This is a genomic window from Bacillus sp. bc15, from assembly GCF_900142585.1.
GTDB lineage: Bacteria > Bacillota > Bacilli > Bacillales > Bacillaceae_G > Bacillus_A > Bacillus_A cereus.
The window spans coordinates 229817-345159 of sequence record NZ_FRBJ01000001.1; the positions used below are offsets into that span (position 1 = coordinate 229817).

Below are 115343 nucleotides of genomic sequence, written 5' to 3' on the forward strand. Positions count from 1 at the left end.
TTAGGGTCTAAATCGGGAAGAACTTGTTCGAGAGAGCAATTAATTGAAGAAATATGGGGATATGATTTTGAAGGGAATGAACGTACACTAGACGTTCATATTAATCGGTTACGTGAGAAGTTTCAAGAAGAGCAGTCGAAATTTAGTATTAAAACAATAAGAGGATTAGGGTATCGCTTAGAGGTAAGTAAATGAGAAAAAGAAAACGAATGAGTAAGTTGAAGATGCTGAAAGTATTTGGAGCGGTATTAGCGCTCTTTTCTTTTCTTACTATCATTTGGTCTATCGCATTTTATGTAGCAACTAGTATATTGAATGCTTTTGACGTAAACGTATCGCCATTTGTTGCCTTTCTAATTAGTGATATGGTCGGTTTTGTATTTATTATTCTTATTTGGACATTAATTGGAATATTAATGAGGCCAAAACGAGAGGCAATGATTTGGACTATTATTGAACCGATACAAAAAATTGCAAAAGGAGACTTCTCCGTAAAAATACGAAATGAAGAAAAGTATGATGGAGAAATTGGTGTGCTCGTAAAAAGTATAAATGATATGACAGATGAACTGAATACGATGGAGAAAATGAGACAAGAATTTGTATCGAATGTTTCTCATGAAATACAGTCACCATTAACTTCTATAAAAGGATTTGCTAGAGCACTACAAGACGATAATCTTTCTGAGGAAAAAAGAAAACATTATCTTACCATTATTGAAACTGAAACAACGAGATTATCTAAACTAAGTCAAAACTTATTGAAGCTAACTCTTTTAGAATCAGAAGAGTATATACCAGAAAGAGTGAGTTATCGATTAGATCAGCAGTTAAAGCAAATTGTGTTAAATAGTGAACCGCTCTGGGCTGAAAAAGAAATCGAGTTAGAACTAGATTTAGAAAAAGTACATGTTATTGCTGACCAAGAAAGTATGAGTCAAGTGTGGATTAATTTAATTCATAATAGTATTAAATTTACTTCAAGCGGTGGCACGATTACTATCCAGTTAAAGGAACATGAAACAGTAGTGGAAGTGCGCATCCATGATTCGGGAATCGGTATATCAGAAGAACAGAAACAACATATTTTTGAGCGTTTTTATAAAGCGGATTCTTCACGAAATCGTGCCTATGGAGGAAGTGGCTTAGGTTTAGCTATTGTAAAGAAAGTACTCGACCTTCATCAAGGAGAGATAAAAGTAGAGAGTGAAGAAGGAAATGGAACAGAATTTATTGTATGTATTCCTAATTATGAAGAAAAATAGTGTTAGAAGGAGAGCCTTCTAACACTATTTTTCTTTAAAAATGCATTTACCGTTACTGCAATTATATTGATAAGCTTTTCCTTCGTTATTCATACGGTATGAGTAATCAGATTCTTTATCGTTCTTAAAGTCAACGTATGCTTCTGCACCGTTTTTATCGTCATCTATATCAATGAATTGAACGTTTCGTATAGAATAATCTTTCTTTTCTTTTAAACCTCTTCCTTGCAAGTTTGTATGAATACCATCTACTAACTGGTCAAACAACGACCAGTTTAAATTAAGATGTTCAAATGACTCAGTATGTCTTCCTAAAATACCGTTGTCTTGTATTATTTTTTTATTATCATCGTATGTATAAGAGTATGTAAAATATGGTTCGTCTTTATATACTACTGTTGCATAATAGCCAATATTATAAATGGGAGTATATTTTCCGGTTATGTCTTGTATTTCTTCTTGTTTATAACCTTTTTTAATATGGAGATAATTGCTAGTATCTTTTTCTATTACTTTATAATTTAGTGGATTACCAAATATAAAGTACAGGGCAAACAATATGATAAATAGTCCGACTGCAGTTAGTAACAAGACCCATTTTTTTCTTTTCATACACATACACTCTCCTATGCTGGATTTGTTTTTATTTTACATGAATAATGGTAAAAACATGAAACTTATAAACAAAAACTTTCTATAGTTACCTACAAGTAACCTACGCACATGAAAGTGCATCATTGCCTTTTTACATAAACATAGATACAATTTTAATATAATACATAACTGAGATGATTAAGGAGTGTTATACTTGGCAGAATTATTACAAGGTAAAAATGCTTTAATTACAGGAGCAGGTAGAGGGATTGGTCGCGCTGTAGCAATCGCATTAGCGAAAGAAGGCGTAAATGTAGGCTTATTAGCTCGTTCAGAAGAAAACTTAAAAGCTGTAGCGAAAGAAGTAGAAGCAGAACGTGTAAAAGCCGTTATTGCAACTGCTGATGTTTCTTCATACGAAGAAGTAACAACTGCGATTGAAACGTTAAAAAATGGTTTAGGATCTATCGATATTTTAATTAATAACGCTGGTATTTCTAAATTCGGTAAGTTTTTAGAACTAGACGTTGCTGATTGGGAAAAAATCATTCAAGTAAACTTAATGGGTGTATATTATGCAACTCGTGCTGCTTTACCAAGCATGATTGAACAACAATCTGGTGATATCATTAACATTTCATCTACAGCAGGACAAAAAGGTGCACCTGTAACAAGTGCATATAGTGCTTCTAAATTTGGTGTCCTTGGCCTAACAGAATCGTTAGCGATGGAAGTTCGCAAACATAACATTCGTGTAACAGCTTTAACTCCAAGTACAGTAGCGACTGATATGGCTGTAGATTTAGGATTAACTGATGGAAACCCTGATAAAGTAATGCAAGCAGAAGATATTGCAGAATTTATCGTAGCGCAGCTGAAATTAAATAAACGTACATTTATTAAATCTGCTGGGCTTTGGTCTACTAATCCATAGGAAGTAAATTTAACTTTAAAAGAAGGGATATCTATTCTGTAAGGGGTAGATGTCCCTTCTTTATTTTTTGTATTCGAGACAGAATTATCGGTATAATTAAAAGTGAATGGTAGAAAGCATTGGGAAATTGAAAGGGATGGTATTTGCATGAGTGAAATTGAGAAATGGACGGCTGTTGATCAATATATGAGTGATGTATTAATACCGAAAGATTCTACATTAGAAGGGGTTCTTCAAACTAATGCTGCAGCTAATTTGCCAGCACATGATGTATCACCAACGCAAGGGAAGTTTTTACAATTATTAGTACAAATTCAAGGGGCTCGTAATGTTTTAGAAATTGGCACGCTAGGCGGGTATAGCACGATATGGCTTGCTAGAGCATTGCCATCTGGAGGCCGAGTTGTTACATTGGAAGCAAGTGAAAAACATGCTGAAATTGCACGTAGCAATATTGAGCGTGCTAATTTGACTGATAAAATTGAAATACGAACAGGATTAGCGTTAGATTCTTTACAACAAATAGAAAACGAGAAGTATGAACCGTTTGATTTTATTTTTATAGATGCTGATAAACAAAATAACCCTGCTTATTTTGAATGGGCACTAAAACTATCACGACCGGGTACTGTAATTATTGGGGATAACGTAGTACGTGAAGGAGAAGTTATTGACAATACTAGTACCGATCCTCGTGTACAAGGGATACGTCGTTTCTATGAATTAATAGCTGCTGAGCCACGTGTTAGTGCTACAGCGCTTCAAACTGTCGGAAGTAAGGGATACGATGGATTTGTAATGGCAATCGTAAAAGAATGAGGTAAGGAGATAGATAGAATGAAAAAGATGTTTGAAAAATTATAACATGTATCTTGTATAACGAGATTAGCTCGTGGGCCTCCGACATACATAACACTATATTATATATCAAAAAATTGGAGGCTATAAGTAGATGAGAACTGAAAAAGAAATGCTAGACTTAATTATTAATACAGCAAAAGAGGATGGAAGAATTCGAGCAGTTATCATGAATGGATCGCGTGTAAATCCAAATGTGAAAAGAGATTGTTTTCAAGACTATGATATTATGTATGTTGTAAATGATATACAATCTTTTACGTCTAATCATAATTGGGTTCATAGATTTGGAGAAATAATGATAGTACAAATGCCAGAAGAAATGTCGTTAGTTCAACCAGATGAAGATGGGAAGTTTCCGTATTTGATGCAGTTCATGGATGGGAATCGGATTGATTTAACGCTAGTTCCAGTTGAGTTAATAAAAAAGTTCGTTGGACAAGATAGTTTAAGTAAATTACTTCTCGATAAAGATAATTGTATGGAAGGATTCCCGCCAGCAAGCGATAAAGATTACTTAATAAAAAAGCCTACAGAAAAAGAGTTTTTGGATTGTTGTAATGAATTTTGGTGGTGTAGTACGAATGTGGCAAAAGGGCTATGGAGAGAAGAGCTTTCTTATGCAAAAGGAATGCTTGAGGGACCAGTGCGAGATATGTTCATCGTAATGCTAGAATGGTATATTGGTATGAAAACAGATTTTACAGTTAATGCAGGGAAGTTTGGAAAGCATTTCGAGCAATATATTGAAAAAGATATGTGGGTGCAATTTAAAAGAACATTTTCTAATGCAGAATATGAAAACATATGGAAGTCATTCTTTGTCATGGGTGATTTATTTAGGGAAGTGGCGAACGAAATCGCTAACACATATGAATATCAATATCCGCAAGATGATGATGATAAAGTGACGAACTATTTAAAACATGTGAAAGCTTTGCCAAAAGATAGTACATCGATTTATTAATAATAGTAAGCAGTAAGACTGTCCTAATTAAGGACAGTCTTATTTTTGTTTATGAATAACAATTTCTCTAACAAAGTGCAGATGAATCACATATGAAAATTTAGGGAGGTTTTTTATCATGTATTATTTTTATTCGCCAGAAATGTTTGCTCCATATCAATGGGGACTAGAACGAGATGTTTCGTATGCTTATATGCCATATAACTCATTTTATTATGGAGACTATATAAGCGCATTGCCATACGCATATATCCCTCAAAGCTATGAAGTACAAATGAAAGCAGATGATCGTGGATCGTGGACACCATTTACATGGGTTGAAAAATATGCGTACGCATTTTCAGGACCGTATAATAAAGCGGAAGTAGCTCTTACATTTGATGATGGACCAGATTCAGAATTCACGCCAAAAATATTAGATAAGTTAAAACAACATAATGTAAAAGCTACTTTTTTCTTACTTGGTGAAAACGCAGAAAAATTTCCGAATGTAGTAAAGCGTATTGCAAATGAAGGGCATGTAATTGGTAATCATACGTACAGTCATCCGAATTTAGCGAAAGTAAATGACGCTGAGTACCGTAATCAAATTATAAAAACGGAAGAAATATTAAAACGTTTAGCCGGCTATGCTCCTAAATTTATACGTCCACCGTATGGTGAAATACTTGAAAATCAATTGAATTGGGCAACTGAGCAAAATTTTATGATTGTACAGTGGAGTGTTGATACAGTTGATTGGAAAGGTGTAAGTGCCGATACGATTACAAATAATGTGTTAGGGAATTCATTTCCAGGTAGTGTCATACTGCAGCATTCTACTCCAGGTGGGCATTTACAAGGATCTGTTGATGCACTAGACAAAATCATTCCGCAGTTAAAAACGAAAGGGACACGTTTTGTAACACTTCCAAGTATGTTCCAGACATCGAAAGAAAGAAAGTGAATGTGTTATAAATTGGAAAAATAAGGGGTGTGTCGTATAATGAAAGTGTAAGTTAGGGGGGGATATAATTGATTGATGCACTAGTAAACATAGGAATAAGCATATTGATTGGTATTATTTTTATACTTGCGGCAATTATTCTTCAAAAAAATCCACCGACCGATATTAATGCGGCATATGGTTATCGTACGAAACGATCTATGAAAAATAAGGAATTATGGGATGCGGGTAACAGGTATAGTGCGGAAGTGATGAAGCAAAACGGATTTATCATGATGTTAATTGGAAGTGTTATTAGTATACTGTTTAGATATCCACATACAATAATAGCGATTATAGTGGTTATGCTGTTATTAATCATTCGTTTATTTATACAAGTAGAGAGTAGATTAAAAATACTTGAACAATAATAAAAAATAGGACTCTACGCAATATTATGCTAGGAGTCCTATTTTATTTATAAACTATTATTTTTTAATAATTCTTTTCCTTGCTCTATAACAAATTCATAGTATGCAAGGTCATACGGATAAATATCTTCAAATGTTATCGTAATCGGTGTATTGTTTAAGACTGAAATAGTCGTTAAAGATGAAATCTCTCCTTTTAATAGTTGTAGAAAAGAAGTTGCATGTACTTTCATCACATCGTCTACTTCTTCACCTGGTGCGAATGGAAGTGGATTGATGACGTTGTGAAAATACATATGACAAAACTCGCGATCAGTAAGATTTGAAATTTCATAATCTATTTTAAAGATTCCCTTGTATGTTAAATCATTAGTTTGAAAGGAAAGCCCTAATTCTTCCTCAATTTCACGAAGACCACCAATTTGTACATCTTCATCATGCATAATATGTCCAGCTGAAGTAATATCCCATATACATGGAGCTTCTTTTTTATTTTTAGAGCGTAATTGGAAATATAAAAACATATCTTCATTATCTTTTTCTACAAACCAACAATGAAATGTTTCGTGCCAATCACCGTCACGATGCACTTCATCACGTAATTTCTTCCCAAGTGTATTTCTTTCAGGATCAAATATTGTTAACCACTCTGTCATTTTAATTCCCCTTTCTGCAAATTTCATTATACAATATTTGTATTGGATTCTGGGAAAATAAAGAAAAAGGAGTGGTTATAAGTGGGGATAGAGCGTGCGGAAATAAAATCGATTATTTCAACAGAGGAAGAGTTACGGAAAATATTGGGGCAACCAAGTGAGCGAGCGTTAAAGAAAGTTATTTCATCATTAGACCACCATTGCGTAGATTTTCTGTCTAAATCTCCTTTTCTAGTATTATCTACTGCAAATAAATTAGGAGAGTGTGATGCTTCGCCGAGAGGAGATGCACCTGGATTTGTATACGTATTAAATAATAATAAAATTATCATTCCAGAAAGACCGGGCAATCGTCGTATAGACTCCATTTTGAATATTATTTCAAATCCACGTGTAGGATTAATCTTTTTTATTCCAGGTCTTGGGGAGACGCTTCGAATAAATGGTCGAGCGTATATTACAAACGACGAAGAAGTTTTGAAAGAAATGCAGGCGAATGGACGTAATCCGTTGCTTGGAATTGTTGTTGAAATAGAAGAGTGTTATATTCATTGTGCAAAAGCGTTTATTCGTTCTAAGATGTGGGATCCAGAATCTTGGTTAAATAAAAAAGAGTTACCATCAGCAGCAAAAATGTTGCTGGAGCATGCGAAAGTGAATACTTCAGAAGAAGATGTTGCACGTTCTTTAGAAGAAAGTTATACAAAAAGATTGTATTGAAAATTTTATTGATATAGTTTTGTGAGGTGGATATGTACGGGTTTTAGAATGGGGAACTTATATATGAACCGTTGATTTATAAACTGGAGAAATAACAAAATAGGTAAATTGAGTGGCGGTTGCATAATGCTATTGTAAAATATAATAAAAAAAATTCTTGAAAATAGTTAGTAAAAATAGGCTTGCTTTTTAAAAAGTTGATAACTATAATAAGTTAACAAATAGACATGAACGAAAAAGTAACGATAAGGACAAGAAATCATTTTTACGGTTTACAGAGAGGGAAGTCTAGGGTGTGAGCTTCCTAACACGAGAAATGATTTTACCACCTTTGAACTTCAATAGTGAACGAGTAATCTATTAATTATTGACGGTATCAGCCGTTATCTGAACTTGAGCAATCTAGGGAGAGATACGTCTAGATTGGAACAAGGGTGGAACCACGAAAACACATTCGTCCCTTTCCTAGGGATGAGTGTGTTTTTTTACGGATTTGTAGATTGAAAATTTAAAATAATTGAAAAATAGTATTGATTTTGTTTTTTATGCGAGTATAATGAGTTAACAAATAAACATGAACGAAAAAGTAACGATAAGGACAAGAAATCATTTTTACGGTTTACAGAGAGGGAAGTCTAGGGTGTGAGCTTCCTAACACGAGAAATGATTTTACCACCTTTGAACTTCAATAGTGAACGAGTAATCTATTAATTATTGACGGTATCAGCCGTTATCTGAACTTGAGCAATCTAGGGAGAAATACGTCTAGATTGGAACAAGGGTGGAACCACGAAAACACATTCGTCCCTTTCCTAGGGATGGGTGTGTTTTTTTACTTTGAAAGGAGGTGCAGTAACATGGAACGATTTGTACGTACGGAAATAACCACCACCTGCATGATTAAAAAGCAGCGCAAGGTGATTGATAGAGATAAATAATAAAATTGTAGGAGGAGATTAGAAGATGAATAACGTTATAAATGTTGGGGTATTAGGTTTAGGTACGGTCGGAAGTGGTGTTGTTCATATTTTGAAAGAACATTATAAAAAAATCGCTCTTGATACAGGATACAAAGTGAAAGTGAAAACAGTCGTTGTACGTGATTTGGAAAAAGAACGCGATGTTTGTATTGACGGAATTGCAGTCACAAGTCATGCAGATGAAGTTCTAAATGATTCAAATATTGATATTGTAGTAGAGGTAATGGGCGGAATTGAAGAAGCAAAACAGCATATTGTTAAGGCTTTAGAAAATAAAAAACATGTCGTAACAGCAAATAAAGATTTAATGGCTGTATATGGTGCAGAGCTTCTTCAACTGGCAAACGATAATGATTGTGACTTATGTTATGAAGCGAGCGTAGCAGGCGGTATTCCAGTGTTAAGAGGACTAACTGACGGGCTAGCATCAGATCAAATTGAAAAAATAATGGGAATTGTAAATGGTACAACAAATTATATGTTAACAAAAATGAGTCAAAATGGGTGGTCTTATGAAGAGGCTTTACAGGAAGCACAAAAATTAGGTTTTGCAGAATCGGATCCGACAGCAGATGTAGATGGACTAGATGCGGCGAGAAAGGTAGCAATTCTTGCAAACTTAGGTTTTTCGATGAATGTTTCATTAGATGATGTGCAAGTAAGAGGGATTCGAAAGGTTGAAAAAGAAGATTTACAAATGGCTGAAAAGTTAGGATTTACTATGAAGTTAATTGGGAAAGCAGAAAAACAAGGATCAGCCATTCATTTAAGTGTAGAACCGACACTTTTACCAAGTCGTCATCCATTATCGAATGTAAATAATGAATTTAATGCAGTATATGTTCACGGTCAAGCGGTAGGAGAAGTAATGTTTTACGGACCTGGAGCTGGAAAGTTGCCAACTGGTTCTGCTGTAGTAAGTGATATTATTTCCATCGTTAAAAATATGAATCAAGTGCCGAAAAATAAAAGTGCGTTAAAAGAACCAGTTCCTTATGAATTACAAGGTGATGAAGAAGTAGTTTCGAAATATTTCTTGCGTATTTCATTACGAGATGAGCCTGGGATGTTGCAAAAAGTAACAGAATGTTTCGTTAATTATTCTGTAAGTTTAAAAGAAGTTATTCAATTACCTTTAAACCGTGAACTGGCAGAAGTCGTTGTTGTGACACATCGAACTTCCAAGTATCAATTCGAACGAGTTTTAGGAGCGATAGAAGCTGTCGCAAGTGAAATAAACAGTTACTACATTATTGAGGAGGAAAAACAATATGTATAAAGGACTATTAAAACAATATGCTTCTTATTTACCGGTGAATGAAAACACACCTGATGTCAGTTTAATGGAAGGAAACACACCTCTTATTCCGTTATTAAATATATCAAAGCAATTAGGGATTCAGCTATATGGTAAGTACGAAGGAGCGAATCCGACAGGTTCTTTTAAAGATCGTGGTATGGTGATGGCAGTTGCTAAGGCGAAAGAAGAAGGTTCAGAAGCAATCATTTGTGCATCAACAGGTAATACATCAGCATCAGCTGCAGCATATGCGGCACGTCTTGGGATGAAATGTATAATCGTAATCCCTGAAGGAAAGATTGCGCATGGAAAATTAGCGCAAGCGGTCGCTTATGGAGCTGAAATTATTTCAATAGAAGGGAATTTCGATGATGCACTTAAGGCTGTAAGAAATATTGCTGCAGAAGAGCCGATTACATTAGTAAATTCAGTGAATCCTTATCGAATTGAAGGACAAAAAACAGCAGCATTTGAAATTTGTGACCAATTGCAAAATGCACCAGATGTTCTAGCTATCCCTGTTGGGAATGCAGGGAATATTACAGCGTATTGGAAAGGCTTCTGTGAATATGAGAAAGAAAAAGGTTATAAAAAGCCAAGAATTCATGGCTTTGAAGCGGAAGGAGCAGCTGCAATTGTAAAAGGGCATGTAATTGAAGAGCCTGAAACAATTGCAACAGCGATTCGCATCGGTAACCCAGCAAGTTGGGCGTATGCAGTAGAGGCTGCCGAGCAGTCTTGTGGTGAAATAGATATGGTATCAGATGAAGAAATTTTACATGCGTATAGGTTATTGGCAAAAACTGAAGGAGTTTTCGCTGAACCAGGATCAAATGCTTCATTAGCCGGCGTAATTAAACATGTTCAATCTGGGAAAATCAAAAAGGGAGAAACAGTTGTTGCGGTATTAACTGGAAATGGTTTGAAGGATCCTGATATCGCTATTTCTTCAAATCAACTAGACATCGCAAGTGTGTCAAATGATATAGAACAAATTAAAGATCATATTAAAGGGGTGATTATGTCGTGATACCATTTAGCGTTCGTGTCCCTGCTAGTACGGCGAATGTTGGTCCTGGATTTGATTCAGTTGGAATAGCTTTGTCATTGTATTTAGGTGTGGTGGTTAAAGAAAAAGCTGATAAATGGCAAGTAATCCATTCCTTTGAAGAATCAATTCCGACAGACGATAAAAATTTAATCGTTAGCACGGCATGTAAAGTATGTCCTTCTATATCACCCCATATAATAGAAGTTACTAGTAATATCCCATTAACGAGAGGGCTAGGAAGTAGTGCATCAGCGATTGTAGCTGGGATAGAGCTTGCGAATCAACTAGGCAATTTGAACTTAACTGCTGATCAAAAAGTTCAAATTGCTACAAATTTTGAAGGACATCCTGATAATGTTGCTGCTTCTATATTAGGTGGAACTGTAATTGGAGCACTTGATGGAAAGGATATTTCCGTCGTAAGAATTGAGAGCAAGGAATTAGGGGTAATTTCTCTTATTCCGAATGAAGAATTAAATACAGATGAAAGTCGCTCTGTATTACCAAAGATGTTTCCGTTTCATGAGGCAGTTAAAGCTAGTGCGATAAGTAACGTATTAGTAGCTGCATTATGTCAAAAACGGTGGGAAGTTGTAGGTGAAATGATGGAGAGAGACCATTTTCACGAGCCATATCGTTTAGAACTCGTACCGTTATTACCATCTATTCGTAAATGCGCAAAAGAATTTGGTGCGTACGGCACAGCACTTAGCGGTGCGGGACCATCTATTTTTATATTAACGCCATATGAGAAACGTCAAGAAATCGCTGAGCAATTAGCGAGAGTATTTACAGATATGAAAGTATGTGAGCTTGAAATCGACCATAAAGGTATTATTGTAAATAAGGAAGAGCATATTGGATCGTAAAGAAAGCTGGCATGGCTAGCTTTCTTTACATTGCAAACCTATTTTAAATTAGGTTTTTTCGGAAAAATATAAAACAAATGTTGATTTTGAATAATGTAAGTAAAGAGTGCATTCATTTTGGAGGTGATTAAATGAATAAAGAGTCACCAGAAGAAAAAAGAGAGCGTATGAGACAAAGTGAATTAAAAAGTAATCCTACGGGTTCTTTACATGACGGACTCAATAGAGCGGAAACGGGTAGTCCAGTTGATATAGCAGGCGGTATGAATTGGAAAGGTACAGGAATAATCATTTTAGTACTACTTTTAGGATACATTGTATACACTTATTTTTTCAGTTGAAGAATGCTTGTTAAAATTTTGATTTGTTTAGTTTCATAATTGTTGAGAAAAAATGCAGTTACTGTATTACATATCTTCTAAGCGAATTATAGTTGTTCATATCAACTTTTAATACTCCAAACAGAGCTAGCAAAATGCTAGCTCTATTATTTTTTGCCACATTCCTGTAACAAACCACCTGTATATTCATTGGTGGAGGTGCAGAGGATGAAAAAAATGATAGCGATATGTCTTCTAACAACTATGCCATTTTCGACTTTAGTCGGTTGTGACGTAAAAGGTAGTAATGCTGTACAAGAGTCTAAAATAAAGAAATCGACGTATAAAGATTTTACTTATGATGTAAATCCAGAAACATTCACATTAACTGTAGAACATGAGGGGGTAAAGGAACAGGCATCACAACCCCTACCGAAAATGAAGGTATCGAATGTAAAAAAAGAAAAGGATCGTACATCGTGGGAATATCCAGATCAAAAAGTAAAAATAAAATTAGAAAAGAAAAAAGACCACTTAAACATTGAAGTGGAATCGACTGGTGCAGAAAGCTTTACATGGCCGAAAGTAGAAGCTGAAAATTATACACTTCCGTTATGGGAGGGTAAGCAAATTCCGAGCAATGATGAGAATTGGAAGAAGTTTTTAAAGGATGATGCATATTCATTTGCTGAATCATTTTCTATGAAGTTTTTCGCATTAAATGGTTCGAAATATTCAATTGTATATATTGCAAACAATATGTTTAATAATGAATTGAAATTTCATTCGGATCCGAAAATAGGATTTGATTTTACACATGAATTTCCGAGCATAAATAAAAATAAAACATATGGATTTCAATTATATGTGACAAATAATGATGCGGTAAGCATTGCTAAACTGTATAAGGATGATATTGTTCGAAAAGGTGAATTTAAAACATTACAAGAAAAGGCTAGAAAAAATAAAGAAATCGAAAAGTTATATGGAGCGGCGCATTTTTATTTTTGGAATCAAAATGGTTTATCAGAAAATAATATAAATTGGCCAAAACTAAGGGAGCAAATAAATAGCCCGCTGTTTAGTCATATAAAAGAACTTATTCAAAAGAATAGTTCAGAGCCTGGGGAACTGAATGTATTAGATCAAGTAAGTAAACAAGATTTCATTGATAAGTATCAAAAAAATGTTATTTTACGTTATATAAACGAAGTATTATCCATGAAGGAATTTTATAAAGAGGATATTTTTCAAAACGTTGATCAGGAAGCTAGTGTGCTATTAAAGAAAGGTGTAGGTCACTTAACGAACACAGAATTGTATAGCTTAAATAAGCATTTATTAAAGTCGCTACTTGGTGATGCGGTTGAAGAGGTAAGTAAATGGGGTAATGCAGATGGAACGGACATACTAAAGGAAATGAAAGAGGTAGGAATAGAAAAAGCGTGGATTGGTCTGCCGAACTGGGAACAAGGATTTATGCAACCTAATTTCGTGACAAAAGCGAAGGAAATGGGGTATTTAGTTGGTCCGTATGATTCATATCATTCCATTCACGAAAAAAGTGATAAAAATTGGAACACAGCATCCTTTAATGACCCATCATTATATGAAGTGGCTACTGTAACGAAGAAAAACGGAGAAAAGGTGCAAGGCTTTTTAGGCAGAGGTCGCAAGTTAAACCCGACTGTATCGCTGCCTAGTGTAAAGGAACGCATGAATGATATATTACAAAATGGTCCTAAATATAATTCATGGTTTATTGATTGTGATGCGACAGGTGAAATTTACGATGACTATTCAGCGAAACATATAACGACACAAGAGCAAGATTTAAAAGCACGTTTAAAACGAATGGACTACATTGCACAAGAAAAGGGTATGGTCGTTGGTTCTGAAGGTGGAAATGATTTTGCTAGTAGTACGATTGCATTTGCACACGGAATTGAAACACCTGTTATTAAATGGGACGATGAAGATATGCGGAAAAATAAAACAAGTCCGTATTATGTCGGTGGATATTGGTCACCAAATCAAAATGTTCCCGAAAAATATGCAAAACAAGTACTATTGAAAGAAGAATATAAACAAGTGTATTTAAACCCAGTATATTCGGTACCATTATATAAATTAGTATACAATGATTCCGTTATTACAACGCACCATTGGGAATGGGGAAGTTTAAAGGTAAAAGATGAAGTGGGAAATCGAATGCTGTCTGAATTATTGTATAATGTTCCTCCGTTGTACCATTTAGATGAAGTAGAGTGGAATAAACATAAAAAAGAAATTACAGAGCATCTAAAAGTTTGGAATGAAGTTCATGAAAAAGCAGTAAAAGAAGAGATGACGAATTTTACGTATTTGTCAGAAGATAAGCTAGTACAATCTGTTTCTTATGGAAAAAATATTAAAATCATTGTGAACTTCTCAAATGAAGACATGGAAGTAGAAAAAACGAAAATAAAAGCAAAGTCGGCTTTTATTGATAATCAGGGGAAGAAAAGCATGTATACGCCGTTTGAGAAATAATAACGTGAAATATACTGTATTCATAGAGGTTTTATCATTAGCTGGACTCTTTATTCATATCGTTTATCTGGAAAAAGATATCCTAATTTAAAATGAAAGAGTTAATGAATTTATAAATTTGCATGTTGCGAAGTGCTAAATTTTTGAAATTGGTAAATAGTGACTTGCCAAAAATAAGTACGAGAGTATAATGTGAAATGGAATACATATTGGGTTTAAGTAGTAACCTTACAAAATTGTAAGGTTAATGAAAGGAAATTCAATATGAAGATAAATAGACTTACATTATACTTGGTAAAGAGAAAGAGAGGCGAATGGGTATGAGCTCTGAATTAGAACAAAATACGAGAAGTAATAAAAAGCGTTCTAAAAGAAAGTCAATAAAATGGTTCATATTAATTCCATTTTTCCTACTTATTTTTGGAGGAGTAGGATATGGTTCGTTTATATATAATAAAGCAAAAGCTGTTGTAAATGATGCGTATGCAAAAATTGAAAAGTCATCAAAGCGTGATAAAGAAGTTGAACCTTTAAAGGATAATATTTCAATATTAATCATGGGTGTAGATGGAAGTGAAATGAGAAAAAGCCAATATGGCGAAGCAGTTCGAACAGATGCACTTTTATTAGCAACAATTAATAAAGATGATAAATCTGTTAAGCTAGTAAGTATTCCACGTGATTCACGTGTTTATATTCCAACTAGAAAAAAATTAGATAAAATTACTCATGCTCACGTATTTGGTGGCGTAGAAAGCACACGCGATACGGTGGAAAGATTTTTAAATGTCCCTGTTGATTATTATGTGAAGTTTAACTTTGAATCATTCGTACAAATTGTCGATTCAATTGGTGGTATTGATATTGATGTACCAGTTACTTTCACTGAACAAGATAGTAAAGACCAAGCTGGTATGATCCATTTAGAAAAAGGTTACCAACATTTAAATGGAGAACAAGCACTTGCACTTGCAAGAACGCGTAAAATTGATAGTGACGCAATGCGTGGACAGAGACAGCAACTTGTAATAGAAGCAATTGCCAAAAAAGCGATGTCTGTTCAATCAATTAGCAAAATGGGCTCTTTACTAGATGCGGTTGATAAAAACATGAAAACGAACTTAACATTTGACGATATGCTTGCCATTACAAAAAATATGGCAGGATCTAATTTGGAAATGGAAAAAATGCAAATAGAAGGTACAGATAAACGTATCGGTGGTATTTATTATTACATTCCAAATGAAAAAAATGTAAAAGATATTTCAAAAAAATTAAATGATCATTTAGGTGTAACGCCAAAACCAGTTCGAAACGAATAATAAAAAAAGATTGGCTTTTGCCAATCTTTTTTTTTGGAATGTATTTGTAACTTTTCTGTAACGATTTTTTAGTTTAGAAAAATTATACTCATATGTATGAGTATAATGGATAGGTAAAAAAGTAAAAGGACATACTCAAAATTTGTGGTAAGGAAAGATATCATATGCAGAAATGGTTAAGCATGATGGGAATTATCTTTATATTGACTGGATGTAAAATGTCTGAAGCTCCAACAAGTCTAATGGAAGCTCCTACAAATAAAAAATGGATTAATGAATTAAATGAACAAATTGATAAAGATTTACCTGTTAATTATCGCTTACTTACTCCAATGTCTAATAGAGATAAACAGACGACATGGTCAATGAATTTCGAGCGAGATAATAAAAAAGAAGCTGTCATCGTATATAAAATACCTAATGAAGATTATCATATATATTTAGCCGTATATGAGAAGAAAAATAATGGATGGAATATGAAGTCAACCTATACATTTGATGGGGAAGAAGTAGATATTGTTGAGGTAGGAGATTTCACAGGGAGTGGGAAAAGGGAACTATTGATAGGAATAACTACCAATCGTGATTTATTAGAAAACACAATGTATGTTTTTTCCGATGAGAGTGACGATATAAAGGAATTTTATAGACAGAAGTATACAAAGTTATTTATAGATGATTTAAACAAAAATGGTTTTAAAGACATAAGCCTTGTTTCGCATATGAAAGATGAACAGTTGAAGGTTCAGTTCATTGAAAAGTTTAAGGTATTGTCAGAGGTTACATTTGATCCGTATATAAATAGTATTCAAAGAATACAAATGGGTCGTATTTCTAAATCATTAAAGGCAGTTGTAATCGATGCGGGAACAGGGGCTCATTCAGGTATAACTTATGTAGCAAAATTTGATCAGGATCATTATGAAGTATTACCTATAGATGGGAAAGAAGATTTATTTAATGAATATGTTGTAGAAAGTAAAGATGTTAATGAAGACGGCATTATTGAATTTGTTCGTACTGTACGCCCAAAAGGTTGGGAAGATAAATCACATGGTGATAGTCCGCTTTTCGAACGTTACATACAGTGGAGTGAATCTGGAATTAAACCAATTGAAGAACGATATATAGATATAGAAAAAGGGTATTATGTGAAAATCCCTAAAGAGTTAATAGGGAAAATTACAATACCAGATCAGCAAAAAGAATCAAATTCTCAAAAGTTTTTGGATACAAGAACAAATGAAATATGGCTTGAAGTTCATATTTTTAAGCGGAAAGAATGGTTCAATATAAAAGGCTACAGCGCAGCAATTAAAACGGCTTCTCACGTATATGCAGTACCGAAGCAATCAAAATTTGAAAAAGTGAAAGCATATATAAAACCGCTAGCGGATTATCAACAAGAGTAGGAGGTGAGAATTATGTCAAAAATTTTAGTTTTAGAAGATGAATTAACAATCCGTAGCTTTATTGTTTTAAATTTAAAACGTGCTGGATTTTATGTAATAGAAGCTACTACTGGAGAAGAAGCGTTACAAATTTTGAGTGAACAAACTGTTGATATAGCACTGCTGGATGTAATGTTACCGGGGATTAATGGTTTAGAAGTTTGTAAGGCTATCAGGAAAGAAAATAAAAAAATGGGTATTATTATGTTAACCGCACGTGTACAAGATGAAGATAAGGTGCAAGGACTAGGAATAGGTGCAGATGATTATATTGCAAAACCGTTTAGTCCAGTAGTATTAACTGCACGTATACAGTCTTTATTAAGAAGAATAGAAGTACATGAAGAAAAAACGAATATTGTTACGTCAGGTCCATTTTCGTTAAATATTATAGAAGAAAGATTGTATAAAGATGGACAATTAGTCGATTTAACACCTACAGAGTATATGATATTACAGTATTTAATGAATCAGGCTTCAAAGCCAGTTTCGCGTGATGAAATTTTAAATATGATTTGGGGAACCAATTACGTAGGTGAGACGAAAGTGGTAGATGTAAATATGAGACGGTTACGTCAAAAGATAGAATGTAATCCATCAGAACCTGAATTTATTCTTACGGTGTGGGGAAAAGGATATGTGTGGAAGGAAAGTATAAGATGAAACGGAAAGTGACTTTATATTTTATGACGGTCATTACACTTATGCTTGTATTATTTGAAGTTGTATTTTCAGTCTCAATTTATCGATACTATTATAATGGTATTGTGCAATATATAGAGTCTCATGCGAAAACGAGTACACGTTTTTTTTCAGAATACAATTCACTATACTTTATTCGGTTACAAGAATATAGTGGTGACATAATTAGTAGCTTTCAATTAGAAGGAACAGAATTACAGTTAATTGATCGTCACGGCTCGGTTATACAATCTTCAAGTGGTGAAAAGATAGAAGGTAAAGTCAATATTCCACAATCATTATTAGAAGGTGAAATGTATAATCAAGTTACTAAGAAAGGTAATAAAAAACAACTAGAGGTGCTAAGCCCACTTATACATCAAGGACAAACTATTGGTGTTTTAAAATATACGACTGTTTTAACAAATGTAAATAAAAAGATTATTGAAATTATTACGTTTACTATTTCTGTAGGTATTGTTATTTCGGGAGTCGTCTTCTTAATTAGTAGACGTTTGGCAAATTCATTTGTTGAGCCAATTGAATCCATTATTCAAGCCTCTTCACAAATTGCAGAAGGCACATTAAAGCAAAAAATTAAAGAAGATTATCCTGGAGAATTAGGTGACTTGGCACATAGCTTAAATTATATGGCCTATAAAATAGATAAGGCTGAGCAGATGAAAAATGAATTCATTGCTTCTATTTCGCACGAAATACGAACGCCTTTAACAGGAATTAAAGGTTGGAGTGAGACGTTAAAAACAGTAGATCATTTAACAGAAGAAGAAATAAAGCAAGGTATGGGCATTATTTCAGGTGAGACAGATAGGTTGATTCATTTAGTAGAAGAATTGTTAGATTTTTCAAGATTACAATCAAATCATTTTAATTTATATAAACAAAAGGTGCAATTGTACGATATACTAGAGGAGACGATTTGGCAATTAACTCCTAAATCGGAAGAGAAGGAAATTCAATTTATTACTACTATAGACCGAATTGAATTGATGGGAGATCGAAATAGGCTAAAGCAAGTTTTCTTGAATATTGTTCAAAATGCAATTAAGTATTCACATAAAAAAAGCACAATACACATTGAAGCGACTAAAATAGAAGGACAAGCAGTGATTAAGGTAAGAGACGAAGGGATTGGAATTGCTAAAGAACATTTACCATATATTGAGCAATCATTTTACCAAATTAATAATCATGCTGCAGGTGCAGGTATTGGTTTAGCTATCGTTAAAAAAATGGTGGAGCTTCATGGCGGTGCGCTTAGTGTTACAAGTAAAGAAGGAATAGGAACAACAATTTTGATAAAACTCCCATTATAATACAAATAAAATCTATTTATATGGTGAAATAAAAATAAATAGATGTATAATTATATTGGGCGATTTATATATAAGATTAATAGGGAGAGGAATTCGATAGAATGGAAAAAGCTTTAAAAATTAAACAAATAGTAGTCGTTTTAATAGCGATTGCCGCAGTAGCTATTGGGTATTACATGTTTCAATCAATTACTTCACCAGCAAAAGCTGTTGCGAAACAAGAAAATGTAGTGCAGCTTGCAAGTGAACAGCCGAAAGTTGAAATGAATAAAACGGCACCAAGTCGTTTTAATGGAAAAGAAAGAAAAGTTGCTTATCTTACATTTGACGATGGGCCAGGGAAATATACGGCTGAATTATTAAATACGCTAAAACAACATGATGCGAAGGCGACGTTCTTTTTAATTGGAGCGAATGTCAAAGAATTTCCTGATTTAGTGAAACGTGAAAATGCTGAGGGTCATTATGTAGGCATGCATAGTATGACACATAATTTCGCAAAGTTATATAAAAATGGCGAGTATGTAAATGAGATGAAAGAAGATCAAGGTTTAATCGCTAATATTATTGGGAAATCACCTAAATTAACACGTCCTCCATATGGTTCGATGCCTGGATTGAATGAAGGTCTTCGAAATAAAGTGGTAGAAAGCGGATTTAAAGTATGGGATTGGACAATTGATTCATCAGATTGGAAATACAATAAAATGCCAGTTGATGCAGCTGCAGCACAAATTGCTCAAAATGTATTAACAAACGCAACAAAACCACAAGAAGTAATTTTAATGCATGATATTCACCCGCAATCAGTTGCTGCTGTGCCAGCAATTTTAAAGGGGCTAAAAGAAAAGGGTTATGAGTTTGAAGCTTATCATGAAGAGAATCACTTCCCAGTGAACCTCTGGCATGATAACCGTATGTAATGGAGGAATGAACGTTGAAGTATGGAAAAGTAGCAGTAGTAGGAGCATTATCAGTAGGACTTTTAACAGGTTGTTTCGGTGAAAAGCCAGAAGAAAATCTATATACAGCTTTTGAAACAGCAGCAACACAAGAAAAATCTTTAGTGGATGAAGCAAAAAAATTAGAGCAGTTAGAGAAACAAGGGCAAGAATTATATGCTCAAATTTTGCAAGAAGGTAAAGATCATAATGAAGCAGTTGTGAAGAAAATAGAGCAAGCTACTGCAAATGTAGATGATCGTGAAAAAGTATTGAAAAGTGAAAAAGAAATGTTAGAAAAAGCACAGAAGGAAACAAAATCTGTTCAAAGTAATATAGAGAAGATTGAAGATAAGAAGTTACAAAAACAAGCAAAAGCAGTAGAAGAGTCGTATAAAAACCGTTATGATGCATTCAAAAAGATGAATGAAAATTACACGAAAGTGTTAGCGACTGAAAAAGAACTGTATGAAAAATTAAAAGTAAAAGAAACGAAATTAAAAGAAATCGGTGAAAAAGTTAAAACTGTTAATGAATTAAATGTGGAAGCACAAAAGTCGAAAGAGCAGTTTAACAAATTTACAAAAGAGTATAATGACAGTAAATTAGCATTCTACAAAGATGCAGAAATTAAGATTAAAGATCAGAAATAAAGAAGAATCTAAAGTGTAATAAAAAGCCGGAGAAACATCGTTATAAATGTTTTTTCGGTTTTTTACGTTAAATGAATAGAAAAGACTGGAATTGATATCATAAAAGAGTTATAGTGAGTTATTCTAAGGGAAACATTGTAAAGTAAGGAGAATGGAAATATGTCATATGAATTTTTACTCAAATTAGGTTTAGCACTCTTTTTAGGATTATTCATCGGGATAGATAGGCAGCTAAAGAATAAACCACTTGGTGTGAAAACAAGTATGGTTATTTCTGTAGCAAGTTGTTTAATTACGATGGTTTCAATTGAATCTGTGCATGTATATTCTGTTCCAGGACATACAAATATGGATCCGATGCGACTGGCCGCTCAAATTGTTAGTGGAATTGGTTTTCTTGGCGCAGGTGTCATTTTACGAAGAAGTAATGATGTTATTTCTGGATTAACAACAGCTTCTATGGTGTGGGCTGCTTCAGCTTTAGGGATTGCAATTGGTGCGGGATTCTATTTACAAGCGACAGTTGCTATGGTTTTAATTATTTTAGCGATTAATGTACTTCCGCAACTTGTGAAAATTGCAGGACCGTATTCATTAAGACAAAAGGATTTATCAATAAAAATTACTGTTAAAGAGCATCATGAGTTAGATGGTATATTTAAGCAAATTAAAAATTTAGGCATGCATGTGAAACGCGTGAAAATTAAAGATATAGATAGTGGAGCATTTCAGCAACTGGAGATGGTTATTTTAGCTCCAGAAGATTTATATACAACAGAGTTATATAGTTCCCTGAAAGAGATTGATCGAGTAGTTTCAGTTGAAGTGGAAAGTAGATAATTGTGATAAAAAAGAGTGAAGTGAATTCACTCTTTTTTATTTGGATTTTTAAGGAATGAAATTGATATAATGATGAGTAACAAGGGGGAGAAATGATGGGAATACATATTAGAAGAGCAATAAAGGATGATATACCAGGTATAGCAAAGGTGCATGTTGATAGTTGGAAAACAACGTATAAAGGGATATTTGCTGACGAAATTCTAGATAATGTAGCATATGAGAAACGAGAAAAACAATGGGAAGATATTTTTCAAAAAGAAGGTAATCATCAATTTAGATTTGTAGCAGAGAATTTAAATGGAGACATAGTTGGATTCGTCGATGGGGGAGTAGAAAGAACTGGTACATATAATTGTGATGGAGAATTATATGCAATCTACCTTTTACAAGAGTATCAAGGAATGAAAATAGAACAAAAGTTATTTCAAGCTTTATTATCGGATTGTATAAACAATGATATGCAATCACTTTTAGTTTGGGTTGTTACGAATAATCCTTCTAAAAAGTTTTATGAAAAATTTAACCCTGAAAAAATTGATACGAAATTTTTAGAGAGAGTAAGGGTAGAAGAAACAGCGTATTGTTGGAGAGATTTGAATTTGTTATACAAAAAGTTATATAGATTTGCTTAAATAATATTATTATGTAAACTTTATGTTTGAAAGAGGTATACCAATTAAGGTATACCTCTTTTGTTTAACCATTTTGGATAGATTACTAATGAAAAATAGTAAGTATGTAGTTTGAAACTGAGTATTTTTTTCTTGTATTTTTAACTAGATTAAAGAAAAGAGAGAAAACAAGAAAAATTAAATCAGATAAAAAAATTCTGAAATATACTCTTGAATTGAATATCATTATCAATTAGAATCATAATTGATAACGACATTCAATTATCGTTTATTATATAAAATTTCGATAGCTTTAATATAAAGAGGAGGACCAACATGCAGCATGCGAAACAAATCGCAGAACATGCAACATTACAAAGCTTTTTAAACTGTTATTTAAGAGAAACAGGGAGTGGAGAATGGATTACAGAGGATGAAAGAATGAAGATTATCTTCAGTAATACGTTGAATAGAGATACAGTCCCCACATATTTATGTTGTCGGCTATCGGCACAGAACGTTACTTTGTATGGAGAAGTTATATATAAATCATCAACAGATCGTCATTTGTTTGGAGAACAATTTTATTATCAAATTGGAGATAGTAATTCTGTTATTAAAGCAGATTACGTTACAGTTATTACATTTTTAATAAAAGAGATGTCTATCAACTACGGAGAAGGGACGAATCCTGCGGAACTTATGCTTCGAGTTATCCGTAGTTGTCAAAATATTGAGGAATTTACAAAAGAGAGAATAGAAGATACGTCCGCATTATACGGTTTCCATACAACTTTTATAGAAGCGGAGCAGTCTTTATTATTTGGGCATTTAACTCATCCTACACCAAAGAGTAGACAGGGGATATTGGATTGGAAAAATGCAATGTATTCTCCAGAATTAAAAGGAGAATGTCAGCTTCATTATTTTCGGGCCCATAAAAGTATAGTAAATGAAAAATCATTATTATCAGATTCTACAACAACGATTATAAAAGAAGAATTAAGTAATGATGAGATGGTTAGTAAGGAATTTATAGAGAAGTACTGTAAGGAAGATCAATATGCATTAATTCCAATTCATCCGCTTCAGGCAGAATGGCTCTTGCATCAAGCTTACGTACAAGATTGGATAGTTCAAGAATTGCTTGAGTATATTGGACCTGTAGGCAAGTATTATATGGCAACATCATCACTAAGGACGCTATATCATCCCGATTCGAAGTATATGCTTAAGTTTTCATTTCCGGTGAAAGTAACGAATTCAATGCGTATTAATAAACTGAAAGAACTTGAGAGTGGTCTTGAAGGGAAGGAAATGTTAAAGACGGCTATTGGTGAAGTACGAGAAAGGTTTCCAGGCTTTGATTTTATTTGTGATCCAGCCTATATTACATTAAATTATGGAACACAAGAATCTGGATTTGAAGTGATTATTCGCGAGAACCCTTTTTATAGTGAACATGCAAACGACGCAACATTAATTGCTGGGCTAGTTCAAGACGCTATACCTGGGGAACGTACGCGGTTATCGAATATTATTCATCGCCTAGCAGATTTAGAAAGTAAAAGCTGTGAAGAAGTAAGCTTAGAGTGGTTTAGACGATATATGAATATTTCTTTAAAGCCAATGGTATGGATGTATTTACAGTATGGTGTTGCATTAGAAGCTCATCAGCAAAATAGCGTTGTTCAACTAAAAGATGGTTATCCGGTCAAATATTATTTCCGTGATAATCAAGGATTTTATTTCTGTAATTCAATGAAAGAGATGCTTAATAATGAATTAGTTGGTATTGGAGAACGTACTGGAAATTTATATGACGACTATATTGTGGATGAGAGATTTCGTTACTACTTAATTTTCAATCATATGTTTGGCCTCATTAATGGTTTTGGCACAGCAGGATTAATTAAGGAGGAAATTCTTCTCTCGGAATTAAGGTCTGTACTTGAATCATTCCTTCCGTATAACCGGGAACCTTCAACATTTTTAAGAGAATTATTGGACGAAGATAAGTTAGCGTGTAAAGCAAATTTACTAACGAGATTTTTCGATGTCGATGAGTTAAGTAATCCATTAGAGCAAGCAATTTATGTGCAAGTACATAATCCGCTCGTTAGAGAAGTGGCTGTTCGTTCATAAATAGCGTTAAAATTTCACGTAATACAAATAATGGTATTTTGTCATAAGGTGGAGGGTTTTATGAGAGTGGACATATATCATACGAAAGTATTGAAGGCGCTCGAATCAGAAGATTACATTTCAGTACGAAGAAGAGTGCTACGTCAATTAGTAGAATCGTTAATTTATGAGGGGATTATTACACCGGTTCGCATAGAAAAAGAAGAACAAATTCTTTTTATAATACAAGGACTTGATGAAGAAGACAAAAGTGTCACGTACAAATGCTATGGCAGGGAACGGATGACATTTGGACGTATTTCGTTAGACTCATTAATAGTAAGAGTCCAAGATGAACAGCAAGAAATACAATCTGTCTCGCAATTTCTAGAAGAAGTTTTTCGGGTTGCTAGTGTAGAACAAGCTAAATTAGATTCTTTTATGCACGAATTAGAACAAACAATATTTAAAGACACGATTGCACAATATGAAAGAAATAATAAGAAAGAATATACTCAAAAATCTTACGATGAGTTTGAAAGCCATTTAATAGACGGCCATCCATATCACCCTAGTTATAAAGCACGTGTTGGATTTCAATATCGTGACAATTTTCAATATGGATATGAATTTATGCAGCCAATAAAACTCATATGGATTGCAGCGCATAAGAATTATGCGACTGTAGGTTATGAGAATGAAGTGATGTATAACGACCTTTTAAAAGAGGAGATTGGCGATCGTAAATTAGAAGAGTTTATGGAACGAATTCGTAATAGGGGATGTTATCCAAAACAGTACGTGTTTATACCTGTTCACCCATGGCAGTGGGAGAATTTCATCATTTCAAATTATGGGGATCATATACAGGGTAATTTTATTATTTATTTAGGAACATCAGAGGACGATTATTGCGCGCAACAGTCATTGAGAACGTTAAGAAATATTACGAGTCCAAAGAAACCGTACGTTAAATTATCGATGAATTTACTCAACACTTCAACACTCCGTACACTGAAACCATACTCTGTTGTGAGTGCACCAGCAATATCAAATTGGTTAAATGATGTTGTAAGTAATGACGCCTATTTAATGGATGAAGCACGTTTAATCTTGTTAAGCGAGTTTTCAAGTGTAACGTATGACACGAATAAGAAAGCTATATATGGTTCATTAGGATGTATTTGGCGCGAAAGCATTCATAAGTATTTAGATGCACAAGAGGATGCAATTCCTTTTAATGGTTTATACGCTAAAGAGAAAGATGGTACACCAATTATTGATGCGTGGTTGAACAAATATGGAATGAAGGATTGGCTACAATTACTTATTCAAAAAGCGATAATACCAGTTATACATCTTGTTGTAGAGCATGGTATCGCACTGGAATCACATGGACAAAATATGATTCTAGTCCATAAAGAAGGGGTGCCTGTTCGTATTGCGTTAAAGGATTTTCATGAAGGGCTTGAGTTTTATCGTCCATATTTGAAAGAAGTTGACAAATGTCCCGACTTTACTAAAATGCATAAAACATATGCGAATGGAAAAATGAATGATTTCTTTGAAATGGATCGCATCGAATGTTTGCAAGAGATGGTGTTAGATGCACTATTCCTGTTTAATTTAGGAGAATTAGCATTCGTACTTGCGGATGAATATGGATTGAAAGAAGAACATTTTTGGATGATGGTTGTTGAAGAAATTGAAAATCATTTAAGAATATATCCACATTTGAAAGGTAGATTTGAAAATATTCAATTATATGCACCTACATTCTATGCTGAACAATTAACGAAACGTCGATTATATATGGATGTGGAATCGCTTGTTCATGAAGTTCCAAATCCATTGTATAGAGTAAGACAACTTATGAAACAAAAATCAGCTGTTACAGGGGGAAATTATGCTAATCGTTAATAAACAAGAGTATAGCAAAAGTGATTTTAATTTGAGATTACAAGTTTATGAGGAAATGGAACAATTTCAAGAAGCAGAAGGAAATAGATTTGCACTTTGTCTGAAAGATCCATTCGATATTATTACGCTTGTGTTTTTCTTAAAAGAAAAGAAATCATCAGTATTACTTATACATGAAGATACGCCAAAAGAAACGGCTATTGAAATGGCAAAGCGTGCAAATTGTGTAGGAGTTTTATATGGAGAATATGGCGATTTTACAAAATTAGAAGTAGGGAACTTTTTACTAGAAGAGCCTTCTTTATTGCAATATAGTTCGGGAACTACGGGAGAACCGAAACTGATTCGTAGAGCATGGACGGAAGTTGATACAGAAATTACTGCCTATAATGAAGCTTTAAACTGTGAAGTAGATGAAGTGCCAATCGTTATGGCTCCTGTTTCACATTCATACGGACTAATATGTGGTACGTTATCAGCAATTACGAGGGGGAGCAAGCCTGTAATCATTACGAACAAAAATCCTAAATTCGCATTAAATATAGCTCGCAATACAGAAAAACATATTATATATGCAGTACCACTTATGTTACACATTATGGGGAGTTTTCCATTAGGAACGTTCCAGTTTCATAAAATTATGACATCAGGATCGCCTTTGCCAGAAGCACTATTTTATAAACTAAAAAAAATGACAACATATATGATGCAGCAATACGGTTGTTCTGAAGCAGGTTGTATTAGTATATGTCATGATATGAAGAGCCATTTAGATTTAGGAAACCCTCTACCTCATGCGAGTATAAGCATAGGTTCAGATGAAAATGCACCGGAAGAAATCGTCGTGAAAATGAATGATAAGGAAATTTTCACGAAAGATTTAGGGTATAAATCTGAGCGTGGCATTCATTTTATGGGGCGTATGGACGATGTAATTAATGTTTCAGGATTAAAAGTCTTTCCTATAGAGGTAGAAGAAACGATGCTTCAATTGGAAGGTGTGCAAGAGGCAATTGTATATCGAGGGAAACATCCTGTGATGGGCGAAATAGTTAAAGCGAAAGTGATCTCTCATGTTGATCCAGTGAAAATAAGAGAATGGTGTATTCAGCACTTACCTTCTTATAAAGTTCCGTATGAAATTGAAAGTGTAAATGAAATTCCTAAAAATAAAACTGGAAAAGTAAGTAGAAAGTTACTAGAGATGGGAGAGGTTACAACATGAGACGGGAAGCGTTAAAGAATGCCGTATTAAAAATTATGATAGAAAAAATGGAACTGAAAAATGTAACGCATTTAGAAGAAACGATGCGCTTAAATCAAGATTTATATATAGATTCGGTAATGATGTTACAGCTTATTGTATACATAGAAATGGATGTAAAGCTATGCGTTCCAGAGGATGAGGTAGATCCAAAGGCATTTCTTACTGTAGGATCTTTGCTTGATTTTATGGAGGAGTTAGAGCCGTTACAGGAAGTAAATGTGAATAACTAACCTTTAGGAAAGTGGATGAGAGTATGACTTCAATTAAAGTGCACTGTTTAGTGAGTTGTTTTTGTGAAATTATAAAAAGGCGTAGCGACATTGATTTTCGTCCATTTTATTTTGGACTATGGGATGGAGATTTTGATATAACAGAAGGCGGAATTATTTCATATCACTCTGAAAACATTAACCATGATCATTATTTACTTTGGTTTGAAAAATTGTACGGTATTAAAGTAAACGAATGGTATGATCATGCAAAAAATAAAGATAGCAATGTAGAAACGTTTTTAGAATTAGTAGAAAACAAGCCGGAAAATCGTTATGTCATTGTAATGGTTGATATGTCTCTATTACCAGAGAGGGAAAATAAATTTCATCAAAAACCGTTTCCACATTATTTAATGATATCAAAAACAGAGAAAGAAGAAGAGTGGTTCATGCTAGATCCTGATTTTCGTTGGGAAGGAAATATGGAAAGAGAAAAAGTACTTCACTCTATTCAAGATAACCCATTTGGTGGAGGTTATTTCATTGATATAGAAGGAATTGGGGAGCCAACGCAAGAAACAGTAGCTAGTTATTTCACAGAAACATTCAAAAAGAACGACAATGAACTGACTATGGAACTGAAAAATTTAATTGTAAAAATGGCAAATGAGGAAGAAGGATATGCGCTTTCTGGACTTGTAGCAGCAGTAAAACAAATACCAGTACTTGCAATTCGTAAATATAGTTATGAGCATGCCTTTGCATACTTCCGTGAAACGTTGCAATATTCGGAGCAAGAATTTGATTATTGGTGTGATCGGGTAGAGGATATTGTACAAGGATTTACAAATGTACAGTATCGTGCAATTAAAATGGCAATGACGAATAATAAAGGTATGCTAGTATCGATTATTGAAAAACTGGATGAAATGAATGCAATTGAACTGCAAATTAAGAAGGAATTAGAGAGACAGTTTCTATCATGGAAAGGTATGAAAACAAATCAGTCTGTCGCAACTTTTTAATAAGCTAACTGAATTTAAGATAGGGGAGTTTAATGCTATGAAATATTCGCTATGTACCATTTCATTTCGTCATCAATTAATTTCATTTACTGATATTGTTCAATTTGCATATGAAAACGGTTTTGAAGGAATTGAATTGTGGGGGACTCATGCACAAAATTTGTATATGCAAGAACGCGAAACGACAGAACGAGAATTGACTTTTCTAAAGGATAAAAACTTAGAAATTACGATGATAAGTGATTACTTAGATATATCATTATCAGCAGATTTTGAAAAAACGATAGAGAAAAGTGAACAACTTGTAGTACTAGCTAATTGGTTTAATACGAATAAAATTCGCACGTTTGCTGGGCAAAAAGGGAGCAAGGACTTCTCGGAACAAGAGAGAAAAGAGTATGTGAAGCGAATACGTAAGATTTGTGATGTGTTTGCTCAGCACAATATGTATGTGCTGTTAGAAACACATCCCAATACACTAACGGACACATTGCCTTCTACTATAGAACTATTAGAAGAAGTAAATCATCCGAATTTAAAAATAAATCTTGATTTTCTTCATATATGGGAGTCTGGCGCAGATCCAATAGACAGTTTCCATCGATTAAAGCCGTGGACGCTACATTACCATTTTAAGAATATATCTTCAGCGGATTATTTGCATGTGTTTGAACCTAATAATGTATATGCTGCAGCAGGAAGTCGTATAGGTATGGTTCCGTTATTTGAAGGTATTGTAAATTATGATGAGATTATTCAGGAAGTGAGAGGTACGGATCTTTTTGCTTCCTTAGAATGGTTTGGACATAATTCAAAAGAGATATTAAAAGAAGAAATGAAAGTATTAATAAATAGAAAATTAGAAGTAGTAACTTCGTAATGTGAAATGATGTGAGAGTCTCGTTTTAGAGGCTCTTTTTTTACGGTAAAAAATAACCAAAAATTTCCATGTATTTTAATTTGAATTTAACACAATTTATATATAAATAAGGAGGTGATTGGTAATGGCTAGAAATCGTAATTCTAATCAATTAGCATCACATGGAGCACAAGCAGCTTTAGATCAAATGAAATATGAAATTGCACAAGAGTTTGGTGTACAACTTGGCGCTGATACTTCTTCACGTGCAAACGGTTCTGTAGGCGGTGAAATTACAAAACGCCTTGTAGCGATGGCAGAACAACAACTTGGTGGCGGATATACTCGCTAAATGTATAAGGTTATAGGAGAAAGGAAGGATTCTTCCTTTCTTTTTTTTTCAATTAATTGGTATGGATATATTGTGAACTGGATTCAAAGAATAGGAATAATACTATAATTTCCCCAATTTCTTTTGTTGTGAATGGGAAGTAGTAAAGATGTAATAGCCCTGGTGGAATGAAAAGTTACGTTCCAGCGGGGCTATTATATGGTAAGAAATATATGATGAAAGGTTTCGAAGCCAACATGTTAAAAAAAGAAAACTGTTGTTTAATTGCGCTTGCATCAGTTCCACTTGTTATGACATTAGGGAATTCAATGCTCATCCCAATTCTGCCGACTATTGAAAAGAAATTACATATTTCATCGTTTCAAGTATCCATGATTATTACAATTTACTCTATCGTAGCCATTCTACTTATACCGATTGCTGGTTATTTATCAGATAGATGGGGACGAAAGATGGTAATGGTTCCGAGTTTGCTGATTGCAGCTATAGGAGGAGCGATAACTGGTTGGGTATCTTGGAAAGTTGATAATCCCTACAATTGGATATTGATTGGTAGAGCGATTCAAGGTATTGGTGCTGCTGGTGCAATGCCAGTTGTTATACCGTGTGTTGGTGATTTATACAAAGACGAAAAACAAGTTAGTACAGGTTTAGGAATCATAGAAACATCCAATACATTTGGGAAAGTGCTGAGCCCTATTTTAGGGTCTGCTCTTGCAGCCGTTGTATGGTTCTTACCGTTTTGGGCGATTCCAGTTTTATGCGTAGTATCAATTGTTTTATTACTTGTTCTAGTAAAGGCAAAGAAACAAGAAGGAGAAGTACCACCACTTAAAGAGTTTATAAAATCTATTCTGTCTACGTTTCGAGAAAAAGGAAGATGGTTAATTGCCATTTTTGCATTAGGTGCAATTATTATGCTTATTTTATTCGGAATTCTCTTTTATTTGTCGACTATACTGGAATCAAAGTATGACATTCATGGTATATGGAAAGGGTGTGTGCTTGCTATCCCGTTACTTGTACTGTCACTTAGTTCATATATGGCCGGTAAAAAAATTGGAGATAATCAAAATGTTATGAAGAAGTGTATTTATATTGGTTTTTTAATGGCAGCTGCATCAGTCATCGTTCCTTTATTTATAAAAGGGATTTATTTACTACTTCTTTGTCTCGTTATTATGGGGATAGGAATTGGTATGGCACTCCCATGTTTAGATGCCCTCATTACACAAGGAATTGAAAAGGAGCAAAGGGGAACAGTTACGTCATTTTACAGTTCAATGCGATTTATCGGTGTAGCAGCTGGACCACCTTTATATTCTTTTTTCATGAAAGGGGCGGACCATGAAGTGTTTTATTTGACAAGTATTTTCGCTGCCATTGGTGCTGTCATAGCAATCATTTGGATTAAACCAGCAAAGGATGCAAAGGCGGTAAAACAGAAACCGGAACCTACTTCATAATTTGTAAGAGAATTGCATGATGTTTTGAGTAACATGCAATTCTCTTTCGTTCATTAAGAATAAATAACTTGTTTTAACATATAAAGTGCGACACCCCATATGATGAGACCAGAAAATTTATTTAATAATAAAATTGTCTTTCCGGTCGAGTCTAGTCTTTTTAGAAATTTCCCCGCTAAAGCTAAGCTTATAAACCAAATCCAAGAAACGATAATAGTTGCAAGTGTAAAAGCCCATTTTTCACTTCCTATGTATTGAATAGAATTTGTTCCAATTACACCGATTGTGTCTAAAATTGCATGTGGATTTAATAACGAAACGGATGCTGCGAAAAGGATTTGCTTTTTTAAGGGCATACTTTTTTCTTGTTTTACATCGTTGGAAGGGTTACTTCTCCAAATAACAAAGCCCATGTATAGGAGAAAGAAAAATCCAATTATATATAACGAGTTAGTTAGCCAAGAAAAAGTAAGGAGTACAAGGGAGACACCTTGCACTGCAATCAATATGAGTAACGTATCACATATAGAGGCAGTTAATACTACGGGAGCTGTCCTCCAAATGTTTGGTTGGCTCGCACCTTGGTTAAAGACAAAAACATTTTGTACACCTAATGGAATGATAAGTCCAAATGCAAGAATGATACCATGAATAATTGCTTCACTCATCATATTACCTCCTATTTTAATTCATTATGATAGTGTATATTGTATAGAAGAAATGAAAATTTGTATCCATCCATATGGTTGGGGAGGTTACCAACCAAAAAGAATATAAGGTGATATAATGGGAAGATTCGTTTGGAAACCGAATATGTCTCTAGCGACTCCGCTGTATAAACAAATAGAAACTTATATAAAAGAAAGGATCGTTAATGGAGAATGGACCGTTGGAACGAAATTACCTTCACAAAGAGAGTTGGCACATACATTTGGTGTGAATCGAAGCACAATTGTAATGGCTTTCGATGAACTAGTTGCAAAGGGATACATAGAAGGGAATGGCAGGAAAGGAACAATTGTTGTAAATAATAATGAGAATGCTTCAACTTACGCACCCCCGCCTAATTGGCAGTCTTATGTAGAAACAGGACTTCATTATCCGAATCTCCCAGCTATTCAGGAGATTAATCAAGCTGAATTTTATCCACATGTAATTCGATTAGGAACAGGTGAGCTCGCGCCGAGTCTCTTACCTGAGAAAAAGATGAAAGAAATTATGAATAAGCTTTTAAAGTCAAATGTGACGCTTGGGTATGAAGAGCCGAAAGGAAATTTTTATTTAAGGGAAAAGATTTCCGAATACTTAAAGGGGCATGGTGTATATGTATCTCCTGACTCTATATTAATTGTTTCAGGAGCAATTCAAGCGCTGCAACTTATCTCTATGGGGCTTCTTCCAAAAGGGGCATCCATCTTATTAGAAAAACCATCCTATTTATATTCGCTTAATGTTTTTCAATCCGCAGGAATGCGTTTCATTGGAATACCAATGGATGAGAACGGTTTAAATACATCATATATTACAAAATATAAGAAGCAATTTAATGCATCTATTTTATATACAATCCCGTCTTTTCATAATCCAACGAACTTTAGTATGAATGCGAAGAGACGAATAGAAGTGATGGAAATATGTAATGAAATTGGATTACCTATTATAGAGGACGCAGTGTATCAAGACTTATGGTTTGATGCACCTTGTTCGAAACCTTTAAAAGCCTATGATAAAAATGGAATCGTACTACATATTGGAAGCATGTCCAAAGTAATTAGTCCAGGGTTAAGAATTGGATGGATTGTTGGACCTGAGCCAGTAATTCAAAGATTGTCAGACATAAAAATGCAAACAGATTATGGTTCAAGCACTATATCCCAGCAAATTGCAGCAGAGTGGTTTACAAATGGTCTATATGATGAGCATTTGCGCTTTGTAAGAAGTGAATTGAAAAAACGAAGAGATTTTATGTTACTAATGTTAGATAAATATCTTCGTGAAATAGCAACTTGGCATGAACCAACAGGGGGATTTTATATATGGGTACATATAAAAGTACCCATTTCATATCGCAGTTTATTTGATAAAGCTCTGCAAGAAAAGGTTTTATTAAACCCAGGTACTTTATATGATAGAAGTGCAAATCAATTTTTGCGCCTATCGTATTCATACGCAACGTTAGAAGAAATTGAAATAGGTATAAAAAAACTTGCACAACTAATGAAAAAGTAAGAGGAGAAAGTAATGAAACAATATGTAATTTGCCAAATGATCAATGGAGAAAAATATTTAGCTGCTTATGCGGAGACGCAGCAAGAAGCAATTGAAAAAGCAGAACTGTTAGGATTAAGAACGGGAAATCGTTACATAGTTATTACTGCAGAAGAAGCCGAAGGGTTATCGTACCCTTAAACAATGTACGAGATTGTATAGGAAGTAAATAAGTCTAGTAATATAAGAAATTACTAGGCTTATTTACTATTAATTTGTCAAACGTTTTTGTATGCAAAATAATAATATTATGAGTCAAGTTGACGAAAAAATCGATTTGTCTTTCGGTCTTGATTTCCTTTTCTATATTCATCAATATATTGCCTAAAGTTCCAAGCTTGTAAAAATTTATTAGCAGAGTTATAACCAGAATTGTAAAGCCATTCTTTTTCTTCCTTTGTCAGTTCAAAATTAGTACTTGTAATCGTTCCTGTTGGAATTGTAATGGTTCTTGCTTTTGATTCGTTATCTAAATGACGTAAATCGTGAGCTTGCATCATTGTTTTAAATAGTCCTTTGAACATAGAAATAGGCTCGTTATAGTGAGCAGGGTCAGCTTGAATCTCATCTTTTACAAAATGAAATCCGAAAGTCGGCCAGCGAGGAGCGGTAGGTGAATCGAAGATCCAAATTGGATAATTACTTAGAATTCCTCCATCAACCATATAACAAGGCTGCTTCCATTTTGGAGTTCTCCATTTTACGGGTTCAAAGAAGAAGGGGATTGTACTACTCATTCTTACCGCTTTAGCGATAGAGAAGCGATAATTTAAAAATCCGTAGTTTGGTAAGTCGTCAGGAAAGACAACCATTTTACCATTACTGATATCAGAGGTGATAATTTTGAGTTTGTTTAGATCTGGTAAATCAGTAAATAAATGAACCCCTTTTTTTCGAAGTAATTCTTCAATCCATTCTTCTATAAATACATTAGAGTATATACCTAGAGTAGTCCATGCACTGAGTCCCTTACCGATAAAAGGAATTCTATCAATAAAAGTTCTTTTCGTAAATTTATTATAATCAATATCAGTTATAATCGTTTTTAACTCTGAACAAGAATATCCTGCCGCTAGGAGCGCTGCAATAATCGAACCAGCCGATGTACCAGCTACACGTTCCCATTCATAACCTTTTTCGGCTAACGCGCAAATTGCCCCAACATGCGCAATACCGCGCACACCGCCTCCTTCAAAAACACCATCAATCTTCATTAAACATACTTCCTTTCAAATAAAAGATTTGGAAATGGAAAAAAAGCACGTATTGTACGTGCTTTTTTTCAATAGTTTTTAAGTTTACTAGCAGCCTACAAAGCCGCCCCAACAGCTAGCTCCGATGATGATTAGAAGGATGAATAAAACGATTAATAAAGCGAAACCTCCGTAACCACAACCACCACAGCTACCGCCGTAACCGTAACCGCCGCAACTATATCCGTAACCCATGTGGAATTCCTCCTTATATTAAAAATAAAAATGAACGAGGGGAAAATGTACTGGAAGAACTAAAGAACTATCGTGTTTGTAGGAACAATGTATAGTATGCTTTTTTAAACTTGTTCGCGTACGAAGGATAAGCCCGTTTTTTGGAGGCTTGTTGATTTTGTAAAGAATGAAGTATAATCTTTGTACTATGATATAAATAAGTATGTAAATGTAAGGAGAATTTATGAATAAAAAAATTGAAGTGTTAATTGATAAATATGAACTAACACACTTGAAAGAGGAACTTATTAATACTGTATTTCCTTGTATAAAAGTTGTGCCAAAGCAGCAGGAAACTGTTGCGATAGGTAGTTCGAAAATGGGAGGAGTTCCTGATCTACCAGCTTTATTTGAATATCCAAAGCATAAAGGAAATCCACTACAATTTATCGCGCAATTTAACTTAAGTGATTTACAAAATGTTGGTATGGATCACAATCTTCCTAAGACGGGGATGCTGTATTTCTTTTGCATTGAAAATTATTTTGAAGAAAATGTGAATCTAACAGAGGCTGGGCGTGTACTTTATTATGATGTTCCTGTAGAGCAATTACGAAGAGAAAATGAAATACAAGCGAAATATAACCAGTGTGCAATTACTTTTGAACTGACATACAAATTACCAGAACTTTTCATTGAAGATGAGGCTGATTCAGATCGTTTCTTGCAATTACTTGAAGAGCTAATTCCAGATAACTATGATAACCATCAAATGTTTGGTGAGCCATTCTCTGTACAAGAAGAAGTGTTATATGAGACAGGAGAATATATGGGAGTAGACCCGCAGCAAATGACTCTTTTATTCCAAATTGATTCAGATCATAAAAATTGTAATATGGTTTGGGGAGAACTAGGGATGCTATATTTCTGTATTAGTAATGAAGATTTGAAAAATCAACGTTTTGAAAATACATGCTGTGTATTACAAACATGCTAATGAAAAAAGGTTGTTCTTTTAAAAAGAACAACCTTTTTATGTGAATTAGTTAATATGCATAATCTCATATGACCTATACGAAAAAGTATTGTATACTCTGAAACTATACGATACTTTTTCGTATAGTTATAGAATATAAGGAGTGACAAGATGGGAAAGACAATTAAGTATGTGACAGCTGCCGCACTTTGTTCAACTATAGTAATGGGAGGCTTACAAGCGTCATCTGTATCTTATGCAGCTACAAATCCGAATACGGTGACAGCACAATCAGATGTAAAGTTATTAGATGATTTCAGAAAAGAATTAAAAAAACAGATTGATAATCGAGAAGAAAATATTACAATCACATATAAAACAAAAGATAGAAATGCTAGAAATATTATGGATCAATTGTATGGTGAGTTTAATAAAATTGTAGATGCTGATGAGTATGTAAAATATAATGTAGCGTCTACTAGATATTCTATTAAAGGAATGCCAGGGGACTATACGTTTACACTGCAAGTAAAATACCGTGAATCAAAAGAACAAACTCAATATGTAAAAGCTCAGGCAAAATCAATTGTTGGATCAATTGTAAAACCAGGGATGGATGAGCATGAGAAAGTAAAAGCTATTCACGATTACGTTGTGAAGCATGTGTCTTATGATACGTCTTATCAAGCGTATACAGCATATGAAGCATTAGCGAATCGTTCTGCCGTTTGCCAAGGATATACATTATTAACGTATGAGTTGTTAAAAGAGGCAGGTATTCAAAATCATATTGTAACAGGCACAGGAAATGGACAAGCTCACGCGTGGAATTTAGTGAACATTGAAAACAAATGGTATCACCTAGATACTACATTTGATGATCCAGTACCAGATAAAGCAGGGCGTGTAACTTACTCATATTTTAATATGTCTGACGAACAGTTAAGTAAAGATCATGAATGGGATCGTAGCAAATATCCAGCGGCAACTACAAGTTATTTTGGTGAATTAACAAATAAAATAAAAGCTGGTAGCTCAAAAACTATTGTATATGAGCAGATGTTAAAAGAAACAAATTTACAATACTTATCTGCAGAATACGGAGCAGAAAATTATAATGAATTTAAGCAAAAGTTGCAGCAACAGTTTGCAGGCAAACCAGAAAAAGTAGAAGTACGATATAAGCAGTCCATGGATGGAACGATGCAAGATATAAAGAAAGTATTAAATGAAATAAATTGGCCAAAAGGTGCAAAGCGTGTGTCTTATCAAGTAGCACCTTATAGTGCACTGGCGGGTTATTCATTGGCGACAATTACATTTACGTATTAAGCAATGAGAAAGAGCATCTGTAAAAGATGCTCTTTTTATATTTGTTGATCACTTTAAAATATTGGGAATTATGTGATAAAATAAAAAGGAGAGGATGTGAATGCTGAATGAACTTGTTCGAAAGTAATATTTTTACATTGATATATACTTGTTTAGTAATCGGACTTATCGTTTTGTTTTTCATATCATTTACTTTGTTTATTAGAAGAGTATTACAAAGCAGCGTTGCAAAGAAACACCACGTGATTAATATGAACCAGAAGCTAGATCGAATTATTGAATTGCTTGAAAAAGATAAGAAATAGTGATAGAAGAAGTATGAAAAGGGGAAGAGAATGGCGAATTATATAAAAGAATTACGTGAAAAAGTAGGGCATGATTATGTTTTCTTAAACTTTGCCGGTGGTTGTGTATTTAATAAAGAAGGAGAAGTATTACTGCAAAAAAGAGGAGACTTTAACGCTTGGGGCTTTCCAGGTGGCGCAATGGAGATAGGAGAATCGGCTGCGGAAACTGCAATCCGAGAAATAAAAGAAGAAACCGGGTATGATGTAGAAATAAATGAGCTTATTGGAGTGTATACAAAATATTTTCAATCATATCCAAATGGAGACAAGGCACAGTCAATTGTGATGTGTTTTTCATGCTCAATAGTTGGGGGCGACAAAAAAGTAGATGGTGATGAAACGTTGGATTTGAAGTTTTTCCCGTTAGACGACATGCCACCGTTATTTTGTAAACAGCATGAAGATTGCCTGCAAGATTTATTGGAGAAAAGAGTAGGGGTATATCGTTAACATATAAAAAAGAAGCTAAATGAGATTAGCTTCTTTTTTATGTTTTATTTCCACCAATCATCAAACATTGACGCTGGTACTTGTCTTTTATGCTCACTCACTGTGTAACGTTTTTCAATTTTCTCTGCAACGTCAGCTGGAACTGCTTTACCTTCTAAATAATCATCTAATTGATCATAAGTAATACCTAACTCTGTTTCGTCAGCTTGACCTGGTTTTTCATCTAATAAATCAGCTGTTGGCATTTTTAAGTAAAGTCGCTCGTCTGCACCTAACTCTTGTAATAATGCACGTCCTTGGCGCTTCGTTAATCCCGTTAATGGTAATAAATCTGCACCACCATCTCCGAATTTTGTAAAGAACCCTGTTACAGCTTCTGCAGCGTGATCTGTTCCGATAACAAGTAGCCCTTTTTGTCCACCAATTGCATATTGAGTAACCATACGGATACGTGCTTTCACGTTACCTTTATTGAAATCTGTTAATGATTCACCCAATAAGTTTTCATATTGATTTGAAAAAGCATCAACAGTTGAAGCAATATCAAATGCAACAGATTGATCTGCTTGAATGAATTGTAATGCTAATTGTGCATCATCTTCATCTTTTTGTACTTTATAAGGAAGACGTACGGCGATAAACGTTACATTACCACCTTCGTTACGAATTTCTTCAACTGCAAGTTGTGCTAAGCGTCCTGCTAAAGTAGAGTCTTGGCCGCCGCTAATACCAAGTACAAATCCTTTTGCGCCTGTTTTTTTTACATAATCTTTTAAGAAATCAACTCGTTTACGAATTTCAACTTTTGGATCAATTACAGGCTGAACATGTAATGCTTTCATAATCTGTTCTTGTAATGTCATTATGTTTTCCTCCTATTCATATTAAAGCGGTAAATAAGTTTATATGTATAATGGTACATACTTCTATCCTTTATTATTTCGCAAAACTAACGAATATACAATAGGATGTGTGTATGAATATGAATGTAGTCATTATAAATAAAGTACTATGTATAAGCAATTTTTTTAAACCTTTCAAAACTGTAAGGTTTTTGTCATTTGAATCGATGGAAGGTATTTCCGTACTTTACTAATATAAAAACATAGTTAGTAGAAAGAAGGGCGGAGAAGTAATATGAACATTAGAGAACTCGCATATCGGAATGTAACGCGAAATAGACGGACATACTCAGCCTATTTTTTGAGTAGTGCATTTGCTATTATGGCCTTTTTTGTGTATTCATTTTTTGCGTTTCATCCGGCATTAAGTGCAGGAGAATTGGGTCAGTACGTATTCGTAAGTATGTCTTTTGCACAGTCTATTATTTACTTATTTACATTCTTCTTTATTTTATATTCGATGGGAATGTTTTTAAAAACGAGAAAGCGTGAGCTAGGAATTTTAATGATGCTAGGTATGACGAAATATCAATTAAAGCGTCTTATCTTTTTTGAAAATATTATGATTGGAATAGGGGCAATTATTTTTGGTATTCTTTCAGGTATGTTATTTTCAGGGGTATTACTATTTGTCGCCCCGATGATATTAAAACTAGATATATCCTTATCCTATTACATACCGATGAAAGCAATTGTTGTAACAAGTATTATGTTTTTCATATTATTTATGATCATATCATTGTTTAGTGCAGGAATGATTCGTAAAAATAAAATTATGAAGTTGTTTAGAGGGTCAGCAGAGGCAAAACCGGAACCGAAAGCATCAATCATTTCTTCAATATTAGCAGTAGTATTGCTTAGTGCTGGCTATGTAGGAGCTCTTCTATCGCATGGCGCAATGGTATTTATTATGATGATTCCTGTTACAACGGTAGTTATTATTGGGACGTATTTGTTGTACAAGCAGCTGAGTGTCTTTATTATTCGATTATGTAAAAAAAGTAAACGTTTCTATTGGACACAGACTAATATTATTACGTTATCAGATTTAGCGTATCGCATGAGAGATAACGCAAGAATGTTCTTTATTGTAACCATTATTTCTACTGTAGCATTTTCCGCAATAGGGACATTAGTCGGCTTCGCATCCATGACGAAAGGGATAATGGAGAGACCAATTGCGTTTCATTACCATTCTAAGCAAGGGAATAGTAACGAATCACAACATATACAAATGATTGACAAAGGATTAAAGAAACATAATATAGCAGCTTCAAAAACTAATATTTCGACAAAGAAAACGGAGGAACAGTCGTTAAGAAGCGCCACTTTTATAAAAGAATCAGATTATAAGGAATATGCAAAGTTAACAGGAGAACCATTTAATACTGTAGCCAATAAAGAGATTGTATTTTTGTCAGCTGATATACCAGGGCCAGCGATGAAAGAAAGAAAAGAAATTACTTTACCCAATATGAATGAAAGTTTAAAGGTGAAAAAAGTTACTTCATCTTCATTGGGGAAAATATTAAGAGGAAATGTTTATGTAATCTCTAATAATCAATATGATTCATTACAAGATGGATTTATAGAGACAAAAGATTATATGTATAAAACTGAAAGAACGAAAGATGAGATTGAAATTGGTAAAGAGCTTACTCATCAAATTAAACCGTATCAAGAACAGTCAACGTTTAGTGCGGAAGAGTACGAACAAAACCAAAGTTTACAAATTGCAGGACCGATTTTATTTGTAGGTTTCTTTATTGGTATAGTATTTTTCGTTTGCGCAGGAAGTTTCCTTTACTTCCGTTTATTCTCCGATTTGGAGGATGATGTTCGCTTGTTCGAAATGATTCGAAAAGTTGGATTGACGAGTGGGGAATTATCGAAGGTAGTTACAATTCGATTGGCGCTTTTATTCTTCGTTCCAATTGGTGTTGCAACATTACATGGGGCAGTAGCCTTAACTGCGTTAGGGCAAATGTTTGAGTACTCATTGTTTAAAGAAAATACAGTTGTATTAAGTATTTTCATAGGTATTCAAATTGTATACTTCTTACTTATAAGATCCCGTTATGTAAAACAATTGAAAGAGAGATTACGTATGCATTAAATGTGTTTTTTTAACTCGAGTACAAAATTTTCTAAAAAGAGGCAAGTATTGCCAAAAAGTGATAAAATGGAAAAAGCGAGGTGGAAAAATTAATATAGAGTAAGGGGGGAGAAATATGAAAGCAACAGGAGTTATTCGAAAAGTAGACGAATTAGGACGAATTGTTATCCCTAAAGAATTACGCGATGTATTGGGAATACAAATCAAATCACCGCTTGAAATTTTTGTAGAAGCAGATAAAATCATTTTACAAAAATATCAACCTTACAATGCTTGCCAAATCACAGGTGATGTTTCAGAACAGAACATATCATTAGCAAATGGAAATATTACTGTTGGGATAGAGGGAGCGGAATATTTAGTAAAAGAAATAGAAAAGTTTTTAAACAAGAGTGAGGTTTAGTCTTAATTTATATTATTTTTCAAATTACATATCATTCTTTTAAAAGACTGTAAGAGGACCATTAATTGGTTCTCTTATTTTGGTTAGTAGTTGAACGACATGGGGTGTTACTTCCTACAAATCATAGGGAAAATAAAAAAGTAGTATAAAGTTAGTAAATGATGTTGAGAAATATTTGAAAAGAAGGAAAACAAAAAGAATAAAACGAATGTTACATTTACACGTATTCAAAAGTGGTCTGAAATGAAAATAATACATTTTCAGGAGGGATTACGATGAGTAGTACAGTGAATAAACAAAAAGGTATACAATTGATTCCGTTTACCGTAAATAAGGTGGTAGAACAAGTAAATGAAATTCCACCAGGTGTACAAATGATTCACGCTCCGCAAGTATGGGAAAAGAGTGTGAAGGGGCAAGATGTAGTCGTTGCCGTATTAGATACAGGGTGTGATACTAATCATATAGATTTAAAAGATCGTATTATCGACGGAAGAAATTTCACAAAAGATTATGAAGCTGATCCAAATGTGTATCTTGATAATAACGGACATGGTACTCATGTAGCGGGGACGATTGCCGCGACTGAAAATGGTGTCGGTGTATTAGGAGTTGCACCACTTGCTAAAATGTTAGTATTAAAAGTTTTAGCGGGAGATGGTTCTGGAAGTTATGAGCAAATTATTGAGGCAATTCATTATGCTGTAAATTGGAGAGGGCCGAATCAAGAGAAAGTGAGAATTATTTCAATGTCACTTGGTGGTCCGCAAGATGTTCCAGAATTACATGAAGCAATTCAAAATGCGGTAAAGCAGGATGTTCTCGTTGTATGTGCTGCTGGAAATAATGGAGATTGCGATGATGAAACAGAGGAATTAGATTTCCCAGGTGCTTACTCTGAGGTAATTGAAGTTGGTGCTGTTAATTTAGAGCGGAAGATTGCATGTTTTAGTAATTCAAATCAAGAAATTGATCTAGTAGCGCCAGGTGATGAAATATTATCTACGTATCCAGATGGGAAATATGCTGTGTTAAGTGGAACTTCCATGGCGACGCCGCATATTGCTGGGGCGCTCGCCTTGCTCATTAAACAGTGTGAGAAAGAATACGGTCGAAAGTTATCAGAGCCGGAAGTATATGCACAACTTATTAAAAGAACTGTACCTTTAGGGTACGAACGTACATCTGAAGGGAATGGATTAATAGATTTATTAAAAGAATAGCCATATTAAAAAACATCTCATATTCATATGAGATGTTTTTTAATATGGCTCTGTCGCATGTAATACAACTTGTAACAAACCTGGGAATCTAGCATTTAAATCTTCTTCACGAATTGAAATGAAACGTTGTGTTCCTTCAAGGCGTGTGTACATAACACCTGACTCACAATGAATAGAGTACTAGCTGTATTTTTCACGATAATGTTTATGATCGGTACAGACACTTTCTTAATTTCACCACTGTTGCCGACATTACAACAGGTGTATCATGTTTCAACCGAGTTGTCAGGATGGATGGTGAGTTCGTATGCTTTAGGGTATGCTGGATTTGCGCTTATTGCTGGTCCTATATCAGATGGATTAAACAGAAAAAAAGTGATGGTACTAGGTATGAGTTTTTTTGCAATAAGTACGTTTTTGTGTGGAATTGCACCGAGTTTTTGATGGATGCTAACATTTAGATTTTTAGCAGGTGTAAGTGCAGCTTTTGTATCTCCACAAGTGTGGGCATCCATTCCGCTCCTTATAGAGAAAAAGCAAATTGTGAAAGCAATTGGGGTTGCAACAGCAGGGTTATCAATCTCTCAAATTTTAGGGCTGCCACTGGGAGCTTATTTAGCAACGATACATTATACAATCCCATTCTATTTCATTGGTATATTATCAGCACTACTTGTTATTCTTATTTATGTTGTATTACCAGAAATACAGTCGGTTCATATAGGTGGAGATAAAAAAGTGATTTTACAGCGTTATAAACAATTACTTACAGATTCAAAGGTTTCACTTTCTTATTTTGCATACTTTGTTTTTCAAACCGGAAATTTTGCTGCATTTTCATTTTTTGGTGTATGGCTTTCCATTCAATTTGGCTCACAAGTTCATGAAGTAGGTACAGCTATGCTTGTACTAGGATTAGGAAATTTAACTGGTAATATTTTTGGTCCTAGAATCGTAAATAAAATTGGTTATAACCTTTCTTTCTACGGTGGAATTATATTTACAGCAGTTCTATATGTATTACTTCCACATGTAAAGAACATTGTATTGGTGGAGTTATTGTTCTTTGCTTTGTTTTTTGTGACAGGAATTTTGTTTGTATTAATGATGAGGCACTTACAAAACATGTCTAGTGTAGCAAGAGGAACAGGTGCCGCCCTTGCTAACGCCTCGATGTACATTGGCCAAATGATTGGTGCGGTAATAGCAGGAATGTTATTTGCAACATCTCACAATTTTATACTAGTAGGTAGCTTTACAGCGTTATTATATGTTGTAGCTTTATTTCTGTTTAGAAAAGGTGAAAGCATTAGTAAAGATAATGAAAAAGGAATTGCATCATAAAGTTTTAGTAAATCAAAAAACAATTTTTTAGGATAAGTTAAAAAGGTGCTTTTTGATTGCATAGTTGCTGTATTTTTAATAATTCGTCGTTGAGCTGTATGATTGAAAAGGATTTGTAATAAAATTATAGGAAAATAAAAAACCCCTATATAGATAGGGGTTTATATATCGGCATATAGCTCCTCGGAAAAGGATATACCTAGTTTAACATATAGGAGTACTTATAATTGTGAAATAGATGTGAAAGTAATGTGAAAAATGTTGTAATAAAAAGCACTGTTTTAGCTAATATAGCTAAAACAGTGCTTTTCTCTTTGATTGAACAGTTGCAGCATTTTCATCATGTATACCTGCATCTTTAATAATTCGTTGTTTTGCTTTATTTAATAGATGGTTTACTGCTTCGCCAAAATAGTTAGCTTCGCTTTTTGTGCGGGCTTCTCGTAAACATTTATAGTTTTCTAGCAGTTCCTCTTTTTCGGAGTTTGTTAAGAAATCTTCTATTTTCTTTTTTGTCATACGAAACACCCTTTCTCCTGACAAACGACGCAATAGAAAATATTTATTTCTCATTATAACAATAATTTTAAAAGAAAGTATACACTAACGTCGCAATAATTTGTCAATTTCTTGAATCTTCTCATCAGCTTTCCCAATTTGCGTATTTTTAGCCTGTTCGCCACCAAGAGCTTGATGTAGTAAAAAAGTTTGACCGGAAATAGCAGTTACAATGGATACTTTTATAATTTCTTTTATTGCGGTGACATCGAATAAAACGAGCCCAAGAAGTGCGGCTAGGCTACCAGTAAAAATATCAGTTAAAAATCCAAAATGAAAAAATGTTTTCAAACGGCGTGGAAGCAATAACTTACCTTGGTTATTGATTAGATGGGAAACGAAGCCGGTAATGCCACCAACAAGAACAGCGGTTAGCCATTGATACATTTCCATCGAATCCACTCCTTTTAGTGAATAAGATTCGATTATTTTATATTGATTCCTTTTAATATTTCATATAAGCATATTGAGAAAGTTTGTTTGGGGATATTTTGTATTCAAATTAATTATAACAGAAAATTTAGATAGATTTCAGTCTATTATATGAATCATTTTTACAATAATATGAATGCAGAAAGGGGTGCGTGATATGAATATAGATTATCGAATAAGAAGTGTAGATGGTTATACAAAAAAAATAGGGGAATTAGTAAGCCTACTTGAGCATACGAGAGCTGTAACATTAGGCGAAGTAAAAAATTTATCAGTTGAGCAATTAGATTTAATTATGCAAAGCAGCGGAAATTCAATTGGCGCCTTATTAAAGCATATAGCAGCTATTGAAAAAGTTCATCAGCTTATTTCATTTCAAGATCGTGACTTTACAAAAGAAGAATTAGAAATATGGGAAGATGCACTGTATTTAGGGGAAGCGGGTAGAGCAATCTGTGGTCATGAAATACAGTATTATGTACAACTTCTACAAAGTGTTCGAGAAGAATCTCTGAAGTATTTAAGTGAACAAGGTAATGAGTGGCTCATGTCAGAAAGAAAGTGGCCTAACGGTGTAGTATATAACCAGCACTATCTTTGGTTTCATGTGCTAGAAGATGAAATTAGTCACCGAGGACAAATTAGAATGCTCAAAAACAAGTTATTTGAAAATTACGTTAAATGATGTAGCTTTTTATAGGAGAATTCCATATAATGAGAGTAATTAAAATAAGAACGGGGTGATGTATTATGGCGAAAATAACTTATATGAATAATAAATCAAATACAAAGGTGGATGGAAAGGGCGAAACGATATAAGTGAGCGCACTATCCTTCCACTTAGCTTAAACTAGGGAGGATATCAATTTGAATCAAAATATTTTAGAATCGTATGGCTGGGATTCTTTTTTTGAGGAACAAGCTGTAGAGAACTTTGAAGTAGGGCGTATTTTACTTGAGCATAAGCATATATATCGAATTATTTGTAATGATGGTGAATATATGGCAGAACTGTCTGGAAAGTTTCGGCATGAAGCAGTAACGAAGGGAGATTATCCAGCTGTTGGTGATTGGGTGTATATAAAGAAAATAGAGAATGAAAAGAAAGCTATCATTCATCGTATTTTTCCGAGAAGAAGCTCTTTTTCTAGACAAGAGGCTGGTACTCGAACGGAAGAACAAGTAATAGCAGCAAATGTAGATTATTTATTTTTAGTGAATGCACTTAATCATGATTTTAATGTTAGAAGGATGGAACGTTATTTATTATTAGCGTATGAAAGCGGTGCTATGCCAGTTATTGTTTTAACAAAGAGTAGTATATGTAATGATGTGGAACGGAAAATTGTAGAAACGGAAGCTATAGCAATTGGTGTTCCTATTTTCGTTGTTGATAGTTTAGAGCATACAGGTATTGATTCGTTGAAACAATTCGTTTCTTCAGGGAAAACAATTGCTTTAGTTGGGTCATCAGGGGTAGGAAAGTCAACTTTGTTAAATGCACTAATAGGAATTGAGGTAGCAAAAACGGGAGATATACGTGAAGAGGATAGTAGGGGGAGGCATACGACAACGCATCGAGAGTTATTTCAATTGCCAAGTGGCGCTCTCGTAATTGATACTCCCGGTATGAGAGAATTGCAACTTTGGGAAGGAAGCGAAGCGATTCAAACAACATTCTCTGATATTGAAAAACTTGCGACAACATGCCGTTTTCGTGATTGTAAGCATGAGAATGAACCAGGATGCGCGGTGCATAGTGCAATTGATAACGGACTTATTACGATAGATCGTTTGAAAAGCTATAAAAAATTACAAAGAGAACTGGCGTATTTTATGAGAAAACAAGATGTAATCCTTGCCAGAGCAGAGCGTGATAAGTGGAAAAAGCTTTCTAAACAACATAAAAAAATGTAAAAACCAAAGGGTGCCCCTTTGGTTTTTTTCTATTTGTAAATTTTATAATAATATTATTCATATATATAGACAAAGGGAAATTAATTGTTTAAACTTTACAAAGTATTCATCATAATAGGTTATGAAAATAATAATTAGGGATTGGGAAATATTCATAATTAACTCAATTTAACTTTTAAATTTGAAAATTAGGAGGTTCATAATGGGGAAACTATTAAATTTGTTTCGTGATATGAAAGTAGCAAAAAAGCTATTAATTTCATTCTTTGTAATTTTAATTGCGGCTGTGTCTATTATCGGAGGCATGTCTTATCAAACAGCCAAAAAGAATTTTGAATCGCAAATTAAGAGTAGTGCCAACGACAATATAAAAATACTGGATAATTTAATCAATCAAATGATTGATGCAAAATTTAATGATGTGAATAATTTTGCACGGGTGATTCAGGGGAATATGTATCAAGGAGATAATCAGGATGAATTAAGGAAAATGTTATCTCAATATATAAATTTAAATAAAGATGTTGAACAAGTATATGTTGCCGGAAATGATAAAAAATTTGTACAAGAACCAAATATACAAATGGCAGCAGACTATGATCCAACAGAGCGTTCTTGGTATAAAGATGCGGTTGCAAAACAAGGTGGTATTGTTGTTACTGAGCCATATAAGGCAAAAGGAAATGGACATATTGTCGTAACAATCGCAAAACAAACAGAAGATAAAAATGGGGTTGTTGCGCTAGATTTAAGTTTAGATAATTTATTAAAAACATCAAAGTTAATTAATATTGGTAAAAAAGGATATGCCTTCATTTTAGATGGAAAGCAAAAAATAATTGCTCATCCACAAGAAAAATCAGGGGAAAAAGCGGCTGATTCTTGGGCAAAGAAAATTTATGAAGATAATCACGGTGCTTTTTCATATTCTTATGGCGGTAGTGAAAAGAATATGGTATTTGCTACAAATGTAAAAACAGGTTGGAAAATTGGTGGGACTATGTACTCAAGTGAAGTAATTGAAGCTGCTCAACCTGTATTTTATAATATGTTAATTGTTATGCTTATCTCATTAGTAATAGGTGGAGCACTTATTTATTTTGTAACACTTTCAATTACGAAGCCTTTAAAGAGATTAGTTGTTACCTCTAAAGAAATAAGTGAAGGGGATTTAACGCAAACAATTGAAATTCATTCTAATGATGAAATCGGCCAACTTGCTAAAGGATTTAATGAGATGACGAATTCGTTACGGACGTTAATCGGAAGAATTAACGATTCAGCTGGGCATGTTGCAGCGGCATCAGAAGAGCTAACTGCAAGTGTAAGGCAAGCAAGTGAAGCGACTGAGCAAATCACAATCGCAATGGATGAAATATCAAGTGGGGCAACGACGCAAACAACAAGCGTAGAAAATGGCGCTATGTTACTGTTTGATGTAACGGAAGGAATTCAGCATGTAGCAAATAGTTCATCATCTATTAATACGGCTTCTGCACATACTCGTGAAAAAGCAGAAGATGGTGGGAAACTAGTAGGAAGAACAGTAAACCAGATGCAGTCTATTGCAGAATCTGTGTCACAATCAGATGCAGTTATACAATTACTAAATAATAAATCAAAACAAATTGGTGATATTTTAGAAGTAATTCAAAATATTGCAGATCAAACAAACCTTCTAGCTTTAAATGCGGCGATTGAAGCCGCAAGAGCCGGTGAGCATGGAAGAGGTTTCGCAATTGTTGCAGATGAAGTGCGTAAATTGGCAGAGCAGTCTAGCGTATCTTCTAGTGAAATTAGTAAATTAATATGTGAAATACAAGATGATATGGGTAAGACAGTCAAATCTATGAATCATGTAAATGAGGAAGTTCAATCTGGACTTGTTATCGCAAATGAAACGAAGCAAAACTTTGCTGAAATTTTACAATCTACAAATGAAATAGCTAATCAAATTAAGACGATGGTTGAAACGGCTAATGGAATGTCAAAAGGGGCAAATGAAGTATCTATTTCGGTAGGACAAATTGCAATGACAGCACAAAATAATGCAACAAGCACACAAAATGTTGCGGCTTCAGCTGAAGAACAGCTAGCTTCGATGGAGGAAATTGGATCCGCAGCGGGCACGTTATCTCAAATGGCTGAAGAGTTACAAGGACTAATTGACAGATTTAAAGTTTAATAGAGAACAGACTATCCCCTAGTAGCATTATGCCACTAGAGGGTAGTCTGTTTTATTGTGTAAAATCAAATAGGGATGTAGACTTCCTTTATGACGTTTAAAATGGCATTTTGCATAATGTTTGTCGAAAAATAGAGGTATTTGTTAGCTTTGTGTATAATTATTAACGTATAGAATACAAATAAAAGGAGAGTATTATGGGAGTGTATTGGGGGACAAAAAGACATTCTTGGCTTAGTTACGTCTCATTTTGGCTAAGTATTTCATTTTTTATTGTTTTTCTAATTGAAGTGTTTATATTAAAAACACTTTCGAATAGCTCGGTACAAATTGTTAAATATTTTTATTTTATACTTGTACCAGTAAATATTTTTCTTAGTTTAAAGTTACTATTTAAGAAGAATGAAAAGAAAGCGTTACCTATTTTTAGTTTCGTTGTCTCATTATTATTTGCAATTTTAATAATCGTATTAGTTTTAGCAGCTATAGGGAATTTCTTTTAAGGGGAGTGGTATAAGTCACTCTCCTTTTTTATTTGTGGTAGTCTTACTATATATAAAAGTATGAATGCTGTGAGCTAATAAAAGCGGAGAGTAGACAATATTTGCATGGATTAAAGCCTGACGCTATTTAAACTTGTAAGAGTGTATGGAGTAATGAGGTAATATACATAATAATGGAGATAGAATTAGTTATTTTATAAGTATCTATGAAGCAAATGAATACGGTAAGAACGGTGATATATGGTACAATAGCTATGGATAGTGATAGAGATAAAGGGTATATAAAATACTCATCGTTTTTTAGTAAGAGAGGGGTTATCTTATGCTATACGAGGATTTGGAGACATTATTTCAAACAGCTCCGAAAGAAGATAGAGGCGGATGGAAATATATAATCCAAGAACAAAATGATACATATAAAATTGTTGATGAAATACTGAAAAATCAAATGAGTGTCGAATTGTATTTTAATGAATACGATGAGGTGAAAATCACTTTATATAAAGATGGAATTCCCATTACGACTATACAAAGAATTGTGATTTCAAAAGTTGAATTAGACGAAGATGAAGAAGGTATTCAATTTGTTTTAGAGCGCATGCCTAGTCGAATGATCCGGTTGCAGTTAAAGCCGTATTTAGCATTAGAAATGGGACCGTACTGGGAAGTATGTGATGATTGTGAATGAACATAAAAAAGCATCCAATAACATGGATGCTTTTTTATGTTTTTTGAAGTTGTTTAAACGCAATGATTGGAAGTATAACAATACTTACCCATCCGATGATAGGATATAGAATATGAAGTAAGTCACTGTAACCGATGTAACTAAAGCAATAACTAATTAGTAAAATGAAGAAAATAATATTGTGATTTTTCCACCCAGTAATAGATTGCATCTGTTTTGTCATTCCGAACACATTACCAACTAAAGTTGTGAAAACTTCACCGAAAATAATGAGAACGAAGAAGAAGTGAAAAGTTGCATTAAATCTTCTTATGACTTCAGCCATTGGGATGTTATATTGATAAAATTGATCGACTGATAAGATTGCTAAATGGCTGCATAATAAAATTAAAGAAAGTCCAGCACCACCTAAAATCCCACCCCAAAAAATGGCTTTTCGATCCTTTACTTCACTGGCTAATGGGACGAGAACACTTTGGGCGAGAGAAAGATTTAAGGCGACATATGTAATAGGGCTAGTAATCCATTTCATATTCCAACTCTCTGCAGGAATAGTGTTATTAATGGAAGGTGTACCGTGAAAAAAGGTTGTAATAGCAAGTCCGATAATAAAAATCATCATAATAGGTACGACAAGTGTATTTACTTCAAAAACACCTTGTAATCCGCGGCTACTTATAATGAGACAAGCGATAACTGTAATGAGAATACCGAGTTGTCTTGGTAAGCGAAGTTGCTCTTCAAATACTGCACCAGCCCCTGATAACATAACGCTCGTTACACCGAATAAAACGAGTAATAATAATGTGTTTACAACATTCCCAAATACATCCCCAAATAAATATTTGTTAAATTCTTGCGCTGAAAATGCCCCGATTTGTGATGAAAGTAACATCATCTTTGTGCCGAGCCAAATAAAAAAAAATCCACTTACACATATGCCAATTGTCCCGTATAATCCATTCACTGTGAAAAATTCAACAATTTCTCGTCCAGTAGCAAATCCAGCTCCAACGACAGTTCCGATATAAGTAGCAGCTACTTTCTTTGCTACTTGCCATTGTTGATTGTCCATGTTATCCCTCTTTCTACTATGATGAGCTTGATGTACTATTATGCATATGTATGAGCTTGGACAATTAGACGTATGAAGTGTTTGAAAAAATACATGAATTAAATGATATTAGGGAAGTATTAAAGGTGTTAAAACTTTGTTACATATAAGCCGATTGTTCGAAAGGAAAGGGAATGTATGGTAAAATGTAATTAGGTTATTAAAAGATAAACATTACAAAATGATAAGAGGAGTGGATTGTATGAGTACGAAAACAAATGTTGTTGAAGTATTAAACAAGCAGGTAGCAAACTGGAATGTGTTATATGTGAAATTGCATAATTATCACTGGTATGTGACAGGGCCACACTTCTTTACATTACATGAGAAATTTGAAGAGTTTTATAATGAAGCTGGAACGTATATTGATGAGTTAGCAGAACGTATTTTAGCTTTAGAAGGTAAACCATTAGCGACAATGAAAGAATATCTCGCAACATCTAGTGTCAGCGAAGGGACAAGCAAAGAATCTGCAGAAGAAATGGTGCAAACATTAGTGAATGATTATTCTGCACTTATTCAAGAATTAAAAGAAGGTATGGAAGTTGCGGGCGAAGCTGGCGATGAAACATCAGCTGACATGCTGTTAGCAATTCATACAACATTAGAACAACATGTATGGATGCTAAGTGCATTCTTAAAATAACGATAAAAAATATAAAGAAACCCATTGAAAAATTATTTCAATGGGTTTTTTTATGATTTTTCAGTTTTCTTTTATGCTATAATATAGTAAAAAGGAGGCGATGCGATGTTTCGCTTTTTTAGAACTGGAAAAGAAGAGCGGGAAATTACGAAAGATGAATTAGAACAAGCGATGGCTCAGTTTTTAGAAACGAATGCTAATATCGTTTATACAGTATTAGTAAATGAAGATTATACAGTAAATTATGATTTGTTAAAACCGTATTTACCTGCATTTCCAACAAATGATTTTCTCATAACGAAGGAAACGCTTGAGGTATTTGAACATACAGCAGAAAATTTAAACCTAGTGAAAGAAATTGATGTCGTACAAAAGGCAGTAGATCAATACGTAACAGAAAAAGAAATGTTCCCAATTGTTGAAGGTAGCGAAGATCGCCTCATATGCGGAATGAAACTAGGACCTTACTTAAATCGTAGCTTAAAAAGAGACTTATATATTTCAGAAAAACATTATTTAGTTTCAAGTAAACCAGATAGAAAAAAACAAAAGAGCGGGTAGACGTAATGAAAACAACAATACATATATTGTTGTCTTTTTTTTGTTTGTTAAAATATTGACTTTTCAGTTTATTAATATTTATATTAAATGTATTGGACAGAGAAGGATAACTATTAAGTATCATTCGGAGAATAAGATATTGCTAGGGCGAGTTATATAAAATCTTCACAAAGTGGTATAAAGATTCGCAAAATAAATATTATAAAAAGTTTCGGGGGAATTGGTACATGAAAAATAGTATGACTTACATTCAATTATTAAATGAAACGTTACGTTGTTATGCAAATAAAGGAAGTTTTGAAGCGTACAATTATATAATGGAAAACGCTACAGGTGTAATAGGGAATGAGGCGCAAATATATAATTTTAAGTATGCGCTCGCAAGTGCATCAGGACTTGAAAAAGAAGCATTACATTTAATGAGGGAGGCCATTATAGAAAAGGGATTCTGGTATGGAAATGAATATTTAATTTCCGACGAAGATTTAAAATCACTACATAAATTTAAAGAATTTCATACAATGGTGCAATTATGTAAAGAAAGAGAAGAATTAGCACATAAAAAGGAAAGACCAGATGTGAAATATATATACAGCAAGAAAGAGGGGAATCTACTACTTACATTACATGGTGACCAAGAAAATATTCAAATAGTAGAGCCATATTGGAAATCAGTTTTGGCACAAGATTACACGTTAGCTTTACCACAGTCTTCACAAATTCAGTTTTCAGATGGATTTGTTTGGGATGATATAGAGAGAGGGAAAGAAGAATTAAAAGAGCATTACAATAATTTTATAGAAAATCATACAGTAGAAAATGTAATAATTGGTGGTCTTTCTGCAGGGGCAAGAGTAGCTTTATATACGATTTTGCAAAAAGATATAGATGTGGATGGTTTTGTTTTTATAGCACCGTGGCTTCCCGAGATTGAAGAATGGGATGAGTTGCTAAGAGTGCTGCAGGATAAACATATAAAAGGATATATAGTATGCGGGGATCAAGATGAAGATTGTTTCGAATCCACGCAGCAATTTGTACGATTATTAAGAGATAAGAATATAGAACATAAGTATAAAGTTGTGCCTAACTTAGATCATGATTATCCTATTAACTTTGATGAGCTATTAAAAGAAGCTATTGAATATATAGGAAACAAAAACAATAAGTAGTAAGAAAAAGAGATGCATCACTTGTGATGCATCTCTTTTTAGAGTTATAAATTAAAAGCATTTGCTAGTAAGCGATAAGACTTTAATTTATGTTCAAATTGATGGGTAATCGTGACAATCATAAATTCGTCAGTATTGTATGCTTTGCTTAAGTTTATTATTTTTTCTTTTACAGAAGACGGATCACCAACAATCATACGTTGACGATTTTCTTTTATACGGAATAAATCATAAGCACTGTATGAATAATTTTGAGCAGTTTCAATAGAAGGTGTACCAGTAGTTCGTTTTCCTTGCTCTAATAATAAGATTGATAAATCTAAACTAGAAGCAATTTTTTCCGCTTCTTCATTGGTTTCTCCGCATATAACAAAGATGGCAACGATTGAATTAGGCTTATCTCCTAAAAATGAAGGCTGAAATTGTTCTTGGTAAGCCCTCATAACTTCAGGGCCTCCGAAGCCATTAATAAATTGTGCAAATGCGAAAGAAGCTCCGTTGTTTGCAGCAATTTTAGCGCTCTCTCCGCTAGAACCGAGCATCCACATTTCAGGAGATGTTGGGATAACTGGAGTAGCTTTTAAGTTTGCATAGTGATGGTTTTCTGGTATTTGATCATGTAAGTACATTGCAACGTCTGCAATTTGTTCTGGATATTGATCAAGTGAGACCATTTTCCCTTCTTGAAGTGCGCGAGTTGCTATTGGCATACCACCAGGAGCTCTACCAACACCGAGATCGATGCGGTTCGGATACAGTGCTTCTAGAACACGGAAATTCTCAGCAACTTTATATGGGCTATAATGTGGTAACATAACACCACCTGAACCGACTCTAATACGGTCCGTTTTTGCTGCAATATGAGAAATAAGTATTTCTGGACTTGAACCAGCTAAGCTTACGGAATTATGATGTTCGGATACCCAAAAACGTGTGAATCCGAGTTTTTCAACTTCTTGTGCAAGCGTAACTGTATGTGAAAAAGCTTGGGCTGCTGTGCTACCATCTGAAATAGGTGATTGGTCTAATACACTTAACTTGATCATAGAATATACCTCTCAATCTTAATGTACATCCTATTATATATTTACTTATGAAAAATGCGTAGTGAAATGCTCAAAATGAAAAGCGGATAATCCTATTTCCGCTTTTAACGAGAAAATCCGCGTTCATAATGATTCATTTCGACCAGATTTAAAATATATTCATAGTTGTCAATTTCACATTTTAGCTGTTCACGTTCTTTTTCAGATAGTGTTATATTGCTAAGTTTTTTACATAAGTTTTGTTTCTTTAATTCTAAATGCTTTTTTGTAGCGTGGTAATCATAAGTATGTTTCATTTTTTAGTCACTCCTTCGTTGCGGTTGCTATATTATACGAAGCATAAAGAAATATGAAATCTGTCTCTTATGTACTTTTAGTGAATATTCAAATTGCAATGGTGTTATGTTTATGGAGATTTATGAATAAAATGCACTAAACCACTAACGTCCATTTGATGAAGTAAGGGGTGGAATTGTGCAGAAAGATATAATGTATAACACTGAAATGGATGAAGCGTTAAAAGTTATAGATAAAGGATTGAAGAAGACGATAAATCCAAAACAAATTATTGTAGTGGGAGCTGGTATGGCTGGATTAGTTTCAGCATCTTTATTAAAGGCTGCAGGACATGATGTGAAAATTTTTGAAGCAAACAATCGGGTAGGTGGCCGTATAGAAACGGTTAGAATGGAAGATACCGGATTATATTTAGATGTCGGAGCAATGAGAATTCCGTATTCGCATACATTAACGATGGCTTATATAAGAAAATTTGGGCTACAGGTGAGTCCATTTATTAATAGAAATGAGACGGATATTATATACGTAAATGGACGAAAAACGACGTTGAAACAATATGAAAAGGATCCAAGTATTTTAAGGTATCCTGTGGAAATGAATGAAGTGGGAAAAACGTCTGAAGAACTATTGTTATTAGCAGTACAGCCGATAATAAATTTTATTAAAAGAAATCCAGAGAAAAATTGGGATGTTGTAGTGAAGGACTTTGGGAGATATTCCACAGGACAATTTTTGAAGTATCACCCTTATCAGTATAATACTTACTTTTCGCCAGTAACAATTGAGATGATTGGTGTTCTATTAGATTTAGAAGGTTTTTTGGAACGATCGTTTGTAGAGACTTTACGCTTTCTATACATTATGCAAGAGGAGAGCGGATTTTGTGAAATTGTGGGCGGGAACGATAGATTGCCAAAGTCATTTTTACCGCAATTAGAAGAGAATATTATATATAATCAAAAATTAATGAAGCTACATCAACACGATAATGGTGTGACAGCTTTCTATCGGAACGAGGAAACTTTTGAATATAGTAGTATTACAGGAGATTTAGTTATTGTTACCATTCCGTTTTCGACAATGCGTTTTGTAGAAGTAGATCCGTTTGATTCTATATCTCATGAAAAATGGAAAGCAATTCGTGAATTACATTATATGCCTGCGACGAAAATAGGAATTCAATTTAAAAGCCGATTTTGGGAAGAACAAGGACAATTAGGTGGCAGAATTATAACAGATTTGCCAATTCGTTATGCCTATTATCCAAGTTATGGAATTGGTGAGAAAGGACCGGCTATGATGTTAGGTAGCTATACATGGTCTTATGACGCATTGTTATGGGATGGTTTATCAAAAGGTGATCGTATTTATTACGCATTACACAACTTAGCAACAATATTAGGTGGTCAAGTGTATGATGAGTTCATATCTGGAATATCAAAAAGCTGGACATTGGATCCGTATGCGCTTGGAGGATTTGCACTTTTTCAAGCAGGTCAAGAATCTGAGCTGCAACCAGCGATTGTCAAACCAGAGGGGAGAATATTCTTCGCTGGAGATCATACAACGCTATATCACGGATGGATTCAAGGTGCGATTGAATCTGGAATTCGTGTAGCGGCGGAAGTGAATGAGTAAAAGGTTTTCAATTCAGAAAATTCTTTACTATATAACTTGAGATGGATATTATTATATATAAAAGAATTATGGGGAGTGTTTACAGTGAATCCGTTATTATTCGATTTTCCTTCTGAATTTTATACTGACAGGCTTTTTATTCGAATGCCGAAACCAGGAGATGGTAAAGTTGTATATGATGCAATTCAGGCTTCAATACAAGAACTAAAACCTTGGATGGTGTTTGCACAAAAAGAGCAAACAGAGCAAGAAATAGAAGAAAGTATTAGAAAATCACATATTCAATTTTTGCAACGTGAGGATTTAAGATTACTAGTATTTTCGAAAGAAACAGGTGAATTTATTGCTTCAGCCGGATTACATCGTATTAATTGGGATATACCTCAATTTGAAATCGGATATTGGATTGATACAAGGTTTAGCGGAAAAGGCTATATGGTAGAGGCTGCGAAAGGTATAACGGATTACGCTTTTTCTGAATTGAAAGCAAACCGTGTAGAAATTCGTTGTGATTCTTTAAATAAGAAGAGTAGAGCGATACCTGAGAAATTAGGCTTTAAGTTAGAAGGTACGTTAGAAAGTGCGAGTGTTACGGTAGATGGAAACGGATTAAGGGATATGTGTGTATTTGCCATGACTAGAAATACATATGAAAAAGAAGAGCTGTAAGAAAACAGCTCTTCTTTTTATGCATTATGGTACAGGATGCCCATTAGAGCTTTCGAAAATTGTAAACCATTGTTGACGGTCTAAGTTAACGTTTGTAGCAAGAGCAGCCGTTTTTACGCGATCTAATTTACCAGAGCCAACGATTGGCATCATATTAGCTGGATGAGCAAGTAACCAAGCATACATAACCGTATCGATACTAGAAACACCTAGCTCAGTAGCAACTTTTTGCATAGTTTCACGTACACGTACGGCGCGTTCTGATTGACCAGTAAAGATTTCCCCACCAGCAAGAGGTGACCAAATCATTGGATTGATTCGTTTTTCTTGGCATAAATCAATTGTCCCTTTTTCAAAATGCTCAAGCTGCAATGCAGAAACTTCAATCTGGTTCGTAATAAGCGGGAAATCTAAGTACGAACTTAACATATTAAATTGTGAAGGTAAGAAGTTAGATACACCGAAGTGACGAACTTTTCCTTCTTGTTTTAATTGTGAAAATGCTTTTGCCACTTCATTTGGATCCATAAAAGGATCGGGACGATGAATAAGTAATACGTCAATATAATTTGTATGTAAATTTTTAAGTGATGCTTCTACACTTTGCATAATATGCTCTGCACTAGTATTGTAGTGAGCAACATATCGCTCTGGAAATTTCGGTGATGGGGGAGCGATTCCACACTTTGTAATAATTTGCATGTTTTCTCGTAAGGAAGGCTTTAATTGTAAAGCTTCGCCAAATAACCCTTCACACGTATATCCGCCGTAAATATCAGCGTGATCAAAAGTAGTAATTCCCATATCCATACAATCTTCAATGAAAGAAAGTAATTCTTGTTTCGTCATATTCCATTCTGCTAAACGCCAAAATCCTTGAATAATACGAGAAAATTCTAGCGTTTCAGCCATTTGAACTCGCTCCATTATAAGTACCCCCTTGATGAATAATAATGTTTTGAAAAGGCTTTCTTACTACATGTTATTATATAGTTAATTAGGTGTACAGACAATAAATATGTTTTGCTACAAAAATGATTTTCTCTATATGCTATAATGTAGAAACATATAGCTATAAGGAGAGGTACGAAATGATTCCAGTAACAATATTAACTGGTTTTCTTGGATCAGGGAAAACGACTTTATTAAATCGTATTTTATCAGAAAATCACGGTAAGAAATTAGCGGTGATTGTAAATGAAATAGGGCAAATTGGCATTGATAATCAGTTGATTATGAATGTAGAAGAAGAAATTATGGAAATGACAAATGGCTGTTTATGCTGTACTGTACGTGAAGATTTACTTGTTGCTTTAAAACAGTTACTGGACGTAAAAGCAGAAGGGAAAATGGATTTTGATGGTTTAGTAATTGAAACGACTGGACTTGCAAATCCAGGGCCGATTATTCAAACATTCTTTTTAGATCCAGTCATTCAATCTGCATACCAAATTAACGGTGTTGTAACGGTGGTAGATAGTTATCATATACATAAACATTTTGAAAAAGGATTAGAGGCAAAAGAGCAAATTGCGTTTGCGGATGTCGTTTTAGTAAATAAATTAGATTTAATTGAAGAGAGTGAGAAAGAAAATCTCTTGCATGAAATTCAAGGAATTAACCCGACTGCAAAGTTAATTGAGGCGACTAACTGTGAGGTAGATATACCATCTTTATTACAAATCCAAACGTTTAAAACGAAAGATACGTTGCAAATTTACCCTCATAAAGAACATAATCACTTAGAAGGTGTGAAATCATTTGTATTACGTGAAGAACGTCCGCTGGATTTACAAAAGCTTAATGAGTGGATGTCAGCTGTCGTTCAAGAGCTAGGGGAATATTTATATCGTTACAAAGGAATTTTATCGATAGACGGAGTAGATAAACGTATCGTTTTCCAAGGTGTACATACGTTATTTGCCGCTTCGTACGATAGAGAGTGGCAAGAGGGCGAAGAGCGAGTAAGTGAAGTAGTTTTCATCGGAAGAGATATTAATAAAGAGTGGTTCCAAGAACATTTTGAAGAGTGTGTGAAATAAGTCTGCGTAAATTGCAGGCTTATTTTTATGAGCATTCTATTAGATTGCAAAACAGAATTAAATAAGGGAAAGAAATTAAAAATTGATAAATGTATAATAAAAAGCCTGTTTTCACAGGCTTGTATTTTCGTCTATTAGTAACTCCATTACAACACCTACAACTGGACCTTCATCATCAATATCACCATTTAAGCGGAAACCAAATGATTCATACAGTCCCATTGCAAGTTTGTTGTCTGGATGTAAACTTAAGTAAATTATTTTGCATTCAAATTTTTCTTGTAAGAATTGAATGAGTAAGCGAAGGAAACGTTTTGCGTATCCTTTTCCTTGATATTGTTGGTCAATCATAAAGCGATCGAGCCATACACTTTTATGTTTTACTGAATACCATCCATACATTGCATAACCTACAAGTGTTTCTCCATCATATAAACCTACTGACATTCCGTTTCCTTCATATAATGATTCCGCTAAAGAAAACGCGTTACTTTCAATAAATTGTTGCTGATCTTTTGCGACGTCTAAAGCAACTACTGAACGCCAATTTTTTGCTGTTACTTCACAAATGTGAAGATTCATAATTCCAACTCACCTTCTAAATTAATATAGCTTTAAAGCTAATATGGATAATTTTACTTGTTATTTTGGTCAAGTCAAGGATAAATACATAAAAAGGCAGCTGAATACTAGATTCAGCTGCCTAGAAAATATAATGGATTAGTTTGTTGCTTCTTTCAATGTGTTTACGTTTTCTTCCATTAAAGTGAAGTAATCTTTATTATTTTTTGCATCATCTTCAGAAACAGTAGCTAAGTGATTTAAGCGTAAAACTGTTGTACCAGTTTCTTTTTGAATAACAGATGCTACTTTTGGAGTAGAGAAAGTTTCGAATAAAATATATTTTAGATTATGTTCTTTTACTGTTTTTGTAATGTCAGCAAGCTGTTTTTGAGATGGTTCATCAGAAGCTGAAATTCCAGCGATAGGAATTTGTTTTAGGCCGTATCGTTGTTCCCAGTAACCATAGGCAGCATGAGAAACTAAAATTTCTTTCGTTTTTGCGTTCGCTACAGCTGCCTTAAATTGATCGTCTAAATCAGTAAATTTAGTTTGAAGTGCTGCAAAGTTTTTTTCGAATTCTTTTTTATGTTCAGGTTGTAATTCTACAAGTGCATTTTTAATTTTTTCTGCCTGTTTCATTGCTAGAGTAGGATCTAACCAAACATGTGGGTCTTTATCGTGATGATGTTCATCTTCTTTATGGCCATCTCCATGATCATGATGCTCTTCTTCAGTAGAAGCACGAAGCTCAATACCTTTAGATGCATTTACAATTTTAACATTTTCTTTTTGTAATGTTTTTTCCATTTTTTCAGCAAATGGTTCTAATTCAGCGCCGTTATAAACGAATAAATTGGCTTTTGCAACTTGTACTGTTTGTTTTTGACTTGGTTCAAATGTATGTGAATCTGCACCAGGTGGGTAAATTGCTTCAACATTTACATAGTCGCCACCGATTTTCTTTGCGAAATCAGCAAGTGGGAAAATCGTTGTATAAACTGTTAGCTTTCCATCTTTCTTGGCATTACTTTCTTTTTTATTTGAGCAGCCAGCGAAAATTAAGGTAAAAATAAGTAAGAATGAAAATATAGTCAATCTTTTAGGCATGAAGTTCTCCTCTTTTCTTTTTTACGGATATATTTTCCCCAATTATAGAAGAAAAATATCATTTTAATACAAAACGGAATAATTACGTTTTAGTTTGCGAACTTAGTATAATACATCTTTAATAAAGTTGCAATAAATAATAATCATTCCGATTTGTTTTTGTTATAAAGTTGTCAAATATAGGTGTATTATTTTTGCAAATGCATGCATATGTGACAACGCTGTTTTCATATATTGAAAAGGAGGTAAAGAGGGGGATGAGCGCTTGGGTTACTTAATGGAAGCTATTTTATTAATATTAGCGGTAGTATTGCCATTATCTTTCGTATTAATTTTTTTAAGAAGATTAATAAGTAATTTAGGGGACGCTACAACAATAACGAAATTACAAGAGAGAGATGAGAAAAAAGAGTGAGTAAAACACTATGCGTACGCATAGTGTTTTACTTGTGGTAAAATAAGAGCAGGAAACTCCTAAAGGTTGTATTTTACTGAAGGAGAGAAAAGTAAAATAAGAGGTATATGCATATATGAATAAGCGAACAGCGTTAATACTTGGTGCAAGTGGTTTAGTTGGACAAGAGATAACGCGTCTATTACTTGAATCAGATTACTACGATTCGGTTACTATTTTTGTAAGAGAGCCAATGCAATTGCAACATGAGAAGTTACAGCAGAAACAAGTTGATTTTTCGGTATTAGAGGAATATAAAGAGTTCTTTGCTGTGGATGATGTTTTTAGTTGCTTAGGAACAACAATAAAAAAAGCAAAAACAAAAGCAAATTTTAAAAAAGTAGATTATGAATATACGTTACGAGCTGCTTGTTTAGCTGAAAAACAAGGGGTGCAAAATTTCCTTGTTGTGTCTTCTATGGGAGCGAATCCTAAATCATTTTTCTTTTATTCACAAGTGAAAGGAAAAATGGAAGAAGAATTGCAAAAGTTAGTGATCGGTGGTATTCACATTTTTAGACCATCATTATTAGTAGGAAACCGACAAGAATTTCGTTTCGGCGAACGAATGGCTGAAAAGTTATCTCGTATTATTCCTTTTATTTTTAAAGGGGCTTTCAAAAAGTATAAACCAATTTCAGCTAAAGATGTGGCGAAAGGTATGTATATAACCGCGCTGCGAGAAGAATCGGGTATCTATACTTATAATTCAAATGAAATTACAACGATAGAATAAATAAAACCGAGAAGAATGACTTCTCGGTTTTATTTATTCGTATGAATTTTTCCTGGTGCTCGCTTATATTGGTGAGGTTCTTGCAATTCAAAGCCAAGTTCATTGGCTGCTATTCTTGGGAAGTACGGATTGCGAAGTAATTCACGTCCGATGAAAATTAAATCTGCTTCGTTATTATTTAAAATTTGCTCTGCTTGTACTCCGGTCGTAATTAATCCAACTGCACCAGTTGCAATGTTAGCATGCTCTTTAATATGTTTAGCATATTGTACTTGATACCCAGGATAAACATCGATGCGTGCAGGGACAACAGCCCCAGAGCTACAATCAATTAAATCTACTCCTTGTTCTTTCATCCATTTTGTATACTGAACATAATCTTGAACTGTTAACCCGTCAGGATGATAATCATTTGCTGAAATACGGACAAATAACGGTCCGTTCCAAACTTCATTTATCGAGTCAATGATTTCGCGTAAGAAACGATAGCGGTTTTCAGGTGAACCACCATATTCATCAGTCCGCTTATTGGAAAGCGGAGAAAGAAATTCATTAATAAGATAACCGTGAGCACCGTGTATTTCAATAACATCAAATCCAGCTTGTTTTGATCGTACTGCAGCTTGATGAAAAGCTAATACAGTATCTTTAATTTGGTGTTTGCTCATTTCTATTGGCATTTTCATTGTTTCATTAAATGGAATGGCTGAAGGAGCTAACGCATCTGTTTCTAATTCTGCTTTTCTTCCGGCGTGAGCGAGTTGAATGGCAGCTTTTGCACCGTTATCATGTATAAAAGTAGTCGTTTTATGTAAGCCTTCAATTAGGTTGTCATCCCAAATGCCCAAGTCTTTGTTAGAAATTCGTCCTTCAGCTAACACCGCAGTTGCTTCAACCATAACTAAACCTACTTGGCCAGCAGCGCGAGTTCCATAATGAATGAGATGAAAATTCGTAACGCTGCCATCCTCATTCCCTGATGAATACATACACATAGGCGACATAACGATACGATTTTTTAGTGTAACGTTCTTAATTGTATAAGGTGAAAAAAGCTTGGAATTCATCAAATAGCCTCCTTGATTGAATTTTCTTATATTTTATCATTCTCTTTTTTGTTTCTCTAATAAAACGCTTATACGAAAAATTTTGTATATTCGTGTTACAATGACTAATATGAACTGAATTGGAGGATGACATATGTACCAGGCTTATTATGAAAGTGAATTAGGCTTGCTTGAAATTACAGCGAATCAAGAAGGAATTACGTCTGTTATATTTGTTGATGAACGACAAGAAGAAAATAAAAATGAAATGATAGAACAATGTATAAATGAGTTAGATGAATATTTTAAAGGGAAAAGAAAAGAATTTACGGTCCCGCTGTCTGCTAAGGGAACAGCATTTCAAAAAAATGTATGGGATGCACTTTATACTATTCCGTACGGCGTAAGTGCTTCATATTTAGATATTGCAGAGAAAGTTGGAAATACAAAAGCTGTACGGGCAATAGGAGGGGCAAATAGTCGGAATCCAATTTCGATAATTGTTCCATGTCACCGTGTAATAGGAAAGAGTGGAAAGCTTGTTGGATATGCTGGTGGTTTATGGAGGAAAGAGTGGTTATTAAAACACGAAGGTATTTTGAAATGACGTATGGATGGGAAGAGGGATTGTTTTGAAATGTATAAATTGTGGGCAACCTTGCGAGGAGGAACAGTTAAATTGTACAAGTTGTCAGCGAAACTTGGATAATGAACAAGAGGAAGGTAGCTCGTTAATAGATAAAGAACTGGAAGTATATGTAGGGAGACAATATCCGTATTATCAAAGGAAATGGGAGCTTGAGAATAAGCGGATTGCTAGGTGGAGCTGGAATGGTTGGGCTGCTATTTTCAATATAGGCTGGCTAGGATATCGTAAGTATTATGTACCAGCTGCTTTATTTATGTTGTTATTAGTAGCGTGTGATGCATTTTCGTACTATATGGGATTTAATGTAGCGTTGCCAATCATTAATATGGTGCCTCTTACGTTTTTATTACTCATTTTTATTCTGTTTGGAATGGGGATTTTTGCAAATGGATTGTACTATCAATTTGCGGAAAGACGTATATACCGAATAAAAGCAAGAGAAATAAAAGATAAATCAGTTGAAAACTATCTAATCAATGATAGCGGCGGAACGAGCAAAATGGGAGCGACAATTGTTACTATTTTAGCAGTTGCTAGCATATTTTTTAGTCATTTCTTTTTTCCGACTGATCGAGACGTTATTCAAAAGGTTCGTACAAGCTCGCTTTATGAATATCCTTTCTTTTCAATAGGTGAATCTTTCGAAAATTATTTTCAAAATTCAGGTTGGATATATTATCGTGGAACGGAAGGGTTAGAATTAGTAGAATTCCAAGGATATAACACCGGAACGTCAAGACAAAAGGTGAAGATTCAATTTGTTGTCGATTATAAATTAGGTGAAGTGGAACCATACTCACTTATGGTTAATGGTGAATCTAAAACTGAAGAAGAGTTTTTGAAGCTGATGGAAGAAATATTTAAAGTTCAAAATCCATTTGATATAGAGGATGGATTACAAGTAAATGCTATTCAAGGAAGCGGCTGGAAAGAAATTTCCGCTCGCTTTTTTCTATGTTTGTTAAAATAAATATTTAAAATAATCAGAATCTTTTGTATAATAAAATATATTATATAGGATTTAACTTATACATATAGATTGGGGGAAGGAAGAATGAAGAGAAAGACAACAACAATTGCTGCACTTGCGTTAACGACGAGTGTATTGGTTGCAGGATGTGGGAATGGTGAGAAGGCTTCGACAACGAAGAAAGAATCGAATAAGGGAATGGCCGATAAACAAGTTTTAAATTTGCTAGAAACAGCTGAAATTCCTTCAATGGATACATCTAAATCAACGGATTCTGTATCTTTCCGTGTATTTGTAAATGCAATGGAAGGTTTATATCGTCTAGATAAAGATAATAAACCAACACCAGGTATGGCAAAAGATGTGAAGATTAGTGAAGATAAAAAGACATATACATTTGAATTACGTGATGCGAAATGGTCAAATGGTGATCCAGTTCGAGCACAAGATTTTGTATATGCATGGCAACGTACATTAGATAAAGCAATAGCGGCAGAATATGCATTCATTTTATTTGATGTGAAAAATGCACAGAAAGTAAATAAAGGTGAATTACCAGCAGATCAATTGGGTGTTAAAGCGAAGGATGATAAAACGTTGGTAGTAGAATTAGAGCAACCAGCACCTTATTTTCTTGAGCTTACGTCGTTCCCTACATTTTTCCCATTAAATGAAAAATATGTGAAAGAGCAAGGAGATAAATACGGATTAGAAGCAGATAAATTATTATATAATGGACCATTTACAATGAGTCAATGGAAACATGAACAAAATTATCAGTTGAAGAAAAATCCTAATTATTGGGATAAAGATACTGTAAAGTTAGACGAAATTAATGTAAGTATTGTGAAGGAAACAAGCACGGGAGTAAATTTATATGATAGTGATCAAGCAGATCGAGTTATTTTAACTTCTGAATTTGTTGATAAATATAAAAAGAATAAGCCAGATGAATTTAAAACGAAGTTAGATCCACGCATATATTTCTTACGTTTTAACCAAAAAAATGCAACATTTAAAAACCAAAAAGTACGTGAAGCAATTGATTTAGCATACGATAAAAAAGGAATTGCTGATGTTATTTTAAATGACGGTTCATTGCCAGCATATTTCTTAGTACCTGAAAAATTCACGACAGGTCCGGATGGAAAAGATTTCCGCTCTGTAAATAAAAACTTCCGTGATAGTAAAGATAATGCAGAGAAAGCAAAAAAAATATGGGAAGAAGCGAAGAAAGAGCTTGGTCAAGATACAATTACGGTTGAATTACTAAACGATGATAACGGTAGCCGTAAAAAAGTGGGCGACTTTATTAAGGAAGAACTAGAGAAAAACTTGCCTGGTATTAAAGTGAATTTGAAACAGCAACCATACAAGCAAAAGCTAGATTTAGAAAAGAAATTCCAATATGAATTCTCATTATCTGCATGGAGCCCTGATTATCCGGATCCAATGACTTATATTGATATGTTTGTTACTGGAAGCTCATTTAATGAAATGGATTATTCTAATCCGAAGTATGATGATTTAGTAGCGAAATCAAAAGGAGAGCTATTAAAAGATGATAAAGCACGCTGGAATGCACTTGCGGAAGCTGAAAAAATCTTAATTGGTCAAGACGCAGCAATTTCTCCTACGTACCAACAAAGTACAGCTTATTTAGAGAAGCCATTTGTAAAAGGTATTGCTAATCATACGTTTGGCGGGGACTTCAGTTATAAATGGGCATATATTACAAAAAAATAGTATAATAAAAGATGAGTGAATTTTCGCTCATCTTTTATTTGTATAAGGAGGAATTATAGTTGTTAAGGGGAATCAATCATATTTGTTTTTCGGTATCTAATTTAGAAAACTCTATTATGTTTTATGAAAAAGTATTAGAAGGAGAATTATTAGTTAAAGGAAGAAAATTGGCTTATTTTAACATATGTGGAGTATGGATAGCGCTTAATGAAGAGACGCATATTCCGAGAAATGAGATTCATCAATCTTATACGCACATTGCATTTTCTGTTGAACGAGAAGACTTTGAATGTTTAATACAGCGATTAGAAGAAAATGATGTTCATATTTTACAAGGAAGAGAACGTGATATCAGAGATTGTGAATCTATATACTTTGTTGATCCTGACGGTCATAAATTTGAGTTTCACTCAGGGACACTGCAAGACCGTTTAAATTATTATAGGGATGAGAAACCTCATATGACATTTTATTAGGGAGGGATAGCATTTGCATGCACTAGTAATTGGTGGAACAGGAATGCTAAAGAAAGTTTCTATGTGGCTTTGTGAGAAAGGATTTTATGTTTCTATTATCGGGCGAGATGAAGTGAATTTAGAAAATGTTAAGCGAATGAGTTCTGCACCAGAAAATATTACATGCCTTTCGTTAGATTATCATAATGATGAAGATGTAAAGCTAGCTATTAAAAGTACAATTGAGAAAAATGGCCCGATCACATTAGTTGTTGCATGGGTACACACAAGTGCAAAGCATGCACTATCAAATATTTGTAAAGAACTAGATTTGTCGTCTAAAACATATAGTTTATTTCATATTTTAGGTAGTAAAGCATCACGTATGCCTGCACAAAAAATAGGAAGTACGCGATGTATTTATTATAGAATTATTTTAGGTTTTATTTTAGAAGATACATATGGAAGATGGCTTACGCATGAAGAGATAGCTGATGGAGTTATAAAAGGGATTGAAAGTAAACGAGCAGAGTGGATTGTAGGGAGAGTTGAACCGTGGGAATTACGACCAACATGGTGAGGGGGAGTAAGAAATGAAAACAACTATATATGTAACAAGGCATGGTGAAACAGAGTGGAATGTAGCGAAGCGAATGCAGGGACGAAAAAATTCTGCTTTAACTGAAAATGGTATAGTTCAGGCGAAACAATTAGGGAATCGAATGAAAGATTTACCAATCCATGCGATCTATAGTAGTCCGAGCGAAAGAACACTTCATACGGCAGAGTTAATAAAAGGGGAACGTGATATACCCATTATAGCGGATGAGCATTTCTATGAAATCAACATGGGTATATGGGAAGGACAAACAATCGAGGATATAGAAAAGCAATTTCCAGAAGAAGTACATCTATTTTGGAATGAGCCACATCTTTTTCAGTCAACATCAGGCGAAAATTTCGAGGCCGTTTATGAAAGAGTAATTGAAGGGATGCAGCTTCTTTTAGAGAGGCATAAAGGACAAAACATATTGATTGTTTCTCATGCGGCAGCAGCAAAATTACTTATAGGGCATTTCGCGGGAATGGAAATAGAAAATGTGTGGGATGATCCATTTATGCATAGTGCCAGTTTGAGCATAATAGAATTTGAAGAGGGTATTGGTAAAGTGAAACAATTTGCAGATATAAGTCACTTTCAATAAATGTAAAAAAGGCCGCAAAACGGCCTTTTTTGGGTGGTATAAAAACTAGCAGTTACGTTTTTTATACCAGAAGTGATCGAATTTCTTATTTTTGCAAGATGGGAATTTATGTCCGCCTTTGCAATCATTCCATTTGTGTCCGCTATCGTGACAGTCTTTACCATGATCACATGAATCATCGCAAGAGTGACCGTGTCTGTTAGGGAAGAATTCGCATTTTTTACAGAAACTTCGTTTTGTCCAGAAAAATTTCTTTTCAAAGCGTATGCATTTTGTAATGAATGTACAATGTTTTCTGCGAGTCCGTTTTGTAACTAAAACGCATTCTTTTCTACGCGTTACTTTCGTAACGAACGTCCATTTTTGAACACGTACACGAGTACATTTTGTAACAAATGTCCATTTTTTTACATGTGTACATTTTGTAACGAACGTACAATGTTTCACGCGAGTACATCTTGTTCTTGGACATTTACCCCCAGTTGTACATTTACATCCAGTTGTACAATTATGATGAGTGAATTTATCATCATCGCATTCAAAAGTACTTGGATCTTGGTGTAAGAAATCCTCCATCCCAGCACTTTTGATTTCTTCGACAGCTTTTCTAATATCACGTTTCATAGAAATCCTCCTTATCATGTATTAAAGTGAAAAGGTATTCTTTTTCCTTAACATGATATGTATGTAGGCATCTTTCTGAACAGGACAAGAGTGTAATTTTATATAAATAGATGATTGCGGATGTATGGACAAGACAAGGCGCATACATTGAATGAAGAGAACTGAGAAGGGATGAGAAAACATGCTGCCTTCATATGATTTTTTTGTTCATCCAATGTACTTAGTGGAATTGAAAAAGGACATTTGGTCAGATAGTCCAGTGCCAGCAAAATTAACTTATGGAAAAAAGAAGTATGACATTGATATCGTATACCGTGGGGCTCATATTCGCGAATTTGAGAAAAAGTCTTATCATGTTATGTTTTATAAGCCTAAAAAATTTCAAGGTGCGAAAGAGTTTCATTTAAATTCGGAGTTTATGGATCCGTCTCTCATACGAAATAAATTATCTTTAGATTTTTTTCATGATATTGGTGTACTTTCGCCAAAATCACAACATGTATTTATAAAAATTAATGGTCAAATTCAAGGTGTGTATTTACAGTTAGAATCGGTTGATGAAAATTTTTTGAAAAATAGAGGATTACCGAGTGGTTCTATTTATTATGCGATAGATGATGATGCGAATTTTTCATTAATGAGTGAACGAGATAAAGATGTTAAGACAGAGCTCTTTGCGGGTTATGAATTTAAATATTCGAATAAAAATAGTGAAGAACAACTGAGTGAATTTGTATTTCAAGCGAATACTTTGACGAGGGAAGCCTATGAAAAAGAGATTGGGAAGTTTCTACATGTCGATAAATATTTAAGATGGTTAGCGGGAGTTATTTTTACACAAAACTTTGATGGTTTCGTTCATAACTACGCACTATATCATAACGATGAAACAAATTTATTTGAAGTTATACCGTGGGATTATGATGCGACTTGGGGGCGAGATGTACAAGGAAGACCACTCAATCATGAATATATTCGCATTCAAGGGTATAATACGTTAAGTGCAAGATTGCTAGACATACCTGTATTTAGAAAGCAGTATCGAAGTATTTTAGAAGAAATATTAGAAGATCAATTTACAGTTTCGTTTATGAGGCCGAAAGTAGAAGGGTTGTGTGAATTGATTCGTCCATATTTACTACAAGATCCATACATGAAAGAAAAATTAGAAACATTTGATCAAGAGGCTGATATGATTTATGAATATATAAATAAGAGAAGAAAGTATATACAAGACCACTTACATGAATTGGATTAATTTTGAAAGAGATTGAAACGTTATCAATCTCTTTTTTTTGTATAATAAAGATGTATCAATAAAAATGAAGTAATATATTTGATAGAGAATGGGGATGCGGATATATGACGATTAAATGGATTGATTGGGTAAAACAAATACAATCTATAGCTCAAGCGGGTTTAACGTATTCTAAGGATGTGTATGATATTGAGCGTTTCCAGCAATTACGAGATATTTCTATTTCAATGATGTCACATTACACGAAAACAGATTGGGAAGTCGTAGAGAAATTATTTGCAAGTGAGACAGGCTATCAAACACCTAAAGTTGATATAAGAGCGGTTGTTTTTCAAAATGAAAAGTTATTATTTGTGAAAGAAAAAAGCGATGGGAAATGGGCATTGCCAGGTGGATGGGCTGATGTCGGTTATACGCCAACCGAAGTTGCAGCAAAAGAAGTTTTCGAAGAGACTGGTTATGAGGTAGATCATTTTAAGTTACTAGCTATATTTGATAAAGAAAAACATCAACCATCTCCATCGGCGACGCATGTATATAAGATTTTCATTGGATGCGAGATTATTGGTGGAGAAAAGAAAACTAGTATTGAAACAGAAGAGGTGGAGTTTTTTGGTGAAAATGAATTGCCTAATTTATCAATTGCTAGAAATACAGAAGACCAAATTAAAGAGATGTTTGCCTACATGAAAGACCCGCAGAAAGAGAAATTAATAGATTAATCCTGCTTGAATTGTACATATTGTTAAAATGAAGATATTGGCAGATTGCAGCCTTTATGTAATAATGGGATGGTATGTGAAGAAAAAAGGAGATAAAAAAGAACATGTTAGCAAACATAATAGATCAGTTATTGCAATTTTTTGCAAGCTTAGGTTACTTTGGAGTAGCTCTTGCTTTAATGATTGAAGTAATCCCAAGTGAAATTGTACTTTCGTATGCTGGCTTTTTAGTAGCGAATGGTAAAATTAGTTTTGTTGGTGCAGTTATCGCCGGAACGATTGGTGGTACTTTAGCACAAATCTTTTTATACTGGCTTGGATACTACGGAGGGCGTCCGGTTGTAGAGAAATACGGGAAATATCTACTTATTAATAAACATCATTTAGACATAGCAGAAGGTTGGTTTAAACGTTATGGAGCAGGCGTAATATTTTCTGCGCGCTTTATACCAGTAGTACGTCATGCGATCTCTATTCCAGCAGGACTAGCTAAGATGCCATTAAAACTATTTACACTTTATACGGTTGTAGCGATCATTCCGTGGTCAATTCTATTTATATACTTAGGTGAAAAACTTGGTGGGAATTGGCGACAAATTAAAGAGTATGCATCTGATTACACACATTACATAATTATAGGAGCTGTTCTTTTTATTGCTCTATACTTTGGTTTAAAGTATTTCAAAAAGAAAAAAGCTGCGCGTTAAAGTCAATGATTTTTCATTGGCTTTTTTATTTGTTTCCGGTTCTAAAAAAAAGGAGTTGTCCATAATGTGTAATAATAAAGCGTAGCGGAGGAATGTGATGAAAGGGTCACCGTTTATACGTGGAACTATATTTTTAACGATGGCAACGATGATATCAAAAATGTTAGGATTTATATATGTTATACCATTTACAGCAATGGTCGGTACGAGTGGGTATGTTTTATACACGTATGCATATCGTCCCTATACCATTATGCTCAGCATTGCGACAATGGGATTACCACTTGCAGTTTCAAAAATGGTATCAAAATATGATCAACTGAATGATTATCATACGGTTAAGAGAGTGTTGAAAAGTGGAATCGTGTTTATGTTTATAATGGGAGTCATTTCGTGTTTTACGTTATATATGCTAGCTCCGCATTTAGCTAAGCTTGTCATCGATGGGAATGATCAAACGGGGAATAGTGTAGGAGCGGTTACTACTAATATTCGAATTGTAAGTTTTGCGTTAATACTTGTGCCAGTAATGAGTTTATTAAGGGGCTTCTTTCAAGGATTCCAATCGATGGGGCCTTCTGCATTAAGTGTCGTTGTAGAGCAATTTTTTCGGGTTTTAACCATTTTAATAGGAAGCTTTGTCGTTTTATATATTTTAAAAGCATCTGTCTCGCTAGCAGTTGGTATTTCAACATTTGGTGCCTTTATGGGAGCGGTAGGTGGATTAACTGTTTTAAGTGCGTATTATATGAGAAGGAGAAGGCACTTAAAGAAAAAAGAAATGGCAAGTATACCACAAACAACGAAATCTTTTTTCTCGCTTTATAAGGAGCTCTTTACATATTCTATTCCTTTTGTTGTGGTGGGCTTAGCAATTCCGTTGTATCAGACGATTGATACATTTACAATTAATAAACTACTTATACAAATAGGGTATATGCAAGGAGAAGCGGAAAAAATTAATGCGATAATTGGTCTTGTTCAAATGGTTGTGCTTATCCCGGTATCCGTTGCGACAGCTTTTAGTATGTCTCTCGTACCAGAGATGACGAAAGCTTACACAGCAGGAAATACGAAGCTATTGTACAAACATTTTACGAGAACAAATGTATTAGTAGTAGCGATTACGGTACCGGCGGCAATTGGAATGATGGTGTTAGCCAAGCCTGTATATACTCTTTTATTCGGTGCTGGAAATGATCCAGAGATGGGGAGAATCATTTTACAGTATTATGCTCCTGCTTGCATATTATTTTCTCTTTTTACAGTAACGGCTGCTATGCTACAAGGAATCAATCAACAGCAGAAGACGGTGCTAGGACTAGTGATTGGAATTATTGTGAAGATAGTTTTAAATATTGTATTGCTTCCGTATTTCGATTATGTAAGTTTTATCATTTCAACATACGCTGGCTATACGATTTCAGTCGGTTTTAACTTGTGGATGCTTTCTAAATATGTTATAAAGGCAACATAAGCTTTTAAGGCAGAGAGCACTCTGTCTTTTTCTATGTTTATCCCGCTTTAACGGGCAGTGAGACCCTCACCTCAAAATTCAGCGAAAGAAAAGAAGTTTGGTTGGGGGCGGGTAGCCTGTAAAAGCCCGATTTGTGAGGGCTAATAATCAGTGGGGGATGAAGCCACCCACTGATTAAAGTTTCACTTTATAATATTTTTCCTATAAAAACGTTTTCAAAATAATTTTTCTATTGAAATTTAAACGTATGTTTCATATGCTGAGAATGGCGGTTTAAAAACTGTGATTTAAGAGAGGTAGATTCCTACATGTAAAAAGAATCGGGGTGATAGTATGTTAAATATATATTTAACAGACCGAAACGGAAAACTACAAGAGATTGAGGAAATGCAAAAGGGGTGCTGGATTAATGTACTTCATCCAACAGAAGAAGAAATTCAATATCTAGTACAAACTTTAAATGTAGACTTAGATTTCATTAAAGACCCTTTGGATGATGAAGAACGCTCTCGTATTGAAAAGGAAGACAATAATACTTTAATTATCGTGGATATTCCGACAGTTAGACATGACGAAGAAGGAAATTCGATTTATGACACGATTCCAATAGGTATGATTGTGATGCCGGATTGTTTTGTTACAATCTGCTTAGAAGAGAATCCAATTTTTGAACGTTTTATTAATCAACGTATTAAAGAATTTTATACGTTTAAAAAGACGCGCTTTGCACTTCAGCTCTTATATACGATTTCTACTTATTATTTAAGATACTTAAAGCAAATAAATCGAAAAACAATTGATTTAGAGCATCAATTAAATCAGTCAATGAAAAATAAAGAGATCTTCACATTATTAGGCCTTGAGAAAAGTTTAGTATACTTTACAACGTCATTAAAGGCTAATAAAATTGTAATTCAAAAGTTAATGCGTAATAGTACATTTTTAAAAATGTATGAAGACGATCAAGATTTATTAGAAGATGTATTAATTGAAAATAAGCAGGCTATTGAAATGGCGGAAATATATAGTCACATTTTAAGTGGAATGATGAATACTTTTAGCTCCGTTATATCAAATAATTTAAATAGTGTTATGAAACTGTTAACGTCAATTACAATCATTTTATCTTTACCGACGATGGTTTCTAGTTTCTTTGGAATGAACGTAAAGGTTCCGTTTGAAGGGGAAGCCCACGGTTTTGTAATTGTACTCATCATATGTGTAACACTATCTTTCACGTTAGCTTTTGTTTTTTGGAAGAAACGTTACTTTTAACGATAAAAAAGCTGCTCTAGCATAGTTATATAACTACGCTAGAGCAGCTTTTTTGCTATGAAATCTCAAATTTTGAATAGAATATAACTTGTACAATGTAATGTATATAAAGGGTATGTATGCCATATAATCCTTGTCCAATTAATGAAATGGGGTTAAAATTACATATTGTTAATGAAAAGTTGGAGGAAATACATCATGGAATTGTTTCAATTACCGAAAGCATTCCTGCAAATGAATACAATTTTTATCTCCATATTGATCGAAGCACTTCCGTTTGTGCTAATTGGTGTATTTATTTCAGGATTCATTCAAATGTTCGTGACAGAAGATATGGTGGCTAAATGGATGCCGAAGAACCGATTTCTGTCTGTTTTATTAGCTACTTTTTTAGGCATGTTGTTTCCAGGTTGTGAATGTGGAATTGTTCCGATTGTAAGACGATTAATTGGAAAAGGCGTTCCACCATACGCAGGGATTGCATTTATGTTAACTGGACCTATTATTAATCCAGTTGTATTATTTGCTACTTATGTTGCCTTTGGGAGTAGTATGCACATGGTATGGTATCGTTCTATTGTAGCGATTATCGTAGCCATTATCGTTGGAATTATATTATCCTTTATGTTTAAAGAACATCAATTAAGAGATGATCACTTCCCAGAAGTGAATAATAAGCGTCCACTGCGTAAAAAAATGTGGGATGTATGTACACACGCTGTTGAGGAATTCTTCTCAATGGGAAAATATTTAGTACTAGGTGCGTTAATTGCAGCAGCGGTACAAACGTTTGTACAAACTTCAACACTTCTTGCTATTGGACAAGGTCCGTTTTCTTCATCAGCTGTTATGATGGGACTTGCTTATATATTATCACTTTGTTCAGAGGCAGATGCATTTATCGCTTCTTCGTTCCAAAGTACGTTTTCAACAGCTTCACTTGTCGCGTTCCTCGTTTACGGGCCGATGGTGGATATTAAAAATATGTTTATGATGCTTGCGACATTTAAAACGAAATTTGTAATTGTTGTTATAGTTACAGTTACTCTTGTTGTTTATGCAAGCTCACTACTCATTTATGCGATGGGGTGGTAGGTTATGTTTCGAGCATATATATTATTAGGTTTTACAATATTAATTGCGCAGCTTCATATTTCCGGTAACATTACGAAGTATATCAATATGAAGTATGCCTATTTATCAACAACAGCAGCAATTATTTTAGGTTTCTTAACGATTATACAAATTATCGTCGTTTTCCAAAAAGAGCACCAAAAGGAAAAAGAGAAAAATGATTGCAGTTGTGACCATAGCCATTGCGGGCATGATCATTCAAAAGATGAGAATACATGGTGGAAAAAAGCATTTTCGTACTCCTTGTTTTGTTTTCCAATTATCTCAGGGTTATTTTTCCCAATTGCGACGTTAGATTCGGATATTGTTAAAGCGAAAGGATTTCATTTTCCTGTTGCACAAGCAGAAAGTAAGGATCCATTTATGACAAGACAATTTCTAAGACCTGATACGAGCATTTATTACGGGAAAGAAGGATACCGTGGTGTAATGGAAAAAGGGAAGAAAGAGTTTGTTACGAAAGACAATATTAATTTGAAAGATGAAGACTTCCTAAAGGGTATGGAAACAATTTATAATTATCCTGGCGAGTTTACTGGGAAAAAATTATCTTTTAAAGGGTTTGTTTTTAGAGATGATTCTTCTAAAAAAGAACAATATTTCTTATTCCGTTTCGGTATTATACATTGCGTAGCAGATTCTGGTGTGTATGGTATGTTAGTGAAAAAACCAGAAGGTGTAGAGTGGAATAATGATGACTGGATTCAAGTAGAAGGAGAGATAACTACTGAGTTTTATCAGCCGTTTCATGCGAATATTCCTGTATTAGAAGTAACAAAATGGAATAAAGTTGAACAGCCGAAAGAACAATATGTATTTAGAGGAGCCGATTGATAAAATCGGTTCTTTTTTGTGGACTAAAAGTTCTGAATGTTGTTAATATTAAACGTGTAATTCATTTAGTATAGTGATTATTGAAATATTAGGGATAAATCATTAAAGGGGTGATAACAATGACAGAAGTGAAGGGGAAAACAGCCAATGAGTCAAGGGTGTTCAAAACGAGCCGGGTATTCCCAACAGATTTAAATGATCATAACACGCTATTTGGTGGGAAGATATTAGCGGAGATGGATATGGTTGCTTCTATTTCAGCATCCAGACATTCGAGAAAGGAATGTGTCACAGCATCTATGGACTGGGTTGATTTCTTACATCCTGTTCGTTCTTCAGATTGTGTTAGTTATGAATCTTTCGTAATTTGGACGGGAAGAACTTCGATGGAAGTGTTTGTGAAGGTAGTGGCTGAAGATTTAATTTCAGGTGAGAAGCGTATAGCGGCAACGTCATTCGTTACTTTTGTTGCACTTAGTAAGGAAAATAATCCAGTTCCAGTACCGCGTGTTATCCCTGAAACAGAAGAAGAGAAAGAATTACATCGTATTGCAGTGTTACGTGCAGAGCAGCGTCATATACGTAAGGCAGAGAGTAAGAAAGTAGCCACATTGTTAACCTTTTGAGATAAATGTTTAGCCATTTAAGTTACAATAGCAGGCGGAAATGGTTTTAAAATGAAAAGCGGACACCTAAAAATAGGTGTCCGCTTTTATAGTTTTTTCATCCACATATCATATGACAGTAGCTACTTAGCAGAAGCAAGCAGCACCGACGATGATTAAGAGGATAAATAATACGACTAATAGCGCAAATCCATTACCATGTGCGAAGCCCATTGTTATTTCCTCCTTTTATTTTAAGATACAACATACAATATGCAAATGAGCTATTGTTTGATATGGACATATATCATGCAATGACATATTTTCTTGAATGATAATGTAATAAAAAAGGGAAGATATAGAAATAACAGTAAGTGGAGAAAGGAATTTATCCATGAAGCACTTTTTCGCTATAATCCTTTGTTTAATAGGTGTATTCATTTGGATGAACATCGATGTGGAAATGGGGAAGGAAATGGCTAGTGAATATGAATTAGGACAAGTTCGATTAGGTGAATTTCAACTATATACGAACGGTGAAGAGTTATATAGAAAATTATTTGAAGATATAAACGAAGCAGAAAAGTATATATATATCCATTTTTATATTGTAGGAAAAGATGAAATAAGCGAAGAGTTTTTACAGTTATTAGAGAAAAAAGCATCTAGTGGAGTAGAAGTGAAATTGTCAGTCGATCGAATAGGTGGATATAAGCTGAAGAAAAAGGTAATTAGCCGATTAAAGGAAAACGGTGTGAAGTTTACATTCAGTAAAAAACCGAAACTGAAAAATGTTTTCTATTCTTTGCATCAACGAAATCATAGACGTATTGTTACGATAGATGGAAAGGTATCATACGTCGGTGGTTTTAATATCGGAAAGGAGTACCTTGGACAAGATCCGAAGTTCGGGCCATGGCGTGATTATCACGTGCGCATCCATGGTGAGGGTGCAGCGGATATGGAAAGAAAGTTCGCCGAAGATTGGAAAGAAGATACAGGAGAAAAAATGCCTATACATGAAAGTATACCGACATTAGGGAATGTACAATATCAATATCTATTTTCAAATGGAAAAGGCTTATGGGAAAAGTATGGGGCACTTTTAAAAAAGGCTAAAAAGTCTTTAATTATCGCTACACCATATTTTGTACCAAGTAAAGAAATGGTGAAAGAGTTAAAAGGTGCATTAAATCGTGGTGTTAATGTGAAAATTCTCGTGCCATTTAAAAGTGATGCCATATTGTTAAAACAAGCTGCCTATCCATATTTGAAAGATATGTTACATGCTGGAGCGGAGATTTATCAATATCGAAATGGATTTTTTCATGGGAAAGTAACAATCATTGATGGAGAAATTGTTGATATTGGGACAGCGAATTTTGATAATAGAAGTTTTTATTTAAATTGTGAGTCTAACTGTATCGTATATGATAAAACAGTTGTTGATGAAGTATGGAGTCGATTAAAGGTAGACTTTCATAAATCAAAACGATTTTCTGAAGAAGATTTTGAGAAAATTAGTAGATGGGATTGGTTTTTAGCAAGAATAGCAAATGTTTTAGCATCATATTTATAACATATAGACCCTAGAGAAGGGAGGCACTTTCATGGATTGTATGAAAGAGTTAATGAGATATAGTTATATGCTAATATACAAGGTTGGAGAGTATGCTGGAAAGGTCAGAGACGAAGAATTAAAAAATCTATTACAGCACCATTTACCATATATGTTACAAGCATATAATGAACAAGTAAATTTTCAAGAAGGAGAGAATGTGCAGCATATAACCTGTGAAACAACGGAGTTTGGTTTGCATGAAATGGAAAAGGAAACAGTTAGTAAATATACAGGGGATATTCATATTGCAACATGTTATATTGCGCACTTAAAACGATTAGCTCTAAAGTTTGCTCAAGTTGCAGTGGAAGTTGCTAATCCGGAGTTCCGCTCATTTTTGGAAAATTGTTTCCTGAAAATGAACCGTTACGCTTATAGTGTGTGGCAATATGTTATGAAGAAGGAATATAAGATTACACATCTATATGAAAATGAAAAGTTTGCATGAGAAACTAAGGCGGAATGGTATGCGCCTTAGTTTTTTTATGTCCATTTAGAGAAAAAATTAGTTTTATTGTGTATCGATTGGAAATGAAATATGTAAATTTAAATTAGTTTTTGTTATCAGAAAATTTACAAAAATTTACCGTATATTTACTGTTTTTCAATCTCTCCTTTAAAAATAGAGAGTAATATGAGGTTGTACATATTCTATCACAGGGAGGAAACGCAAATGAACAAATGGGTTAAATCATTAACTGCTATGGCACTTGCAAGTTCTTTATTAATGGTAGGTTGTAGTAAAGGTGAGGACAAGAAGAAAGAAGACGACACAACAACACAACAAGAGGATAAAAAGGATAAAGAAACAAGCGGAACCGAGAAGTCTACTGATTCTAAAGAGAAGAAATAAAGTAATAAAAAAGCTTCCTCTCATATATGAGGAAGCTTTTTTGTTGTAAATTGATTGATATTATTGAAAAATAGAAAGAGAATGAAAGAGGGGGAAAACAAATGAAAGTATGTATATTGGGAGCAACAGGACGAGTAGGTTCAAACATAATTAATTTAGCATTAAAGGATTCAGCTGAAGTGACTGCATTAGCGCGTGATTTAAATAGAATAGAAATACAACATGAAAGGTTACGAGTGATAGAAGGTAATGTATTGAACGAAAATGATATAAAAAAAGCGATAGAAGGAAGCGATATAGTAATTAGTGCACTTGGAACGGATCAAAATGGAACATTAGCGAAGAGTATGCCACAAATTATTAAGCAAATGGAAGAAGAAGGGGTTCATAAGATCATAACAATAGGAACGGCTGGTATTTTACAAGCAAGAACGGATCTAAATTTATATCGTTTTCAATCAACGGAATCAAAAAGGAAAACGACAACAGCAGCAGAAGATCATTTGGCTGCATATAAGGTACTAAGTAATAGTAATAATTTATGTTGGACAGTTGTTTGTCCGACACATTTAATAGACGGTGAGGCGACAGAGGTATATCGAACTGAAAAAGATATATTGCCAGAAGGTGGATCGAAAATTACAGTGGGTGATACAGCACACTTTGCATGGGATCTATGTAAGAAAAACATATATGAAAATAGTCGAGTAGGTATTGCATATTAAAAAACCATCCCGAAGTCGGGATGGTTAAAATATGATATAACACAAGAAGATGACAATCATAATGATTTGGAGAATTGCTTTCGCTACTGTACTGCTTAAAAAACCAACTACAGTAGCGACTCCAACTAGAAAGGCATCTTTTGGCGCTTTTTTATGCACTAGTTCTGTTATAAATACTGATAAAAACGGTATGATAATAAGTCCGAATGGTGGGAAGAAGAACGATCCAACAATGATAGAAATCATTCCGACACGTTCGCCCCATTTAGAACTACCGTATTTTTTTAAGAAATATCCATTTGCAATAAAATCAGCAACGAAAATGAAAAGAGTGAAAATGACTTGAATAATCCAAAAAGAAGTTGTTAATTCTCCTCCATTTATACCGAAATGGTAAATTAAATATCCAGCCCAGACAGCAAGTATGCCAGGGATAATGGGATAAATAAAGGCGAGAAATGAAACAAGGAAACAGGCAATGATACAAATTGTTAATAAAACCGTCACTTTATAGCTCCTTTTTAATATCTAGTTTATGTACAGCAACTTTTTTGACTTGATGTCCATCAAGTTCTAATACTTTAAATTGAAAACCAGCATATTCAATGGAATAACCAGCTTCAATATTTAAGTCAACTGCTTGAGAGAGAAGCCATCCTCCAATTGTATCTAAATCACTATCATCAATATGTAGGCCAAACATATCATTTACTTCAGAAATGAGCACCTTTCCATCTAAAACAGTAAGCTTAGGTGTACGCTTTTCAATCATAGGTGATTCATCCGCATCGAATTCATCTTGAATTTCTCCAATGATTTCTTCAAGAATATCTTCCATCGTTAAAAGTCCGGCAGTGCCACCATATTCATCCATAACGATTGCCATCTGAACGCGATTTTTTTGAAGATGGACTAACGTTTTACGAATTGGAACTGTTTCAAATACTGTTAAAACAGGATGTATATAAGATTCAAGTGGTTTATAAATACCTTTCGTTTGATCATGGAATACTTCTTTAGTATTAATCATCCCGATGATATCATCTTTATCTTTTTCAATGATTGGATAGCGTGTATATTTTTCAGTTGCGACGATATCCATATTTTCTTCTAACGTATTTTCAGTAGATAAGCAAATCATTTCGGTACGAGGAACCATTATTTCTTTCGCAACTCGATCATCAAATTCAAAAATGTTATTTACATATTTATATTCGGTTTGGTTTATTTCACCGCTTTTAAAACTTTCACCTAAAATGAGTCGCAATTCCTCTTCAGAATGAGCAAGTTCATTTTCTTTGGCAGGTTCTAATCCGAGTAGTTTTGTGAAAAATATAGCTGCACTATTGAGTAACCAAATAAATGGATACATAATTTTATCAAATAAAATAAGAGGTCTTGCAAATTTGAGTGTGATTGCTTCTGCTTTTTGAATTGCAAAAGACTTTGGAACTAACTCACCTAATACAACGTGGAAAAATGTAATAACACTAAAAGCAATAACAAAAGATAAAGTGTTAGCCATTGTTCCAGTAATATTAATTTTTTCAAAGAGCGGTCGTAGTATATGTTCCACAGTCGGTTCACCAAGCCAACCAAGCCCTAAAGAAGTGATTGTAATTCCGAGCTGACAAGCTGATAAATAAACATCTAAATTAGATAGGACGCTTCTTGCAGCTAAAGCTTGTTTATTACCTTCATTTGCAAGTTGGTCAATTCGACTTTTTCGTACTTTTACAACAGCGAATTCTGATGCAACGAAAAAGCCAGAAATAAGAATAAGTACAAAGATGAGAAAAATATTTAATATGTCCAAGTGTGTTCTCCATTCCAAGGTTTGGAATAAAGATGTCACCTCCTGCAATTATGTTATACTTTTATAATAAATCTAAATGAAAAGAATAGTCAAAGGAAAAGGGCAAATATTGGTATGTTTCTGTAATAGTTTTTGAATTTGCTGTTATTTTGTCCGCTATACAAAAGGAATAACCCCCTACTTTTAGATTATAGAGGGTTATTTCAATTAAGGTTTTGGAACGCTTCTCGTTAAAGTGTATGACTGTTGCTTGGAGTAGTTTGTGGTCCATAGTGTTTGAAGGAAAGAAAGTATGCTATATGGGATATAGAGTAGTAATAAGCCGATTGTAGCAATTATGGGTGAATTTCCGCCAAATTGAACGATAAATTGTAACAGTCCACTTGCATGAAAAACGCATTCCATAAAAACGAATGAAAGAATGATGGAACCTAAAATTGATTTATGGTTCGAAGTAAGCGCCAAAAACAATGTATCCACAAGAAAAGAATCATGTTTTATTTCATATTCATTTGTGTTTTTCAAGAAAGGAATCCATTTTTTTACTGCTTGCATAACGATAATCATGGAAGTACTACATACGATGATAAAAGATGAGTAGTAAGGAAGGTTTATAAATTGTGCGACGTATAGAAGTAGTAATAAGACTGAACATTGTAATACTACAGTGCAAAAAGAGTAAGGTATCCAATTCAATACAGTAGTAAACTTTTTAAACGAGTTAGGTACTTTGAAAAATAAATGGCCGATACCCAAACTTATGAAAAATCCGACCGCAAGGGTAAAAGTAAAACGAACAATCGATATAAAATATATTTCCCATATGTAAGGGAATAATGGTGTTGAATGATTAGAAGTATGTATCATTTGATTTGCTGAGAAAAAGATAGATTCATGCATCCAATCAACCTTTGGAATTGATATAGAAGAAAGCTGTGCGAAGTTTTGAAAAATGCTAATAAATCCATTTTGATAAGAGTAATTGTGTGTAATAAAAAGAGCTGGAATAGGACTTATGGCAAAAATAACAATAACACCAATTATAAATTTACATATATGTGAGCGTAATAAGGACATATAAACCACCTACTCTTGGAATATTCAGAAAATTCTTATTCTTATTTTAGCCGTTTTTGGAGCAAGTTACAATATATTTTTCTTCATGTATGGGCATATGGATAATTTTAAATTGTATTTAGAAATCTATTTTTTGTGTGGAATGAAGAGAATGTAGGGAAATGTCGAAAGTATTAAATAGATTTTTACAATTGGAAAGTGATACCATAAAATTAAACGATGTTTAAATCGTTGTTTAACTGATACATTCTAGAGGGGGAGATAAATTGGGAGGGAATGAAAACGTATCAACGAAAAAAAAGATTTTAAATACAACATTGGAATTAATTAAAAAAGAAGGTTTTGAAAAGGTAACGATAAGGAAAATTGCAACATTGTTAGATATAAATATAGCGCTAGTAAATTACCATTTTGGTTCAAAAGAAAAGTTAATTAGTGAGGCGATTAGAGTTTTATTAATTAGCTTTCAAGGCACTTTTTCTATTTTAGATAATATTACAGTGCCAGCAAAAGAAAGATTAAAAATATTTTTATTGGATTATGTACTAGTAATTCGGCAATATCCGGAGTTAGTTAGGAAGATTATTGCAATGGGAACTACGGTATTTACATCTCAATACGAATATGGGGATTTTTTGAAGAGGCTAGGTTTCAGTAAAGTGAAGAATATTTTGAGCGAGATAACAAATGAAACGGATCAGGAAATTTTAATGATGATGACGGTGCAAATATTTGGATCCATTTTTCTTCCCACATTAATGATGCCAATTCTCGAATCAGGGGCAGATATAAAAGTACCATCTGTAGAAAAACAGATTGATTTCCTATTTGAACGCTATTTTTATAAAAATTGAGATAGTGGGTGATAGAGGTGGCTAGTTTCTTTAGAAAGCATTGGTGTGATATAGGGTTAGTTGTCGCTATTGTTGTCGTTGTTTCTTTAGTCGCGAATTTGGGAAAAATGAGTGAAATAAAAGTACTGTTAGGGTTAAGTTTTGTGGCCATTTTAGTGCATCAATTTGAAGAGTATCGTTGGCCAGGTTATTTTGCTGGTCTGTTTAATGTAGTTATATTTAAAAGTGATATACCAGACCGCTATCCATTAAATACGCAATCTGCTATGGTAATAAATATTTTGATTGCGTATGTTTTTTATTTACTCCCGGTTTTTTTTCAAAATATAATATGGCTTGGGTTGGCACCTATTTTAATGGGATTTTTTCAATTCATATGGCATGGTATTTTTGCGAATATAAAAGCTAAAACAATATATAATCCGGGATTAGGTGCGGTTGTATTACTACATGTTCCAATTGGTTATGTATATATGAGGTATATTCTTTTACACAATCTGGCTACAAATTTGGATTGGTTATTTGGGGTGATCTACTTTCTAATAGCTACCTATTTTTTAATTATAAAAGGAAATATGTTAATGAAAAGTAAGGAGACAAATTATTACTTTTCTAAAAAACAATTAGGTCCGTACAATGATACAATGAAGTGATTCAGAATTCAGAGGGAGGGTTTTGGATGCGGAAGAAAGTGCAAGTGAAGGATTCATGAATAAATTATGACTAGAAAATGAATAATTTTCAGAAAAATAAAATAAATTATTTATTTTTTTCTGAAAATATAATATAGTTATGGCACAGAAAGTATTTTAACATAAGGAGGCTTTTTATGAGGATTAAAGGGAATTACGTGCCAAAAAGGGAAGTTTTACTGTGCTCAAGTTCGATTACGATAGGGGAAGCGTTAGAGCATTTAAATAAAACGGGTTATCGTTGTGTACCAGTTTTAGATGAAAAAAAAGAGAAATTTTTAGGGAATATATATAAAGTAGATATTTTAGAATATAAAGGATCACTTGACGAGAGTGTAATGCAATTATTAAACGATAAAGAGGGATTTGTGAGAGAAGATTCTTCTTTCTTTAAAGTATTTTTTACAATAAAAAAATTGCCTTATTTATCAGTAGTTGACGAAAAAGGGGTTTTCCTTGGAATTTTAACGCATAAAAAAGTTTTTGAGTTATTAGAGGATGCATGGGGTGTTCACTCTAGTAAATACTCTGTCATGATTGGAACGCAAGACTATAATGGAGCAATCCAAAAGTTATCGACAGTTTTAAAGAAATACACTGGTATTCAAAGTTTGATGACTTTTGATAATGATGCCTTATTAGTTCGTAGAATTATGTTTACATTAGGAGAAGAGTTTAACGACGGTGAATTAGAGACATTATTGAAAGATTTAGAAGATCACGGATTTAGAGTTGTATATGTGGAAGAGATGAAAAATCCACGTGAAGTTGAAACGATAGAGTAACATACAAAAGCCATCTAATTATTGGATGGCTTTTGTTATGTTACGTGTGTGAAGTTATTTTAAAATAACGACAGGGTAATAGGTGAGATTATAACAATATTTGTGTAAGAGAATAAAAAATGTAGATAATTTCGATTTTCAAAAAAATCAATTTGAAAATATGTTTTTATTTTGCAACTAAATATGTTACTATATGTGTGATAAAAACAAAGAGGTCTGACAACTATACTCCACGTAATAACACTCTAATGATTTGAAAATTCAAAAAACTCAAAATTCAAAAATAACAATTGTATTAATGATTAGAGTAAAAATAAGGGGAATGGAGAAATTATGGAGAAAGACACTGCTTTGTAAGGGGCATATTTTATCATCTTGAGCAGAGAGGAGGATGCATAGCATATTGTAAAATATAGAGATAAACAATGAAAAAGTGCTATGCAAATGAAGAGCATGAAGGGACGTTTAAGGCCAGGTGATACGGTAGCAATTGGTTTGATGCTATTTGCATTATTTTTAGGAGCAGGAAATTTAATTTTCCCGCCAGTTTTAGGTCAACAAGCAGGAGAGAATGTTTGGATTGCTACAATAGGATTCCTTGTAACGGGAGTCGGATTACCCCTACTAGCTGTAACAGCTGTCGCGTTTGTAGAGGGGGACTTGAAAGCGCTATCTTCTAGAGTCCACCCTATATTTGCGTTTATTTTCCCATTGATTAGTTATTTAGCAATTGGACCATTTTTCGCGATTCCGCGTACTGGAGCTGTTTCGTTTGAAATGGGTATGAAGCCGTTTTTATCAGAGGCAATGGTTTCAGAGTGGTACATGCTATTTCTTTTCACGATAGTTTTCTTCGGAATAACGTGGTATTTATCATTAAATCCATCTAAATTAGTGGATTGGTTTGGAAAGTTTCTTACGCCACTATTGGTATTAATTGTTGCTGTTATTGTCGGAAAGGCAATTATTGATCCAATTGGAGAGCCGGCTGCGCCGTTAGCTGCTTACCAAGAGAATGCTTTCTTTGGTGGATTTATTCAAGGGTATTTAACGATGGATGCAATTAGTGCTCTCGTATTTGGAATTGTCGTTGTACAAGTTATTCGCTCTAAAGGGATAAAAGAGAGTAGCCAAATTGCAAAAATAACAGTCGTATCAGGTATTATTGCTGTACTTGGTTTAACGTTAATCTATTTATCACTTGCTTATCTTGGTTCAACAAGTACATCACTTGGTGTCTCAGAAAACGGTGGTCTTATTTTAACGAATGTTGTAAATGAGCTATATGGGACGAGTGGTAAAGTTTTATTAGGGCTTGTTATTATACTCGCTTGTTTAACAACTTCTGTTGGGTTAACATCTGCGTGTGCGGGTTTCTTTACAAACTTATTCCCAAAACTTTCGCATAAAACGATTGTAACAATGGTATGTGTATTTAGTTTAATTGTATCTAACCTAGGTTTAACACAATTAATCGCAGTAACATTACCTGTGTTAATGATCATTTATCCAGTTGCAATTGTATTAATTGTACTTTCGTATTTCCATAAGTGGATTGGGAAGCGGAATACAATTTATATTGGAGCTATTTTAGGTGCATTGTTAATTAGTTTCTTTAACGGTTTAGAAAGTGCGAAAATTAAAATTGACGCGATTTCTAATGTACTACAAATGTTACCGTTATATAACGAAGGAATCGGATGGTTAATTCCATCATGTATTGGCGGGATTCTCGGTTTCTTCTTCTATAAATCAAATGAATCAAGTGAATTACAAAAGAAAGGTGCTTAGGCACCTTTCTTTTTTTGAAGGGAATTTTTGTATTTTGTCTAAGTAATAATTGGGGGGAATGATAAATGGCTAATTTTGAAGATTTTTTAAATTTGGATTTGAGAATTGGAACTGTAATACATGCAGAGGAATTTAAAGAAGCGAGAGTACCAGCGATTAAACTAGCAATAGATTTTGGAGAAATCGGGATAAAGCAGTCAAGTGCTCAAATTACGAAAAGGTATATTCCAGAAGATTTAATCGGTCAACAAATCGTTGCTGTTGTAAACTTTCCACCAAAGCGTGTAGCTGGATTCAAATCAGAAGTGCTTGTGCTTGGTGGTGTTCCTGAAGCTGATGATGTTGTGTTACTTCAGCCTAATATGGAATTGCCAAATGGAACGAAAATTAGCTAGGGTGAAGGTAGGGGCTAATATGGATATCGGACGAGAATATTTGCAATGTGCGATTTCGAACTTTGAAGCAACAAAGAAGCAAGGGGAACGGGCACTTTCTCAATTATCATATGAACAAATACAATGGTATTCTCATGAAGAAACAAATAGTATAGCGATTATTATAAAGCATCTGCACGGTAATATGCGTTCTAGATGGACGGATTTTTTAACGTCTGATGGTGAAAAAACCGATCGTAATCGAGATGGTGAATTTGAGGGATGCTATCATTCAAAAGAAGAAGCCCTTATAGCTTGGCAAGAAGGATGGAAATATGTTTTTAATACGATGAATACTTTAGCGCCGGAGCACTTATTGAAGACGGTATACATTCGCGGTGAAGCACATACTGTCATGCAAGCAATTGAAAGGCAAATTTCTCATTATGCATTGCATATTGGTCAGATTATTTACATTGGGAAGATGTTAAAAGAAAATGAGTGGGAATGTTTAAGTATTCCGAGAGGTCAGTCTGCACGTTATGTAGAGAAAAAACGTTCAATATAATAATAAGAAAGAAACCGATAAAAAATGGGAAATAAGAAAATCAGCCAAATAATAGATGGTTCTGTAATCATAAGAATGCTGCCAAAAATAAGTCCATACATAATAAGAAAGAAATTGAAAAGTGTATTTACTGGGATAAATCGTGAGAGGAACACTTGCTGTCGTTTAAAACAATCACTGTGAAATAAATAAAAGCGGAAGTACCATGTGGCGGTAATAAGATCTTTCTTTCTCACAATTCTTTTTTTGCATGTATGACAGATAAATGTTGGTTGCATTTCATTACGCTCCATTTTTTATTTTTATAATAATGTGAGACATAAGTAGGTACAACGTGTATGTTCCTATATACGCTCCTGCAATAAGGAAAAATGGATTCAGTAAAATCCCATGAATGCTCGTCATGAAAACTAAATCTTGTATTAAAACATCGTATATATTAATGGAAATAATTGTACCGAGTACATACAGTGCCAAGTACGCAGAAATATGTAGTACAATAGAGACTTTTGGATGCTTAGCGGACAAATAAAAAATGAATGATAGAGCGATTGGTAATATTCCTATTAATAGCTTCAATTCATTTCACCTCATTAACAATATAGCCGAAATTTTAACGGTCTATTCTCTAGGGCTTGTACATAACTTGAAATAGAGAGGTGATAGTATGAATCGGGGCTTTTTTTTTATGAAGTTTACAAGTATGCGTAAGTTAGTTTTATTTGTTATTACTACAGTGCTAGCGACTTTTTTTCTTATTAGTATGATGGTAACCTCTATGAAAGAGACGAAGTCAACGTATTTATATAATTGGTTAAATGAGTTATCGATGAATGGTTACATGTATGTACTTGGAAAAGAGAATCATTATTTTACACAGGAGTATCGAAAGTTGAATCAAGATTTTTCAATTTCTTCTTTTCTCTTTTCTATGGCTACAAATATTCGCTTTAATGATGTACGCAGTTTTGTCGGGAAAGAGCTACCCGGGTTTGGTAAGTACGATACAGAAATTGTTATTGCGGGTGAGGGCACAAACTATTCTAACTTACCGATAGAGTCGAGTGTACCTCTTGAAGAAGTAGTGAAAGAACGGACTAGTGGAACTGGACAAGCACCTAAACAAGATACGAATAAAGAGAAAAAACAGCCGTCCCAAACGACCGGGAAAAGACAAGTTGCGTTTATTTATCATACACATAGCTGGGAATCTTATTTACCTTTACTTAACTTAACGAATGACCCGAATCCGAATAAAGCAACGAGTTCTGTATCGAATATTTCTATATTAGGAGATCGTTTCCGTGAACAACTAGAAGGTGAAGGGATTGGAGCTACTAACGATAAGAGTGATGTTGGTCAAAAGTTAATAAGTAAGGGTTTAAACAGTAATAGTTCGTATAAAATGTCACGAGAAATTGTGCAGCAAGCTATGGCTGGAAATAAAGATCTTCAATACTTTTTTGATTTGCATCGTGATAGTGCTCGAAAGAATGTAACGACAAAAACAATTGGAGATAAATCATATGCGAAGCTTGCATTTGTAGTAGGGAAAGGAAATAAAAATTATGAAAAAAACTTACAATTAGCGACAGCTTTACATGAGGCGATTAATAAGAAATATCCAGGAGTGAGTCGTGGGGTCATTCAAAAAGGTTTCCAAACAGGAAATGGAATCTATAATCAAGATTTATCAGGGCAAGCGATATTAATAGAAGTTGGCGGTGTAGATAATACGGAGGAAGAATTGAATCGATCAATTGATGCACTTGCTAAGGCATTTGGTGAATATTTTTGGCAGGCAGAAAAAGTGAATGGATAAAGTGAAACTTGAATTAGCCAGGGTATCTATCGATAATTATTAGCTCACTTCAATCTTGGAAAAGCGTAAGTGTAATGCTTACGTTTTTTGTGTTGGTTTGAAATGTGGATAGCAAGATGTCACAAAATGGACATGATTAATAATTATTATAGCGATATCGAAATTTGTCTAATTATAATAGGAGAATTAGAAAGGGATTTTTGAAATGGCAGAGAAAATCTTTTTACAAGGAAAATTTTTATATTATGAAATTGATAGGGTGATTTAGGTGATTAGGGAGATCAAAGTAGAAGATGCAGCATCATTTTTGCAATTAAGTAAGCAATTAGATGAAGAAACGAAGTTTATGTTATATGAACCAGGAGAAAGGAAAACTACAGCTGAGCAACAAGAAAAAATGATCCAGCGATTTATAGAAAATGAATATGCAACAATATTTGTAGCAGTTGAAGATGAGAGAATAATAGGTTTTATATTAGTGAATGGAAATAACATTCAAAGAAAGAGGCATGTGGCAAGCATTGTAATTGGTATTTTGCAAGAGTATAACGGGCGAGGTATTGGGACGAGATTGTTTAAAGAGGTTGAGAAGTGGGCAAAATTACATGATGTATGGCGTTTAGAATTAACAGTAATGGCCCACAATACAAGAGCTCAGGCACTATATAAAAAAGCTGGATTTGAGAAAGAAGGTGTCAAAAAAGCTGCTCTTATTATCGATGGAAAGGACATCGATGAGTATGAAATGGCCAAATTATTAAAATAAGAGGTCGTTATATGAAAAAAAGATGGGCACTACTCGGTATCGTAGCTGCAATAATTATTGTTGGAGTAGCAGGAATCAATTATAAAATGTATAAGGATAAGCAGGCGCGGGAAGTAAGTGTAAATAGTATATTTCCAAAAGCGAAAGAAACGATTGCTAATATGGATGGGGATATTGCGGTAATTAATAATCCGAATTCAATGCTTGTACTTGTGAATAAAAGTAGGCGTTTACCAGATGGTTATAGACCGCCAGATTTAGTTATTCCGAAAGTGCGCTACTCTAGTGAAGGTGATCAAGAAAAGAAAAAGATGAGAAAAGAGGCAGCGAGGGCGCTTGAGGAAATGTTCCAGCAAGCTAACAACGAGCGTATTTTCCTTTTTGCAGTTTCTGGATTTAGATCCTTTGATCGACAAAAAGCATTAAATACGATGTATAAAAAACAAGATGGGGAAGCAAAAACAGCAATGTCTAGCGCGGTTCCTGGCACAAGTGAGCATCAAACTGGATTAGCTATGGATATTACGTCTCAATCTGCTAAATTTCAGTTAGAGACGGTTTTTGGGGAAACGAAAGAAGGTCAGTGGCTTTCTGAAAATGCCCATAAATTTGGTTTTGTGATTCGATACACAAAAGCGAAAGAAACGATTACGGGCTATCGGTATGAACCATGGCACGTAAGGTATGTGGGAAATCCACAAGCTACTTATTTGTATGATAATCAACTGACGCTTGAAGAAGTAACAGAGTAAATGATTGAGGGGAGAGACGTATAATGACGATGTTATATAAGAAAAAAGTACATGCATATATTACAAGAGAAAAAGAGGGGGTTATGCAATTACTGGTTTTTAAACATCGTGATATACATGAAGCTGGTATTCAAGTGCCAGGGGGAACGGTTGATGAAGGTGAAACGTTAGAAGCGGCTATATTGCGTGAAGTACAGGAAGAATCCGGATTACGTCATTTATGTATAGAGCGTTTTTTAGCAGATTACATTATACATGTGAAGGAAAAACAGGAATATGAAAAACGTCACTTTTTTCATGTAACTTTACTAACTGATGTAAAAGATACATGGGAACATATAGTAAGTGCTGGTGAGAAAGATCAAGGTTTAGCGTTTAGCTACGAATGGGTTAATATTGCAAAATGCCCTGAATTAGCAGGGAAACAAGGAGAGTTTTTACACTTATTAGATGAGATATATGTAAAGTAATAAAAGAGTCTGAAGCGAAAGTTCATTCGTTTTAGACTCTTTTTATTTTTCGGGAAATTAAAGGCTTTTTGAATAGATAAATTGAATTTCTTTAAAGGAATATTAGTTTGGAATAGTTGGGATGAAAAGATGAAAAAGTAAGAGTTATACGCAAAAAAGTTGCTATAAGGGAGAATATAAATGGAGATTCAGTTTAATCCAGTATTAAAAAAAGAATTAACAATTCATGATATACAAACCGAAATGGAATCTGGGCAGTTAACTTCAAAGGAATTAGTGATGTATTATCTTCATAGAATCGCAAAGTATGACCAAGACGGACCGGAAATTAATTCTATTTTAGAAATCAATCCAGATACTATTTTTATTGCAGAAGCGTTAGATTATGAAAGAAAGACAAAAGGTATAAGGGGTCCATTACATGGTATACCTGTTTTGCTTAAAGACAATATTGAAACGAATGACTCCATGCATACAAGTGCAGGTACGATTGCTCTAGAACAAAATATAAGCAGTGAAGATGCATTTCTCGTTACAAAATTACGAGAAGCCGGAGCAGTAATAATAGGAAAAACAAATATGACAGAATTAGCAAATGCAATGTCTTTTGAAATGTGGGCTGGATATAGTGCAAGAGGTGGTCAAACAATCAATCCATACGGAACGGGCAAGGACCATATGTTTGTTGGCGGATCTAGTACAGGATCTGCGATAGCAGTTGCCGCTAACTTTACAGTAGTATCTATTGGGACAGAAACCGATGCTTCTATTTTGAGCCCCGCTGTTCAAAATTCTGTAGTAGGTATTAAACCGACTGTCGGTTTAATTAGTCGTAGAGGAATTATTCCATTTACTTATTCGCAAGATACAGCTGGACCATTTGCTAGAACGGTAACAGATGCTGCTATTTTGCTAGGGAGTTTAATTGGAGTAGATGAGAAAGATGTTGCTACTCATAGAAGTGAAGGTAGGGCAGAGCAGGATTATACAAAATATCTTAATGTTAATGGCTTAAATGGAGCGAAGATTGGTGTGTTTAACGATGCACCAAAAGATTATTACGAAAATGGTGAGTATGATGAAATCTTGTTTAAGGAAACGATTCAAGTATTACGTAATGAAGGAGCGACAGTAGTAGAAAATATTAATATTCCTTCTTTTCATAGAGAATGGAGTTGGGGAGTGCCGATTTATGAACTGAAGCATAGTTTAGATAACTATCTTTCTAAATTACCTTCTACTATTCCGGTACATTCTATTTCGGAGTTAATGGAGTTTAATAAAAACATAGCAGAAAGAGCTTTAAAATATGGACAAACTAAGTTAGAGGGAAGAAAAGATTTTCCTAATACGTTACGAAATCCAGAATATTTAAATGCAAGATTAGAAGATATATATTTTTCACAAGAACAAGGCATTGATTTTGCATTGGAAAAATATAATCTTGATGCGATACTGTTTCCTTCCTATATAGCTTCTACTATATGTGCGAAAGCGGGTTATCCGTCTATAGCAATACCTGCAGGGTATATGGAAAGCGGGAGACCTTTTGGAATTACGATTGCAAGTACTGCCTTTAGTGAAGGGATGTTAATTAAGCTAGCTTACGCTTTTGAACAGGCGACAAAACATAGAAAAATCCCAAACTTGTCATGAATAGAATAAATAAAAAGGACAGGGAATGCCTGTCCTTTTTGTTTTAGTGATTAAAGTGAAATATCGTTCTGCTCTGTTTTATGATATTTTAATAAACTAAAAGATAAACAAGCGGAACATAAAATAAGAATAGAAGCGATGATATAAATTGTACGAACACCGAACATATCAGTAATAATGCCAACACTAAGCATAGATAGTCCAGAGGCTGTTGAAAGAAGTACACCATGTGCTGTATACATTTTTGATAATAAAGCAGGGGCGACACTTGATTGTAAAACAGTCGTTTGGGAAATATCTCTAATTTGATAACATGGTCCCATTAGAACACATAGAAAAAGCGCAATAAATCCGCTGCTCGTCATACCATATAAAAATGTAAGAATGCTAAATATAAGAGAGCCAATCGACATAGATCGTATTAAATTGTTTTGAATATAGGAACTCATTTTCCATGCTAATAGACCACCGATTAACGTGCCAACATAATAACTTGTATTAATATATCCCCACCATTCTTCGCCTTTATGAAGAATAGTCGTAACATATGCCATCGTAATAGCGCCAATCCATATTGTCCCGGCGAAAGTTTCAATTAAGTCCATATATGTAACGGTACGGAGAGAAGGATTTTGAAATAAGAGTTTCCAACCTTCCGATAAAGCAGTACTTTTTGAAGAGGGAGGATCTGCTATTCGTTCAGTATGTATGGTACGTAATGAAAAGTGTAATGCAATACATCCAAAAATCATTAACATGTTATTAATCATGAGTGTAGATGTAGCGCCAATGAGAAGAACGATAACACTCGTAAATGAATAAGCGGCGGCTTGCGCAATTTGTGTTGAAAAGGAAAAGATACTATTTACTTTTACTAATTTTTCTTTCGGTGTAAGGCGCGGAAGAATGCTGTATAGTAATGGAGCGCTCCATCCACTACATAATGAAATGAAAAAAATAAAAGTTAATAGAGCTATAATGTTTGTGGATAAGACCGGAAACAAAATCATTAATAATAGTAAAAAGACTGTTTTTAGCCATTGTAGCGTATATAACAACGTATAAGACGGAAAACGATTTATTATTAGTGGTGCAGAGATGTTAGCAATTAGATTTGTGATAACTTGTAATAATGGAAAAAGAGCAGTAATAGTAGCTGATTTAGTTGCTATATAAATATGAGTTGTAATAATCATTACATATACGATGTCAGCGAGAGTAATGCATGTTTTGGAACCTAAGTAGTAGGTTAGTGACAGGTTTCTCAATAAGAATAACACCTCTATAAAAATAGTATTTAGTAATTAGAATAATTGTAATTTAAAAAATGAAATTTTTAAAGAATTTAATTTTTTGTCACTTTTTGAAAGGAATTTTCATGTATAATGAAGAATATACTGATATAGTGTTATATTGATAATTCATTGTAACAGTGAGTATGTACAATAGCTTGTAGCAAACGCCCAAGTGTAAGAAAGGGCGGATAAACCATTCTTTTCTTCATATACATATAGAAAATGAGAAAGAAAGTGAGGGTTGCATATGGCTGCTTGGGTAATTTGGTTTATAATAGCTGGTATTTTATTTATTGCAGAAATGTTGTCGATTACATTTTACATGCTTTGGCTTGGAATTGGAGCTGTTGTCGGAGGTCTTATTGCTTTGTTTGCTCCTGATGCACTACTGTTACAAGTTACTGTTGGCGCAATTATAAGTTTAACTTTGACATTCTTTACGAAAAGAATTTCAAAAAACTTTCGAGAAGCAAAAGGTTTTACGGATACAGTAGATATGCTTGTTGGTAAAAAAGGGATTGTTATGCAAGCGATTACAAATGAAGCGAATGGTATTGTGAAGGTGGATGGAGATACTTGGACAGCTATTGCAGATTCTTCAATTGATGCTGGAGAAAAAGTCGTTGTTATAAAGAGGCATAGTACTATATTACAAGTAAAAAAGGAGAGTGAATAAATATGGTAGCATTAACGTTAACGATTATATTCGCACTAATTGTAGTTACATTTATCGCATTAACAATTAAAATTATTCCTCAGCAAAAAGTTGGGGTTGTTGAAAGATTTGGTAAGTTTCAACGTATCATGCACCCAGGATTAAATATTTTAATCCCAATTGTAGATCGTGTTCGTGTATATCACGACTTACGTATTCAACAAACGAATGTACCACCGCAAAAAGTAATTACGAAAGATAATGTTCAAGTAGAAATAGATACAATTATTTTCTATCAAATTGTTGAACCAGAACTTGCGACATATGGTATTTCAAACTATGAATATGGTGTTCGTAATATTACTTCAGCAACGATGCGTCAAATTATCGGTAAAATGGAACTGGATGAAACGTTATCTGGTCGTGAAAAAATTTCAACAGAAATCCGCTTAGCGCTTGATGAAGCAACAGAAAAATGGGGCGTACGTATTGAACGTGTCGAAGTTGTTGATATTAACCCGCCAAAAGATGTGCAAGCATCAATGGAAAAACAAATGAAGGCTGAGCGTAATAAACGTGCAATTATTTTAGAAGCTGAAGCAGCAAAACAAGATAAAGTTCTTCGTGCTGAAGGGGAAAAGCAAAGTAAAATCTTGATGGCTGAAGGGGATAAAGAAGCGCGTATTCGCGAAGCTGAAGGTATAAGAGAAGCAAAAGAATTAGAGGCACAAGGGGAAGCGCGAGCAATTGAAGAAATCGCAAAAGCAGAACAAAACCGTATTGAATTGCTTCGTGAAGCGAATTTGGATGAGCGCATACTTGCTTACAAATCATTCGAATCATTAGCTGAAGTTGCAAAAGGACCAGCAAATAAAGTCTTTATTCCGTCTAATGCAATTGAAACACTTGGTACTCTTGGGGCAATTGGAGAAATATTTAAAGAAAAACAAGCGAAGAAACTACCTTCAAATGATACAGGAAAAGAACAATAAAAGTGAGGAAGAGAAATGGGATACCATTTCTCTTTTTTTGTGCGTATATTCCGAAAAGCTTGTACATATCCATGTATAAAGAAGGTGATGCAGTGAAAAAGTATGCAACTCGAATACATGGGAAGAAATTAATTTCGTTACTCCTTTTATATGCGCTAATAGTAATTATAATAGCGTCGATTTTGACGTCACTTTTACATACAATGAAATCGAATTATGCAAATCAATGGTTTGGAAAAGTATCGATGCAAGGTTTTGTTCAAATGATAGAAAGTGAGAATCACTATTACGGATTTGATTATTTTAAGCAGAATAAAAGAGAGTCAGTTGGGAATTTAATGTTCTCTATTGCGACAGATTTGAAAATTAAAGATTTAAGAACATTCGTCGGTAAAGAAGTACCTGGTATGTCAAAGTATTATTCTAATATTATCGTAGCTGGGGAAGGGACAAACTTGACGAATATCCCAAATGAATCTAGTGTACCGATTGAAGAAGTAACGAAAGAACGGGAAGTAGCAAAAGATAAAGTTACAGAAGCGGAAAAGAATAATCCGGTTCAGAAAAAGAACGGAGCGAAAAAAGGTGAAAGTGCAGTATATATTTATCATACACATAGCTGGGAATCCTTCTTTCCATTATTACCAGGGGCAACTGATCCATCTAGCCCAGATGTAAATGTGTCCTTACTAGGAAAACGTATGAAGGAACAACTTGAGGGGCAAGGAATTCCAGTAATTCACGATAAAACGAATATGGGTGATTTATTAGCGAGTAAAAAGTGGGTATGGTATCAGTCATATAAAGCATCTCATGAATATGTAAAAGGAGCATTAGCACAAAATAATAAAATTGCGTTTCCGATTGATATACATCGTGATGATCAGCGTAAGAAAGTAACAACAAAAGTAATTAATGGAAAATCGTATGCAAGATTATATTTTATTATTGGGATGGAAAATGAAGGCCGTGCTGAAAATGAAAAAATTGCAAGAGCGATCAATAGTTATTTAGATGAAAACTATTACGGATTAAGTAGAGGGATTTTTCCGAAGTATAAAAAAGATGGAAATGGCGTTTATAACCAAGATCTATCGAAAAATGCGATGTTAATTGAAGTTGGTGGTGTTGATAATACGTTAGATGAATTATATAACACAATTGATGTGTTAACAGAAGCGTTTAGTAAATATTATTGGAATGATGCGGAAAAAGTGAATGGATGAGGGACGGGAGACCGTTCCTTTTTATTTTGAAATCTTAAAATGTGATATAATAGAATTTTGTGAATGTTAAATAAAGGGGGAGAGAGAAACATGCAAATACTACTAATACGCCACGGAGAATCAGAAGCTGATATTTTACATGTGCATGAAGGACGAGCTGATTTTGAGTTGACTGACAAAGGGAGACGACAAGTACAAAGACTTGTACAGAAAGTGAAAAAAGATTTTGCACCAGATTTCATTTGGGCAAGCACATTAAAACGCGCTCGCGAAACGGGTGAAACATTAGCAGAAGCAATTGGTTGTCCAATTCAATTAGAAGAGGAATTAATGGAGTTTAATAATGGAATACAAGCTGGCTTATCATTTGAAGAAGCAAAGAAATATCCAGAGCCAAAATTTCTTCATGACCGTTTTGAAAACGGAGAGTCATTTATTGAGTTTCGAATGAGAATAGAAGGGATTTTTTCTAAAATTGTGACAGAGAATACATATGATCGAATTGCGATTGTTGCCCATGGAGGCGTAATTAATAGTCTATTACGTGCATTTTTCAATATGCCAATTTCAATGGACTACTATTTCAAAATGGGAGATACGGGAATAAGTTTAATTGAAATTGAGGGTGAACAAAAAACGGTGCATTTCATTAATGATACGAATCATTTGGACGGGATGTAAAGACTTATGTACAAAGTTGCATTTTTTGATGTTGATGGTACGCTTTTAAGCGAGATTGATAGAAGTATGCACGAAAGTACAAAAGAAGCGGTACAAAGATTAATAGATAAGGGGATTCACGTAGTTGTTACAACAGGGAGACCATATAGTTTATGCTCACAATTTAAGGGGCTAGGCATAAAAACGTATATTTCTGCAAATGGTGCACATATAAAATTGGGGGAAAAAGTTATACATAAATCAGTACTTTCAAGCGAAATCGTTCATGATATTTCAAATTTTGCTGAATTACATGGTCACAGTGTTTCTTACTTTACAGAAGAATTTGCAATGAATGATATTGCCTCCAAAGATGAACGTGTCATACGAGCGTTAAATGAAACTTTAAATTTAGAGCGGTATCCTGACAAAGTTAAAAACTTGTCAGATGAGATGTATTGCATATGTCTGTATGCTGATGAAGCAGAAGCTCAAAAATTCATTGAAAGATATCCAGCACTTACGTTTGACCGTTTTCATGGTTACGTTATGAATGTATTGGAAGATAGTAAAGTATCGAAGCTAACTGCAATTCAAAAAGTATTGGAACATTTAAATATTAGTAAATCAGAAGCCATTGCTTTTGGTGATGGTGGAAATGATATTGAGATGTTGCAGTATGTAGGATTAGGAGTTGCGATGGGAAATGGTGGAGAGGAGTTGAAGAGAAGGGCTGATTTCGTTACAACGAAGGCGAGTGAAGGCGGAATTTCTTATGCCTTAAAGAAGTTGCACATTATTTAAAACTGATAGCTAGTCAGTGTGAAAAATCCTGTTTTAATAATAGGATTTTTTTGTTCAACAATGTGCTTGCAATAAAAGGAAAAATATGAGTATAATGAGAAAGTAATTAGGTAAGCTAATTATTTAATGAGAAAGGAGAGTGAAGATGAATGGATTCAAGAAAAGATTCTCTTCCTTTAGGGATTGAGCCGTACGCAGAGTTAATCAAAAAGACAGCATCAGCGGAAACGGATCCAATCGCAGCAAAACTTGGTTTGTTAATGTTATGGACGTCTGATAATGTTCTTGATGCGGTTGACGTAGATTTAGCTCCGCTTGGTATTTCAGAGAGTAAATTAGATTTTTTACTATTGTTTATTTTGCGTGAAATGGAAGCGAATGGGGAAGAGGTGAACATGAGTCCTTCGGATATTGCGAGTCGATTAGGGATTACACGTGCTTCTGTCACTGGCTTATTAGATTGGATGGAGAAACGAGAGTTAATCGTAAGATTCCACCATTCTGAAGATCGAAGAAGATTAAAGGTGAAAATTACTCCGAAAGGAAAAGAACTAGTTACACATTCTTTACCAACTTTTTGGTTATCTTGCGCTTCGTTAGTTGATGGCTTTAATCAAGAAGAGCGTCAAGTTTTAGAAAAGCTATTAAATAAAATGCAAACAACTATGCAGGTGAAATTAGGAGAAGGTAGGTAAATAAGTTGATTATGAAGATCAACTTATTTATTTGGACATATAATTAGCTTACCTTATTATATGCTTAACTAACTTTATGAACGGTGATAATTTTTGCTATGTAATTAAAATAAATAAGAGTTAAAGGAATGCTATTTTAGTAATTTAGAGAGTTTAAACTAATAAAAACAAATCGTAATAAGGGAGAGAGTTTATGATGGAAATAGGAAAGGAAGTAAATAGTGAAAAGAATTATACAATAATGACAGCAGTATTATGTTGGTCGGGTATGGTAGTTATGTCTAGCCTATATGTAACAATACCTTTAATCTCTCTATTTTCAAACATTTTTAATACGTCATTAGCACAATCGGCAGCTACAGGAAGTATATTTTCTGTTGGCTTTGCTATCGGGTGTTTGTTATTTGGGGCAATTTCTGATAAATATGGACGAAAAAAAGTGATTTTTATTGGATTGCTTGCACTGTCGATTGTTTCTTTTTGCTTAGGGTTTGTAGATAGTTTATTTTGGCTTGTTATTTTTAGAGGTATACAAGGGATAGCAGCAGCTACATTTTCTCCAGTAGCGTTAGCCTACGTTGTAGAAATATTCCCAGTAGAAAGAAGGGTTACAACAATAGGATTTGTTAGTACTGGTTTTTTAGTAGCTGGAATTGTAGGGCAGGTAATAAGTACTGCTGTTAGTCAGCATTTTGGATGGCATATGGTTTTCTTTCTTCTTAGCATTGTCTATATAAGTACTGCTATATGGGTTTATTATTCTCTTCCGAAAGGAGAGACGTCTCAATCCTATACTGATATTTTGGGGCCAATTAAACAGATGGGGAAAGTTTTTACAAATAAAAGCTTAGTATCAAGCTATATAATTGCATTTGTTTTATTAATGGCTTTTGTTAATATGTATACTGTTTTAGGGAATTATTTGAGCTCTCCTACTTACAATTTAACTGCAGAACAAATTCTTTATTTTCGCTTAGCGGGGCTATTTGGTATGTTGCTGTCACCGCTTGCAGGTCGTTTAACGAAGAGGTTTGAAGTAAGAAAAGTTCTTCAGGGAGGATTGTTGATCGCTATTTTTAGTCTAAGTTCAATGGGCTTTGTTTCGTATCTATCTCTACTTGTAATGATGAGTGTCTGTTTTGTAATAGGTATTGCTATATCCGTTCCGTCTTTAGTTTCTCTTGTAGGTCAATTAGGAGGGAAAGCGAGGGGAATAGCAGTATCTATTTATACTTTTATTTTATTTTTAGGTACTAGTATAGGACCTATCATTTCTATTTATCTAATGAAAATAGGAGGGTATGCTCAAACATTTATTTTATTAGGAATGATACTTTTTATTGGTTTTGTAGCTTCTCTATTTATAATTAATGAATAAGTGGAAAATCACTCAAATAAAGAAATGCGAGGATCTTTCATATGCTCACATAATAAAAGATGAATTTGTCCACGATGATGATAAAAGTGTGCAACGATTTCAAGTAACCATTCAAAGCGCGAATAAGAAATACCCCAATAGGCAGTCATAACTTCTGCTAATTCTATTTGGGAGTAGGAAAGAAATGTTTTGGAGAGAAGGTTGTATCCTTCAATCATCGTTTGTTGCATTTGAGCAACTGTTACGGGCGTATGTTCTATATAAAAGGTATGTAATTCTTTTTCTGGAATACCATTTAAAATGAGCAAATCAGCATGACAAATAAGAGAAAGATGTGTACACATTTCAAATAATGATCGTTTTGAGTGAATCGGTTGTATTTTTAAATCGTTTTCACTATATTGGTTAAGCATATAAATAGAAGTATCAATAGCAACTTTTAGTTGATGTAATGCAGATTGAACAAACATTGTAATTCTCCTCGTCTCCGTATATAATAGTTTCTTGAGGATATTATATCATACTCAAAATTCCGAAAATTCTAGTAGTTTGACTAGCATAATGAAAAGTATTATATTGTAAAAGGTCATATGAAACGTGAAATAGAATGGAATGCAATTATTGAGTTAGGAGTTAGACCAATGAGTTTGAAATATGGAAGAGATACAATTGTAGAAATTGACTTAAATGCTGTAAAACATAATGTAAAAGAATTTAAAAAACATGTAAATGATGAAGAAATTAAGATGATGGCTGCTGTAAAAGCGAATGGGTATGGCCATGGGGCAGTTGAAGTTGCCAAAGCTGCAATTGAAGCTGGAATAAATCAACTTGCAGTTGCATTTGTAGATGAAGCAATAGAATTAAGAGAAGCAGGAATTACTGTGCCGATTTTAATTTTAGGATACACACCAGTAGCGGCTGTAGAAGATGTAATTCAATATGACGTTATGATGACTGTTTATAGAGTAGAAGATTTACATGGTATAAATGAAATTGCAAACCGTCTTCAAAAGAAAGTACAAATTCAATTGAAAATTGATACAGGAATGAGTCGTATCGGTTTACAAGAAGAAGAAGTTAAACCATTTTTAGAAGAATTAAACCGTATGGATTATATAGAAGTAGTAGGGATATTTACGCATTACTCTACGGCAGATGAAATCGATAAATCATATACGAATATGCAAACAAGTTTATTTGAAAAAGCTGTTAATACAGCGAAAGAATTAGGAATTCAAATACCATATATTCATAGTTCAAATAGTGCAGGATCAATGGAATTAAGTAACACATTTCAAAATATGGTGCGCGTTGGAATAGGAGTGTACGGTATGTATCCATCAAAAGAGGTGGATCATTCAGTCGTTTCTTTACAGCCTGCGTTGTCGTTAAAATCAAAAGTGGCTCATATTAAACATGCGAAGAAAAATCGTGGTGTAAGTTATGGGAATACGTATGTAACAACTGGTGAAGAATGGATTGCGACTGTACCAATTGGTTATGCTGATGGTTATAATCGTCAATTATCTAATAAAGGCTATGCGTTAATTAACGGGGTTCGAGTACCTGTAATTGGCCGTGTTTGTATGGATCAGTTAATGTTGGATGTTTCAAAAGCGATGCCAGTACAAGTAGGAGACGAAGTAGTATTCTACGGTAAACAAGGTGAAGAAAATATCACAGTAGAAGAAATAGCGGATATGTTAAGTACAATAAACTATGAAGTTACATGTATGCTAGATAGAAGAATTCCGCGTGTTTATAAAGAAAATGACGAAACAACTGCAGTTGTAAATATATTAAGAAAAAACTGAATCATTTAGATTCAGTTTTTTTATTTTTGGCAAGTGAAAAATGCTCTATTTGTACCGTACGATTGAATATTTTTAAAACCTACAGATTGTAATGCATGAGTAATTTCGTCTTTAGTGTAACATGTTTCTTTAAAAGAAAAGTCACTTCTTTTCCAAATATCATTTGTATCACGTGTAAATAATATGAAATTCATTTCTGCTTTTTTGTTTTTATTATCAAATGTAGAATCAATCGTACAAACATATTCTTTCTCTGAAATATGAAACGAAGCAATCCAGTTTTCAAGAAATCCTTTTTCCATATTCATATCAAATGCGAATATACCCTCGTTATGTAATACGGAGTAAACGTTGTGAAACACACTTTTTAGTTCATCTAAATTCATAATATGGTTTAAACTATCACCGGCAGAGATGACGTAGTGGAATTGCTCATTTATATTGAAATAGCGAGCGTCATCGACGAAAAAGGTTGCATCTGGCGCATTTTCACTTGCATATTCAATCATTTGAGTAGAACCATCTATACCAGTTACTACAAAATTATTATCAAGTAGTTTCCTAGTAAGATGACCAGTCCCGCAACAAAGATCTAAAATATGAGAACGTGGTTGTGCATATTGTAAAACGAGTTTTTCAAAAGCTAGATAGGAGTGTTCGGCAAAATGTCCCCAATGTTTATTATAAATAGATGCGAAAATATCGTAATCAGAATAAATAAGTTTTTTAGACATAAATATTCTCCGTGCTATTCATTAAATTATAATAGTCATGCTTCGTTTTAATTTTAAAACCACATTGTGTATATAGTTTTAAAGCATGGTTATTTTTCGTTTCGACGTCTAATTCAATTGTTGAAGTTCCTTCTGTAATAAGGGTATGTACCATATAACTAAGAATATCTTTTCCATATCCTTTACCTTGATAAGAAGGATGAACGGCGAATCCTGATAGTGTAGTAGATTGTTCTTGCTCAGTAACTGTAATTGTTCCAATAGCTTTTTCGTTAATAAGGGCACTGTAAACTTTATGAGAAGGTGAAGTCATCATTTTTTGTAACCATGTAGCCGTATTGTCTACTGAATCACCAAAAGCTTTACTAGAAATTTCAATAAGGTCAAGAAGTGATTCTGAAGCTGCAAGAGTAAGCTGTATATTACTTTCTGTTGTTTTTTGAATTTCGTTTGTTTTGAACTCCATACTATATTCACTATATAAATACGGTAACTTCATATGTTTTACAAATTCATTCCCAGAAATAGAATCCCCATTGATAATAAGAAGAGCTTCATCTGCCTCTCTATTTTGTATTTCTTTCATTGCAGTTTGTAAAAGGGTAGTTCCGAAACGTTGTTTTCTAAAATGAGGATGTACAAAGCCTATTAGTTCAAGCTTTGTTGGTCTTTCGAAATCATACATATTTAAAGTGCCAATTAATTGAGTACCGTTATAAAGAAGAAAATCGTTTATATGATCTTCATTTCGATTTTTTAAAAAGTTGATATGTAAATCTGAAGAGTAATCAAGATTGTCTTGTTGCCCGCAAATATAAGCCAAATCCTTCATTTGCTGTATTTCACTTTCTGTTACAGAACGCTTTTTCTGAATATCCATTGTATACTCCCTCTCAATTGTATTTAAAAATAGGATGGGTGACTTAACCATTCCTTTAATTCCACACTACCTTGCACAGATAACAGTCGGTATAAATAACGATATGGTCGTCTACATTCTTCAAGATGAGGAATAGGCATAATTGTTTCGTAACCACTTTTAAAGGCATGTGCTTCTTTTTCGGTAAGTACATATTCTAGTCCGATAAAATCAAACTCTCGCGGGGCAACCGCGTAAGCTTCAGTATCTACTAAACCCGTAATAGTTGTACCGTCATATAAAAATTGGGTAGGGTCCATATCAAGTAAGACGAGTGTAGCTTCTTTTGGTAGGGACAGGGAAGAAAGCTGTGATTCAAAGGTAGGAAAAGCATTTTGTATGCTTTCATCATCGGAATAAAACATATTCACAAGCTCTTTACTCACGTTTAAAATATGTGATTGGAATTCATCTAGTGGAACTTGGAACGTGCCTGACGGATTTCCTATAAAATCGGCTTTAAACTTATGTATTTCTGCAAGTCCTTTTCCTAGGCTAAATAAAATAGAATCTGGTTGCTCGATAAAAGATTGAACTGTGTTACCTACTAACTTTTCGACCACCACAAATTCACGGCCATTTAAAACATGTTTTTCTAATATTGTTGGGATAGGAAGATTCGTATGTTCTTGCAGCAATGTATGTACAGTTTCTAAATGATGGACGTTCCTTGGATCAATTCCAAATAGATTTTTACATCCCCACCAAAAATCATTATTTGGTTCTTCATTCATTTTAGAAGTACGAACGATAACTTCTGTATCTTCTGTTTGAACGAGAAAAACATCACTTGCATGATCTTCATAACCTGGGTGCAAGGCCTGAACGGATAGAATAGTTGAATTGAATAGTTGTTGTAGCATGAAAAGACTCCCTTTTCTGTAAATTCTATAAATTCATTATATAACAGATGATGTGTTATGAGGATAAAGATAAAAAGATTGAAAGCATAGTTACATTTATAGCGAAAATTCATTAAAAACATTATATTTCTACATTTTTGTGTGAATTGTCTAAAAATTATAGTAGTAAGACTCATATCTTTAAATCTATGAAGAGTAAAAGTAAAATTAAGCATTCATTTATAAGATTGTGAATCAAAATAATGTAGACTATAGAAAATATTTCTCAATAATAAAATGAAGAGAAAAGCATGAAGAAGTAGAATGCATTCATTTATAATAGACTTAAATTAATTAATATAATTAATTGTTAACTTTATAAGATTGACTGGATAGGAGAGAATATTATGGCAAATGTACTCGTAATAAATTTCCCTGGGGAAGGTCATATTAATCCGACTTTAGCTATTGTAAGTGAGTTAATCCAACGAGGAGAAACAGTTGTTTCGTATTGTATTGAAGATTATAGAAAGAAGATTGAAGCAACAGGTGCAGAATTCCGAGTGTTTGAGAATTTTCTCTCTCAAATTAATATTATGGAACGAGTAAATGAAGGTGGGAGCCCTTTGACGATGCTATCTCATATGATTGAAGCATCAGAGCGTATTGTTACTCAAATTGTAGAAGAAACAAAAGAGGAAAAATATGATTATTTAATATATGATAATCATTTTCCAGTAGGACGTATTATAGCGAATATTTTACAATTACCAAGCGTTTCATCTTGTACAACGTTTGCTGTTAATCAGTACATTAATTTTCATGATGGGCAAGAATCGAGACAAGTAGACGAAATGAATCCATTATATCAATCTTGTTTAGCGGGAATGGAAAGATGGAATAAGCAGTATGGAATGAAATGTAATAGTATGTATGATATTATGAACCATCCTGGTGATATTACGATTGTATATACTTCAAAAGAATATCAGCCGCGTTCAGATTTATTTGATGAATCGTATAAATTTGTAGGTCCATCAATTGCTACTCGAAAAGAAGTGGGGAGTTTTCCTACCGAAGATTTAAAAAATGAAAAAGTGATTTTCATTTCTATGGGAACAGTTTTTAATGAACAACCTGCTTTGTATGAAAAGTGTTTTGAAGCGTTTAAAGATGTAGATGCGACAGTCGTATTAGTCGTTGGTAAGAAGATAAATATAAGTCAATTTGAAAATATCCCGAAAAACTTTAAGTTGTATAATTATGTCCCGCAATTAGAAGTTTTACAGCATGCTGATGTATTCGTGACACATGGTGGTATGAATAGTTCGAGTGAAGCGTTATATTACGGTGTCCCATTAGTTGTAATTCCGGTAACAGGAGATCAGCCATTCGTTGCAAAACGATTGACTGAAGTAGGGGCAGGCATAACACTTAATCGTAACGAGTTAACTTCTGAATTGTTACGTGAGACTGTAAAGAAAGTAATGAATGATGTGACGTTTAAGAGAAATAGTCGTAAAGTGGGAGATTCGCTTAGAAATGCTGGTGGATATCAAAGGGCAGTTGAGGAAATATTTGAATTAAAAATGAAGCCGTACGTAAAGATTAAATAGATGTTAGAAACACACTTACTTTTAATTTGTAAGTGTGTTTCTAGTATTACGTGTTACATAAAAATAGCGATAAAGGTGAAACTTTTTTGTATATAAATCGATACCTTTGAATTAGTATTAAAATTACGTTAAAATAATACTAAGAAAATATATAAGTTTTGGGGGTAATGAATGAAGAAAGTATTTGAATACGTATTATTAACAATTGGCTCAATTATAGTAGCAGGTTCATTAGAGCTTATTTTAGCACCTAATGGATTAGTAGATGGCGGGGTAACGGCTATTGCTATTATGGCAAATAAAGTCGCAGAATTGCCGCTTTATGGTGTGTTCTTAGGAATTAATATCCCAATTTTATTGTTTACTGCAAAAGTAATGGGAAAGAAATTTTTTATCCGTACATCTTATGCGAATGTAGTTACAACACTCGGATTAATTTATTTAAAACCATTTCCAGCAATTACGACTTCTGAGTTATTAATTGTACTTTATGGTGGAGTGCTGTTCGGAATTGGTGTTGGGATTGTTGTTAAAATGGGTGGAGCAATTGACGGTTCGGAAATGTTAGCAGTTTGGATGAATAAACACTTTAATGTACCGATTAGTACTTTTTTACTTGCAGTAAATGCAGTTATTTTCATCTTTGTTGCCATTTTATTTTCAATCGAACAAGCGATGTTCTCATTAGCCATTTTCTATATTGTTACGAAAATGATTGATTTTATATTAGATGGTATAAATCAAGGTAAGAGCGTTATGATTATTTCTGGTAAGAATAAAGAAATAGGCGATTTACTTATGAAAGAATTGCAACTATCTGTTACGTATCTACATGGAGAAGGTGGTTTTTTAGGGGAGCATAAGAGAATCATTTATTGCATTACAAACCGATTCATTTATCCGAAAATGAAAGATCTCGTTCTCTCTGTAGATCCAACCGCTATAATTGAAGCTTCTTATTCAACAGAAACGACTGGTGTGAAACGTCCGGGAAGGAAAGCTAGGTCAGGTGAATAACTAGCAGAAGGCTGTCCAAAAAGTTATTTTGGAACAGCCTTCTTTTTTATTTTGTTGAATTGTTAGTATGTTACAAGTTAAACCCACTGTTAACAAGTTTCCTTGCAACTAGGGAACCAAGCGTTTTTCAATAATATAGCCAACGTTTCAATTTTATTTTCTGGAATGCTACCAAAACCGAGTAATACGTATGATTCCTTACGTAAATCATTCACGAAATCATATGGAGAAACCGGGTATAATTTAACGCTTTGTTTTTTAGCGGATTCAATCAGTTCGTTTTCATTCATACTGTTATGGACACATAAAACAATATGAAGTCCGGACTGTTCGCCAAGAATTTGAACATTAGCCCCCATTTCTTTCATAATGGATTTTACTAACGCATGATGTTTTCTTTTATATAGTGTACGACTCCGGTTAAGATGACGTTCCCAATTCCCGCTTTGTATAAAGTTAGCAAAAGCAAGTTGTTGTATTGTAGCGACTGTTTGTTTGAAAATTCCATGCAGTTCTTGATATGTTTTTAAAAGATGTGGTGGTAAAACAACATATCCCATTCGTAAAGAAGGTAAAAAAGATTTTGAGAAAGTCCCCATATAAATAACGCGTTCATTTGAATCAAGACTTTGCAAAGAAGGAATCGGCTTACCAGCGTAGCGAAACTCACCGTCATAGTCATCTTCAATAATGTATCCGCTGCAATCATTAGCCCACTTTAACAATTCTGTTCTTCTAGATAAAGGCATAATAATCCCGAGTGGAAATTGGTGTGATGGTGTAACGTATGCGACATTGGCATTTGTGTTATATAAGCTAGAAATATCAATACCTTTTTCATCCAATGGTATGGGATGAATTTGTCTATCACAGCTTTTAATGATTGCGTGTATACGGTGAAATCCAGGGTTTTCAATGCCGTATTCTTTTGTAGGGCCAAGCAGTTGAAGTAGTAGCCAGAGAAGTGGCTGCGTTCCGGCACCGATCACAATTTGATCAGGTGAAGAATGTACACCGCGAGAATGATATAAATATGTTGATATATGCTCTCGAAGAGCGAATTCACCTTGAGGGTCTTCTTTGGCAAATAGTGCATTTTCGTATTTAAGAATGGATTCTTGTAATGCTCGTTTCCAATTTGTAATCGGAAATGTATTTTGATCAATAAGCCCTTGGCTACAATCATATTCGAATTTTTCGTCTATTAAATTGCTCGTCTTCATTGCTGCATTTCGTTTTTTATTTGGGATAACGTCAATATCGAAATTTGCTACAAAAATACCACGTTTCGGTTTACTTTCTACATAACCTTCAGCTAATAATTGTTGATAAGCTGATTCAACAGTGATGCGGCTAATATTAAGTTGTGATGCTAAATTTCTGTGTGAGGGTAGACGTGTGCCAACAGAAATACTCCCTTGTATAATTTCAGCTTTTATATAGTCGTAAATTTGCAAGTAAATAGGTGTGTTACTTTGTAATTGCAATGGGATAGTAAAATCCATATAAAACTCTCCTTTAAAACTGGCCTTATAAAAAATAATTAAACTGTCACTTAAGTAAAGGGCAGTTACTTTCTATAATAATGATATAACATTTAGAAAATTAAATAAATAGTTAGAGGAGAGTTAAAAATGAATGTTAAAGAAGTAGTAACAGAAGAGCAATTACATGAAGTATTACCTGTTTTACAGCAATTAAGAACGAAACTTTCAAAAGAGGAAACAAGCTCTTTATTTCGAAATATGAAAGAAGAAAATTATAAATTATTTTCACTGCGTAATGAGGAGGATGAAGTTGTTAGCCTTGCAGGTGTAGCGATTTGTACGAATTTTTATAATAAGAAGCACGTTTTCGTATATGACCTTGTAACAGCAGACACACATCGTTCAAAAGGACATGGAAATGTATTACTTTCGTATATAGAGAACTGGGGAAAGGAAAACGGATGTGAATCTATCGTCCTCACATCAGCATTTGCAAGAATTGATGCTCATCGTTTTTATGAAAGAGAAGGGTATGATAAGGTGAGTTATTCTTTTCATAAAGAATTATAAATAATAAGAAGAAGCTGTCCCGCAAAAGTTGGGAACAGCCTCTTCTTATTTATTAAGTTATTATTGAACGGTAAATAGGTTGTAAGTTATGGTATATGTATTTGAAAAGGTTATATAGTGTATTTTGTCGAATTGTTTTAATTTAATAAAGAGAATGATTGGAGCGCTTATACTTGAAGAAAATAAAGAAACTATCAATCCCTAATGATGCTAGAGTTATCGTCATATCTGATATTCATGGAGAATTAAATCTTTTAAAAGAAGCACTATATAAAGTTAACTTTAAAGATGAAGATTATTTAATTATTAATGGAGATCTTTGCGAGAAAGGACGAGATAGCGTAGGTGTAGTAAACTACGTTATGAATCTTGTAAAGAACAATTCAAATGTTCACGTTGTTGAAGGAAATTGTGAAGTTTTAGTTGATGCTCTTCTAAATGAAAATCCTCGTCTTATTAATTATTTATGTACGAGAAAGCATTCAATTTTTAATGAATGGCTAGAGCAATTGGATTTTTCAGTTCATGAAGGCACTTCAATTCGTGAAGTGAGAGAAGCCTTGCTAAGTGAATTTTCACAAGAACTATATTGGCTAACGGAGTTGCCAACAGCGATTGAAACAGAAGATTATATTTTTGTGCATGCCGGGCTAGAAGATAGAGTAGATTGGAAAGAAACAGAGCGCAAAAATGCGATAGCAATGCCAGAGTTTTTTAATAAATCACATAAAGCAAATAAGTATGTAATAGTTGGTCATTGGCCTGTCGTGAACTATTCTGAAGAAGCACCGTCTAACAATCCAGTTATTGATGAGGAGAAAAAAATTATTGCAATAGATGGAGGAAATGCAATTAAAGAAGCAGGACAATTAAATGCATTTATTATTCAGAGGAAACAAACGGGCGATACGTTTTCTTATACATATGTAGACTATTTTCCAGGGTACGAAGTAATAGCGGATTTTAATGCGAATTCAGAAATGCAGGGCGGAGTGACATATCCGTATTATTACATAGAGCCTATCGAGAAGATGCAAGATTATACAGTATGTAAGCAAAAGGAAACAAATAAATTACTCACTGTAAAAAATGAATACATGAAACAACTTGAGTCAGGTAAATATACAGTGAAAACTGATATTTCTTGTGCGCAAATAAGCGTTAGAAAAGGAGATATCGTTTCTCTCATTGATGGTAGTTGTTCAGGATATGATTTAATTAAAAAAGATGGTGTAGAGGGGTGGATAGAGAAAGGCATTTTGCTTGAGCTGAAATAGGAGGGATGTAACCTCCTATTTTTTATTGCCTATTTTGCGCCTTCGTACTTCAATTAACCTTTTAAATTAGTGGACTGCCTGCTGTCTTTAATAAGTAAATAAATCGTACTCGGTAGAATGATAAGCGTCATTCCTAAAAGAATTGCTAGTATGCCATAACCTCTATAGGGAGCAGAAACGCTAAAAGGAAGTATCGCTAAAAAAATCCCTGCTATCATCATTGAAATACTACTAATATTTGAAGCTCTTTTTTCGAGGTGCTTATCATTCCATTCTAATGAAACGGTTGATTTAGTCGTATCAATTTTGGAACTGAAATAACCTATTAATATAAATAAAAGCCCTAATGCTAAAAATATGAAATGATCAAGAGGAAGTGAAAAGCCAAGAGCGATGAGGGCAATGACAATATCGACAAAAAATAAGAATAATAACATTGTGTTGCCGATCCAATGGAGAAATTTCTGGTTACTCACTGCTTTAGATAAAGCTAAAAATACAAAGAATAAGAAGAAACATATAATTATATTTACGATTACAAAAGTGCTTTTATCCATTGTTGATGTAGGCGTTCCATTGAAGTCCCATTTTGTAACAATATTTGATGGTAAGAAGAAATATAGAATAATATTTGTCGTAATAATAGTGAGAAATAAAGCAATACTAAATTGATTATTCATTGAATCACCAGCTTTCTAAATCAATAATTGGTATCTTATAACAAAATTATACAATATAATATATGATATTAGTTTTGATTTTTCTGAAAAAATATTATAATTATATATGAAATAAAGGTGAATGCAGGAGGGAATTATGCAAAAGGTTGTATTAAAGGGGAAGAAAGTTACAATTCGTACAATAGAAGAATCGGATATAGAAACATTATGGAATATCATATTTAAAGAAGAAAGCCCAGAATGGAAGAAATGGGATGCGCCATATTTCCCGTTCTCAATGCAAGAATACTCTTCCTATAAAGAGAAGATGCAAACTCGTTTGAAAGAAGAACCACTGTCAAATTTAATTATAGAAAATAACGGTCAAATCATTGGGACAGTCGGGTTTTATTGGGAATATAAACCGACGCGTTGGTTAGAGATGGGGCTTGTGATTTATGACCCAACATACTGGAATGGTGGATACGGTACAGAAACATTGACATTATATAGAGATTTGCTATTTGAAAAAATGGAGATTGGTAGAGTAGGAATCACGACTTGGTCTGGCAATGAACGAATGATGAAAGTAGCGGAGAAAATAGGAATGAGCTTAGAAGGTAGAATGCGAAAGTGTCGTTATTATAACGGAACATACTATGATTCTATTCGAATGGGAATGATTCGTGAAGAATGGGAAGCACTATGTGTAACGAAGGGGTGAGAAAGATTGTACGCTATTATTGCTAAATTTGATCGTGTATTTACTAATAAAATTACAGAACTGCAAAATGAATTAACGAATATAATGGGAACAAATCAATTAGCTGGAGTAGAACCTCATATTACGATTGCGGATTATAATGAGTTAGATGTTAATTTGTTTATTGAAAAATTAAAGGGATTTGTAGCTATTCAAGAAAGTATGTCTGCAGTCACTTTTCCTTCTGTTGGAACTTTTCCTACTAACGGTACGATTTTTCTAGCTCCGACTGTTACCGATGAATTGTTAAAACTTCATCATTCTTATCATGATTATTTTAAAAATTTTCATGACAATCCAAATTCATATTACGTACCGGGAAAATGGGTTCCGCATTGTACGATTGCGAATCATTTGAATTCAACTCAGTTTTTAAGTGCGATGGAGTATATATATGAGAATTTTGATGTTACAACAGCCTCGATTGAAAAGTTAAAATTAATTAAGGTGAATTATGAAAATGGTTCTGCCGTTTCTTCTAGTATATTAGCAGAATGTAATTTAAAGAGAATGGAGACATCGAGATGACATATATAATTAGAGAAATGAAGCAAGAAGACATTCACGCTGTACAATCAGTAGCAAAAATAGCTTGGCATGATACATATGAAGGCATTATTCCAAGAGAAATTCAAGACAGTTTTTTAGACGAGGCATATTCTGATGAAAAAATGAAATATCGTCTTAAAAATACACATTTATTCGTTGCGGAAGAAGAGGGAGAAGTAATAGGATTTGCTAACTTTTCACCTGTTAGACTACAAAATGAAGCGGAATTAGGTGCGATTTATTTGTTACCAGATCAGCAAGGAAAAGGGATCGGAAGTGCTTTATTACAAAGAGGGATTAAGGAATTAAATGGGATACGTAAATTGTACATACATGTAGAAGCAGCAAATGAAAAAGGAAAACGCTTTTATGAAGCGAAAGGTTTTGCTGAATTAGAGCAATTTGAAGAAGACTTTGAAGGACATATGATGCAGACAGTAAGGATGGTTTTATATGTATAAGGAGGACTAGCAATGAAAATTTTTGATTTTAGTTAAAAAGTAGGAAAGCACATATCGGTATTTCAATCTAATTTCATAATGTCGAAAATAGTAAACCATCAAGGAAATGTACATATCGGTGCTATGCGTTTACAAGAGAATGGAATCATCGGTTATCATGAAGCAGTTGTATCTCAACTGCTTCTTATTGTGGACGGAGCAGGATATGTATGTGGGGCAAATAAAAAAAAGATAAAGGTAGAGGCGGGACAAGCTGTGTTTTGGGAGAAGGGAGAGCCCCATGAAACAAGTACAGAACAAGGATTAACGGCAATTGTTATGGAGGCGGAGAATCTTGAACAAGGGATAGTAATGCCTATTATTCCAGGGGAGTTGTGAAAAATGATAATTAAGGCAAATCAAGAAGATACCAATGAAATATTAAAACATACAGCTCAAGCGCTTTTTGAAGGGACGAGAGGAAATTGTCAATTAAGTACCGAGAAAGCGATTGAAATTACAAAGCCGATTGTAGAAAAAGGAGCATTTTATTTAATCATTAAAGAAGAAAATAAAGTAATGGGATGGATATTAATAGGGGAAAATACAGACTATTTTTCTTGTGAAAAACTTGGATTTATATATGAATTGTACGTTTTCCCAGAATATCGCGGGAAAGGATTATCGAGAGAACTGATGGAAGCTGGTATTAAGGAATTGAAGGAGAAGTATTCAGAAATTAGGTTGAATGTATTTACTGGGAACTTTGCAAAAGAGATGTACGAAGAGTTTGGGTTTGTTGAAAGACAGGTAATTATGACTTTGAAGTGAGTATAATAGTCTGAATGAGGGAAGCGAAAGCATGAGAAAAGAAAATGAGTATGTATAAAAGCCGATTTTAAATCGGCTTTTAATTATCGATACATCGTCTATTCTTATATTTTCTATGTTATTGCCATATAGCCTACCTAAAAAGATGGCTCTTATTATTTTTGTTTTAATTTTAGGAGCTATTTCCTTAGGGGCGAATAAA

126 protein-coding genes, 2 pseudogenes and 2 other annotated features (1 of these 130 cut by a window edge) are annotated in these 115343 nt (G+C 34.0%); of the genes and pseudogenes, 98 read left to right on the top strand and 30 right to left on the bottom strand.

Annotation, left to right across the window (positions count from 1 at the left end; translation table 11 throughout):
- Together hitR and hitS are read left to right on the top strand one after the other, a co-directional pair.
- A protein-coding gene (hitR, locus tag BUA87_RS01155) for an envelope stress response regulator transcription factor HitR (RefSeq protein WP_071714450.1) crosses the window boundary here: on the top strand, positions 1-195 show its end. The gene continues 483 nt to the left of window position 1, outside the view; 195 of the gene's 678 nt are visible here — the last part of the coding sequence; its start codon lies beyond the left edge, outside the window; the stop codon is at positions 193-195.
- Positions 192-1265 carry an envelope stress sensor histidine kinase HitS gene (gene hitS, locus BUA87_RS01160; protein ID WP_071714416.1) on the top strand — a complete coding sequence of 358 codons (1074 nt, stop codon included), beginning with the start codon at positions 192-194 and terminating at the stop codon, positions 1263-1265. The genes hitR and hitS overlap by 4 nt, the downstream gene beginning before the upstream one ends.
- Positions 1266-1289: 24 nt before the next feature.
- On the opposite strand, the gene BUA87_RS01165 is transcribed toward hitS, so the two are convergent.
- Positions 1290-1883 carry a DUF3139 domain-containing protein gene (locus tag BUA87_RS01165; protein WP_071714415.1) on the bottom strand — a complete coding sequence of 198 codons (594 nt, stop codon included), beginning with the start codon at positions 1881-1883 and terminating at the stop codon, positions 1290-1292.
- 190 nt (positions 1884-2073) lie between these two features.
- Here BUA87_RS01165 and BUA87_RS01170 point away from each other — a divergent pair, with 190 nt between their 5' ends.
- The 5 genes from BUA87_RS01170 to BUA87_RS01190 all read left to right on the top strand — a co-directional run bounded on the left by BUA87_RS01170 (position 2074) and on the right by BUA87_RS01190 (position 5974).
- Entirely contained in the window at positions 2074-2793 is a 720-nt protein-coding gene (locus BUA87_RS01170) for a 3-ketoacyl-ACP reductase (protein ID WP_071714414.1), read from the top strand.
- 147 nt (positions 2794-2940) lie between these two features.
- Positions 2941-3612, top strand: coding sequence for an O-methyltransferase (locus tag BUA87_RS01175; RefSeq protein WP_071714413.1), 672 nt, complete (start codon positions 2941-2943; stop codon positions 3610-3612).
- A 133-nt stretch (positions 3613-3745) separates the two neighbouring features.
- Positions 3746-4618 (top strand): aminoglycoside 6-adenylyltransferase, encoded by an 873-nt coding sequence (locus tag BUA87_RS01180; RefSeq protein WP_001258528.1) that lies wholly within the window; start codon positions 3746-3748, stop codon positions 4616-4618.
- 118 nt (positions 4619-4736) lie between these two features.
- Complete coding sequence (locus BUA87_RS01185) at positions 4737-5564, top strand: peptidoglycan-N-acetylglucosamine deacetylase (protein ID WP_072938223.1); 828 nt, start codon at positions 4737-4739, stop codon at positions 5562-5564.
- 71 nt (positions 5565-5635) lie between these two features.
- The gene (locus BUA87_RS01190) at positions 5636-5974 is read left to right on the top strand and encodes an SdpI family protein (protein ID WP_025118474.1); all 339 of its coding nucleotides are present in this window, start codon (positions 5636-5638) and stop codon (positions 5972-5974) included.
- 47 nt (positions 5975-6021) lie between these two features.
- On the opposite strand, the gene BUA87_RS01195 is transcribed toward BUA87_RS01190, so the two are convergent.
- Positions 6022-6630 carry an NUDIX hydrolase gene (locus BUA87_RS01195; RefSeq protein ID WP_000141352.1) on the bottom strand — a complete coding sequence of 203 codons (609 nt, stop codon included), beginning with the start codon at positions 6628-6630 and terminating at the stop codon, positions 6022-6024.
- An 81-nt stretch (positions 6631-6711) separates the two neighbouring features.
- Between BUA87_RS01195 and BUA87_RS01200 the strand changes: the two genes are divergently transcribed.
- The 22 genes from BUA87_RS01200 to BUA87_RS01305 all read left to right on the top strand — a co-directional run bounded on the left by BUA87_RS01200 (position 6712) and on the right by BUA87_RS01305 (position 31466).
- Positions 6712-7350, top strand: coding sequence for a pyridoxamine 5'-phosphate oxidase family protein (locus tag BUA87_RS01200; RefSeq protein ID WP_071714412.1), 639 nt, complete (start codon positions 6712-6714; stop codon positions 7348-7350).
- A 233-nt stretch (positions 7351-7583) separates the two neighbouring features.
- Positions 7584-7815: a binding site (T-box leader), on the top strand.
- Between the two features lie 115 nt (positions 7816-7930).
- Positions 7931-8162 (top strand) — a binding site (T-box leader).
- Positions 8163-8313: 151 nt separating this feature from the next.
- Positions 8314-9609 carry a homoserine dehydrogenase gene (locus tag BUA87_RS01205; protein ID WP_065228676.1) on the top strand — a complete coding sequence of 432 codons (1296 nt, stop codon included), beginning with the start codon at positions 8314-8316 and terminating at the stop codon, positions 9607-9609.
- Positions 9602-10660: a threonine synthase gene (gene thrC / locus BUA87_RS01210; RefSeq protein WP_072938226.1), complete on the top strand. Its 1059-nt coding sequence runs from the start codon at positions 9602-9604 to the stop codon at positions 10658-10660. Before BUA87_RS01205 ends, thrC begins: the two co-directional genes overlap by 8 nt.
- A complete protein-coding gene (gene thrB / locus BUA87_RS01215; protein ID WP_000612104.1) occupies positions 10657-11550 on the top strand; it encodes a homoserine kinase in 894 nt (297 codons plus the stop codon). Before thrC ends, thrB begins: the two co-directional genes overlap by 4 nt.
- A gap of 131 nt (positions 11551-11681) precedes the next feature.
- The gene (locus BUA87_RS01220; RefSeq protein ID WP_001031479.1) at positions 11682-11891 is read left to right on the top strand and encodes a DUF6366 family protein; all 210 of its coding nucleotides are present in this window, start codon (positions 11682-11684) and stop codon (positions 11889-11891) included.
- A 207-nt stretch (positions 11892-12098) separates the two neighbouring features.
- Positions 12099-14402, top strand: a complete 2304-nt coding sequence (locus tag BUA87_RS01225) for a glycoside hydrolase (RefSeq protein ID WP_072938229.1) — start codon at positions 12099-12101, stop codon at positions 14400-14402.
- A 320-nt stretch (positions 14403-14722) separates the two neighbouring features.
- Positions 14723-15724 (top strand): LCP family protein, encoded by a 1002-nt coding sequence (locus BUA87_RS01230; RefSeq protein WP_002093954.1) that lies wholly within the window; start codon positions 14723-14725, stop codon positions 15722-15724.
- A 164-nt stretch (positions 15725-15888) separates the two neighbouring features.
- Positions 15889-17136, top strand: a complete 1248-nt coding sequence (locus tag BUA87_RS01235; RefSeq protein ID WP_001174878.1) for a hypothetical protein — start codon at positions 15889-15891, stop codon at positions 17134-17136.
- A 12-nt stretch (positions 17137-17148) separates the two neighbouring features.
- A complete protein-coding gene (locus tag BUA87_RS01240; protein ID WP_000036074.1) occupies positions 17149-17838 on the top strand; it encodes a response regulator transcription factor in 690 nt (229 codons plus the stop codon).
- Positions 17835-19193, top strand: a complete 1359-nt coding sequence (locus BUA87_RS01245) for a sensor histidine kinase (protein ID WP_000824526.1) — start codon at positions 17835-17837, stop codon at positions 19191-19193. Before BUA87_RS01240 ends, BUA87_RS01245 begins: the two co-directional genes overlap by 4 nt.
- Positions 19194-19294: 101 nt before the next feature.
- Positions 19295-20116, top strand: coding sequence for a peptidoglycan-N-acetylglucosamine deacetylase (locus BUA87_RS01250; RefSeq protein WP_061661212.1), 822 nt, complete (start codon positions 19295-19297; stop codon positions 20114-20116).
- A gap of 14 nt (positions 20117-20130) precedes the next feature.
- Positions 20131-20787 carry a YkyA family protein gene (locus BUA87_RS01255; RefSeq protein WP_000873563.1) on the top strand — a complete coding sequence of 219 codons (657 nt, stop codon included), beginning with the start codon at positions 20131-20133 and terminating at the stop codon, positions 20785-20787.
- Between the two features lie 159 nt (positions 20788-20946).
- Entirely contained in the window at positions 20947-21627 is a 681-nt protein-coding gene (locus BUA87_RS01260; RefSeq protein WP_000119510.1) for an MgtC/SapB family protein, read from the top strand.
- A 92-nt stretch (positions 21628-21719) separates the two neighbouring features.
- Positions 21720-22262 carry a GNAT family N-acetyltransferase gene (locus tag BUA87_RS01265; RefSeq protein ID WP_072938232.1) on the top strand — a complete coding sequence of 181 codons (543 nt, stop codon included), beginning with the start codon at positions 21720-21722 and terminating at the stop codon, positions 22260-22262.
- A 315-nt stretch (positions 22263-22577) separates the two neighbouring features.
- The gene (locus BUA87_RS01270; protein ID WP_001163337.1) at positions 22578-24386 is read left to right on the top strand and encodes an IucA/IucC family protein; all 1809 of its coding nucleotides are present in this window, start codon (positions 22578-22580) and stop codon (positions 24384-24386) included.
- A gap of 60 nt (positions 24387-24446) precedes the next feature.
- Positions 24447-26285, top strand: coding sequence for an IucA/IucC family protein (locus tag BUA87_RS01275; protein ID WP_071714408.1), 1839 nt, complete (start codon positions 24447-24449; stop codon positions 26283-26285).
- Entirely contained in the window at positions 26272-27510 is a 1239-nt protein-coding gene (locus tag BUA87_RS01280; RefSeq protein WP_071714407.1) for an AMP-binding protein, read from the top strand. The genes BUA87_RS01275 and BUA87_RS01280 overlap by 14 nt, the downstream gene beginning before the upstream one ends.
- Complete coding sequence (gene asbD, locus BUA87_RS01285; RefSeq protein ID WP_001250560.1) at positions 27507-27782, top strand: petrobactin biosynthesis protein AsbD; 276 nt, start codon at positions 27507-27509, stop codon at positions 27780-27782. The genes BUA87_RS01280 and asbD overlap by 4 nt, the downstream gene beginning before the upstream one ends.
- A 23-nt stretch (positions 27783-27805) precedes the next feature.
- Positions 27806-28789 carry a DUF6005 family protein gene (locus BUA87_RS01290; protein ID WP_061661207.1) on the top strand — a complete coding sequence of 328 codons (984 nt, stop codon included), beginning with the start codon at positions 27806-27808 and terminating at the stop codon, positions 28787-28789.
- A 37-nt stretch (positions 28790-28826) separates the two neighbouring features.
- On the top strand, positions 28827-29669 hold the full coding sequence (locus BUA87_RS01295; RefSeq protein ID WP_061661206.1) for a sugar phosphate isomerase/epimerase family protein: 843 nt from the start codon (positions 28827-28829) through the stop codon (positions 29667-29669).
- A 124-nt stretch (positions 29670-29793) separates the two neighbouring features.
- A complete protein-coding gene (locus BUA87_RS01300) occupies positions 29794-30000 on the top strand; it encodes an alpha/beta-type small acid-soluble spore protein (RefSeq protein ID WP_000113545.1) in 207 nt (68 codons plus the stop codon).
- Positions 30001-30236: 236 nt separating this feature from the next.
- The gene (locus BUA87_RS01305; protein ID WP_033667500.1) at positions 30237-31466 is read left to right on the top strand and encodes a bacillibactin exporter BcbE; all 1230 of its coding nucleotides are present in this window, start codon (positions 30237-30239) and stop codon (positions 31464-31466) included.
- 53 nt (positions 31467-31519) lie between these two features.
- On the opposite strand, the gene BUA87_RS01310 is transcribed toward BUA87_RS01305, so the two are convergent.
- On the bottom strand, positions 31520-32134 hold the full coding sequence (locus BUA87_RS01310; RefSeq protein ID WP_001287316.1) for a LysE/ArgO family amino acid transporter: 615 nt from the start codon (positions 32132-32134) through the stop codon (positions 31520-31522).
- Positions 32135-32252: 118 nt separating this feature from the next.
- On the opposite strand from BUA87_RS01310, the gene BUA87_RS01315 reads away from it, so the two are divergent.
- Positions 32253-33695 carry an aminotransferase-like domain-containing protein gene (locus tag BUA87_RS01315; RefSeq protein WP_000532401.1) on the top strand — a complete coding sequence of 481 codons (1443 nt, stop codon included), beginning with the start codon at positions 32253-32255 and terminating at the stop codon, positions 33693-33695.
- Between the two features lie 12 nt (positions 33696-33707).
- Positions 33708-33875 (top strand): DUF3933 family protein, encoded by a 168-nt coding sequence (locus BUA87_RS01320; protein ID WP_000816390.1) that lies wholly within the window; start codon positions 33708-33710, stop codon positions 33873-33875.
- A gap of 107 nt (positions 33876-33982) precedes the next feature.
- Here BUA87_RS01320 and BUA87_RS01325 read toward each other — a convergent pair whose 3' ends face one another.
- Together BUA87_RS01325 and BUA87_RS01330 are read right to left on the bottom strand one after the other, a co-directional pair.
- A complete protein-coding gene (locus BUA87_RS01325; protein WP_000686810.1) occupies positions 33983-34948 on the bottom strand; it encodes a patatin-like phospholipase family protein in 966 nt (321 codons plus the stop codon).
- An 87-nt stretch (positions 34949-35035) separates the two neighbouring features.
- Complete coding sequence (locus BUA87_RS01330) at positions 35036-35182, bottom strand: YjcZ family sporulation protein (protein WP_000540425.1); 147 nt, start codon at positions 35180-35182, stop codon at positions 35036-35038.
- A 223-nt stretch (positions 35183-35405) separates the two neighbouring features.
- Between BUA87_RS01330 and BUA87_RS01335 the strand changes: the two genes are divergently transcribed.
- The 4 genes from BUA87_RS01335 to BUA87_RS01350 all read left to right on the top strand — a co-directional run bounded on the left by BUA87_RS01335 (position 35406) and on the right by BUA87_RS01350 (position 38266).
- Positions 35406-36158 (top strand): YwqG family protein, encoded by a 753-nt coding sequence (locus BUA87_RS01335; RefSeq protein ID WP_001034838.1) that lies wholly within the window; start codon positions 35406-35408, stop codon positions 36156-36158.
- Between the two features lie 150 nt (positions 36159-36308).
- Positions 36309-37469 carry a transglutaminase domain-containing protein gene (locus BUA87_RS01340; protein ID WP_000520634.1) on the top strand — a complete coding sequence of 387 codons (1161 nt, stop codon included), beginning with the start codon at positions 36309-36311 and terminating at the stop codon, positions 37467-37469.
- Between the two features lie 107 nt (positions 37470-37576).
- Positions 37577-37774 (top strand): DUF4083 domain-containing protein, encoded by a 198-nt coding sequence (locus BUA87_RS01345; RefSeq protein ID WP_001048104.1) that lies wholly within the window; start codon positions 37577-37579, stop codon positions 37772-37774.
- Between the two features lie 30 nt (positions 37775-37804).
- Positions 37805-38266, top strand: coding sequence for an NUDIX hydrolase (locus BUA87_RS01350; protein WP_000024996.1), 462 nt, complete (start codon positions 37805-37807; stop codon positions 38264-38266).
- A gap of 44 nt (positions 38267-38310) precedes the next feature.
- On the opposite strand, the gene nadE is transcribed toward BUA87_RS01350, so the two are convergent.
- Positions 38311-39129: an ammonia-dependent NAD(+) synthetase gene (gene nadE / locus BUA87_RS01355; RefSeq protein ID WP_000174904.1), complete on the bottom strand. Its 819-nt coding sequence runs from the start codon at positions 39127-39129 to the stop codon at positions 38311-38313.
- Positions 39130-39403: 274 nt separating this feature from the next.
- On the opposite strand from nadE, the gene BUA87_RS01360 reads away from it, so the two are divergent.
- The 3 genes from BUA87_RS01360 to BUA87_RS01370 all read left to right on the top strand — a co-directional run bounded on the left by BUA87_RS01360 (position 39404) and on the right by BUA87_RS01370 (position 42910).
- Complete coding sequence (locus BUA87_RS01360) at positions 39404-41284, top strand: FtsX-like permease family protein (RefSeq protein ID WP_001025995.1); 1881 nt, start codon at positions 39404-39406, stop codon at positions 41282-41284.
- 115 nt (positions 41285-41399) lie between these two features.
- On the top strand, positions 41400-41687 hold the full coding sequence (locus tag BUA87_RS01365; RefSeq protein WP_000648324.1) for an AbrB/MazE/SpoVT family DNA-binding domain-containing protein: 288 nt from the start codon (positions 41400-41402) through the stop codon (positions 41685-41687).
- 275 nt (positions 41688-41962) lie between these two features.
- On the top strand, positions 41963-42910 hold the full coding sequence (locus tag BUA87_RS01370) for a S8 family peptidase (RefSeq protein WP_000099763.1): 948 nt from the start codon (positions 41963-41965) through the stop codon (positions 42908-42910).
- A gap of 39 nt (positions 42911-42949) precedes the next feature.
- Here the strand turns inward: BUA87_RS01370 and BUA87_RS31525 are convergent.
- Positions 42950-43075: pseudogene (locus BUA87_RS31525) on the bottom strand (transcriptional regulator); the annotation flags it as partial.
- Positions 43076-43078: 3 nt separating this feature from the next.
- Here BUA87_RS31525 and BUA87_RS01380 point away from each other — a divergent pair.
- Positions 43079-44254, top strand: a pseudogene (locus BUA87_RS01380) (MFS transporter).
- Positions 44255-44548: 294 nt separating this feature from the next.
- Here BUA87_RS01380 and BUA87_RS01385 read toward each other — a convergent pair.
- Together BUA87_RS01385 and BUA87_RS01390 are read right to left on the bottom strand one after the other, a co-directional pair.
- Positions 44549-44773 (bottom strand): hypothetical protein, encoded by a 225-nt coding sequence (locus BUA87_RS01385; protein ID WP_000162602.1) that lies wholly within the window; start codon positions 44771-44773, stop codon positions 44549-44551.
- Between the two features lie 84 nt (positions 44774-44857).
- The gene (locus BUA87_RS01390) at positions 44858-45205 is read right to left on the bottom strand and encodes a DUF4257 domain-containing protein (protein WP_000426317.1); all 348 of its coding nucleotides are present in this window, start codon (positions 45203-45205) and stop codon (positions 44858-44860) included.
- 196 nt (positions 45206-45401) lie between these two features.
- Here BUA87_RS01390 and BUA87_RS01395 point away from each other — a divergent pair, with 196 nt between their 5' ends.
- The 5 genes from BUA87_RS01395 to BUA87_RS01415 all read left to right on the top strand — a co-directional run bounded on the left by BUA87_RS01395 (position 45402) and on the right by BUA87_RS01415 (position 50537).
- Complete coding sequence (locus BUA87_RS01395) at positions 45402-45929, top strand: DinB family protein (protein ID WP_065228693.1); 528 nt, start codon at positions 45402-45404, stop codon at positions 45927-45929.
- A gap of 182 nt (positions 45930-46111) precedes the next feature.
- Positions 46112-47161: a ribosome small subunit-dependent GTPase A gene (gene rsgA / locus BUA87_RS01400; RefSeq protein WP_065228694.1), complete on the top strand. Its 1050-nt coding sequence runs from the start codon at positions 46112-46114 to the stop codon at positions 47159-47161.
- A 202-nt stretch (positions 47162-47363) separates the two neighbouring features.
- Positions 47364-49346, top strand: coding sequence for a HAMP domain-containing methyl-accepting chemotaxis protein (locus BUA87_RS01405; protein WP_000517286.1), 1983 nt, complete (start codon positions 47364-47366; stop codon positions 49344-49346).
- 197 nt (positions 49347-49543) lie between these two features.
- Positions 49544-49849 carry a hypothetical protein gene (locus BUA87_RS01410; RefSeq protein ID WP_072938239.1) on the top strand — a complete coding sequence of 102 codons (306 nt, stop codon included), beginning with the start codon at positions 49544-49546 and terminating at the stop codon, positions 49847-49849.
- 322 nt (positions 49850-50171) lie between these two features.
- Entirely contained in the window at positions 50172-50537 is a 366-nt protein-coding gene (locus BUA87_RS01415; protein WP_000965063.1) for a DUF3979 family protein, read from the top strand.
- A gap of 34 nt (positions 50538-50571) precedes the next feature.
- Here the strand turns inward: BUA87_RS01415 and BUA87_RS01420 are convergent, their stop codons facing one another.
- On the bottom strand, positions 50572-51612 hold the full coding sequence (locus BUA87_RS01420) for a YkvI family membrane protein (RefSeq protein WP_000370207.1): 1041 nt from the start codon (positions 51610-51612) through the stop codon (positions 50572-50574).
- A gap of 241 nt (positions 51613-51853) precedes the next feature.
- Between BUA87_RS01420 and BUA87_RS01425 the strand changes: the two genes are divergently transcribed.
- The 3 genes from BUA87_RS01425 (at position 51854) to BUA87_RS01435 (ending at position 54030) form a co-directional block, all read left to right on the top strand.
- On the top strand, positions 51854-52297 hold the full coding sequence (locus tag BUA87_RS01425) for a Dps family protein (protein ID WP_000105199.1): 444 nt from the start codon (positions 51854-51856) through the stop codon (positions 52295-52297).
- Between the two features lie 105 nt (positions 52298-52402).
- Entirely contained in the window at positions 52403-52858 is a 456-nt protein-coding gene (locus tag BUA87_RS01430) for a DUF3939 domain-containing protein (protein WP_000488209.1), read from the top strand.
- Between the two features lie 227 nt (positions 52859-53085).
- Positions 53086-54030, top strand: coding sequence for an alpha/beta hydrolase (locus BUA87_RS01435; RefSeq protein ID WP_072938242.1), 945 nt, complete (start codon positions 53086-53088; stop codon positions 54028-54030).
- A gap of 44 nt (positions 54031-54074) precedes the next feature.
- Here BUA87_RS01435 and BUA87_RS01440 read toward each other — a convergent pair whose 3' ends face one another.
- Positions 54075-55076: an LLM class flavin-dependent oxidoreductase gene (locus BUA87_RS01440; protein WP_000594038.1), complete on the bottom strand. Its 1002-nt coding sequence runs from the start codon at positions 55074-55076 to the stop codon at positions 54075-54077.
- A 104-nt stretch (positions 55077-55180) separates the two neighbouring features.
- Positions 55181-55372 (bottom strand): DUF3896 domain-containing protein, encoded by a 192-nt coding sequence (locus BUA87_RS01445; protein ID WP_000683362.1) that lies wholly within the window; start codon positions 55370-55372, stop codon positions 55181-55183.
- A gap of 178 nt (positions 55373-55550) precedes the next feature.
- Between BUA87_RS01445 and BUA87_RS01450 the strand changes: the two genes are divergently transcribed.
- Positions 55551-57014, top strand: coding sequence for a flavin monoamine oxidase family protein (locus tag BUA87_RS01450; protein ID WP_001168111.1), 1464 nt, complete (start codon positions 55551-55553; stop codon positions 57012-57014).
- A gap of 84 nt (positions 57015-57098) precedes the next feature.
- Positions 57099-57683: a GNAT family N-acetyltransferase gene (locus BUA87_RS01455; RefSeq protein WP_001068747.1), complete on the top strand. Its 585-nt coding sequence runs from the start codon at positions 57099-57101 to the stop codon at positions 57681-57683.
- A 24-nt stretch (positions 57684-57707) separates the two neighbouring features.
- Here the strand turns inward: BUA87_RS01455 and BUA87_RS01460 are convergent, their stop codons facing one another.
- A complete protein-coding gene (locus tag BUA87_RS01460) occupies positions 57708-58610 on the bottom strand; it encodes an aldo/keto reductase (protein ID WP_000442793.1) in 903 nt (300 codons plus the stop codon).
- Between the two features lie 164 nt (positions 58611-58774).
- Between BUA87_RS01460 and BUA87_RS01465 the strand changes: the two genes are divergently transcribed.
- A complete protein-coding gene (locus BUA87_RS01465; protein ID WP_000613426.1) occupies positions 58775-59725 on the top strand; it encodes a CobW family GTP-binding protein in 951 nt (316 codons plus the stop codon).
- A 111-nt stretch (positions 59726-59836) separates the two neighbouring features.
- Here BUA87_RS01465 and BUA87_RS01470 read toward each other — a convergent pair whose 3' ends face one another.
- Both BUA87_RS01470 and BUA87_RS01475 read right to left on the bottom strand, forming a co-directional pair.
- Positions 59837-60307 carry a GNAT family N-acetyltransferase gene (locus tag BUA87_RS01470; RefSeq protein ID WP_001048674.1) on the bottom strand — a complete coding sequence of 157 codons (471 nt, stop codon included), beginning with the start codon at positions 60305-60307 and terminating at the stop codon, positions 59837-59839.
- A gap of 138 nt (positions 60308-60445) precedes the next feature.
- Positions 60446-61396, bottom strand: a complete 951-nt coding sequence (locus BUA87_RS01475) for a metal ABC transporter substrate-binding protein (RefSeq protein WP_001126155.1) — start codon at positions 61394-61396, stop codon at positions 60446-60448.
- A gap of 265 nt (positions 61397-61661) precedes the next feature.
- Here BUA87_RS01475 and BUA87_RS31145 point away from each other — a divergent pair, with 265 nt between their 5' ends.
- On the top strand, positions 61662-61811 hold the full coding sequence (locus BUA87_RS31145; RefSeq protein WP_000540932.1) for a hypothetical protein: 150 nt from the start codon (positions 61662-61664) through the stop codon (positions 61809-61811).
- Between the two features lie 115 nt (positions 61812-61926).
- A complete protein-coding gene (locus BUA87_RS01480) occupies positions 61927-62586 on the top strand; it encodes an oxidoreductase (RefSeq protein ID WP_001042737.1) in 660 nt (219 codons plus the stop codon).
- 29 nt (positions 62587-62615) lie between these two features.
- Here BUA87_RS01480 and namA read toward each other — a convergent pair whose 3' ends face one another.
- Positions 62616-63653, bottom strand: coding sequence for an NADPH dehydrogenase NamA (namA, locus tag BUA87_RS01485; protein WP_001086178.1), 1038 nt, complete (start codon positions 63651-63653; stop codon positions 62616-62618).
- A 133-nt stretch (positions 63654-63786) separates the two neighbouring features.
- Here namA and BUA87_RS01490 point away from each other — a divergent pair, with 133 nt between their 5' ends.
- The 6 genes from BUA87_RS01490 (at position 63787) to BUA87_RS01515 (ending at position 68657) form a co-directional block, all read left to right on the top strand.
- The gene (locus BUA87_RS01490; RefSeq protein ID WP_000283908.1) at positions 63787-64239 is read left to right on the top strand and encodes a methylated-DNA--[protein]-cysteine S-methyltransferase; all 453 of its coding nucleotides are present in this window, start codon (positions 63787-63789) and stop codon (positions 64237-64239) included.
- Between the two features lie 25 nt (positions 64240-64264).
- A complete protein-coding gene (locus BUA87_RS01495; protein WP_072938246.1) occupies positions 64265-65251 on the top strand; it encodes a DUF2628 domain-containing protein in 987 nt (328 codons plus the stop codon).
- Positions 65252-65335: 84 nt separating this feature from the next.
- A complete protein-coding gene (locus BUA87_RS01500) occupies positions 65336-66997 on the top strand; it encodes a peptide ABC transporter substrate-binding protein (RefSeq protein ID WP_000824269.1) in 1662 nt (553 codons plus the stop codon).
- A 59-nt stretch (positions 66998-67056) separates the two neighbouring features.
- Positions 67057-67473, top strand: a complete 417-nt coding sequence (fosB, locus tag BUA87_RS01505) for a FosBx1 family fosfomycin resistance bacillithiol transferase (RefSeq protein WP_000943771.1) — start codon at positions 67057-67059, stop codon at positions 67471-67473.
- A gap of 13 nt (positions 67474-67486) precedes the next feature.
- On the top strand, positions 67487-68032 hold the full coding sequence (locus BUA87_RS01510; protein WP_000543126.1) for a short-chain dehydrogenase: 546 nt from the start codon (positions 67487-67489) through the stop codon (positions 68030-68032).
- Positions 68033-68045: 13 nt separating this feature from the next.
- Positions 68046-68657 (top strand): phosphoserine phosphatase 1, encoded by a 612-nt coding sequence (locus BUA87_RS01515; protein ID WP_000858833.1) that lies wholly within the window; start codon positions 68046-68048, stop codon positions 68655-68657.
- A gap of 45 nt (positions 68658-68702) precedes the next feature.
- Here BUA87_RS01515 and exsB read toward each other — a convergent pair whose 3' ends face one another.
- Positions 68703-69281 carry an exosporium protein ExsB gene (gene exsB / locus BUA87_RS01520; RefSeq protein WP_000817500.1) on the bottom strand — a complete coding sequence of 193 codons (579 nt, stop codon included), beginning with the start codon at positions 69279-69281 and terminating at the stop codon, positions 68703-68705.
- A gap of 181 nt (positions 69282-69462) precedes the next feature.
- On the opposite strand from exsB, the gene cotH reads away from it, so the two are divergent.
- The 8 genes from cotH to BUA87_RS01560 all read left to right on the top strand — a co-directional run bounded on the left by cotH (position 69463) and on the right by BUA87_RS01560 (position 77314).
- Positions 69463-70539 carry a spore coat protein CotH gene (gene cotH / locus BUA87_RS01525; RefSeq protein ID WP_000937999.1) on the top strand — a complete coding sequence of 359 codons (1077 nt, stop codon included), beginning with the start codon at positions 69463-69465 and terminating at the stop codon, positions 70537-70539.
- Positions 70540-70643: 104 nt separating this feature from the next.
- Positions 70644-71261, top strand: a complete 618-nt coding sequence (locus BUA87_RS01530) for an NUDIX hydrolase N-terminal domain-containing protein (RefSeq protein ID WP_000153584.1) — start codon at positions 70644-70646, stop codon at positions 71259-71261.
- Positions 71262-71365: 104 nt separating this feature from the next.
- Complete coding sequence (locus BUA87_RS01535) at positions 71366-71968, top strand: undecaprenyl phosphate transporter UptA (protein ID WP_000880691.1); 603 nt, start codon at positions 71366-71368, stop codon at positions 71966-71968.
- Between the two features lie 97 nt (positions 71969-72065).
- Entirely contained in the window at positions 72066-73445 is a 1380-nt protein-coding gene (locus BUA87_RS01540) for a putative polysaccharide biosynthesis protein (RefSeq protein WP_000678842.1), read from the top strand.
- A gap of 333 nt (positions 73446-73778) precedes the next feature.
- Entirely contained in the window at positions 73779-74720 is a 942-nt protein-coding gene (locus BUA87_RS01545) for a magnesium transporter CorA family protein (RefSeq protein ID WP_000932389.1), read from the top strand.
- A gap of 198 nt (positions 74721-74918) precedes the next feature.
- Positions 74919-75815: a permease gene (locus tag BUA87_RS01550; RefSeq protein WP_000418716.1), complete on the top strand. Its 897-nt coding sequence runs from the start codon at positions 74919-74921 to the stop codon at positions 75813-75815.
- A 3-nt stretch (positions 75816-75818) separates the two neighbouring features.
- The gene (locus BUA87_RS01555; RefSeq protein ID WP_000488043.1) at positions 75819-76688 is read left to right on the top strand and encodes a TIGR03943 family putative permease subunit; all 870 of its coding nucleotides are present in this window, start codon (positions 75819-75821) and stop codon (positions 76686-76688) included.
- A gap of 119 nt (positions 76689-76807) precedes the next feature.
- On the top strand, positions 76808-77314 hold the full coding sequence (locus BUA87_RS01560; RefSeq protein ID WP_000141164.1) for an acyl-CoA thioesterase: 507 nt from the start codon (positions 76808-76810) through the stop codon (positions 77312-77314).
- 126 nt (positions 77315-77440) lie between these two features.
- On the opposite strand, the gene BUA87_RS01565 is transcribed toward BUA87_RS01560, so the two are convergent.
- Entirely contained in the window at positions 77441-77527 is an 87-nt protein-coding gene (locus BUA87_RS01565; protein ID WP_000505094.1) for a YjcZ family sporulation protein, read from the bottom strand.
- A 160-nt stretch (positions 77528-77687) separates the two neighbouring features.
- Here BUA87_RS01565 and cls point away from each other — a divergent pair, with 160 nt between their 5' ends.
- The 4 genes from cls to BUA87_RS01585 all read left to right on the top strand — a co-directional run bounded on the left by cls (position 77688) and on the right by BUA87_RS01585 (position 80492).
- Positions 77688-78872, top strand: coding sequence for a cardiolipin synthase (gene cls / locus BUA87_RS01570; protein WP_072938248.1), 1185 nt, complete (start codon positions 77688-77690; stop codon positions 78870-78872).
- 31 nt (positions 78873-78903) lie between these two features.
- Positions 78904-79362 (top strand): spore coat protein, encoded by a 459-nt coding sequence (locus BUA87_RS01575; RefSeq protein ID WP_000340543.1) that lies wholly within the window; start codon positions 78904-78906, stop codon positions 79360-79362.
- A gap of 225 nt (positions 79363-79587) precedes the next feature.
- Entirely contained in the window at positions 79588-79767 is a 180-nt protein-coding gene (locus tag BUA87_RS01580; RefSeq protein WP_001045960.1) for a hypothetical protein, read from the top strand.
- 101 nt (positions 79768-79868) lie between these two features.
- Positions 79869-80492 (top strand): NAD(P)-dependent oxidoreductase, encoded by a 624-nt coding sequence (locus tag BUA87_RS01585; protein ID WP_000861649.1) that lies wholly within the window; start codon positions 79869-79871, stop codon positions 80490-80492.
- A 24-nt stretch (positions 80493-80516) separates the two neighbouring features.
- Here BUA87_RS01585 and BUA87_RS01590 read toward each other — a convergent pair whose 3' ends face one another.
- From BUA87_RS01590 to BUA87_RS01600, 3 genes are all read right to left on the bottom strand, one after another.
- A complete protein-coding gene (locus BUA87_RS01590) occupies positions 80517-80999 on the bottom strand; it encodes a DUF456 domain-containing protein (RefSeq protein WP_000217336.1) in 483 nt (160 codons plus the stop codon).
- Between the two features lies 1 nt (position 81000).
- A complete protein-coding gene (locus tag BUA87_RS01595) occupies positions 81001-82308 on the bottom strand; it encodes a hemolysin family protein (RefSeq protein WP_000353735.1) in 1308 nt (435 codons plus the stop codon).
- 207 nt (positions 82309-82515) lie between these two features.
- Positions 82516-83385 (bottom strand): hypothetical protein, encoded by an 870-nt coding sequence (locus BUA87_RS01600; protein WP_072938251.1) that lies wholly within the window; start codon positions 83383-83385, stop codon positions 82516-82518.
- A 266-nt stretch (positions 83386-83651) separates the two neighbouring features.
- On the opposite strand from BUA87_RS01600, the gene BUA87_RS01605 reads away from it, so the two are divergent.
- The 6 genes from BUA87_RS01605 to BUA87_RS01630 all read left to right on the top strand — a co-directional run bounded on the left by BUA87_RS01605 (position 83652) and on the right by BUA87_RS01630 (position 88449).
- Positions 83652-84239, top strand: a complete 588-nt coding sequence (locus BUA87_RS01605; RefSeq protein WP_000509368.1) for a TetR/AcrR family transcriptional regulator — start codon at positions 83652-83654, stop codon at positions 84237-84239.
- Between the two features lie 8 nt (positions 84240-84247).
- On the top strand, positions 84248-84892 hold the full coding sequence (locus BUA87_RS01610) for an HXXEE domain-containing protein (protein ID WP_071714393.1): 645 nt from the start codon (positions 84248-84250) through the stop codon (positions 84890-84892).
- Positions 84893-85068: 176 nt separating this feature from the next.
- The gene (cbpA, locus tag BUA87_RS01615; RefSeq protein WP_001220528.1) at positions 85069-85716 is read left to right on the top strand and encodes a cyclic di-AMP binding protein CbpA; all 648 of its coding nucleotides are present in this window, start codon (positions 85069-85071) and stop codon (positions 85714-85716) included.
- A 438-nt stretch (positions 85717-86154) separates the two neighbouring features.
- Entirely contained in the window at positions 86155-87507 is a 1353-nt protein-coding gene (gene brnQ, locus BUA87_RS01620) for a branched-chain amino acid transport system II carrier protein (RefSeq protein ID WP_025118396.1), read from the top strand.
- Between the two features lie 65 nt (positions 87508-87572).
- The gene (gene csaA / locus BUA87_RS01625) at positions 87573-87902 is read left to right on the top strand and encodes a chaperone CsaA (protein ID WP_001263013.1); all 330 of its coding nucleotides are present in this window, start codon (positions 87573-87575) and stop codon (positions 87900-87902) included.
- The gene (locus BUA87_RS01630; RefSeq protein WP_002093963.1) at positions 87883-88449 is read left to right on the top strand and encodes a DUF1572 domain-containing protein; all 567 of its coding nucleotides are present in this window, start codon (positions 87883-87885) and stop codon (positions 88447-88449) included. The genes csaA and BUA87_RS01630 overlap by 20 nt, the downstream gene beginning before the upstream one ends.
- Here the strand turns inward: BUA87_RS01630 and BUA87_RS01635 are convergent.
- Positions 88422-88727, bottom strand: a complete 306-nt coding sequence (locus tag BUA87_RS01635; protein WP_071714392.1) for a permease — start codon at positions 88725-88727, stop codon at positions 88422-88424. The two genes, BUA87_RS01630 and BUA87_RS01635, sit on opposite strands and share 28 nt — an antisense overlap.
- Positions 88728-88731: 4 nt before the next feature.
- On the bottom strand, positions 88732-89028 hold the full coding sequence (locus tag BUA87_RS01640; protein ID WP_000770732.1) for a hypothetical protein: 297 nt from the start codon (positions 89026-89028) through the stop codon (positions 88732-88734).
- An 88-nt stretch (positions 89029-89116) separates the two neighbouring features.
- On the opposite strand from BUA87_RS01640, the gene BUA87_RS01645 reads away from it, so the two are divergent.
- From BUA87_RS01645 to BUA87_RS01670, 5 genes are all read left to right on the top strand, one after another.
- Complete coding sequence (locus tag BUA87_RS01645; protein WP_001079282.1) at positions 89117-90271, top strand: stage II sporulation protein P; 1155 nt, start codon at positions 89117-89119, stop codon at positions 90269-90271.
- 268 nt (positions 90272-90539) lie between these two features.
- Positions 90540-91037: a GNAT family N-acetyltransferase gene (locus tag BUA87_RS01655; RefSeq protein ID WP_002093964.1), complete on the top strand. Its 498-nt coding sequence runs from the start codon at positions 90540-90542 to the stop codon at positions 91035-91037.
- Between the two features lie 11 nt (positions 91038-91048).
- The gene (locus tag BUA87_RS01660) at positions 91049-91789 is read left to right on the top strand and encodes a M15 family metallopeptidase (protein WP_000747650.1); all 741 of its coding nucleotides are present in this window, start codon (positions 91049-91051) and stop codon (positions 91787-91789) included.
- 23 nt (positions 91790-91812) lie between these two features.
- Positions 91813-92259, top strand: a complete 447-nt coding sequence (locus tag BUA87_RS01665; protein WP_016512975.1) for an NUDIX hydrolase — start codon at positions 91813-91815, stop codon at positions 92257-92259.
- 180 nt (positions 92260-92439) lie between these two features.
- The gene (locus tag BUA87_RS01670; protein WP_071714390.1) at positions 92440-93915 is read left to right on the top strand and encodes an amidase family protein; all 1476 of its coding nucleotides are present in this window, start codon (positions 92440-92442) and stop codon (positions 93913-93915) included.
- Positions 93916-93965: 50 nt separating this feature from the next.
- On the opposite strand, the gene BUA87_RS01675 is transcribed toward BUA87_RS01670, so the two are convergent.
- A complete protein-coding gene (locus BUA87_RS01675; protein ID WP_001245237.1) occupies positions 93966-95183 on the bottom strand; it encodes an MFS transporter in 1218 nt (405 codons plus the stop codon).
- A 274-nt stretch (positions 95184-95457) separates the two neighbouring features.
- Here BUA87_RS01675 and BUA87_RS01680 point away from each other — a divergent pair, with 274 nt between their 5' ends.
- From BUA87_RS01680 to BUA87_RS01710, 7 genes are all read left to right on the top strand, one after another.
- Positions 95458-95886, top strand: coding sequence for an NfeD family protein (locus BUA87_RS01680; RefSeq protein ID WP_000741971.1), 429 nt, complete (start codon positions 95458-95460; stop codon positions 95884-95886).
- Between the two features lie 2 nt (positions 95887-95888).
- Entirely contained in the window at positions 95889-96857 is a 969-nt protein-coding gene (locus tag BUA87_RS01685) for an SPFH domain-containing protein (RefSeq protein ID WP_000226254.1), read from the top strand.
- 20 nt (positions 96858-96877) lie between these two features.
- A complete protein-coding gene (locus BUA87_RS01690) occupies positions 96878-98083 on the top strand; it encodes a stage II sporulation protein P (RefSeq protein WP_307838012.1) in 1206 nt (401 codons plus the stop codon).
- Positions 98084-98173: 90 nt separating this feature from the next.
- Positions 98174-98764, top strand: a complete 591-nt coding sequence (locus BUA87_RS01695) for a histidine phosphatase family protein (RefSeq protein WP_001166442.1) — start codon at positions 98174-98176, stop codon at positions 98762-98764.
- A 6-nt stretch (positions 98765-98770) separates the two neighbouring features.
- The gene (locus tag BUA87_RS01700) at positions 98771-99547 is read left to right on the top strand and encodes a Cof-type HAD-IIB family hydrolase (protein WP_071714389.1); all 777 of its coding nucleotides are present in this window, start codon (positions 98771-98773) and stop codon (positions 99545-99547) included.
- A gap of 149 nt (positions 99548-99696) precedes the next feature.
- Complete coding sequence (locus tag BUA87_RS01705) at positions 99697-100242, top strand: MarR family winged helix-turn-helix transcriptional regulator (RefSeq protein WP_000378333.1); 546 nt, start codon at positions 99697-99699, stop codon at positions 100240-100242.
- Between the two features lie 196 nt (positions 100243-100438).
- Positions 100439-101620 carry an MFS transporter gene (locus tag BUA87_RS01710; RefSeq protein ID WP_071714447.1) on the top strand — a complete coding sequence of 394 codons (1182 nt, stop codon included), beginning with the start codon at positions 100439-100441 and terminating at the stop codon, positions 101618-101620.
- Positions 101621-101628: 8 nt separating this feature from the next.
- Here the strand turns inward: BUA87_RS01710 and BUA87_RS01715 are convergent, their stop codons facing one another.
- Positions 101629-102090: a DinB family protein gene (locus BUA87_RS01715; protein ID WP_065228708.1), complete on the bottom strand. Its 462-nt coding sequence runs from the start codon at positions 102088-102090 to the stop codon at positions 101629-101631.
- Between the two features lie 171 nt (positions 102091-102261).
- On the opposite strand from BUA87_RS01715, the gene alr reads away from it, so the two are divergent.
- Positions 102262-103437, top strand: a complete 1176-nt coding sequence (alr, locus tag BUA87_RS01720; RefSeq protein WP_071714446.1) for an alanine racemase — start codon at positions 102262-102264, stop codon at positions 103435-103437.
- 20 nt (positions 103438-103457) lie between these two features.
- On the opposite strand, the gene BUA87_RS01725 is transcribed toward alr, so the two are convergent.
- Genes BUA87_RS01725 through BUA87_RS01735 form a run of 3 tightly spaced genes read right to left on the bottom strand, consistent with a single transcriptional unit; the run spans position 103458 to position 105953 of the window.
- Positions 103458-104171 (bottom strand): class I SAM-dependent methyltransferase, encoded by a 714-nt coding sequence (locus tag BUA87_RS01725; protein ID WP_065228709.1) that lies wholly within the window; start codon positions 104169-104171, stop codon positions 103458-103460.
- The gene (locus BUA87_RS01730; protein WP_069355469.1) at positions 104164-105051 is read right to left on the bottom strand and encodes a GNAT family N-acetyltransferase; all 888 of its coding nucleotides are present in this window, start codon (positions 105049-105051) and stop codon (positions 104164-104166) included. Before BUA87_RS01730 ends, BUA87_RS01725 begins: the two co-directional genes overlap by 8 nt.
- Before the next feature lie 23 nt (positions 105052-105074).
- Positions 105075-105953, bottom strand: coding sequence for an aminoglycoside phosphotransferase family protein (locus tag BUA87_RS01735; RefSeq protein WP_000941378.1), 879 nt, complete (start codon positions 105951-105953; stop codon positions 105075-105077).
- Positions 105954-106339: 386 nt separating this feature from the next.
- On the opposite strand from BUA87_RS01735, the gene BUA87_RS01740 reads away from it, so the two are divergent.
- On the top strand, positions 106340-107548 hold the full coding sequence (locus BUA87_RS01740; RefSeq protein ID WP_000024463.1) for a macrolide family glycosyltransferase: 1209 nt from the start codon (positions 106340-106342) through the stop codon (positions 107546-107548).
- 171 nt (positions 107549-107719) lie between these two features.
- Entirely contained in the window at positions 107720-108565 is an 846-nt protein-coding gene (locus BUA87_RS01745) for a YitT family protein (RefSeq protein ID WP_000755122.1), read from the top strand.
- A gap of 89 nt (positions 108566-108654) precedes the next feature.
- On the opposite strand, the gene BUA87_RS01750 is transcribed toward BUA87_RS01745, so the two are convergent.
- Positions 108655-110070 (bottom strand): MocR-like pyridoxine biosynthesis transcription factor PdxR, encoded by a 1416-nt coding sequence (locus BUA87_RS01750; RefSeq protein ID WP_000348019.1) that lies wholly within the window; start codon positions 110068-110070, stop codon positions 108655-108657.
- Between the two features lie 129 nt (positions 110071-110199).
- Here BUA87_RS01750 and BUA87_RS01755 point away from each other — a divergent pair, with 129 nt between their 5' ends.
- On the top strand, positions 110200-110622 hold the full coding sequence (locus BUA87_RS01755; protein WP_001101121.1) for a GNAT family N-acetyltransferase: 423 nt from the start codon (positions 110200-110202) through the stop codon (positions 110620-110622).
- Between the two features lie 173 nt (positions 110623-110795).
- Entirely contained in the window at positions 110796-111899 is a 1104-nt protein-coding gene (locus tag BUA87_RS01760; RefSeq protein ID WP_000721394.1) for a metallophosphoesterase, read from the top strand.
- A gap of 53 nt (positions 111900-111952) precedes the next feature.
- Here BUA87_RS01760 and BUA87_RS01765 read toward each other — a convergent pair whose 3' ends face one another.
- A complete protein-coding gene (locus tag BUA87_RS01765; RefSeq protein ID WP_001064609.1) occupies positions 111953-112579 on the bottom strand; it encodes a DUF1648 domain-containing protein in 627 nt (208 codons plus the stop codon).
- 136 nt (positions 112580-112715) lie between these two features.
- Here BUA87_RS01765 and BUA87_RS01770 point away from each other — a divergent pair, with 136 nt between their 5' ends.
- The 5 genes from BUA87_RS01770 to BUA87_RS01790 are packed head-to-tail and all read left to right on the top strand — an operon-like array spanning position 112716 to position 115141.
- Positions 112716-113282: a GNAT family N-acetyltransferase gene (locus BUA87_RS01770; RefSeq protein WP_001174782.1), complete on the top strand. Its 567-nt coding sequence runs from the start codon at positions 112716-112718 to the stop codon at positions 113280-113282.
- A 6-nt stretch (positions 113283-113288) separates the two neighbouring features.
- Positions 113289-113849, top strand: a complete 561-nt coding sequence (locus tag BUA87_RS01775; protein ID WP_000270856.1) for a 2'-5' RNA ligase family protein — start codon at positions 113289-113291, stop codon at positions 113847-113849.
- Positions 113846-114331: a GNAT family N-acetyltransferase gene (locus tag BUA87_RS01780; RefSeq protein WP_000221051.1), complete on the top strand. Its 486-nt coding sequence runs from the start codon at positions 113846-113848 to the stop codon at positions 114329-114331. The genes BUA87_RS01775 and BUA87_RS01780 overlap by 4 nt, the downstream gene beginning before the upstream one ends.
- Positions 114332-114382: 51 nt before the next feature.
- Positions 114383-114709, top strand: coding sequence for a cupin domain-containing protein (locus BUA87_RS01785; RefSeq protein WP_234410009.1), 327 nt, complete (start codon positions 114383-114385; stop codon positions 114707-114709).
- Positions 114710-114712: 3 nt separating this feature from the next.
- The gene (locus tag BUA87_RS01790; protein WP_000584233.1) at positions 114713-115141 is read left to right on the top strand and encodes a GNAT family N-acetyltransferase; all 429 of its coding nucleotides are present in this window, start codon (positions 114713-114715) and stop codon (positions 115139-115141) included.
- The last annotated feature ends 202 nt before the right edge of the window (positions 115142-115343 follow it).

Bases quoted from the DNA above. Each gene is read 5' to 3' on its own strand.
- hitS (WP_071714416.1), top strand. From the start codon at position 192: ATGAGAAAAAGAAAACGAATGAGTAAGTTGAAGATGCTGAAAGTATTT.
- BUA87_RS01165 (WP_071714415.1), bottom strand. From the start codon at position 1,883: ATGTGTATGAAAAGAAAAAAATGGGTCTTGTTACTAACTGCAGTCGGA.
- BUA87_RS01175 (WP_071714413.1), top strand. From the start codon at position 2,941: ATGAGTGAAATTGAGAAATGGACGGCTGTTGATCAATATATGAGTGAT.
- BUA87_RS01180 (WP_001258528.1), top strand. From the start codon at position 3,746: ATGAGAACTGAAAAAGAAATGCTAGACTTAATTATTAATACAGCAAAA.
- BUA87_RS01185 (WP_072938223.1), top strand. From the start codon at position 4,737: ATGTATTATTTTTATTCGCCAGAAATGTTTGCTCCATATCAATGGGGA.
- BUA87_RS01195 (WP_000141352.1), bottom strand. From the start codon at position 6,630: ATGACAGAGTGGTTAACAATATTTGATCCTGAAAGAAATACACTTGGG.
- BUA87_RS01205 (WP_065228676.1), top strand. From the start codon at position 8,314: ATGAATAACGTTATAAATGTTGGGGTATTAGGTTTAGGTACGGTCGGA.
- thrC (WP_072938226.1), top strand. From the start codon at position 9,602: ATGTATAAAGGACTATTAAAACAATATGCTTCTTATTTACCGGTGAAT.
- BUA87_RS01220 (WP_001031479.1), top strand. From the start codon at position 11,682: ATGAATAAAGAGTCACCAGAAGAAAAAAGAGAGCGTATGAGACAAAGT.
- BUA87_RS01225 (WP_072938229.1), top strand. From the start codon at position 12,099: ATGAAAAAAATGATAGCGATATGTCTTCTAACAACTATGCCATTTTCG.
- BUA87_RS01230 (WP_002093954.1), top strand. From the start codon at position 14,723: ATGAGCTCTGAATTAGAACAAAATACGAGAAGTAATAAAAAGCGTTCT.
- BUA87_RS01235 (WP_001174878.1), top strand. From the start codon at position 15,889: ATGCAGAAATGGTTAAGCATGATGGGAATTATCTTTATATTGACTGGA.
- BUA87_RS01240 (WP_000036074.1), top strand. From the start codon at position 17,149: ATGTCAAAAATTTTAGTTTTAGAAGATGAATTAACAATCCGTAGCTTT.
- BUA87_RS01245 (WP_000824526.1), top strand. From the start codon at position 17,835: ATGAAACGGAAAGTGACTTTATATTTTATGACGGTCATTACACTTATG.
- BUA87_RS01250 (WP_061661212.1), top strand. From the start codon at position 19,295: ATGGAAAAAGCTTTAAAAATTAAACAAATAGTAGTCGTTTTAATAGCG.
- BUA87_RS01260 (WP_000119510.1), top strand. From the start codon at position 20,947: ATGTCATATGAATTTTTACTCAAATTAGGTTTAGCACTCTTTTTAGGA.
- BUA87_RS01265 (WP_072938232.1), top strand. From the start codon at position 21,720: ATGATGGGAATACATATTAGAAGAGCAATAAAGGATGATATACCAGGT.
- BUA87_RS01270 (WP_001163337.1), top strand. From the start codon at position 22,578: ATGCAGCATGCGAAACAAATCGCAGAACATGCAACATTACAAAGCTTT.
- BUA87_RS01275 (WP_071714408.1), top strand. From the start codon at position 24,447: ATGAGAGTGGACATATATCATACGAAAGTATTGAAGGCGCTCGAATCA.
- BUA87_RS01280 (WP_071714407.1), top strand. From the start codon at position 26,272: ATGCTAATCGTTAATAAACAAGAGTATAGCAAAAGTGATTTTAATTTG.
- asbD (WP_001250560.1), top strand. From the start codon at position 27,507: ATGAGACGGGAAGCGTTAAAGAATGCCGTATTAAAAATTATGATAGAA.
- BUA87_RS01290 (WP_061661207.1), top strand. From the start codon at position 27,806: ATGACTTCAATTAAAGTGCACTGTTTAGTGAGTTGTTTTTGTGAAATT.
- BUA87_RS01295 (WP_061661206.1), top strand. From the start codon at position 28,827: ATGAAATATTCGCTATGTACCATTTCATTTCGTCATCAATTAATTTCA.
- BUA87_RS01300 (WP_000113545.1), top strand. From the start codon at position 29,794: ATGGCTAGAAATCGTAATTCTAATCAATTAGCATCACATGGAGCACAA.
- BUA87_RS01305 (WP_033667500.1), top strand. From the start codon at position 30,237: ATGTTAAAAAAAGAAAACTGTTGTTTAATTGCGCTTGCATCAGTTCCA.
- BUA87_RS01310 (WP_001287316.1), bottom strand. From the start codon at position 32,134: ATGAGTGAAGCAATTATTCATGGTATCATTCTTGCATTTGGACTTATC.
- BUA87_RS01315 (WP_000532401.1), top strand. From the start codon at position 32,253: ATGGGAAGATTCGTTTGGAAACCGAATATGTCTCTAGCGACTCCGCTG.
- BUA87_RS01320 (WP_000816390.1), top strand. From the start codon at position 33,708: ATGAAACAATATGTAATTTGCCAAATGATCAATGGAGAAAAATATTTA.
- BUA87_RS01325 (WP_000686810.1), bottom strand. From the start codon at position 34,948: ATGAAGATTGATGGTGTTTTTGAAGGAGGCGGTGTGCGCGGTATTGCG.
- BUA87_RS01330 (WP_000540425.1), bottom strand. From the start codon at position 35,182: ATGGGTTACGGATATAGTTGCGGCGGTTACGGTTACGGCGGTAGCTGT.
- BUA87_RS01335 (WP_001034838.1), top strand. From the start codon at position 35,406: ATGAATAAAAAAATTGAAGTGTTAATTGATAAATATGAACTAACACAC.
- BUA87_RS01340 (WP_000520634.1), top strand. From the start codon at position 36,309: ATGGGAAAGACAATTAAGTATGTGACAGCTGCCGCACTTTGTTCAACT.
- BUA87_RS01345 (WP_001048104.1), top strand. From the start codon at position 37,577: ATGAACTTGTTCGAAAGTAATATTTTTACATTGATATATACTTGTTTA.
- BUA87_RS01350 (WP_000024996.1), top strand. From the start codon at position 37,805: ATGGCGAATTATATAAAAGAATTACGTGAAAAAGTAGGGCATGATTAT.
- nadE (WP_000174904.1), bottom strand. From the start codon at position 39,129: ATGACATTACAAGAACAGATTATGAAAGCATTACATGTTCAGCCTGTA.
- BUA87_RS01360 (WP_001025995.1), top strand. From the start codon at position 39,404: ATGAACATTAGAGAACTCGCATATCGGAATGTAACGCGAAATAGACGG.
- BUA87_RS01365 (WP_000648324.1), top strand. From the start codon at position 41,400: ATGAAAGCAACAGGAGTTATTCGAAAAGTAGACGAATTAGGACGAATT.
- BUA87_RS01370 (WP_000099763.1), top strand. From the start codon at position 41,963: ATGAGTAGTACAGTGAATAAACAAAAAGGTATACAATTGATTCCGTTT.
- BUA87_RS01385 (WP_000162602.1), bottom strand. From the start codon at position 44,773: ATGACAAAAAAGAAAATAGAAGATTTCTTAACAAACTCCGAAAAAGAG.
- BUA87_RS01390 (WP_000426317.1), bottom strand. From the start codon at position 45,205: ATGGAAATGTATCAATGGCTAACCGCTGTTCTTGTTGGTGGCATTACC.
- BUA87_RS01395 (WP_065228693.1), top strand. From the start codon at position 45,402: ATGAATATAGATTATCGAATAAGAAGTGTAGATGGTTATACAAAAAAA.
- BUA87_RS01405 (WP_000517286.1), top strand. From the start codon at position 47,364: ATGGGGAAACTATTAAATTTGTTTCGTGATATGAAAGTAGCAAAAAAG.
- BUA87_RS01410 (WP_072938239.1), top strand. From the start codon at position 49,544: ATGGGAGTGTATTGGGGGACAAAAAGACATTCTTGGCTTAGTTACGTC.
- BUA87_RS01415 (WP_000965063.1), top strand. From the start codon at position 50,172: ATGCTATACGAGGATTTGGAGACATTATTTCAAACAGCTCCGAAAGAA.
- BUA87_RS01420 (WP_000370207.1), bottom strand. From the start codon at position 51,612: ATGGACAATCAACAATGGCAAGTAGCAAAGAAAGTAGCTGCTACTTAT.
- BUA87_RS01425 (WP_000105199.1), top strand. From the start codon at position 51,854: ATGAGTACGAAAACAAATGTTGTTGAAGTATTAAACAAGCAGGTAGCA.
- BUA87_RS01430 (WP_000488209.1), top strand. From the start codon at position 52,403: ATGTTTCGCTTTTTTAGAACTGGAAAAGAAGAGCGGGAAATTACGAAA.
- BUA87_RS01435 (WP_072938242.1), top strand. From the start codon at position 53,086: ATGAAAAATAGTATGACTTACATTCAATTATTAAATGAAACGTTACGT.
- BUA87_RS01440 (WP_000594038.1), bottom strand. From the start codon at position 55,076: ATGATCAAGTTAAGTGTATTAGACCAATCACCTATTTCAGATGGTAGC.
- BUA87_RS01445 (WP_000683362.1), bottom strand. From the start codon at position 55,372: ATGAAACATACTTATGATTACCACGCTACAAAAAAGCATTTAGAATTA.
- BUA87_RS01460 (WP_000442793.1), bottom strand. From the start codon at position 58,610: ATGGAGCGAGTTCAAATGGCTGAAACGCTAGAATTTTCTCGTATTATT.
- BUA87_RS01465 (WP_000613426.1), top strand. From the start codon at position 58,775: ATGATTCCAGTAACAATATTAACTGGTTTTCTTGGATCAGGGAAAACG.
- BUA87_RS01470 (WP_001048674.1), bottom strand. From the start codon at position 60,307: ATGAATCTTCACATTTGTGAAGTAACAGCAAAAAATTGGCGTTCAGTA.
- BUA87_RS01475 (WP_001126155.1), bottom strand. From the start codon at position 61,396: ATGCCTAAAAGATTGACTATATTTTCATTCTTACTTATTTTTACCTTA.
- BUA87_RS01480 (WP_001042737.1), top strand. From the start codon at position 61,927: ATGAATAAGCGAACAGCGTTAATACTTGGTGCAAGTGGTTTAGTTGGA.
- namA (WP_001086178.1), bottom strand. From the start codon at position 63,653: ATGAATTCCAAGCTTTTTTCACCTTATACAATTAAGAACGTTACACTA.
- BUA87_RS01490 (WP_000283908.1), top strand. From the start codon at position 63,787: ATGTACCAGGCTTATTATGAAAGTGAATTAGGCTTGCTTGAAATTACA.
- BUA87_RS01500 (WP_000824269.1), top strand. From the start codon at position 65,336: ATGAAGAGAAAGACAACAACAATTGCTGCACTTGCGTTAACGACGAGT.
- BUA87_RS01515 (WP_000858833.1), top strand. From the start codon at position 68,046: ATGAAAACAACTATATATGTAACAAGGCATGGTGAAACAGAGTGGAAT.
- exsB (WP_000817500.1), bottom strand. From the start codon at position 69,281: ATGAAACGTGATATTAGAAAAGCTGTCGAAGAAATCAAAAGTGCTGGG.
- cotH (WP_000937999.1), top strand. From the start codon at position 69,463: ATGCTGCCTTCATATGATTTTTTTGTTCATCCAATGTACTTAGTGGAA.
- BUA87_RS01530 (WP_000153584.1), top strand. From the start codon at position 70,644: ATGACGATTAAATGGATTGATTGGGTAAAACAAATACAATCTATAGCT.
- BUA87_RS01535 (WP_000880691.1), top strand. From the start codon at position 71,366: ATGTTAGCAAACATAATAGATCAGTTATTGCAATTTTTTGCAAGCTTA.
- BUA87_RS01540 (WP_000678842.1), top strand. From the start codon at position 72,066: ATGAAAGGGTCACCGTTTATACGTGGAACTATATTTTTAACGATGGCA.
- BUA87_RS01545 (WP_000932389.1), top strand. From the start codon at position 73,779: ATGTTAAATATATATTTAACAGACCGAAACGGAAAACTACAAGAGATT.
- BUA87_RS01550 (WP_000418716.1), top strand. From the start codon at position 74,919: ATGGAATTGTTTCAATTACCGAAAGCATTCCTGCAAATGAATACAATT.
- BUA87_RS01555 (WP_000488043.1), top strand. From the start codon at position 75,819: ATGTTTCGAGCATATATATTATTAGGTTTTACAATATTAATTGCGCAG.
- BUA87_RS01560 (WP_000141164.1), top strand. From the start codon at position 76,808: ATGACAGAAGTGAAGGGGAAAACAGCCAATGAGTCAAGGGTGTTCAAA.
- BUA87_RS01565 (WP_000505094.1), bottom strand. From the start codon at position 77,527: ATGGGCTTCGCACATGGTAATGGATTTGCGCTATTAGTCGTATTATTT.
- cls (WP_072938248.1), top strand. From the start codon at position 77,688: ATGAAGCACTTTTTCGCTATAATCCTTTGTTTAATAGGTGTATTCATT.
- BUA87_RS01575 (WP_000340543.1), top strand. From the start codon at position 78,904: ATGGATTGTATGAAAGAGTTAATGAGATATAGTTATATGCTAATATAC.
- BUA87_RS01580 (WP_001045960.1), top strand. From the start codon at position 79,588: ATGAACAAATGGGTTAAATCATTAACTGCTATGGCACTTGCAAGTTCT.
- BUA87_RS01585 (WP_000861649.1), top strand. From the start codon at position 79,869: ATGAAAGTATGTATATTGGGAGCAACAGGACGAGTAGGTTCAAACATA.
- BUA87_RS01600 (WP_072938251.1), bottom strand. From the start codon at position 83,385: ATGTCCTTATTACGCTCACATATATGTAAATTTATAATTGGTGTTATT.
- cbpA (WP_001220528.1), top strand. From the start codon at position 85,069: ATGAGGATTAAAGGGAATTACGTGCCAAAAAGGGAAGTTTTACTGTGC.
- brnQ (WP_025118396.1), top strand. From the start codon at position 86,155: ATGCAAATGAAGAGCATGAAGGGACGTTTAAGGCCAGGTGATACGGTA.
- csaA (WP_001263013.1), top strand. From the start codon at position 87,573: ATGGCTAATTTTGAAGATTTTTTAAATTTGGATTTGAGAATTGGAACT.
- BUA87_RS01630 (WP_002093963.1), top strand. From the start codon at position 87,883: ATGGAACGAAAATTAGCTAGGGTGAAGGTAGGGGCTAATATGGATATC.
- BUA87_RS01635 (WP_071714392.1), bottom strand. From the start codon at position 88,727: ATGCAACCAACATTTATCTGTCATACATGCAAAAAAAGAATTGTGAGA.
- BUA87_RS01645 (WP_001079282.1), top strand. From the start codon at position 89,117: ATGAATCGGGGCTTTTTTTTTATGAAGTTTACAAGTATGCGTAAGTTA.
- BUA87_RS01660 (WP_000747650.1), top strand. From the start codon at position 91,049: ATGAAAAAAAGATGGGCACTACTCGGTATCGTAGCTGCAATAATTATT.
- BUA87_RS01665 (WP_016512975.1), top strand. From the start codon at position 91,813: ATGACGATGTTATATAAGAAAAAAGTACATGCATATATTACAAGAGAA.
- BUA87_RS01670 (WP_071714390.1), top strand. From the start codon at position 92,440: ATGGAGATTCAGTTTAATCCAGTATTAAAAAAAGAATTAACAATTCAT.
- BUA87_RS01680 (WP_000741971.1), top strand. From the start codon at position 95,458: ATGGCTGCTTGGGTAATTTGGTTTATAATAGCTGGTATTTTATTTATT.
- BUA87_RS01685 (WP_000226254.1), top strand. From the start codon at position 95,889: ATGGTAGCATTAACGTTAACGATTATATTCGCACTAATTGTAGTTACA.
- BUA87_RS01695 (WP_001166442.1), top strand. From the start codon at position 98,174: ATGCAAATACTACTAATACGCCACGGAGAATCAGAAGCTGATATTTTA.
- BUA87_RS01700 (WP_071714389.1), top strand. From the start codon at position 98,771: ATGTACAAAGTTGCATTTTTTGATGTTGATGGTACGCTTTTAAGCGAG.
- BUA87_RS01705 (WP_000378333.1), top strand. From the start codon at position 99,697: ATGGATTCAAGAAAAGATTCTCTTCCTTTAGGGATTGAGCCGTACGCA.
- BUA87_RS01710 (WP_071714447.1), top strand. From the start codon at position 100,439: ATGGAAATAGGAAAGGAAGTAAATAGTGAAAAGAATTATACAATAATG.
- BUA87_RS01715 (WP_065228708.1), bottom strand. From the start codon at position 102,090: ATGTTTGTTCAATCTGCATTACATCAACTAAAAGTTGCTATTGATACT.
- alr (WP_071714446.1), top strand. From the start codon at position 102,262: ATGAGTTTGAAATATGGAAGAGATACAATTGTAGAAATTGACTTAAAT.
- BUA87_RS01725 (WP_065228709.1), bottom strand. From the start codon at position 104,171: ATGTCTAAAAAACTTATTTATTCTGATTACGATATTTTCGCATCTATT.
- BUA87_RS01730 (WP_069355469.1), bottom strand. From the start codon at position 105,051: ATGGATATTCAGAAAAAGCGTTCTGTAACAGAAAGTGAAATACAGCAA.
- BUA87_RS01735 (WP_000941378.1), bottom strand. From the start codon at position 105,953: ATGCTACAACAACTATTCAATTCAACTATTCTATCCGTTCAGGCCTTG.
- BUA87_RS01740 (WP_000024463.1), top strand. From the start codon at position 106,340: ATGGCAAATGTACTCGTAATAAATTTCCCTGGGGAAGGTCATATTAAT.
- BUA87_RS01745 (WP_000755122.1), top strand. From the start codon at position 107,720: ATGAAGAAAGTATTTGAATACGTATTATTAACAATTGGCTCAATTATA.
- BUA87_RS01750 (WP_000348019.1), bottom strand. From the start codon at position 110,070: ATGGATTTTACTATCCCATTGCAATTACAAAGTAACACACCTATTTAC.
- BUA87_RS01755 (WP_001101121.1), top strand. From the start codon at position 110,200: ATGAATGTTAAAGAAGTAGTAACAGAAGAGCAATTACATGAAGTATTA.
- BUA87_RS01765 (WP_001064609.1), bottom strand. From the start codon at position 112,579: ATGAATAATCAATTTAGTATTGCTTTATTTCTCACTATTATTACGACA.
- BUA87_RS01770 (WP_001174782.1), top strand. From the start codon at position 112,716: ATGCAAAAGGTTGTATTAAAGGGGAAGAAAGTTACAATTCGTACAATA.
- BUA87_RS01780 (WP_000221051.1), top strand. From the start codon at position 113,846: ATGACATATATAATTAGAGAAATGAAGCAAGAAGACATTCACGCTGTA.
- BUA87_RS01790 (WP_000584233.1), top strand. From the start codon at position 114,713: ATGATAATTAAGGCAAATCAAGAAGATACCAATGAAATATTAAAACAT.